This is a genomic window from Caldicellulosiruptor kronotskyensis 2002 (assembly GCF_000166775.1).
Taxonomy (GTDB): Bacteria; Bacillota; Thermoanaerobacteria; order Caldicellulosiruptorales; family Caldicellulosiruptoraceae; genus Caldicellulosiruptor; species Caldicellulosiruptor kronotskyensis.
Genome location: NC_014720.1, coordinates 2,738,358 through 2,843,785, shown reverse-complemented (window position 1 = coordinate 2,843,785; position 105,428 = coordinate 2,738,358). Strand labels below are relative to the sequence as shown.

Below are 105,428 nucleotides of genomic sequence, written 5' to 3'. Positions count from 1 at the left end.
TAATTTCCACAACCGAAAATATGTTTTATAATTTTTAGAAGCATTATTAAATATACCAAAAAAAATTATCCACATCAATAAGAAAATATATTTTGAGAATCAAATTTTCCACAGTGAAAAAATTGTCTACATCCTGTTAAAAGTCTGTGGATAAAAACTGTGGATATGTGGATTATTTTTGTGAATTAAATTTATTAAAATTGATTTTTCACATGTGGATATCTTGATTAACGATGGTTGACTTTTTTAAGAAGGATTGTCTTATGAAGGTGCAGAAAAAAGAATGAGTTTTAAAAAAGTAAGTAAACATAGTTTTTTCTGTGAAAAATTTTTTGAGTTATTTTTGAGGGTTTTTAAGTTTCGTGTTTACATAAATTGAGAAAATAGCTTGTCAAATAGCTTTTCAATCAAAATGTGCGGATTTGGCACGTTTTTCTTGATGTTTAGGATTAAACTGAGTAAAAGCCCTGTGAAAATTAAAATGCTTGTAAAAAACATTTCTTTTTGCAGATACCTTCTTTTTAAGATAAAATATTCTGTAGCAAAAAGTAGCATGTAAACAATAACTATAAATCCTATGTTCATGGCCTTTTTTCTCCTTTAATTTCATTCTTTCATCATACCAAATCGTCTTATGAAAGGCTTTACAACAATTGAGACCGAAACAGAATTTTTGTCAAAATTTAAAGGCTTTTTGTATGAAGAGTAATAAATATCGCCAAGGTGCAGAATATCGCAATTGAGTTCAAACGATTTTTTCAATACCTTCTGAACATCGTTTCTGATAGATTTACTAAACTCTTTTTTTATTTTTTCAACCAATGAACTTGAGATATAAGAGTTTGAATATTTTTCACCAAGGTTTGTCTCTGTGGTTATTTGCAGGGTGAAAAAAGCTTTACCAAGTTTTCTTTTAACATTGATGTTGCTCCCGCTTTGAATAAGTTCTAAAGAAAATATGTCTTTTCCAAGCTTTACGGGATATATCCCTCTTTTTATTTTACCAGCTGCCCACAAAAGTCCTCTTAACTCCTCGTGTGTAAGATACCCTACAAGTTTATAGTTGCTAAACACAGCCATTTTTTCTACGTAAAACATCTGTGATTGTGAAGATTGTTTTAATGGTGATTTTATTGTCACAAATGGGACAGGTGCAGTTTTTGACTTAGTATTTGACATCTTTTGAAACTCATATATGCTAATAGGAAGCGTTTTTGAGTTTGCAAAATAATTTTTTATTACATTTTCAAGTTCTTTTGCAGGTATTGACTCTATTGGGACATTTGAATTTAAGAATTTTTCAATGTCATCTGAAGTAACAATTAGATACGCATCTGGACGAAATTCATGATATCTTAAGAATATGTCAAGAACATTTTCAATTCCTTGATGTGCAACTTTTTCGCTAATAACAATAATCTTGTTGTGTGAAAAGAAAAGTTTTTTGTCTGACGAAAGTGTTGCATTTCGAATAGCATCAAATATGCTTTTGCCTGTTGAAGAAAAGCACCACACTCCTTTTTGCTGAGAACTGGAAGGTATATTTGTCGGAGTTTTGAGCACCTTTGGTTTTAATACCTGATATGTGAGTTTGAACTGTCCACTTTGGTTTTTGTCAATTCCAACTGCCTGAACAATCAATATATCGTTGAGTTCTTTTCTATTCCAGCAACCTGTCAGAAAGGCTAATGTTAATAAAATCAGTGTTAAATAAAATACAAACTTTTTCATTTTTTTCTCGCCCTCAGCTTTATTTTTGCAAATATAAGGGTAAAAAGCGGTATGAAAAATATGAAGATGTACGAGTACAGTGTAAAATACTTATAGCTCATAAACCTGTCAAGGGACAAAAAATTAGGAATTATATAAAAAACAAAGGGTGCAAGCACAGATGTAAAAGGAATTGCATATGCAAAATGGTCTGCAGTGTTTCTCAGCTCCTGCACTGTAGTAAGAAGAATGTACATGAAATATGTGATTTTAAGAAATATGCCCATTATCCAAATTGCCATGTGAAGCGATTCAAACCTTTCAAGAAACTCTGCAACACTTAACACTTTGATAGCAGAATAAAATGGAAATGAGAGCCTGCTTGCCTGGGTATAGCCAAAAAGAGAAAGTACTATGATTGTAATTGCAAGATAAAATATGTCAACCAGCAAGAAAGCAAGTGCAATAGTTTTTGTCATGTCTTTGATTGTACAGTTTTTGTTCTTGACTATATACGGGTTTATCATACCAATTGTGATTATTTCAGAACTAAGTGAACACAGGTATATTCCACCAAAGATAGACTGTGATATATTTTTCTCTAAAACAGGTTTTAAAGCTGCAGGGTCGAAAAATCTTAAAGATATTATCATAATAATTGCAAGACTCAAGATTGTAGCAAATGTTGTTATCTGGCCAAATCTTGCCAAAGGTTCTATCCCTTTTTTAAGTGCATAAAAACAGACAGTCAACATTGTCACTATGAAAAAAAGAATTGGTGTTTCTGGCATGACAGCTGTTGCCATGAACTCAACAAACTGTGCAACCTGTATTGCTGTGATGTGAAAGAAAAACCAGACATATAGGATAGACAAAACTATAGATAATCTTCCAAATACAATATTAAGGATATTTGTAAATGTCTGGTTTGGAAATAAAGAACAAAGATAAATAAGTGGCATTGATATTAAGATAGAAAATGGGTACATGAACACAACCGAAAGCCATACGTCCTGGTTTTTTGGTGGCGCATTGAATATTGGCAAGAATGTAAGAACCATAACTATTCTGTTTACAAAAAATAGACACAAAAACTGAGAATATGATATTTTTGAATTTGACATTTTACTGGTCTACCACCCAATCTTAGAAATTTTTATTGAAGATGATAGGTCGCTTTTTCAAAATTCGCCAAGGAAGTCTTACAAACACATCTCTGAGGTCATGGACTACCATTGGAGCTATTGGTGCAAGATAGTTTATTCCAAATGATTTTAAGCTACAAAGATGAATTATCATAAGAATCCATATAAGCATTATTCCGTAAAGTCCGCAGATAGCAGACATTACAACACACGCAAACCTTATGATTGTGACTGCGTCAGAGATTGCAGGAATCATAAAAGCGGATATTGCAGTAAATGCAACTGTTACAACCATTGGAGCCCCGATAAGTCCAGCTGATACAGATGCCTCACCAATAACAAGAGCACCAACAATAGAAATTGCCTGACCCACCGGCCGTGGAAGCCTTACACCGGCTTCTTTTAGTATTTCGTATATAACAAGCATTGTAAGGGTTTCTGCAAACGATGGAAAAGGTATTCCCGCCTGAGCACTTGCAATGCTAATTAAAAGCGATGTTGGTAAAAGCTCCTGGTGAAATGTTGTAACTGCAATGTACAGTGCCGGCAGGGTTGTTGCTACAAAAAACGAAAAGTATCTCAAAAGCCTTACAATGCTGTAGTAATAAGGTCTTGAATAGTAGTCCTCACTTGTCTGGAAAGCTTCAACGAAAAGGTAAGGAATGGTCAGAGCAAAAGGTGTTCCGTCAACAAGTATTGCAACCCTTCCTTCCATAAGTTTTCCGACAACCACATCTGGTTTTTCTGAGTTTCCGACAGTTGGAAAGATTGAATATTTGCCGTCTTCTATGAAAGATTCTATATACCCTGATTCGAGAATGTATTCCATATCAATCTTTTCAAGGCGTCTTTTTACCTCATCTACAAGTTCTTTTTTTGCAACGGATTCTATATAACATATTGCGATATCTGTTTTAGATATCTTACCAATCTTGATTGACTCAATCTTAAGTTTTGGGTCGCGTATTTTTCTTCTGATAAGCGCTGTGTTAGTTCTCAAGTTTTCAGTAAAACCTTCCCTTGGTCCTCTGACAACAACCTCTGTGTTTGGCTCTTCAATTCCGCGGGATTCCCATCCGCGCACAGATATCAAAAGACATCTGTCTACGCCATCAATAAAAAGTGCAACATCACCGCACAATATACAGTGAACTGTCTTTGCCCAGTCTCTCTCTTCTGTTATACAGTGACTGTACAGAATGTTTTCTTTTATGAAGATATACATCTCTTCACATGTAGATTGGTCCTTTTTATAAATACTGATATCTCTCATGAGCGGTTTTAAAATGTGTTCATTTATCACCATCTTGTCAACAAGCCCGTCTATCATGACAAGAAAAGATCTTATATTGCTGCTTCCAATCTTGAACTCTCTTATTATAAGGTCGCTAAAATTTCCAAATTCGTTTTTAATATTTTGAATATTTTGGTCATAAAACGGTGTAATTGAGTTTGAAATAGATCCTTTTTTCATATTTTTCTCCTGCATGATATTTTCTGATACTAATTTTGCCCTGCAAGTAAAAATATTATACCATCGAGGTTAATAGATGTTATAATTACTTATAAAGAAAGAGCATAAAACAACCCTTTGACTTTTTTGCATGATTTGGAGTATAATAAAATTTGTTTTATTATACGTTATAAGATTAGGAATAGAATGCAGCAGAAATTTTTTAGAGAGAGGAGGGCAGAATATGAAAAGGACATACCAGCCTCATAACAAGAGAAGAAAAAGAACACATGGATTTTTGGTAAGAATGAGAACCAAAGGCGGAAGAAAAGTATTAAAAAGAAGAAGACTCAAAGGTAGAAAAAGACTTGCAGTGTAGTGGAAGACCACTTTAGAATAAAAAAGTGGTCTTTTTACTTAAAATAAAGAATCAATTTCAATGAAAAATATATTAACAAGGAAAGAAAGTGAATGAACAAGTTTTATTCGCTAAAAAAAAATGATGAGTTTGAAGCGTGCATAAAAAGAGGAAGGTTTGCGGTTCAAGAAAAGGTTGTTGTGTATTCATTGAAGAACGGGCTTTCAATTAGCAGGTTTGGGATTTCAATGTCTGCAAAGCTTGGCAAAGCCACAGCGCGAAATCGGTTTAAAAGGATTGTACGGGCATGGATTTTAGAAAACATGGATAAAATCAAACAGGGGTTTGACATTGTGGTGATTGCGAGAAAGATTAAAGATGACAAAATAAAGGCAAGAGAGATTCATTTAAAAGATTTTAAAGATGACCTTGAAAAGGCTTTTAAAAGATTGAGGCTTTTGAAAGAGGAATGAAAGATGAGAGTAAAAAATTATATTTTACTAACATTAAAATTTTTGATAAGATTTTATCAGAAGTTTATATCGCCACTTAAATTAGTGCCAAGCTGCAGGTTTTACCCAACATGTTCTGAGTATACATTGCAGGCAATTGAAAAGTATGGATTTTACGGACTGTGGCTGGGATTTAAGAGAATTATAAAGTGTCATCCGTTTCATCCCGGTGGATATGACCCTTTGAAGTAGATAATAATTTATAAAAAGTTGGAAAATTAGAGGAGGAAAGAAATTTTGAACCCGACATGGCTTGATTTTTTAGCAATTCCGCTTGGAAGACTTTTAAAGTTCATATACGACTTTTTACACGGTGCACACATCCCAGGAAGCTATGGTATAGCTATCATACTTCTTACATTGATAGTAAGAGGGCTTCTTCTTCCTTTATATATAAAACAGATTCAATCAACATCCAAGATGGCAGAGGTTGCACCAAGACTTCAAGAGATACAACAGAAGTACAAAAACGACCAGAAAAAGATGCAAGAAGAGATGTTAAAACTGTATCAGGAAACAGGATACAATCCTGCAGGTGGGTGCTGGCCACTACTTATACAGATTCCTATTTTATTTTCACTGTACTATGTGTTTCAAAACCCGCTTGTGTACGTGCTTGGAAAATCTCATCAGTATGTCAAAGACCTCATAACAGGTGCAACAGGTTACAATATCACACAAAGGATTGTAAATGAGGCTCAAAAACTGGGACTTGACATGCACTTTTTCGGAATAAACCTTGCCCAGAAAGAACTTATAGTGCTCCCAATTTTGAGTGCTGTGTTCTCTTTCTTGTCAATCCTATATTCGATGAATAGCCAAAAAAAATTCAACCCGCAGTATTCTTCATCCCAGACAAATGCCATGGCTGAAGGGATGAACAGGAGCCTAATGATTTTCAGCCCTCTTATGTCTTACTTTATAGCCCTGCAGGTGCCATCTGGTCTTGTGCTTTACTGGACGGTATCAAACTTGTTCCAGATCTTGCAGCAGTTTATAGCAAATGAGGTTGTGTACAAAAAACTAAAACACAAAAAAGAGGAAGAAGAAAGAAAAAGGCAGCTTGAAAAACAGGCACAGAAGATGCAGGAGGTTGAAGGGAAACAAGAAAAAATTGAAAATGAAGATGAGTCTGAAACGGCTAAAGGCAAACACGAGAATTCTCAGGAAGAAGAACAGGAAAGAATAAGGAAAAAAGAGCTTGAAAAATTGAAACAACAAATTTCTGGTCAGCACAGAACAAGTAAGAAAAAGAAAAAGTAAAAAATTTCTTGTGCGGAGGAGAAATTTTTATGAAATGGGTAGAGAAAACTGCAAAGAGTGTTGATGAAGCAGTTGACCTTGCTTTAAAGGAGCTGGGGATATCACGCGATAAGGCTGAAATTGTGGTGATTGACGAGGGGGCAAAAGGAATTTTAGGGATAATTGGTGCGCGTCCTGCAAAGGTAAAGGTGATTGCAAAGCAGACACCTGAAGAGAAGATTGAGGAGTTTTTGAAAAGTGTGCTTGCTAACATGGATGTTAAAATTGACAGGATGGATATGGTAAGGGATGGCGAGTTTATAAAAGTAAATATTTTTGGAAAAAATACATTTAAGCTTATTGGCAAAGATGGTGAGGTGCTTGATGCTCTTCAGTTTTTAACAGGTGTAGTTGTAAACAGAGGAGTAAAAGAAGATGAGACTGTCAGGATTCTTCTTGATTGCCAAAACTTCAGAAAGAGAAAAGAAGAGCGACTAAGAAGACTTGCACTGTCGCTTGCAGACAAAGTGGCAAAAAGTAAAAAAAGTATTAAACTAAGACCTATGACTCCATACGAAAGAAGAATAATCCATACCACTTTGCAAAATCACAGGTTTGTCACAACATACTCAGAAGGAGAAGAACCGTACAGAAAAGTTGTAATTACATTAAAATAGATTGATATAGATTTTAAAAGCAGGGTAAAATACTTTTGCCCTGCTTTGTTTGTATTCTAAAAAGTTTTGTAAAAGAGGGGAAAGTAAGAGATGGAGTTTGACACCATTGTTGCAATTTCAACTCCAATTGGAACCGGCGGAATAGGAATTGTAAGAATATCTGGTAAAAATGCTTTTGATATTGCACAAAAGCTCATAAGAAGTAGAAAATACAAAACTGTAAAAGACATTCCTATAAGGTATGCAGCGCTTGTTGATGTATATGACGGTGATGAGTTTGTGGATGAGGCAATTTTGATAAAGTTTAAATCTCCCCATTCGTACACAGGTGAGGATGTTGTTGAGATTCAGAGCCATGGTGGCATGGTTGTGCTAAAAAGGATTTTAGAAGCTGCAATTAAGAACGGTGCGCGTCATGCCATGCCGGGTGAGTTTACAAAACGAGCGTTTTTAAACGGCAGGATTGACCTGTCTCAAGCTGAAGCTGTGATTGATATAATAAATTCAAAGACAAGGCTTTTGCAACAAAACGCTGCAAAACAGTTAAAAGGAATGCTAAGCCGGAGAATTGAAGAGATTTCTCAGCTTCTTTTGAACATGGTTGCATCAATTGAAGCGTCAATTGACTTTTCTGAACATGAGGTTGATGAGGTGTCGAAAGATGAAATTTTGTTCACAATTGATGCTGCGCTTGAGAAGATAGAAAAACTTATTAAATCGTATGAGACAGGAAAGGTAATAAAGAGCGGGATTTATACAGTTATAGTGGGAAGACCAAATGTCGGAAAATCTTCTCTTTTAAACAGGTTATTGAAAGAGGAAAAAGCAATTGTGACAGACATACCAGGAACAACACGAGATGTGATTGAAGAAGTTTTAGACATAGAAGGTGTTCCGATAATCCTTGCCGACACTGCAGGGGTAAGAAAAACAGAGGACATTGTTGAAAAAATTGGTGTTAAAAAGACATTGGAAAGTATCGAAAGAGCCGACCTTGTACTATTCATGGTAGAATCAAGCGGTATTTTGCAGGAGGATTTGGAGATTTTTGAGACTATCAAAAACAAGAGATTTATTGTCATTGTAAACAAGATAGACAAAGAAGTAAAAGTATCGCAAGATGACATTAAAAGAATTTTTGGAAAAGAGGGTATTTTCATATCTGTTGAGCATGACAAGAACTTGGAACTTGTTGAAAAGGCAATAGCAAACGAGGTTTTAAATCAAAACATTGAAACGCACGATAGTGTACTTATAACAAACCTTCGCCACAAAGAGCTTCTTTTAAAAGCAAAGGAATTTTTAGTCTCAGCAAAAGAAAACATATATGCTGTGCCTCTTGATATTCTTTCAATTGACATTAAAAACGCACTTGATAGTCTTTATCAAATAACTGGGAAAAATGTAACAGAAGATATGGTTGACAGGATTTTTTCGATGTTTTGTATTGGAAAATAAGGCTCTAAAAAGGAGGTAGGATTTAATATTATGGAATTTGTTGCAGGGGAATATGATGTTGCGGTGGTTGGAGCTGGACATGCAGGTATAGAAGCTGCGCTTGCGTCTGCTCGGCTTGGGCTAAAAACTATAATATTTGCTATAAACTTAGACTCTGTCGGCAACATGCCGTGCAATCCAAGTATAGGAGGAACTGGCAAAGGACACTTGGTTCGCGAGATAGATGCGCTTGGTGGTGAGATGGGGAAAGCTGCAGATGCAACAGCTATTCAGGTAAGGATTCTGAACAGGGCAAAAGGTCCTGCAGTGTATTCACTGCGAGCACAGTGTGATAGAAGCCGCTACAGACTATATATGAAAAGAGTGCTTGAAAATCAAGAAAACCTTGACGTAAGGCAAGCAGAGGTGTGTGAGGTTTTAGTTGAAGATGGTCGTGTAAAGGGTGTGAAAATAACAACAGGTGCAGTTTTTTTAGCAAAAGCTGTTGTGCTTGCTACAGGTACTTTTCTTGGTGGAAGAGTAATTATAGGAGAAACTGTTTTTGATAGTGGTCCTGACGGTATGCATCCAGCAAGGTACTTGACAGAAAACCTCAAAAAACTTGGGATTGAGATGATGAGGTTTAAAACTGGCACACCTGCACGTGTTCACAGAAGGTCTTTGGACTTTTCAAAGATGCAGATTCAGCCAGGAGACGAAAAGCCTTTGCCCTTTTCTTTTGAAAATGAAGATAATTTCATTATTGAACAAGTGCCTTGCTATTTGACATACACAACAGAGGAAACTCATAGAATAATAAGAGAAAACCTTCACAGGGCACCACTTTTTACAGGTCTTATTTCTGGGGTTGGACCAAGATACTGTCCTTCGATTGAAGATAAAATTGTAAGGTTTGCAGACAAACCAAGACATCAGGTGTTTATTGAACCTACAGGTATTGACACAGACGAGATGTATGTACAAGGTATGTCAACATCTTTGCCAGAAGATGTGCAAGTAAAAATGTACAGAAGTGTAATAGGGCTTGAAAATGTCAAGATAATGCGACCAGCATATGCAATAGAGTACGATTGTATAAATCCACTTCAGCTTGAGCCTACACTGCAATTTAAAAAAATTAAAGGACTTTTTTCTGCAGGGCAGATAAATGGGACATCAGGGTACGAAGAGGCTGCTGCTCAGGGAATAATTGCAGGTATTAACGCTGCAATGTATGTCAAAGGCAAAGAAATGCTCATTTTGGACAGGTCACAAGCTTACATTGGAGTGCTGATAGACGACCTTGTGACAAAAGGAACAAATGAACCTTATAGAATAATGACATCAAGAGCAGAGTACAGACTAATTTTGAGGCAGGACAATGCAGACCTTCGTCTTACTGAAATTGGCTACAAGATTGGGCTTATATCACAGCAAAGGTATGAAAAGTTTCTGCAAAAGAAAAAGATGATAGAAGATGAGATTAACAGGGTAAAAAATACTATAATAGCACCAAGCGAAAAGGTAAATAAGCTTTTGCTGCAAAAAGGTTCATCACCGATTTCGACAGGTGTTAGGCTATCTGACCTGTTAAAGAGACCTGAGCTTTCGTATGAGGATTTGAAGGAGATAGACATAAATCGACCTGACCTTCCGTGGTATGTCCAAGATGAGGTTGAAATTGAGATAAAATACGAGGGATATATCAAAAAACAACTTGAGAGAATTGAACAGTTCAAAAAGCTTGAAAACAAAAAGATACCTGAATGGGTTGACTATAACAAAATAGCTGGGCTTTCGACTGAGGCAAAACAAAAACTTTCACAAATAAGGCCTGCTTCAATTGGCCAAGCTTCAAGAATTTCTGGTGTTTCACCGGCAGATATCTCTGTTCTTCTTATCTGGCTTGAGACTGCAAAAAATGTTAAGAAAGATTAATTATAACCTTTACTTTTTAAAGGGGAATAGAAAAGATGGAGCTTTTGGATAAAGTGCTTGAATATTATAAAGTAAAAAACCCGTTAGTTGTAAAACATCTTTTGATTAAGTACATGAACTTGGTACTTGAAAAGAATAAACATTTTAACCTCACAGCTATAGAAAATGAAGAAGAGTTTGTAATAAAACATATTGCTGACTCTCTTTCTCTATTGAAATTTATTGAACAAGAAAATTCAAACCAAAACCCTGTTGCCATCGACATTGGTTCAGGATTTGGTGCACCCGGACTTTTTGTAAAGATTGCTATGCCAAACATGAATGTATTTCTTAATGACTCAAACAAAAAAAAATGTAAATTTATGAATGAAGCAAAAGAAAGTCTGGGGATTTCTGGTGTAAATGTTGTGTGTGAAAGAGCAGAAGTTTTAGGCAGAAAAGAAGAGTTTAGAGAAAAATTTGACTTTGTGTTTGCCCGTGCGGTTGATAGATTAAATGTCCTATGCGAATACGCCCTTCCGCTACTAAAAATTGGCGGTGCTTTTTTAGCTCAAAAAGGCTTTGAATGTGAAGATGAAATTGACTTGGCGAAAAATGCAATTGAAATTCTGGGCGGAGAAATTTATGGTATAGAAAAATTTGTACTTCCATATTCTGATGAGAAAAGAAGTATTATTATAATAAAAAAATTGCGACAGACACCGTCAAATTTCCCCAGAAATACAAAGCAAATTGTAAAAAAACCCCTATAGTCAAAGAGAAAATTGTTTTATTGTGTTTGAAAATGTCTGAAAAATCTTGAAATAAAAAGAAGGAGTTTTTGAAGGAGGGAAGAATTTAAATAAATAGATTACAAAAGAAAGTTGTAAAAGGAAGGAGAAAAAAGTTGTTTTCACTTTTGATACGACAGACAAACAAAGGGGATATTGAAAAAGAGATATATTACATTGAGGATGTACCAATTGAAAAGATTTTGCCAAATCCGTATCAACCAAGGGTTAATTTTGATGAAAGACTTATTGAAGAGTTAGCTGTATCTATAAAAACTTATGGGCTTTTACAGCCAATTATTGTTAGGAAAAAGGGTGAATTTTATTATCTCATTGCAGGCGAGCGAAGACTTAGAGCTTGCAAACATCTTGGGTATAGTAAAATTAAGGCAGTTGTAATTAATGTAACTGACATTGAAAGTGCAATTTTAGCACTCATAGAAAATATACAGCGTCAAGACCTTGACTTTTTCGAAGAAGCTCAAGGATATAAACAGTTATCAGACGAGTTTGGACTCACACAAGTCGAGATAGCAAAAAGGGTTGGTAAAACACAGTCTGCCATTGCTAATAAAATAAGGCTTTTGCAGCTGCCAGCCGATATAAGATGGATGATACGTGAACATGGTCTTTCAGAACGTCATGCACGAGCGCTATTAAAACTTGAATCGCAAGAGGATATGAAATATATCTTATCGCGAATAGTTGAAGGTGGTCTTACCGTATCACAGACAGAAAGGCTTATATCAGATTTTCTGAGTGGTAAAAAGATTGCTAAAACTTCAAGAGTAATAAAAATTTCTATGAACGATTGCAGGGTGGTATATAATACCATAAAAAAGGCCTTGAAAATATTCCAAAAAACTGATATAAATTATGATATAAAAGAAAACAAAACAGACGCATACTACGAAATAATCGTTAGAATAAATAAAAAATCCCCGCAGACCTCCTCATAAAAGAGGAGGTATTTTTTTGTTTTAAATAAAACAAAAAGGCCGCTCAACTTATTGAGCGACCATGATTTAAATGTTATTGTCATTTAATCAAACTTTCTATCTCACTTGACACAAAGAACCTTTTCGCACTTGGAATGTACACACTTACATATTTTAACTTATACTGATTAGAACCTTCTAAAACCAAATTTTTGTTTTGCGGGATGATGTACTTTTTGCTTCCTTTGTTTATTACAAGCTGAATATTTGACGGGTTACTTGTGTCAATGGAAACATTATATCCTTTTTCTTCTAAGTCAATGTTTGAGATATATGCATTTTCATTAAAGCTTCCAAGGTCAATACCAAGAATTTCTGCCATGTAGTCACAGACCTCTGTGTTTTCAATAACACCTCTTGGAATGTAATCTTTTGGGTGATATGCATATAAAACAACCTCTTCACCTGTGTGTTCATTTGAAGTCCAACCAATGTATGATCGCTTGCTTATAATTGGTCCTAATACATAGTTTAACCTTCCCTGAGGAGCGTTTTTGATTGCATTTATCTCATCCTGTGTAAGATTGTCAATGCCATAATACTGTGATACTACCTTTTTGATATTTTCATCTGTTTTATTGTTTCCAAGTATTTCTTCTACTCCTGCTGCTGTTCTTGTTGCTCTTCTGATGTACTTCAGAAAATGATTCAATAGTACACTGTCAATTGAAGTTGTTCCTATTCCAAGTGTCATACCACCATTGGTATGGTCTGGTACAATAATTATAGCTGTATCATCTCTTGACTTAGCAAAGTCTAAAGCTACTTTGACAGCCTTGTCAAATGCCAAAACCTCTGATACAACTCCAACAGGGTCGTTTGCATGAGATGCCCAGTCAATCTGGCTTCCCTCTATCATCAAGAAAAAACCATTTCTATTTTTGGACAGAATCTGAATGGCTTTTTGGGTCATCTCTGCTAAGGATGGCTCACCTGCATCTTTCCTGTCAAAATCATAGTGCATTGCATCTTGGGCAAAGAGTCCCCAGATTTTCTGACCGAAAAAGTTCTTTGCATCCTGCCAGTTTGTTGTAACAAAAATGCCATTTTGCTTCAAGTAGCCTGCCAAATCTTCTTTGTCTTTTCTCTGATTTTTGTCAATGTATTTGTACCCTCCACCGAGCACAACATCAACATGGTTATAAACCATCTGCTCGGCTATAGATTCATAATCATTTCTGTTATCTGTATGTGAGGCAAAAGCAGCAGGTGTTGCGTGCGGAAACTGGCATGTGAAAACAAGACCTGTTGATTTTCCTAACCTTTTAGCTGATTCCAATATAGTTATTATTGGCTTATAAAAATCTTTTTCCTCTACTTGCCCAACTCCTGGCATTGAAACCATCTCAGGATATATGGAAAGGTACCTGTTTTGGGTTTTAAACCCTGTTGCATAAGCTGTTGCAGCTGGTGCTGAGTCTGTAATTGGATTGTTTGCTGAATATGTTCTTACAAGCCCACAGGCAAGTTCGTCCATTGCCAAAGGTTCTCCACCTTGATACCAGCGAGCAAGTGTTGTGTGAGCTATTGTCATACCATCAGGAATCATTAAAATAACATTTTTGACTTTATTTTCATTATCATTTATATCTTGTTGAGCAAATGCAAGAGTTGATAAAATTATACATAGGATTAAAATTGCTGAAATAAGTATATTTTTTCTTCTCAAAAAAACATTTTTCATTTACTAAATTCACCTCTTTATTTTGGTTTTATAAATTTTATTTAACTGAGATATAGTTTTTAGCTACAATTGCCTGACCTTCATCAGAGAGGACAAAATCAACAAATGCTTTTGTTACCTTGCTTGGATTTTTGGAAACTAAGAAGAGAAATGGTCTTTTAATTTTGTATTTTCCGAGCTTTACGTTCTTTTCTGATGGTTCAACACCTTCAACCTTGACACCTTTTACTGTGCTATCTAATACGCCAATTGATATATATCCAATTGCATTTTCATCCTGTAAAACTGTTGTTTTTACAGCACCAGTTGATGGCTGCACAATTGCTGAGTCTGTTATCTTTGATGATTTTCCCATAACTATTTCTTCAAACGCGCCTCTTGTACCAGAACCTTCTTCTCTTGTGACCACAACTATTTTAGCGTCTTTACCGCCGACCTCTTTCCAGTTTTTAATCTTGCCAGAGAATATGTCTCTAATTTGTTCAATTGTAAGGTTTGACACAGGATTGGATTTGTGAACAATAACTGCAATGCCATCTTCTGCAATTTTTATCTCTTGCCAGCCTTTTGCTGATAGCTGTTTTGATTCATCCTCTGTCAATTCTCTTGATGATGTTCCAATGTCTACAATTCCTTGAATAGCAGATTTTATTCCAACTGATGAGCCTCCACCTTGAACCTCGATTGATACTTTTGGATATTGCTGCATAAAATATTTTGCAAGCTCATCAGCAAGTGGCTGAACAGATGTTGATCCTGCAATCATAATTCTTCCAGAAAGGTTTGATGAAAAATTTTGTGGAATAAATGTGTACTTGAGATCTGGGTTATACTCTCCTTTTGCTGACTTTACAGCATTTCTTGGTATTGTCAATAGATACTGAGCTTTTGGAGTAAGATTTTCTTTTATAGTTATGACAAGCTTGTTATATGAAATATGTGCTGAGAATTGTACCTTTGATTTTTTGTTTTTTAAAAGAGTTATTTTATCAAAGTTTTGCCCTTTTGAGATATCCTGTGAAAATGTAATAACAATCTGTTTTTGTGTTGTTAATGACGGAAGTGATTTTGACTTTACTGTTAGACTTTGTGAGTAGGAAATTAATGGAATTAAACCTATTGTTGACATAAGGCAAAAAAGCGCTATTAGAGTAACAACCTTTTTAAAGAATACTTTTTTCATGAATTACCCCTCCTCAAGATTTTTTGCAAATCATAGTATACTCTTTAAATGTTTAAGTTTTATTAAATCAAAGTTAAATGTTTGTTTATTGTAGGTTAAAGTTAATTTAAAATAATGTTAAAAATGTGTTAAAGAATGTTGATTGTAAAATAAATTTTGATAAATCCAATTTAATCCGAGTTCTATTCACTTGTTAAATTTTTTGTTTGATTAAAATGTTAATCAAATGTTCCACGTGGAACATTCTTATGATATAATTTAATTAAAACACTTGAAGTGAGAAGATGGAAATGGCAAGAATTGTTGCAATTGTTAACCAAAAAGGTGGTGTTGGGAAAACAACAACTTGTGTTAATTTATCTGCCGCAGTAAGTAAAATGGAAAAAAGGGTTTTGGCAATTGACTGTGACCCACAGGGTAATCTCACAAGCGGGTTTGGAATTGACAAAAAATCGCTTGAGAAGACTACATATGATGTTTTGATAGGTAATTGCTCGGCAGATGAAGCTATTGTAAAAGAAAAATTTGAGAATTTGAGTATTCTACCCGCCAATGTAAACTTGGCTGGTGCTGAGATTGAGCTTGTATCAATGATTGCCAGAGAATTTAGACTAAAAGATGCAATTGAAAAGGTAAAAGATGAATATGACTATATTTTTATTGACTGTCCACCATCTTTGGGATTATTGACATTAAACGCTCTGGCAGCTGCTGACTCTGTTATAATTCCAATCCAGTGTGAGTACTATGCCTTAGAAGGCTTGAGTCAGCTTTCTAATACCATATCTCTTGTCAGAAAGCATTTAAACAAAAGCTTAGAGATTGATGGGGTTGTTCTTACAATGTTTGACTCAAGAACAAATCTTTCATTAGAGGTTGTTGAAGAGGTAAAAAGGTTTTTTGGGCAGAAGGTTTTTTTGAGTATAATTCCTCGAAACGTAAGACTTTCTGAAGCACCTTCATTTGGTATTCCGGGTATATTATATGACCCTGAATCAAAGGGTGCAAAGGCGTACATAGAGCTTGCCGAGGAGTACATAAACAGGATAGAAAATACATTTTCAAGAGGTGCAATATAAATGAAAAAGAGGCTTGGAAGAGGTCTTGATGCCCTGTTTGGAGAAGATTTTGTAAGTTCTGAGATAGAGTCAGAAGTTGTAGAAGATAAAAACGAAAATAGTGAGAAAATTGAAGAGATTGATATTGATTTGATTGACCTGTCTGAAAATCAACCAAGGAAAGTTTTTAATGATGAAGAAATAGAAGAGCTTGCAAACTCAATTAAAAGTGTTGGGCTTATACAGCCTCTTGTTGTACAAAAAAAGGCTGACAGATATGTTTTGATTGCAGGTGAGAGAAGATTAAGAGCTTGCAAGTTTGCTGGTTTTAAAAAAGTAAAGTGCATAGTAAAGGAATATGAAAATCCCTTGGAGATTGCTCTGATAGAAAATATCCAGAGAAAGGATTTAAATCCGTATGAGAAGGCTTTAGCATTTAAGAAACTTATGGATGAGTTTGGATATACGCAAGAAGAACTTGGAAAAAGACTTGGAATATCTCGTTCAAAAATTGCAAATACCCTTCGTATTTTAAATCTTGGCAATGACATTATCAACCTTATATTAGAAGGCAAGATTTCAGAAGGACATGCAAAGGTATTGCTTTCGATTGAAGATGAAAGGCAAAGAAATGAACTTGCACAACTTGTTGCTGAAAAGAATTTAAGCGTACGAGATCTTGAAAACCTCATAAAATCCAGCAATGAAAAAAATAAAATTGAAGTTGAAAGCGAGATAATACGTGAGATTGAAGAAAATCTCATGAAACTATTTGGTTTGAAGGTAAAGATTCAAAAAAAGAAGAATAGGGGCAAGATAGAGATTGAATTTTCATCTGATGAAGAGCTTGAAAAGATAATTTCTATTCTAATGCCATAGAGCAAACTATCATCAAAAATCTATCAATGAAATGTTCCACGTGGAACATTAAAAACATTTAGTATAAAAACATCGGGGAGGAAATTTTATGGAGAGTTTTATTACTACATATGCTCTTGAGATAATAATTTTTTTTCTTGCACTGAACTTGATACTTTTTCTTGCGCTTTTGATACAAGTTGCAAAAAACAAAAGTCTTAAAAGAAGATTTCTTGACCTTACCTCAAATCAAGATTTCAAAAATTTAGAGCAGATAATAAAACAGACAAATGAAAAGGTTGAATATTTTGAAGAGGTACTAAAAGCTCTGTCAAAAAGTCACAGGATACTGAGTGAAAATACAAAGCTGTGCATTAAAAAGGTTGGAATTGTTCGATATGATGCATTTGAGAATGTGGGGAGCAAACTCAGCTTTGCTTTGGCGCTTCTTGATGAGTTTGATACAGGAGTTGTGATAAATAGCATATATTCAAGAGAAGGTTGTAGCGTATATGCAAAACCAGTAGAAAATGGACTTTCAAAGTATCCGCTTTCAGCAGAAGAGATGCAGGCAATCGACATTGCAAGAAAAAACTACATTTCAAAAGAGATAAAAGAGTAAAATACTATTACAAAAGAAAGGAGGATACCTGCCAATGATAAAAAGTGTGTCATTGGCGGGGGAAGAAGAATGGAGTTTTCGAAAAACTTCTATGAGAGTATTTTAAATGGAATGCTTGACCTTGTCAGGGTCATTGACATAGATGGAGTTGTTGTTTTTTGTAATGCCAAGATGAAGGAAGAATTTGGTGACCAGACAGGCAAAAAATGCTATGAACTTTTTTGCAAGGATTCAAGGTGTGAAGACTGCATTGCAATAAGGTCTATAAGAGAAAAAACGCGGTTTATGAAGTATGCACATTATAAAGACAAGACATACTATGTCATAAGCTCACCGGTTTGTGGACAGGATGGAAAAGTTGTTGGAACTGTTGAGGTGTTCAGAGATATTACAGAACAGAGAAAGATTGAAGAGAGGCTCAGACGCCAGAATGAGATTTTGAGACGTGATTTGGAGTTTGCAAAGAGGCTACAGCAATCGCTTCTTCCAGTAATACCAAGGATTGAAGGGTACAGAATTACATACACCTACAAACCATGCGAAAGGCTTGGCGGAGATTTTTTGGATGTCATCAATATTGATGATAAAATAGTTTTCTATGTTGCAGATGTTGCAGGGCATGGACTTTTAGCATCAATGGTAACAATATTTGTAAAACAAAGTATTATTAAAAATGCTCACACTTATATAAACTCAAGTGCACAGGAGATAATGAAAGGAGTTCTTTTGGATTTTATAGAGATGAACTTTCCAAGCGAGATATATATCACAGTAGTGCTTGGCATTTTAGAAAGACAGAATGGAAAAGTTACAATGATTTCTGCAGGGCATGTGACAGAGCCAATTTTGGTCAAAGCAAATAAGAAGGTAAAGATGTTTTCGATGAGAGGGCAGCCTATTGCATCAATTGACCTTGAACAAGGGTTTGAGATGAAAGAGACAATTCTTGAGAAAAATGACAAGCTGATATTTTATTCAGATGGACTTATTGAAAGCAAGAACAAACAAGGTGAGATGTACGGCAAAAAGAGGCTTATAAAAAGAATACTTAGTATTAAGAATATAAACACAGAGCTTTTGATAAGAGATGTGAGAAATTTTGTCTCAGATATAGACGATGACATAGCTGTTTTGATGGTTGAGAAGATTTAAAAAGAGTGTGAAAGAAAATGAGGTTTTTAAAATTTGTGTATAAATTGATTGTTGTTGCAGCACTCATTATTGCATTTGTGCTGAGTTTAAACCTTTTTGGGATAGAGTTTTTAAATCCATACATGTTCATGAAATATGAATACACAAAGACATATCCAAACATAAGATACTTTGAGGATGTTTTGCCACTCAAAGGCGGAGCTGCGGTTATTTTCAGAGGCAAGATTGGTATTTTAAAAGGTGATACAATAAAATGGACAAAAATTGCGTATCAGAACCATAAAGGATACTCAGATGGGCAGGTTGCAGTGGCGTTTGTTGAAGGAGGAAAATATCTCCACATAATAACAGTATCAGAACAAAAAGACATTGTGTACCCTGAAACAATAAAAGATGTCAAAGTAAAAGATGGCAAGGTTTGTGTGCTTTTGAGCAACAAAGAAAACTATCTTATTACATATGACAGTAATCAAAACATTATTTATTCTGCAAAGATAAATGAGAATGTTATAGACTTTGATATAGGAAATAATTTTGTTGTAGCCATTGTTAAAAGTATCTCAAATGGAGATTTAGCAATATCGTTTATAGACAAAAGAGGAGTATTTATGTCAAAAATACTTCCTTCAACATTTTTAAACGTGAAAAAACTTTTTGTTATACAAAACTACATTGCTGTTTGGGATGGGAAAAAACTCATTGTATATGACATGCAGTTGACAAGAAAGATAAAATCTTTTAACTTTAGCAGCACTCCAAAACATGTTGTAGGAAATCCAGAAGTTTTAGTTTCGTCAAAAGATATTCTTTCATACAACAGATATACAGACAGTTTTTTGTTCAAAAGGTTGTCACCGTTTGACTGGGCTGTTGCTACAAGTGACAAAATAGCATTGACAAAGGGCAACCAGGTTGAGATTTACTCATTGAATTTAAACAGATTAAAACATCTAAAAGTAAATTCTTTTGGCTTTGAAAAAGCTGTTCTAAGTCAGGACAAGTTGTATTATATATTTAATGATAGAATTGAATGTTATAAAGAAAGGTGGTAACTGCCGAATGCCAAACACAGCCGATATTGTTGTGCTTACAATAATTCTGGTGGGCTGCTGGATTGGATATAAAAAAGGTATGTTTAGGATGGCATTTGATATAGGTTCTTACATAATCTCATGGTTTGTTGCAGTGTTTGGATACAAGTTTGTCAGCAGCTTTATTCTTCAATCACCAGCTCTTAAAGAGGCAATTTACAGTTTTGTAAGACAAAATGTTGTAGTTAAAGAGGATATTTTACCCACAGTGCCTCAGTTTTTTAGAGGCGCAATAATACAAGCACAGCAGACGTTAAACAGAACTTTGCAGGACGCTGCAGCAGTTGTGCTTGCAAACTTTATTGCGATGATTCTTATATTTGTGGGAACAAAAATTGTTATATCAGTGATAAAAACATCCATTGGGTTTATGAGAAAGGTGCCAGTTGTGGGTCAGATAGACCGATTTTTAGGATTTGTGGCAGGTGCAACAGTAGCGCTGATAATAATATATATTGCTTTTTCGATTTTCTACTTTTTCCCGAACGCAGAGATTTTCAAGTCAGCTCAAAAGGTCATAAAGACCTCAATGTTTGCAGAGTTTTTGTATGAAAACAATATAATCGTAATGCTCATGAGGCAATACTTGAAGATATGAATTTGAATTTTTTAATATCAGACAAAGGAGTAATATGAAAAATGAGAATTGTAAAGGCTGAAATTATCGAACAAAAGGTATATGAGGCTATAAATGAAGCGGTATGTGTATTGCCGGACGATATCAAAGATAGTCTTAACAAGGCTTATGTTTTAGAAGATGGAATTGCAAAATATACGTTGGAAAATCTCATAAAAAACATACAACTTGCAAAACAAAAGATGCGACCTGTGTGCCAAGACACTGGTGCTGCGGTGTTTTTTGTGGATATTGGTGAAGATGTGTTTATTGAAGGTTCTTTGAAAGATGCAATAAACAGTGCAGTATCCAAAGCATACACAGACTTTTTCCTTCGAAAGTCCATGGTAAAAAGCCCGATTGAGAGAGAAAATACTAAAGACAACACACCTGCTATAATTCATATTGATATGGTAAAAGGAGATAAAATCACAATTCATTTTATGCCCAAAGGATTTGGAAGTGAGAATAAAAGTGCGCTTTGTATGCTCACGCCGGCAGATGGTGTTGAAGGAATTGAAAATTTTGTTGTTGAGACAGTAAAAAAAGCTGGATCTGATCCTTGCCCACCAATTTTAGTCGGAGTTGGAATTGGCGGGACATTTGAGCTTGCGGCAATTTTATCTAAAAAGGCGCTTCTGAGAAAAGTGGGGCAAAGGCATCCCAGAAAATATATTGCAGAACTTGAAGAAAGACTGCTTGAAAAAATAAACTCTCTCGGGATAGGACCAGAAGGGTTTGGTGGGAAAACCACAGCACTTGATGTTTTTATTGAGGAGTTTCCGACACACATTGCAGGGTTGCCAGTCGCAGTGAATATATGTTGTCACGTTGCACGGCATGTAAAGATAGAAATATAGTGACAAAAAAGCAAAATCATAGCTTTATTAAAAAGGGGATATCTAATTGCTGTGTTTAGACATCCCCTTTTAATTTTGCAATATAAACCAGAGTAGCACTTCTTACCTTATCAGGACTGCAAAATCCTGTGTGTAGTACACATTTTCATAGTTAGGGTCAACAGCGCATCCTGTTCCAACCACCTCAAAACTTCCTTCAATATTTTGTCTGTGCCCCTTTGAATTCAAGAGTAGATGGTTAGCAAAAAAAGGTAAAAGCTTTGTCCCCATTGCAATGTTCTCACCAAGTTTTGTGTATAAAATTCCAGCATCCTTGAATCTATCTGAAGGAGTTTTTTCAAAATTATCTGTGTGTGCGAAAAAATTATATTTTGCCATATTATGTGAATGCATTCTTGCAAGCTTAGAAATAATATCAGAAAAAACAAAATACTGTTTTTTTAAATAAAATCTGATTGAATTTAAGTGAATAAGATTTATTTTTTCAAAAGATACAAGAAGACTTTGTATAGCGTCCTTATTTGCAGTAATAGGATGTTCATTTATTAAGAACTCGTCCCAGAGACTTTTTTCTACCATAAAAATGCCACAAACACTATTTGGTTTAGCAAGCCTGTCATAAAACAAAAAAACATAAAAATTTTTTACAAGCGCAACATCATATTCGACTTTTAAATTGCTGTCATTATAAACATAAGTTGAGTTTCCTCTGATTATAATGAATCTATCTATAAAATATAGCTTTGATTTTTTAACAATATCTGAGCTCAAGCCAATCTTTATATTGTTAAATCCAAAAAAGAATTTTGAGTTTGTATAATATAAAACAAGCCTATCATTTTTAAATCCAGCAATGAAAAAATCTGAAGGCTCTTTTGATACAACAAACGGAAAGTCAAAAGGACTTTTAAATGTCTGTAAATCAACATCAGAATAAACCTTATCAAAATATGACTTTGAACAAAACATATATATTTTTCGATTTTGCTTGTTTGCGGCAATAGCAGCGCCATTGTCTGCCAGATACATACCTATATTGACAACAAATATTATTATTAACAATAAAGTACAGCTCCTAAATGAATAACATCTACTTGCAAACATTTTTATAAAATCACCCAAAAGAAAAATTTAATATAGTTTAATAATATCACATGTAATGAAAAATATCATCTTGATACAAGACCATTGTTTTAACAATAATTTAACTTCTTCAAAACATAACTTTAATAAAAAAGAAGTAAAATTCATACTGGAAAAAATGAAAAAGGAGCTGAGACAAAAGATGAATGCAATAAAAGAGGTAGTTAAAAAAATATCAGGTTCGCTAAAGACAAAAATAATGTTTTGTTTTGTCATAATTTCATTCATACCCATTTCAATATTTCTAATATTCACACTTGCCCTTATCCAGAACGATGCAGAAAAAGAGATAAAAACAAGATTAGAGAGTGCCAAAAATGTGGTTTTGCAGGAGATAGAAAGACTTTGCAAGCATTCGCTTGACTATAGCATCCTGATATCAAACAATCCACAGCTTAGAGAAGCAGTTGCCAAAAAAGATCATCTCAAGGTTGTTCAGATAATTTCACCTCTTGCCAGTGAACTTTCTATACACCAGATTGTTATAACAGATGATAAAGGAACATTGATTGGCCGAAGTGATATTCTTTCTAAATATGGGGATAACATGAAAAATGATTACTTAGTCAAATGTGGGCTTGCACGACTAAAATACACATCTGTTCAGTGTGAAAATGGCACAGTATATATAAAATCAGTGTCAGATATAGTTAGCCAAATGTCAGCAAACAACATGCGAGTAATAGGTACTATAATTGTTGGATATAAACTTGACAAAAAATTTGTTGAAAATCTTACACAACTTACTAAAATGGACATTACAGTATTTCCAAAAGATTTAAGCAAAACAATTTCGTCATCCTCCAACAGAAATGTAATAGATAATAACAATTTAAAAATGGCATTTTCTGGTCAATATGAATACATTGCAGCAAGTGCTCAAAGAGGTAATTATCGTTATATCCTTATTCCAATCAGAAAAGATGAAAAGACGGATGTAGCAGGAGTATTAGCTTTAATTAGCACAAACGCAATTGCATCCTCTTTTATTAAGTCTTCTTTAAGATTCTCTATTATTCTGCTCATTGTAACCCTCATAGTTATCATAACAGTAAGTTTATTTGTATCAAACAGAATAACAAGACCAATTATTAAACTTGCAGAGAGTGCAAAGAAAATCGCATCAGGAAGTTTTGACATTCAGATAAAAGTAGATAATGTTGCAAATGATGAGATTGCACTTTTAACACAAGAATTTTCACGTATGGTAAAAAACATTTATATCTATGCCACAAATATTGAACAAACACTTAGCACAACCCAGCAATACATCGATAGACTCAACAAAATAGCATCAGAATCTTCAAAGACAAGTAAAATAACAAGTGAACAGATAAAAGAGATTATAGCATTGGCTGAGAGTCAAAAAATGGTTTTTGAACAAACAACACAGATGGTGTGTGATTTGGAAAACCAGATTCAAAAGATGTTTGAGATATTCAAAATGATACAAAATGAGGTTTCAATGGTCTACGCAACCACATCAAAAGAACAAGAGTCTATTAAAAAACTGATTAATCACATGTACACGGTAAATTCTGCAATAATTGAGGTAGCTATGGATTTGAAAAAGGCAATAGAAGATTTCAGGTCTATTGCGAGAATGTCACAGAATATTTCAAGCCTTGCGGAGAGAATAAAAATAATAGCACTCAACGCGTCAATCGAAGCTGCAAAGAGAAATATTCCAACGTTTGAAGTGATAGCATCTGAAATTTCAAGGCTATCTCAGTCAGCAAACCATCTTGCAAAGAGTTCTGTTGAGAGTATCGAAACAGGACTTTCAGCATTTGAAATAACAAATCGTAAACTTGAAAATGTACTATCGGTTGTTGAGACGGGTGTTGAGGTTGCAAAACGTTCGTCTGAATCACTGTCAAAAATAGAAATGTCAAATCAGCATATAAGGACGAAGATAGAAGATGTTATAAATAAAGTAGCAAGCCAACAGGAAAAGATTTTTAATATAAACAATGTGCTCAAAAACCAGACACAGTCCATTTCACAGTATTTTAAAATGCTTATATCAATAAGAGACATCTTTCAAAATCAAAAGAAGGCTGTTGACAAACTTATTGACCAGTTTTCAGATGTCCATGAAGGTATTGTAAAACTTGCTTCAATTTCTATGGGGTCTGATGATAAAGTGTAAAATTAGTTAAGTCAATAACAAATTAGGAGGTATTTAAAGTGAATATTGTCAATAATATCAAAAAACTTTCAATACTAATATTAGCATTCATTGCAATTAATAGTATATTCTATTTTAGCTTGTGTATAAGCAATGATATACTCTTTTGTCTATTTAAATCTGGACTTTGGTATACTATCTTTCAGCTTTGCAAAGAAGTAATACTGCTGTTTCAAATTTTAGTTGGGTATATATTAGCAATTTTTACAGTATTTATTCAGTAAAAAGCAAAATTTAAATTGAAAATATAGTGCAGGCAGTCTATGCTGCCTGTTCTTTTTTGTTATAATATAATTATGTTGCAAATTTTTTTAAGATTACAACAATAGCGTTATAAGAAGGTGTAAACAAATGTCAGGATTCAATCCATTTGTGAATGATTTTAATAAATTAAGAAATTTTACAAGGACTGTATATCTGTATGGATGTTATTCAAGAGAAGATGCAGAGAATTTTAACATTGCAAAAAGGACATTTGATGATGAGCTTCGAAGAATTAGAATTTTCTTAGGGGAAGACCAGTATTTTTCGGCAGAAAAAGAAGGGAAAAAATCCCTGCCATGCATTGTAGAAAACTTTTTCAGAGATGTTGAGAATCCGCTTATAAACATATATTTTTCGAAAACTTCTACTGCACTGCAAACAACCTTGTTTTTTATGATATTGCAGATATTAAACTTGTCAGAAAACAAAAAAGCAACTTTTACTCAGATTTCAAACGAAATATCGCAGGTACTTGATGAAGATGTTGCTGATGCTGGATTTGAGTCCAGCCTGAAAAGAGTCTTAAAACAACTTCAAAATTTGGGTATTGTGAAATATTTAAAAAATGAAAAGGTGTATATGTTATGCTCTCAAATAAAGGATGTATTAAAAGATTTTTCAATAGATGAGATAAAAGACATTTATATATCTATTTTATTTTTTATAAACACAAATGTTCCCAATGTTCCGGGATGGTACTTAAAAGAAAGTCTGGAAAAATACCTTTTAGAACTTGGCGAAGAAGAGTTTTTAAAGGATGCAAACAGATTATTTTGGTTTACATACGTTCCACACCATTATATCCTTGAAGAGGAACTTGTATGGAAATTTTTAGAGGCAGCATCAAACAATAAAAAGATAAAGGTTTGGTACTATCCACGCCAAAAAAGACATTTATCAGATTTTTCATGTATACCAGTGAGAATAATTTATGATGTAAAGCTTGGAAGATGGTATTTTATGGTATTAAGGGGAGAAGATTTATCGGCATTGCCAGTGTGGCGCACAGAAAAGATAGAGATTTTGCAGGAAGATTTTGACCCACAAAAGATTACACCTTTTGTAAAAAAGATTGAAAAATGTTTTTTTGTATCTGTTCCAAACAATAAAAAAGGATTTAAAAAGATTAGGATTATGTTTAAATGCCCGCCGGATTCGCCGTACAACTTTGTGCTTGCAAGGGTGAAAAGAGAGCTAAAAAACGCAAGAATAACCAAAATTGATGAAAGAACATTTGAAGTGGAGTATGAGATCAGCAATATAAAAGAGTTTAAGGGATGGCTGAGAAGTTTTGGTGAAAGAGCTGTTGTGCTTGACGATACTGAAGCTGGAAGAGAACTCAAAACAGAAATGATAAACGAATGGAAGGAGATCCTGAGAAACTATGGAGATTTTTACTGAGGCGAAAAGCACATTTTACAAGGCTTTAGAAGAGATTATAAACAGAGCTCACGAAAACGGCACAATTTCTCAGAAGGAGATTTACGATATTCTAACAAAATACAATTGTAATTTTCCAGTAATTGAAGACAGGATATTTGCCAGAAACCATTCATACCAGAAAAATATTTATGTTCTAAAACCTCATGAAAACAAGACTTACAGACTCAGAATAAATACCAAGATTGAACCATATGTTACAAACTTAGAAATAATGTGGCTAAAGCTTATTATGTCGAGCAGGTACGCAAATCTTTTTTTAGATAGCAGCACCATTGAGAAGATAAAAAAACTAAAAACTCCTAATGTTTTGCCAATTGATATGAACATAATTGTTCCAAAGAACTATTCAAAGATATTATTAAGAGAAGATATAAAAATCTTAACGCCAAAACTAAGAATAATTTCAAAAAGTATACTTGAAAAAAGGATTTTACGATATACATACACATCACGAAATAGACAGGTTTTCAAAGATACTATTGGCATTCCTGTGAAGATTCAATATTCTCTAAAGGATGATATGTTCTATGCCATATTTTACTCCCCTTTACATAAAACATTTGCAAAGTGTATTATTCAGAATATTGATGAAATAAAGCCTGAAGAGGGGAATTTTGATAGAGAACAGATTTTAAAAGAATATGAAATTTATTTAAAAAATGCAAAATCAAAACAGCCGATAATAATTGAAGTGATGAATACAAGAAACGCCTTAGAGAAAGCTTTTTGCATGTTTTCTTCATTTGAAAAAAGTGCGCGTTATTTGAAAGAAAAGAATAGACATGAGATAAGGATTTACTATTATAATTTTGAAGAAGCAGAAATAATATCAAGAATATTATATTTAGGTAAAAATGTTGTTGTAACTGAGCCTCAGCATATAAGAGAAAATATAATTTCAAGAGTAAAAGAAGCGCTAAAAGCATACTACAACAATTATATAGTTTAAATTTACTTTAAAATGGGTATATATTTTGTTAGAATTAAAAGTATATTTTTGCATACCAAAAAGGAAGAACTTTAATGAGAAATAATAAAGCTATTCTATTTGTGTTTACAGTCTTGCTGATGTTATTTCATATATCACTTGCAAATGCCAGTCATACACCTGTGAAATTTGAAGTTGATAAAAACTATCCGCCATTTTCTTATACATCAGACGGCAGGATTTATGGATTTGCCATTGACCTTGCAAACCTTGTATTTGAACCTGACAAGTTCAAACTTGAACTTTCAAGCGATGAATGGAGTCAGGTTTACAAAAAGCTTGTCGAAGGGAAAATTGATGCAACAGCTCCTGTGGCTATAATTGAAGAAAGAAAAGAAGAAGTGTACTTTTCAAAACCAATATTTACACGACATGTAGGACTATATACTCAAAAAGGATTTTCAGGGAATATATCACTTAAAAACCTAAAAGATTTCAAGGTAGGAGTAATGAAAGCAGATTATACTGAAACCTATTTGAAAGAAAAGCTGGGAGTAAAAAGGTATTATACATATCCTACAGTTGAGGACTTAATTTTTGCTTTGATTGATGGAAATATTGAAGCTGCTTTGATGTCTCAGGAGGTTGCTAATTATTTTCTTATTAAAAATAACCTGAGCGACAGAACTCAGCTCAAAATTAAAAATATCTTTACTGTTAAAAGCGCGTTTGCAGTAAACAAAAAAAGACCAGAACTTGTTTCATATATCAATCAGAGATTAGATTATCTTATAAACAAAGGCATATTTGATGAACTTTATTGTAACTATTTTTCTACATATTCACCTGAATACTATGAGAAGAAAAACAGGCAAATATTACTGTCTGCCTTGTATCTTTTAATCATAATACTTTTTGCTACGTCTGTGATAATATTTGTAATGACAAGAATAAATAGAGGACTTGAACGTGGCAAACAAGCTTATGAAAAGTACGCCCAGCTTTTAGCAGAGAATGCAAATGCAATTGTTTTGACTCTCAACTTAAAAGGCGAAATAATATATTTTAACAAGTTTGCAGAACAGATTACCGGGTACAAAAGCGAAGAGGTTGTGGGCAAAAAATGGGTTGATATTTTTATTCCTTCCCACAGGCGTGAGTATATAGAAAATCTTTTTAAAAGAATTGCAGAAGTAAAGATTTTAAATGACCATGAAAATGAGATTGTGACAAAAAATGGCGACATAAGATGGATTTTGTGGAACAATACTCTTATCGAAAGCTCGTACCTAAATGAACCGTTGATAATATCAACAGGGCTTGACATAACGCAGATAAAAAGAACACAGCAGCTTTTAGAAGAAAGCTATGAAGAGATTGAACAGACCAACCAGGAACTTATAAATACATTAGAGATTTTAAACAAGCAGTCGGAAATGTTGCAGGAAGAGAAAGAAAAATACAAGTTTCTGGTAGAAAATGTCTCTGATTGTATCTGGGAGATAGATTTTAATGAAAAGAAGATTGAATTTTATGGAAGGCTCAAAGATCAATTTGACATTGATGTGATAAAATCAAAAAACGATTTTTCAGCATGGCTTGAATTTTTCCATGAGGATGACAGAAGTACTGTATTCAAAAAATTGCAGGATGCAATACTTCTTCATGAAGAGAAAGTGGAATTTGAATCACGTATAAGAGACAAACACGGAAACTGGCGCTGGATTTCCTCTCATGTTCAGATTTTATACAACGAAGAAGGTAAACCTGAGAAGATTATTGCAGTAAACATTGACTGGACAGCCAAAAAAGAGTATGAACATAGGATAGAATACATTGCCTACTATGATACATTGACAGGTCTGCCAAACAGGAAACTGTTTGAAGAGAGGTTGGAGAGTCTGATTGAAAAAGCCGAGGCTGAGAAAACTCAAGGTGCTGTTGTGCTCATAGACATTGACAATTTTAAGGACATTAACGACCTGTATGGGCATGAAGCCGGAGATGAATACTTAATTGCTGTAACCAAGAAGGTTTTAGAATATCTCAATAGCATAAAGCTTGATACATTTTTTGCGAGAGTTGGTGGTGACGAATTTGCCGTAATTCTGGACGGTCTTGCTAAAAAGGAGGAGGTAATAGAGGTTTGCACTAAGCTTCTTGGCATCTTTGAAAGTGAGATTTATATACAAAAGATAGAAGGTTGCATCTTTACCTCCGCCTCAATAGGTGTATCATTTTATCCTGACGATGGCAAAAGCGTCAAAGAAATTTTCAGAAATGTTGACATGGCACTATCTTCAGCAAAAGAAAATGGCAAGAACGATTTTCAGATTTTTATGCCTTTCATGCTGATGAAGAATTTTAAAAAGATTGAAATTGAAAAAAGTCTCAAAAAAGCTATTGAAGCTGACCAGTTTGAGCTTTATTACCAGCCTGTTATAAACTTAAGAAATATGGAGATTCATTCTGTGGAAGCGCTTTTAAGATGGCACTTGCCAGGAAAAGGTATTATATCACCACTTGAATTTATTCCTGTTGCAGAAGAAAGTGGGCTTATAGTAAGGATTGGTGAAATGGTCATAGAAAAAGCTTTTTCAGACCTAAAAGAGTGGGAGAACAAGGGAATTGACTATTTGCACATAGCGATAAATCTTTCAACGCGACAATTTAAAACAAAGTTTTTTGAGAAGATGGTACAAAAACAAATTGAGCGATATGGTGTTAATCCACAAAAAATTTCATTTGAGATAACCGAAACAGGAGCTGTCGAAAATTTTGATGTTTCACTCAAGATTTTAAGTTTCCTCTGCCAGCTGGGAATAAAATTTTTGATAGACGACTTTGGGACAGGGTATTCATCTTTGATTTATTTGAGAAGGCTTCCAATTGGAGGAGTTAAAATAGACAGAAGCTTTATTTCAGAGATTGAATTATCAAAAGAGAGCAGAGCAATTGTTGAGGGCATAATATTGATGGCTCATAAGCTTGATTTAAAAGTTATAGCAGAGGGTGTTGAGACTAAAAGAGAGCTTGAGATTTTAAAAGAAATAGGATGCGATTTTGCACAGGGGTATTTATTTTCAAAGCCCGTGCCAAAAACTGAAATTGAAAAGCTTTTGATAGAAAGAAAAATATTTGTTTAAAAAGATTTGCAAAGGCTGCCAGAAGGCAGCTTATTTTTTTTAATCAGCTTGATTTTCGCAAAAAATTTGACTTTAATGATTACTCCATTTTGGGTATATAAAATTTATGTGAAAAAACTTTCTAAAATAGATTACGAAAGCTTTTATAAAAAGAGGGGATCGTCAAGTGGGGTTTGTTTCATTTGAGATAAAAGAGTTTGTTGATATTCTTCTTAAAAATGTTGACATACCTGAGATTATCACAAATGTTGAGGTAGACAAAAATGAGGTGAAAGTTAATGTAAAACCTGCTGCTTTTTTGCCTCAGATGTCTTTGAGATTTACCATAGAATCTGACCAAAACAAATTCTTAATATTGTTTGACCCTTCCAAAAGCCTGATTATATATGGTTTTTTACTTGGGAAGTTGAAAGATGAAAAGATTGAGGGTATAAAACTTCTCAAAGACAGGCTTGAAATAGACCTTCAAAAGGTTTTAATTAGTAATTTAAAGGGAGTGAAGATAGACAGAATAGATGTTGGTAGTGATGGTAAAATTGAGATAAATTTTTGCTGTCATCAAAAATAAGATTGCAAAACAAATGGGCTGCCGTTTTTAAAAAGATAATGTAGCAGCCCATTTGCCATTTTTTGTTTTTATCTTGACTTTACAATAAACTTTATAGCTGTTTTCTTTTCACCGTCAATTACAATGTCTGCAAATGCAGGAATTACATAGAGGTCAATTCCATTTGGAGCAACCTTTCCACGAGCAATAGCAATAGCTTTTACAGCTTGGTTTACAGCAGATGCACCAACAGCCTGAAGTTCTGCTTCACCCTGTTCTTTTACAATTGCAGCAAGCGCGTTTGCAACTTTCTGAGGCATTGATGTAGCAGCAACTTTTAAAACTTCCATACAACCACCCCTCCAAATTGTTTTTTGATTTGTTACAAAGAAAATATTCAGGAATATATACTGATACAATATAAATTTTAGTAGAAAAAAGTATAATTTTGCAAGAGTTAAAATTGAATAAAATTTAAAATGTGGATTTGTAATTTCATATAAGTTGGGTTAAAATAAAATTCAAATAAGAATTTTTTGAAAAGCGTTCAAGGAGGGTTTTAGGCATTTTAACATTTTCAGAATTTTTAAACAAAATAATACAAGAAAACAAATGGATATACACACATGAGTTTTTAGAAAAGATAAAGGTGCCTTTGCCATCGCAAACTCAGCTCAAGAGCTTTGATGTTGCAAATTCGTTTTACAAAGAGTTTTTACACATTGTATATGCAAAAGACATTCTTTGTATGCTAAATTCATTTAAAATCTGGACAGCAAACAACAATTTGGAAATATTTTCTTTGCTTACAACTGATATGATTCCGATAATCTGGCTTGGAGAAGGATATTATGGTATTATTGCTAAGTTCAAGGAGAAAATGATAATGCCATGTGCCCTTTATCAGTATTTCGAAGAGCTTTATATAAACTTTCCAATGTCTGATTTTGTGCCGTTTGACATATGCGATGCATATAAAAAGCTATTGGAAAACGAAGAAAATGTTGCAATGAACATTATTTATGCAAGAACAATTGATGAGATAAAGAGAGAATTTAAAAAGAATTTTAAGGAATTTGAGATAATATTCAAAGGACCTGATTATTATGACCTTTATGTAAGTCCAATTAGCAAAAAGTTTATTGTTGCACCTTTGAAAGAAATTTTGAAAGATTTTTTTCAAAATCAGATTATGTATTTTACACAGCTTTTGTCTTTCCAAGATGATATAAACAAAAAATAAAATTTTAGCCACAAAGGAGAGGATAAAGATTAAAAAAGTAACAGTTACTTTTTATTCTCAGCAAGTACTGGATATGTTCAAAAATATATTTGAAGACATTGATATTGGTATTTTTTCGCAAATGTCGCCTTCATTTGAAATATTTGTGGATAAGGTAGTTCAAGAATTAAAGTCTATGAATTTGAATGTTCAAAAGGATATAATAGATGATATAATTATAGAAATTAAAGATTTTAAAGCAAGATACGCGAACTCTTCGATAGATGTAACAGAAGTTTTGAGTGAACTGATTTTGCTTAAACAGAAAGAGTTTTTAGAGTGCAGAATAAAATGTAATGTGTTTTTGAAAAGCAAAATTGGGACAACCTTGACAGCTCGAAATATAGAAGTTTTGTATTCACAACTTGAAGACGAAAAAGATGAGAATTCAAAACTTATAAGGGATTATCTTATTGACATTCAACCGCTCAAAAGCTTGGCAGAAAAAGATTTTGAGTTTTTAAAGAAGGCTATCAATGCCATTTTCAAGTAAAAAATTGTGTTCAAAGCTTCTGAAAAGTGGTATAAATATTATGAAAGCTTATTTTTTGAAAAAGAGGCTGGTATTGTTATGAATAATAAAGATTATAAAAACAAAAATTTAATAAAATCTGGTAATAGTCAGACAATTCTTGACTTTGTTGAAAAAAAGCTCTTAGAAAACGCGGCAATAAGAGAGCTCATGAAAGATGAATATATAAGCTTTGGTAGTATAAGAGACTTTTTATATTTTAAGTTCTGTCCGCTGTTTTTTGGCCTGTGCCCATACAAAAAAAATGAAAAAAATAGTTTTTGTGATGCCAATTTGTGCTGGCTTGAAAAACTATCAGATATAGACTCGATAGGCGAAAATTATGACCATCAGTTTTTCCACAACCTTGTAAAATTGACTGTGCAACCGAGCATCTGCCCTGAATGTGGGGAAGATAATCTTGAACTTAAGTGGCAGGACGAAGGGTATCTTGCAAAGCTTGGACTTATAAACTTTGCAGATGTTGCGTACTTAGAGTGTAAAAAGTGTAAGAAGAGACTTATCACAGAACAGGACAAAATGGCTGTTGAGTTTTTGTTAAAGGTGTTTCTTGCAAAGCCGAGCAAGAAATCACCTGTCAAAGCCGGGCAGACAGTTGTTCTTGCTCTTGACAAAGCTGGGCTGGAAATTTTCATTAAACATCTTGAAAAGGAAAAAGATGTTAAGACCATATGGAAAAGACTTGACCCGTTTTCAATATCAGACCAGATAGGCGAACTTGACTTGAACATTGCTGTTGCAGACTTTATGTGTGAGTATTATAACATAGACTATGAAGAAAAAAATGAGACAGACACAATTTTTGAAGAATTTGAAGATGATGATGTTGATTCAGAAAAGTTTGACATCTCAGACCTGTTCGATGATTTTGATGAAAAGTAAAAGACTTTAAAAGCTGCAGCCCTTTTGGTTGCAGCTTTTTTGATTTTAAAAGTAACAATCTGCCTTATTTTGGTGCTTTGTTGGTATAATTTTCGGAAGTAAACAATATATATTCTCTTCTTAGCCGCAAAAAAATAGTTATGTCGCAAGTATTTTGATCTTTAATATTTTACGTGAAATGCAGTATTATAAATTAGGATGCCTCAATTCAATAAAAAATTAAAAAAAGGATGTGACAGACTTGAACAAACTATTTTTAATTTTCAACCACCAACTTTCTCAAGAACAAGAAAAAGAAGCAAGAGAAGCTTTAAAGGTTGAGGAAATTGTAAATCTTCCCCCTGAACTTCAGGATTTTTGGAGCAACATTCCGCCAGATGTAGAACTTTCAGAAGAAATGTTTAAAGATATCACAGCGTTTTTGATTCAAAACAGAGGTAAAAAAGAAAACTTTTGCCTTATCCAAGGTGACTTTGGAGCAACAGTTTACCTTGTAAGCTGGTGTTTTAAAAATGGCTTTGTGCCCATTTATGCAACAACAAAAAGGTTCGCAAAGGAAGTTGTGAGGTCCGATGGAACTGTTGAGCTTCTTAAGGTTTTCAAACATGAAAGGTTCAGAAGATACATTCTGTGCAGGTAGTAAATAAGGATAACAGTCAACATTTATTTAAATCATCCTGAATTTTGCTACTTACTTTTTGGATTGAAAATCAGCGATATTATATAACCGAAAAATACTGCAGCAGAGATGCCACCAGCTGTTCTTGAAACGCCACCTGTAAACGCTCCAACAATACCAACTCTCGATACCTCATCAATTGCACCTTTTGCCAAAGAATATCCAAAGCCGGGCAAGGGCACTGTTGCCCCTGCCCCGGCAAACTCAACAAGTTTTTGATATATCCCAAGTCCTTGCATTACTACCCCGAGCGTTACAAACAAAACAAGAACCCGTGCAGATGTGAGTTTTGTCTTGTCAATGAGAATTTGTCCCACAACACAAATGAGTCCTCCAACTAAGAATGCTCTCAAGTAATCCATTTTTTTATCATCACTCCTTTTTGCAAAAATCTTAAAGCAAGCAATTCCTACAACATCTCAATGGCAAGTGCATGGGCAATCACAGGGATGCTTTCACCAAGCTGAACTGTTGATTGCGACATCAAAGCACCTGTTGGCACAATCAAAATTTTTTCAAAAGTTTTCTCACGTAAGAGCTTATAAAGATACCCGCCAAATACACAGGCAGAGGCTGCGCAACCACTTGCTCCAGCGCCTGTATTTTGAGTTTTTGGGTCAAACATCAAAATTCCACAGTCAAAAAGCTCATAAGAAAATTTTATCCCTTCCTTCTTGAAAAGCTCATCTAAAAGCTTTCTTCCAACATACCCTAAATCACCTGTGATTATCAAGTCATAATAATCAAAACTTCTCTTTGTATCGGAAAAGTGCCTCATGATAGTGTCAAACGCAGCAGGTGCCATTGCAGCTCCCATGTTGTTTGGGTCTTTTATTCCAAAATCAAGTATTCTGCCAACTGTGAAGTGTGTAATTTTGGGGGAATGCAAATCATCTTCTTGCTTTATCAAAAATGCAGCAGCACCTGTTACAGTCCACTGTGATGTTGGAGGTCTTTGTGTTCCAAGCTCCAAAGGGTATCTGAACTGCTTTTCGGCAGAGCAAAAGTGAGACGATGTTGCAGCTATCACATTTTTTGCAAAATTGCTATCCACAAATATCGAAGCAAGCCCAACGCTCAAGGCAAAGGTAGAACATGCGCCGTATATGCCAACAAACGGAATATCAAGGTCTCTTACAGCAAAGTGTGAGCTTGAAAGCTGGTTTAAAAGGTCACCGCTTAAAATCAGGTCTATGTTATTTGGGTTTTCCCCTACCCTTTGCAAAAGCTTTGTAATTGCGATGTTTAAAAGCTTTCCCTCAGCAAGCTCCCAAGACTTTTGTCCTGCATACTCATCTTCAATGACCATGTCAAAATATATTGAAAGAGGACCCTGCCCCTCTTTTTTCCCAACAACTGTAAAGCAGTCGGATATAGCCACATTTGATTCAAATCTGTATGTTGACCTTCCCAGCTTCATAGTGATGTTTACCTCACTTTCATATCCCAGGAAATACTTTGATAAGGTAGTACAAAAGCCCAACCAGTATGGATGTGGAAATTCCGTATACAAGAACAGGTCCGGCAATCAAAAACATCTTGCTACCAACGCCAAACACAAACCCCTCTTTTTTGTACTCAATTGCAGGCGAGACAATAGAATTTGCAAACCCTGTGATGGGAACTATTGAGCCAGCTCCAGCAAAAGCACCAATTTTATCATACACTCCAAGACCTGTCAGAAAAGCCCCAAGAAATATCATTGTGATAGATGTAAGAATCTGTGCTTCGTCTTTTGGAAAGAATTTACTATAGAGATTCAAAAACACCTGACCAACATCACAGATAACCCCGCCAACTAAGAATGCCAAGATGCAGTTTTTAAAAGAGTTTGTCTTTGGCTCGTTTGCTTTTACAAGTGTCTGGTATTCAGAAACTTTCTTATCTTTTATATTCACTTTACAATTCACCCCCGCAAACAAAACCTCAAGAGGATATTATTTTAAATTTTTTTGAGATTTATTCACAACCAAGCGAGATTTAGAACAATCTGATTGATATTTAGCTTAAAATATCACTTGGATTTTACAAACAAACGTTCGAATAATTTTTGAAAATGTCCTTATTAAGAGGTTAAAATATAGGCAGAAAGGAGGTGAGGTGAAGATGGCAGCAAAACCACTTGTAGGCTCATTGCAGCTCAAACTTGAAAACGGCACAACATCCACTGGCAAGATAAGGCTCAAGACACTCTCTTTTGATATCAAGCCAGAAGCGCAGGATATGGATGTGTATCAGGTTGGCCAAGCAATTGCAAGCCTTCAGTCAAAGCCGCTGTACACAATTATAAGAAGCAACAACTTTGAGCTTTTATACTAATTGACACTTCAAGCTTTTGAAAGCACAAAAAACAGCAGAAAGGAGGTGAAATGAGGATGCTTACTCTGGTGTTGACATTCAAGCTTCAAAACGGAAAAAACTTCAGACTTTCAATCCCCGACCCTAAACCAAGCTTAACAGCTGCTGAGGTTGACAGTGTGATGAACTTGATTGTTCAAAAGAACATATTTGTAACATCAAGTCCAATTGTTGAAAAGGTATCAGCAAGAATTGTTGACAGAGAGGTAAACACTTTAATCGGACAATAAAAAGCATAACATAGAACGTGCCGACCTGACATTTTGAGTTTTGGCAGGTCGGCATGTTTTTAAAAACTTTTAGTGTACATAACGAACTTAGGGGATAGGAGGTGAAAAAAATATGCAAGATATAATTGCCAACATTGCCAACATAGGTTTTCCGATTGTGCTTTGCATATATCTTCTTACAAGGTTTGAAAGCAAGATAGACAAGCTCTCTGACAGCATTGACAAGCTTTCTGAAAAGATTTTGGAAATGAAAAATAATTGACATACAAAAGAATGTTCGATATAATATAAATATACTTTCAAAAATATGGCAATTAAAGTCTTTTTCAGGATGGTGATATCACTTATGAACAGCATTCCAAAGGATATCATATATTTTGTGCCACACTACACAGAAAATGGTGACAGTGTGCTGATTCTTTTTTTAAGTGGCGAAAAGAAAATTGTTCCAATGTCAATTCGAAGTTTTTCCAAAAAACTGTATTCACTTTATGCAATAGACTCCCAGGCAATCAAAAAACTTATCTCCCAGCGGATTGGTCAGAAAAATCTTCTTCCCATAGTTCTTCCTGATGCTACCTTCATTCCTGTAAAGACGAGAAAAGCAGTTGTGAAAACAGACCCCATATTTGGTTATGTGAACATGAGCCAGATATTTAGAATTGATGATAAAGACGACCACTTTGAGATGCTTTTGCGCTGCGGAGCTGTATTGAACTGTCTTGGTTCTGCAAAGTACTTTAAAAAGAGGATAACTCTTGCTTCTGTCATAACAGACTATCTGCAGGGTATCTGGTTGCAGGGTGCACTTAAAATAAAAGAAGAGTGTGAGCTTGAGAATGTGTTCGGATTGGAGTAAAATAATGTAGCAGGCAAATTGCAATTTTTAAAGGGGAAGAAATGAAAATATGCAGCAAAACATTCAGGGCATGGTAAGTGATATAATCTACAAGAATATGGAAAATAATTATACAGTGTTTGAGATAATATGTGACGATGAGGTGTTCACAGCAGTAGGGATAGTTCCAGACATTGCAATTGGTGAAAAGGTAAGCGTATACGGTGAGTTTTATGTTCATCCGGTATATGGTCAGCAACTTAAAGTAAGTTACCTTGAGAAGCTATTGCCACAGACAAAGGATGAGATTTATCTTTATCTTTCCTCTGGGGTGATAAAAGGTATCGGTCAAAAGACTGCAAAAAAAATTGTTGATACCTTTGGGGATGACACAGCAAGGATTTTGCAACAAGAGCCTGAAAAGCTTTTGAGTATTCGCGGCATGACACCTGAAAAGGTTGAGCGGATAAAGAATATGTTCGCATTCCAGAAATTTTTGAAAGATATCATGTCAATCTTTTCACAGTACGGGCTTTCACAAAACCACGCAATGAGACTTTTTAAGCTTTATGGATTTTCTGCTCTATCACTTTTACAGGAAAATCCATATTTTCTTTTAGATGTATTCCCTGAGCTTGACTTTAAAAAAGTTGACAGGCTTGCGCTTGAAATGGGAGTTATGCCAGACGACAAGAGAAGGATATCTGCAAAAATACTCAATCTTTTAACGCTGGCAGCAAACAACGAAGGGCACACATGCCTGCCAGAAAATAGGCTCAAACAGCTCTGTATCAGAACACTTGACCTTCCAGTTGAAAAAATAGAAGAGGCACTTGAAGCTCTTTCTCAAGAAAGAAGAATTGTGAAAGATGAAGTTGACTCTCAAGAGATGGTGTTTTTGTACGGCTACTATGAGTGTGAGAGGTATATAGCAGATAAAATCCTGTCAATGCTAAAAGAATATGATGACATTGATAATATAGATAGAAAAATTTCTTCTTTTGAAGAAAAAAACGGTATTGCATTTTCGCCAAATCAGAAAAAAGCTATCAAAATGGCGCTGACACAAGGTGTTAGCATCATAACAGGCGGTCCTGGAACAGGAAAAACTACAATCATAAAATGCATTATTCAGATTTTCGAGGGTGAAGGCAAAAAGGTTTTTCTTTGCGCGCCGACGGGAAGGGCTGCAAAGAGGATGCAGGCAGCATGTGAAAGAGAATCAAAGACAATCCATAGACTATTAGAAATGACAGTATTAGACACACATGTTATTTTTCAGAAAGGACCAAATAATCCCTTAAAATGCGATGTTATTGTGGTTGATGAAATGAGCATGGTAGACAGTTTTCTTATGAACTATCTTCTTGCTGCAACAAAGCCGTCAACCAGAATTGTCCTTGTTGGAGACAAAGACCAGCTTCCATCTGTTGGTGCAGGAAATGTCTTAAAAGACCTTATAAAAAGCCAGATTGTGCCCTGCACTACTTTGACAGAGGTGTATCGCCAGAGCGAAAATAGTTTTATAGTTCTCAACGCTCACAGAATAAACAGAGGTGAGTTTCCACATCTTCAAAAAGAGAGCGATTTTTATTTTATTCAGAAAAATTCTCAGCAAGAGATTTTAAAAACTATAATTGATCTTGTGACCAAAAAACTTCCAAACTATCTTTCGTGCGACCCGATGACAGACATACAAGTTTTGTGCCCTTCCAAAAAGGGAATTGTGGGAATGTACAATCTAAACCGCGTGCTACAGCAGTATCTCAACCCGCCTCATCCATCTAAGAAGGAGTATGCTTACAAAGAAAACTTGTTCAGGGTTGGGGACAAAGTCATGCAGGTGAAAAACAACTATTCGCTGGAATATGAGATTGTACAAGGAGAGGAGAAGGGCAGGGTCTCAACAGGGATATTCAACGGCGACATTGGAGTTGTAAGGGATATCGACAGGGCTCAAGGTACTTTGGAGATTTTGTTTGACGATGAAAAGCTTGTATATTATGACTTTTCGCTGCTTGACGACTTAGAGCTTGCGTATGCCATGACTGTTCACAAATCTCAAGGGTCTGAGTTTAGGTGCATAGTGATGCCCATTGTTGAGACCTACCCCATTTTGATGACAAGAAACCTCCTTTACACAGCTGTTACACGAGCAAAAGAACTTGTTGTGCTGGTGGGTAAAAAAAGCGCTTTAGAGTACATGATAGCAAACCAGAAAGAGGCTATGCGATATTCAGCGCTTTGCGACTTTTTATTGCGCGGGCAATCAAATATGCAATTGCAAGTTTTATGATGTCGGGGATTATAAATGGCAGAACACCTGCTGCAAAAGCTTGTTTGAGTGTCATATGCGCAGCCCACGACAGATACAAAAATCCAATGATATAGATAATTGCAAGTCCTAAGATGAGTGCCAAGATAGAGTTTGCTATTTCATTTTTTAATGGCTTTTTGGTATTTATGTAGCTTATAACAAAAGCTGCGATTGGGAATGCTATCAAATACCCGCCAGTGGGTCCTATAAATTTAGAAAGTCCACCGGAAAAGCCAGCAAACACAGGCACGCCGACAGCCCCTAAAAGGTCATACACAAGAAGACTCAAAAAAGCGTATTTTGGTGGAAGAATCAAGCTTGCCAAAAAGATTGCAAAAACCTGCAGTGTAAATGGCACAGGTCCAATTTGAAATGAAATTTGTGCACACACAGCAACAATTGCCGCAAAAAGCGCAGACAAAATAAGCATTTTTGTAGTATTTGTGCTCTTTGCATTTTCCATGTTTTTTACCTCCTTAATGTAAACCAATAATTTAAAATGGTTTACTAAAAATATAACAGCAAAAAATAAGCTTGTCAAGAATAATTGTTCAAATAAGAAAGGGGCTTAAGCAAAAGAATTTTACTTAAGCCCCTAATATCAAGAATAATTTTCGATTATAGAATTATCTGAGCAACTTCATATTTCCTGTCAAGAGTAAATTTTGATTTTTTATCTTTGAAAGATACTTCATATTCGCCCATAAAACCTGATACTCTCACAAAACCATCGTGGTCTGTGACAAGGGTTTGTGTGCCTGTCCACCAATCATTTTTAATGAGATTATAAAGAGCATCATAGATTGGTTTTATCCTTCCGTCTTTTGTAATAAAGCCTGCTGGTGCGCCAAGCCAAGCAAAAGTATCAATGAAATTCCACCAGGTAATTGCTTCAACAAGCGGATGTGAAAAGAGTATTTTGTAAAACAGCGTTGCTTCCATTGCCTGTCTTTCTTCGCACTCTATGGTTGATGGCCAACTTTCAGGTTTATAGTCGTTGAGGTCTTTTATATATGGAGGCATAAGCTTTCCTGAAATTAATGTGACTTCTGTAAAGTGAAGTGGCAAACCAAAACGTGAAAATCTTTCAAGCACCTCTTGAGTCTTCTCAACTCCCCAGAAACCCTGGTGCATATGTGACTGTATTCCTATTGCATCAATCTTCACGCCTTTGTCAAGCAACGCCTCAATTAAAATTTCATATGCATCTGATACAATATAGTCGTTGATTAGCAAAGTAGCTTTTGGATTTGCTTCTCTTGCTGCGTCAAACACCATTTTAACAAGACCCATCCTGCCAAATTGTTTGCAAATTCTAGTAATTCCATTGTCATATTTGTTAAAGTTTGGCATTATTACAACCTCGTTTATTACATCCCACATATCGATAAGACCGGCAAAATCGCTTACCTCGCGTTTTATACGCATAAGTTGTGCTTCTAAAATCTGGTCGTTAGTAAGTTCCAAAAGCCAGTCAGCAGTGACTGTGTGCCAGCAAAGTGGATGACCTTTGAGAACAAATCCGGCATTTTTAAGCCATTGAGCAGCGTTTTTAAGTCGCTGAGTATCTGGCTTTCCTCTAACAGGTTCGAATCTGCCCCAGTAAAAAGGAAGGGTTGCGAAATTAAAAAGTTCAACAAATTTTTCAAAAGCCATTTCAGCTTTTTCTTTAAAGTCACCAGAAAACTCACCGTTTACAAAAGGGACAACTGAAAATTCTGCACATCCAAATAAAAACTTGTGTTTGATTTGACGAACTGCAATTTCAGCATTTTTCAAGGGTTTACCATCAGCTGTGGTAATTTTCAATAACATCTGGCTTTTTCGATGATTGTATCTATCCAAAACAAAAACCTCCCAAAAAATTTTTTAAATTATTTAAGAACTACAATCTGACCACCGCTTACCTCAACAACATTGCCATTAACCAAAAGCCATACTGAAATAGCTGAAGGATTATAAACAACATTTTTTTCTACAGAAAACTCAAGCATCTTCAGTGCCTTGATGTATCTTACAATTTCTATATTTGTTGCAAACCAGACAGAACTTGATTTTGCAACCATCTTGCAAAACTCTTTAATTAAATCCCAGTTGTTTTCCCGTTCAAATTCAAAACTGTGTCCCCACACATACAAAAGCTGAAGTTGATTTTTGTATTCTATTTCCAAAAATCTCTTTGTAATTTCAAGCAGATTTTGTTTGTGATGGCAGGTTGGATTCCAAACAATAAAGTTTGCTGGCATGTTAAAGTTATAAGTAGAATTTACTGTTCTTGAATACTCAATGCCGAGTGATGGCAAAATTTTTACCACATCTTCATTGTAAACGCCATATGGGTATGACATTCCTTTGACAGGATATCCAACCAGAGTCTCTAAGTATTTCCTGTCTTCAATAATCTCTTCGATTATACCTTCAAGGGGAATAGAATCTAAAAAAGGGTGGGTTTTCGCATGTATGCCAACTTCATGCCCTTTGTAAAGAGTTGCAACTTCATCAGGTTGGATAAAGATGTCTTTGCCAAGAGTTTCAGAGTTTAAAAAGAAGGTTCCTTTAATCCCATATTCGTTAAATATGCTGACAAGTTTTCTGTCATATACCTGTCCGTCATCATAGCTTACTGTAAGAGCCTTGGACCTGCCATTAGGAAACAGATAGCTTACTTTCATCTATAATCACCCCATTTAACAAGATTTTTAAATCTCATCTTCGGTTGTAAAAGGTGATGCAGGCAATCCTTCTTTGTTATAAAGATTTGCGCCTTCTGGATTGTCAGCCCAAGCGTATCGCACGTAAACAGGATTTTTAATACTATCGTTCCAAACAATAACTTTGTTACCTTCAATAACAGCATTTGCCCAAATAAATCTTTTATCTTTTTCAGCAATTGCAAAATGTTTAAGTATACTATCACCTTTTGCAATAAGTCCACTTCCGACTTCTGAAAATTCCAAAATAATTTTATTTCCTTCAATTTTCATAGACTTGTATAAAGGCCCGGATGCAACCAAATCCTTTTCACCGTATGCAACTTTTTGCGCAAGTAAAGCAAGTCTTTCACCCACATCTTTTTTGTTCGATGGATGAAGGTCGTTCCACTCACCAAGGTCAATTGCAACTGCCATTCCCACATTGTCAAGATACAAAAGTGCTCTTCTTTGTTCTTCCCTCAACCTTGCCCAGTTGCTATCACATGGCTGCGGTTTTGGTTCCATAAAGTTCGCAAGCTGGACGTATAAAAAAGGCAGACTGCTATCACCCCATTTCTTTCTCCAATCTTCAACAAGATCACACAGTTTTTTGCAGTAACCCTCAGGCCTGTCTGTATTGGATTCACCTTGATACCATATTATACCTTTTATACTGTAATTTAATAGTGGTGCAATCATTCCATTAAAAAGACCTGTAGGTTTGTACTGCCAAAAAGTTTGTTGCGGCGAAGGTTCTGGGCTTTTAACACCCACCTTGCACAGCCACTGACCTTTGAGGTCTATCTTGCAATCTTCTGTAAATATTTTATATTCTTTTCCTTTTATAAACTCTCCATTTCCATCATTGCTTATTACTCTTACAACAATTGTGTTTTTTCCTTCTTTTAAAAGTCCGGGGGGTATATTATATTTTCTTGGCGGATACCGGTATGAAGTTGAACCAACAAGTTTTCCGTTGACATATGTAAAATCGCTGTCAACTATTGTCCCAAGATATAATTTTGCTGGTTTTCCAACCATGCAAGAAGGTATTTTTATTTCTTTTTTGAACCATACAACACCTATTGTTGAATCAAGCCCCATCTCTTTCCATGTAGCTGGTATGGTTATAGCTTTCCAGTCAGATGTAGAAGAATTTTCATCAAAAAATGGAGGATTGCTATTAAGACCAGCATCGTTTGCGTTTAAATAATCAAACCAAGCTCTTATTTTAGCTTCCTCTTCTTTAGATACAGCTTCTATATAACTGTCATCTTTGAGTTTTTCAAGTTCATCGGGATTTTCAAGAAATTTGTATACTATATCACTGCTCATCCACGCCTCAATTGGTGTTCCACCAACACATGATTTAATCAATCCAATTGGTATATTGTATTTTTTATAGAGCGCTTTTGCAAAAAAGTATCCTACAGCAGAAAACTTAAGAAGTGTTTCTTTGCTGAGAACATCCCAAAAACCACCTTCTAACTCTTCCTGAGGACCTTTAAAATTGTATTTTTCAGGGACTGTAAACTGTCTGATAAACGGAATATTGCAGTCATCAAGCTCTTTGGGGTACAAATCGATGACTCTCTCCATCGGCAAAACCATGTTTGACTGTCCAGAACATACCCATACATCACCAATAAGAATATCTTTGATTTGAACAGTATCATGCTGACATTTTATTTCCATAGTATACGGACCGCCGGCATTCATTGGTGGCAAGATAACTTTCCATTTTCCTAAATGGTCTGCTACTGCCGTGTATGACTTTCCCAGGAAATTTACTGTTACCATCTTGCCCGCTTCAGCCCAGCCCCAGATGTTTATTTGTTTGTTTCTTTGAAGAACCATACTATCGCTAATCAAATAGGGAAGCTTTATTGACATACTTAATCACCCTGGCTTTAAATATTTGGAATAGGAAAACGATTTCAATTATTAAACTTATTAAACAAATCAAATATAACAAAAAAATTATATCATTTTTATAATAAAATAAAAATATTCTCACTGTTTTAATTACCTTAATCACAAATTAATTAACATCTTGATTTTCATAATTTATCATGAACTTCAATTTTTTAGTTTAATCATAAGTTTCATTCATTGTTCCAACTCCTTATATAAAACTTCTATGAGATTTGATTCTTCTTTGTGAATTAATTTTAAAAGTGTAGAGTATACGGTGTGAGATCTTTAAATGGTGACCACGTTTCATCTGTATGCTTCACACCTTTCTTTTGTGAGAACAGCCAAAAGTTTCCTGGTTCTTTCTATTTTTGTTTTTGTCTTCATCGTTGTTTTTGAGTTTTCAATGTTAATTAAGTATATTTGTAAATTTACCCATCAGTGCGTTATGTAATTAGTTCTAAATTTGAAATTCTATTTGTTTTTTAAAGTTTTCCATTATCCTTTTAATAGCTAACTCTACATAAGAAGAATCTATCTCAACACCTATTCCCTGCCTTCCTTCTTCAAGAGCAGCAATCAGAGTAGAACCACTTCCTAAAAATGGGTCAAGCACTGTATCTTCTTCAAAACTGAAAAGTTTTATGCATCTTCTTGGCAACTCAACAGGGAAAGGTGCAGGATGTCCAATCTTCTTTCTATTCTCTCCATTAAAAGTCCATACCCCATTTGTCCATTCTATGAATTGTTCCTTTTCAATTGTAGATGTACCTTTACTCTTTCTCTTCCATTGATGCTTGTATAAAAGTACAATAGTCTCTACTGGAGCAATTACATAAGGTGCAGAAGCTGATAACCACGAACCCCAAGCTGTTCGTCGGGAAATATTTTGTTCATTCCAGATAATAGTACTTTGGTATTTAAATCCTACTTCTTTTGCAATTGTAACTATGTCAGCATACACACTTCTTAACCCATTTTTGTTTTTGTCAAGAGGAATGTTCAAGCACATTCTTCCATCATCTGCAAGTAAATCATAAGCTTTAGTAAGCCATTTCCTACTAAACTCAAGATAATCTTCATAACTGCTTGAATCATCATGGCTGTTATAATCAATTCCTACATTATAAGGTGGTGAAGTTACAATTAAGTTGATTTTTCCTCTCCATGGGCTTAAATCTACAGTTAAAAAATCATTTTCAAATATCTTGATTTTATTTTCAAAGTCAAATTTTAAATTAGGTTCTTCAGCATAAAATTCATTAAGAGACGGGAAAATTTCATTATTTTTCAAATACTCTTCTAAGATTTTGTTCACAATAAGACTAAAACTCTCACCTTTTTTTAAGGCTAAATTTTCTATTGCACGTATTATTTTTTCATCCAGTCTAATTCTTTTTTCTAAAGCATTTTCTTTCTTTAAATATTTCACCGTAATCTTCCTCCTATTTTTTATAGCCATAAAAAATATGGCAATGATTTGGTGCAAATTTTATTATACCATGTTAATAGCAAAAACAGAAGGAGGAACAGGAAATGTACGAAAAGGATGAGAATATAAAAAGAAGACAGTCCTATGTGAGCAAAGAGGGTGAAAAGTATGAAGATTTTGTAAAGCAAATTCTTGAAAGTGATAATTATATCAGAAAGAATGCCTTGATTGTTAGAGGACCAAAAGGCGAAAAATATAAAAAAGAAGAAGACTTCCCAATAGATATTGAACCGTTGAAAATTGAATACAATTCAAATGGTATAACAGGCAGCTATTTCTTGGATAGTGATCTCATAGTATATAGCAAGAGAAAAAACGCCATAGTTTGTGTAATTTCAGTGAAGAAATCTTTTCGCGAAAGAGGTGGTGAGACAGCATATTGGATGGTAAAGAAAAATGAAAGCAAAAAAGCTTTTAAGTATATCCTGGTTACTCCAGATAATGACGAAGAGTTATTTAAACCCAATAATCCTGAAAAAAGAAATAAATGGAGAAGTATATTAACTGCTGAAATGGACGGTGTATTTGTTGTTAAGGAAGAGGAAGAAAAAGATATAGCCTACAACTATGAGGAAGAATTTTTTAAAGTAGGGAGAAAATATCTTGTTGATTTTATCAAAAAAGTTGTTTGATATGTTATAACTTTGTCAATTTAGGATAATTTTCAAACTATCAAAAAATAAAAAATTAAAATAAAAGTGACAATTAAAATTTGAAGTATGTTGTTAGAACTTCTCATTTATATATACTTTTAAGCGCAGTAACTCAGAATAGCTTCAATATGCTACCAATTATTGAAAGAATGACTACTGATAATACAAAAGCTGTTAATATTGAATCTTAAGATAATGTATATGATGCAGTTATAAAAAACTGAGGATACATTTTATTCAAAAAATCATTAAGAGAACTCAAAATAGATAAGTTTTAACAAAAGAGAATAATACAAGAAGTAAAATAAAATTTTTGTAGAAAAAGTGGGCAAAAAAATTATATTTTCCTTCATTGTAAACAGTGTTATACTATTTAATAAAAGTAATATCAAAATAATATCAAAATAAAATAGGAAAAAGGCGCATTATTGTATTTTAAACTTTTGTGCAAGAAAGGAATGGATTGCTTTTTGATGTGACTGTTCAAAAAAAGGATATTTTATAAATATAAGTTTTAAAAGAAGGGGAAAGAAGAAAGTGATTCCACTAAAAGATACTATTCCAAGCAGGGAAAAGCCTTTTATGACATGGTTTATAATAATTGCAAATGTGCTTGTTTTTTTATTTCAAGTATCACTTCCACCTGAGGCAGCACAGGAATTTGTTTACAGGTACGGATTTATTCCGGAAAAGTTTTCAAGGGCTTTATCTTATGGACTTATAACAGGAATTAGCTATTCTATATGGCCAATAATATGTTCAATGTTTATGCACGGAAGCTGGATGCACCTTATATCCAATATGTGGTCGCTCTGGCTTTTTGGCGACAATGTTGAAGACAGAGTAGGACATTTTAGGTTTTTAATATTCTATCTTCTGAGCGGATTTTCTGCAGCTTATACCCACTGGTTTTTCAATGCAAACTCTCTTGTTGCGGTTGTTGGAGCATCTGGTGCAATCGCTGGTGTGATGGGTGCATACTTTCTAATGTTTCCTCTTTCAAGCATTGTTACACTTATACCGATTGGGTTTATTCCACTTTTTGTAAACATCCCGGCTGTATTTTATCTTGGTTTGTGGTTTTTATCGCAGGTATCGTCTGGAATTTTAGAACTTTTTGGACCTGTATTTGGAAGCGGAATAGCTTGGTGGGCTCATATAGGCGGTTTTTTATTTGGTATGTTGGCAATTAATTTTTTTAAAAAGAAATATCGAAGATACAATAATTTCTTTGATGATGAAATTTTTTACTACAGGTATTATTAAATTTCTGGCAAAGGAAGTGTTTGGTTATGAGTTTTTGGGATTTGCTTGTATTTTTCATAATAGCAAGTTCTCTTCAGCCTGTTATGAAACAAAGGATGCTTGAGTCTGCAAGGCAAAAGCTAATTGCTAAAATAGAGAAAAAAAGAGGTTCAAGGGTGATACTACTTGTTCACAGGCAAGAAACTATGAGTTTTTTGGGTTTTCCAATTTACAAATATATCGATATAAACGATTCGGAAGAAGTAATAAGAGCAATAAACATGACAGACCCGTCAATACCACTTGACATAATTCTTCACACTCCGGGCGGTCTTGTTTTAGCTGCAACACAGATTGCAAGAGCTATAAAACGTCACAAAGGCAAAGTTACTGTTCATGTTCCGCACTATGCAATGTCAGGCGGTACACTCATTGCACTTGCAGCAGATGAAATAGTTATGTCAGAGGATGCGATTTTGGGACCTGTTGACCCACAGATTGGCGAATTTCCTGCTGTATCAATTTTAGAGGTTGTAAAACAAAAAGCTATCAATGAAATTGACGACAAAACATTGATTTTAGCAGACATTGCAAGAAAAGCTATCAGACAAACAAAAGAAATAGTTTTGGAACTTTTGTCTGACAACTATTCTGAGGATGTTGCTCAAAAAATAGCAAATGAGCTTGTTGAGGGTAAATACACACATGATTTTCCAATAACATATGAAAAGGCAAAAGAGCTTGGTTTAAAGGTAAACTGTTGTATAGACAAAGAAATAAAACAGCTGATGTGCCTTTATCCTCAGCCTGTTGTAAAAAAATCTTCGGTTGACTACCTATGGATACCAAGGAAATAATCAATATGGAAAGCTTTTTGAATGCAAAACTATGGATCTGCCGTGAAATATTCCCCTATGGTTACCAGGCTGCCTGCAAAAACTGCAGACAGCCTATTGTTAGTTTTCATTTACAACATTCACAAAAGCATCCCATATTCTACTCATTTCTTCTATGTTTTCATTCTTTATTCTGTCAATATACTTTTTAATTTCCCTCTCTCTTATCTTTGGATATCTTTTCTTCCAGTTTTCTTCAAGTTTTTCGACAATTCTTTTAACCTTGTTTACGTCAACCTCACCGATGACAATAAGAGAACCAAATTCTTCGACAAACCATTTTATGCCATTATATTCAATTATTTCTGTTGGCTGATTTATGTCAACTGGGAGTTCTGGATTTTTTGCTGTTGAGAGAATTGAGAATCTGTAGACAAGGCACAGACCTTTTTTTGAAGGAATTATTCTAAAGTATCTTTTGCATGCCATCAAAGCTTTGAACACAAGCCTTGCGCGTTTTATTGATTTGACAAGCTCAAACAGTGTAGTGTAATAATCTTCAATTGGCATTCTAAAATCCCACCAGGAGTTTAAACCTTCTTCTTGCAAAACGTATTGGCGAACTCTTATTGAGGAGAACTTTTCAAGAAGTGATTTTAGCTGCATGCTTATCATCTCCCTTTAAATTTTTTGCTGCAAGCAGCAACAAAGTTATTTTAACTGAGTTTTATCCTCTTTGAAAAGACAAATTTTTATGCGAAGTTGATTTTTGATTAAAGTTAAAACTGTGATTTTCTCAGTTGTGCAGTAATTTTCTGAGAATAAAATATTTGAGATTATGTTGTTTATGGCAAAAATTCATGGTGAAATAAATTTTTAATCTCACCTGATAAATTTGATCTTTAAACTTCGCATAAATTTTGGAGTTGATCAAAAATATGGCTGGTTATAAACTGTATGTGAGAAATAAAGTGTGATGAGGGTATAAGAAAAATAGAGTTATTAAAGCTTAGATGAAAAATGTTTTACCTTAAGAGGTGGCAAAAGATGGGATAGTGTTTGCCGTCATTATCTTGATTATCCTTGCTCCAATCCTCCTGCCGCTAATACTCATTTCGCTTGGAATTTTATATTTAATGTTTAAATTTATCTTAGGAATTATTAAAGGCTTTTTTAGAATATAAAGAATCAAGGTGGTGATAGGTTTGAGTTATTTTTATATCGATGAAGATGGTGTGATAAAACTTCATGAATCTTATTATGAACAAACTTTGATTGATTATGTTGGAGAAAGTTTGAGAACATTTGCAAGTTTGAGAGAACTATTAAAAGATGAAATTGGCAATTTCAAAAGGCCAAAAGAGTATTTGCAGGCAAAAAAGTGTCCTGGTTGGGTTGGACTTTGCCCTAATAACAAAGAAGAAAAAGACTCAAGCTGCAATCCTGACCAGTGCTGGAATACAAAAATAAAAACTATAAAAGACAAAATAGATAAGAAAGATCACTTTAAGTATGATAACATTCTAATAAAAGTTTTGTCCCCTTCAATATGTTCTGAATGCGGAAGTAGTGAGATGAAAATTGAATGGGGCAAAAGAGTCAATGTCAAAGTGGCAGGATACACCCTGAATTTTGAAAATGTTGCATATATGGTTTGCAAAAAATGTGGCATTGTCTACATGTCAACAGTAGATAAAAAAGCAATTGAAGTAATAAAGGAAAAGATAAGAGATTATGATCCTTATGAAGAAGCTATTGAGCAAGCTGGAATTGATAATGAAGCTGGTTTAGATTCTGGTGATTCAATATCACAATTTAAAATTCCCCCAGTTAAAACAATTATTCTTGATAAAGACAAGATAGGACTTGAAATGTTAATAGAAGATTTGGAAAAAGGGAACATTTCTCTTACAATGGCACTTTTTCCGATTAGCTCACCAGTATCATCAGTTGATGTTACAACATTTAACATATGCCACTATGCAGATCCTGAGGATATGTATCCAGAAGGATTAGAAGATGAAGGAGAGGATATAATAGAGGAATGATTTCAATTTAAAACTGGATATAAAAGATGCCGGGGAGTTGTTTCTTTATCCCTGGCATCTTTTTATTCTCCCAGAAGTTAAAAAATTTTAACATACAATCCATTTCAACTATTTAAGAAGAGTCTTCATTTTCTTCCTCTCAAATCCCAAAGGCAATGTTCTATTTCAATCTCCATAGGGAAGGCTACAAACTATATCAAACTCAACGGCAGACTGGTGTTATATGCGTTTCAATCTCCAAAGAGGAGGCTACAAACCCCCCTCTTCCTCAATCTCCAACGGGGAGGCTACAAACCCCCTCCTCCTCAATCCCCAAAGGGAAGGCTACGAACACGAACCTGTCATAATGCAGAGTGAGAAAGGAACAGAGTTTCAATCCCCAAAGGGAAGGCTACGAACCAAGGTCGATATGGACAGGGAAAATCATGGTAGCCCGTTTCAATCCCCAAAGGGAAGGCTACGAACAAACATTAATAAAGACGATACTTTGTTGAGACTTTTGTTTCAATCCCCAAAGGGAAGGCTACGAACCTACAACCATTTAAAGCAACTATATATTGAAAACCCGTTTCAATCCCCAAAGGGAAGGCTACGAACAAACATTAATAAAGACGATACTTTGTTGAGACTTTTGTTTCAATCCCCAAAGGGAAGGCTACGAACCTTACATGCAGTAAATGTTGATTACAGTTAATATTAGTTTCAATCCCCAAAGGGAAGGCTACGAACGGTTATAAGGTGGGTGAGAGTGTTGATCTTGTATGGTTTCAATCCCCAAAGGGAAGGCTACGAACCCGTAGAAGGCTTGAAAAATGCCACAAGGAACAAATGGTTAAGTTTTCAAGCTGCAGTATGTTATTTCTATTATACTCCACAAACTTTTGAAAGTCAACACATACCAGAAATTACCTTTTGCTGTCGATCCCCGGGGGTTTTTAGGGGGATTGCAGGTCGACGGCAATTGGTAAGTACAAAAGCTAATTATGCCTTATATTTCAAAATACATACAACAATATGGAATAAAATGTATAAACAAAAATACAATATACAGGAATAGATACAAATAATATATCATTTCGCTCCTTTTTTTAATTTGAATCGCATGCGTCCGATAGATTTGGATAAGGATAAAAAAGAGAATATATATAACTGAAGAATAATTAATGCAAGCTACAAAGAAGAATTAAATTAGCATAAAATGGCGTGAACTTCAGAAAAATCAAAAACACAATAGAAATCTAACTGAAACTGTGTTATAATATTTATAAACTTCAAAATTATTAACTTTAGAGTTAGTAACTCTGAAGTTAGTAATTTTAAAGCAGGTGATTTTATGTTTATTGGAAGAAAATATGAACTTGAAACATTAAACAGGCTTTATAACGAAGACAAATTTCACTTTGTTGTTGTGTATGGAAGAAGGCGTGTTGGAAAAACTACTCTGCTTACTGAGTTTTGCAAAAATAAACCCTCAATATTCTTTGTTGCTGAGGAATACAATGATAAAATTAACCTTGAATCTTTTTCAAATAAGGTACTGTCTTATTTTAACCTTGGAGGATTGATAAGCCAATTTGAGTCATGGGAGAAGGCATTCATATTTTTAGCACAGCAAGCAAAGGATAAAAGATTAGTTGTCGTAATTGACGAATTTCCTTATATAGTTAATTCAAACAAAAGTATACCATCACTTCTGCAAAATTTGATTGACCATCATTTAAAGAACACAAAACTTTTTTTGATTGTCTGTGGTTCTTCTGTAAGTTTCATTGAAAAGGAAGTTTTAAGCTACAAAAGCCCTTTGTATGGACGAAGAACTGCTCAGTTAATAGTGGAACCATTTGATTTTTTTGAAAGTAGAGAATTTTTCCCTAATTATAATTTTGAAGAACAGGTAATTGCATATGGGGTTTTGGGAGGAATTCCTCAATATTTAATTATCTTTGACAGCACAAAAGACATATACGAAAACATCAAGACAAAAATATTGGACAAGTCATCATATCTTTATGAAGAACCAAAACTGCTTTTAAGGCAAGAAGTAAGAGAACCAGCTTTGTATAATTCGATAATAGAAGCTATTGCAACAGGCAGCAGCAAATTAAATGAGATAGCTACAAAAGTAGGAGTTGAAGTTGATAAATGTGCAAAATATATTTCTGTACTTATAGATTTAAAAATTCTTGAGAGAGTAACTCCTATTTTCTCGGAGGCAAAGAGCAGAAAAAGCATTTACAGAATTAAGGATAATTTTTTTAGATTCTGGTATCGATTTGTTTTTACCAACAAGACTTTAATTGAACAGGGATTGATTGATGAAGTTGTTGAGAATAAAATAAAACCTTCCATGAATGAGTTTATTGGGGAGGTTTTTGAACAGATATGTATGGATTACCTTAAAATTTTAAACAAGGAAAAAAGATTGCCTTTCATTTTTGAAAATATAGGTAAATGGTGGGGGAATAATCCTTATAAAAAGCGTGAAGAAGAAATTGATATAGTAGCATTTGATAACAATAACATACTATTTGGTGAATGCAAATGGAGAAACCAAAAGGTTGACATGTCTGTTTTAAATAATCTAATCGAAAAAAGCATGATTTTTAATTACAGTAAAAAATTCTACGTGTTATTTTCAAAAAGTGGTTTTACAGATGAGGTAATAAGTTTTGCTAAACAAAATCCTCATGTGTTGTTAATTAGTGAATTTGACATTTAGAAAAGATAGTTCTGATATTTGTGAACATTCTAATAAAAGTTTTGTCCCCTTCAATATGTTCTGAATGCGGAAGTAGTGAGATGAAAATTGAATGGGGCAAAAGAGTCAATGTCAAAGTGGCAGGATACACCCTGAATTTTGAAAATGTTGCATATATGGTTTGCAAAAAATGTGACATTGTCTATATGTCAATAGTAGATAAAAAAGCAATTGAAGTAATAAAGGAAAAGATAAGAGATTATGATCCTTATGAAGAAGCTATTGAGCAAGCTGGAATTGATAATGAAGCTGGTTTAGATTCTGGTGATTCAATATCACAATTTAAAATTCCCCCAGTTAAAACAATTATTCTTGATAAAGACAAGATAGGGCTTGAAATGTTAATAGAAGATTTGGAAAAAGGGAACATTTCTCTTACAATGGCACTTTTTCCGATTAGCTCACCAGTATCATCAGTTGATGTTACAACATTTAACATATGCCACTATGCAGATCCTGAGGATATGTATCCAGAAGGATTAGAAGATGAAGGAGAGGATATAATAGAGGAATGATTTCAATTTAAAACTGGATATAAAAGATGCCGGGGAGTTGTTTCTTTATCCCTGGCATCTTTTTATTCTCCCAGAAGTTAAAAAATTTTAACATACAATCCATTTCAACTATTTAAGAAGAGTCTTCATTTTCTTCCTCTCAAATCCCAAAGGCAATGTTCTACCTCAATCTCCATAAGGAAGGCTACAAACTATATCAAACTCAACGGCAGACTGGTGTTATATGCGTTTCAACCCCCAACGGGGAGGCTACAAACCTTATCTGAAATGGAAGGATGAACAAAAAAAGACTTGTTTCAATCCCCAAAGGGAAGGCTACGAACGCTCATCACCAAACGCACCTTCATAATAACACGTGGTTTCAATCCCCAAAGGGAAGGCTGCGAACCTACACCAGCACTTATTGCTTGATATTCAGCTTCTGCGTTTCAATCCCCAAAGGGAAGGCTACGAACGGACTCTGAGCATTGGCTCAGAGTCTATAGGACAGAGTTTCAATCCCCAAAGGGAAGGCTACGAACCCATAACGGAAATACTTTTACATCGCCGACGCCTGGTTTCAATCCCCAAAGGGAAGGCTACGAACTTGCAAGACGACTTTGCTACTCTTGCTCTCATGAAAGTTTCAATCCCCAAAGGGAAGGCTACGAACCGAGTACGAGTGCATTTGCGAAAATTGTGCGCGTCGTTTCAATCCCCAAAGGGAAGGCTACGAACCGTAGAAGGCTTGAAAAATGCCACAAGGAACAAATGGTTAAGTTTTCAAGCTGCAGTATGTTATTTCTATTATACTCCACAAACTCTTGAAAGTCAACACATACCAGAAATTACCTTTTGCTGTCGATCCCCGGGGGTTTTTAGGGGGATTGCAGGTCGACAGCAATTGGTAAATACAAAAGCTAATTTAAGTCTTATTTTTCAAGATACATGGAGCCATTTATAACAAAATAAACAAACATAAAAGTAAATACCAGGGCAAAATGATAGTAAAAGTATTATTTTGCTTTGTTATAATTTTTGACACATATCTTTTTATTTTAGAACGCTAATATAATGAATAATGACTATACAGGTTACATACTGACTAAATAATTGCTATCATTATTAAAAGTTCGCATATTTTTTGAACTTTTCAACTGCCAAAAAAAGTTATAAAATAAATTTTGAAATGATTAAACTTACAACAGAAACTAAAAAATTGCCAGATCTAAAAATAGAAGAGAAGAAGGGGAGTGTAAAATGGGAACAGTTACCTGTTCTGTACTTGTTGGCGTCTCACACATGAACCATGGCGGGATTATTCCAGACTATATGTTAAATCTCTGGGAGAATGACAAGTCTGCATGGGTGCTAAGAAAAATTTTATATGATAGTCACATAGAAAATGGCAGAAAGAATGCCACAGATAATCCAATTGTTTGGATTCCCACCCTATGATGACATAGAAGAAGAAAACCTGAAACAACTTTATGAGGCTTTCAGAATGATAAAAGCAAATTACAAGATCATTGTAAGTATTCTGGAAGATTCATCAATTACAAGAGAAAAATTGAGATGTTTACAAAGTTATTCTATAGATTTTGAGGTTTTAAAGACAGTTTATAAAAGAGAATTCAGTGTGTGGACTAATAGCAAAGAAAAAATGGGAAGCCTTGATGATTTGTAATGTCAAATTTCAACAGAAAGGAGTAAAAACATGATTTTAGATCCACATTTAGCAAAATATCTATCGCAAACCTCAGTGGTTGAGGAGATTGAAATCACTGACCAAATTGAAGGAGTATTTTTGCAAGCCAAAGAATGTAACCTTCCGCTTATAAACTATCCTTTCAGACTTATAGGCAGAGATAAAGCAACGGGTGAGATATTGTTTTCTATCAACTTTGAAAAGTCCTTTACCGGTTTTAACTTTATAGGGGCTCATGTTAAAAATGGGCATATTAATTTTGGTTTAGCAGATGAAATATACAGCTACAATGATTTCAAGGAAAAAGCTCTTGATTTTGCAAAGATAATTATTGAAAACAACTTGTTTGAGCTAAAGTTGAATTTTTAATAAGTAAATCTTTCCTTTTAAGAGATTTTGTTTTATAATGGAATAAAGTGTATTTTAACTACTTAATCTGTCGAACTACACAATAAAAAAGAAGGTGGGCAATAAAGATGATTTTTTACAATGCTCATCAAACAGAAGATAAAATTTTGGATTACAACATTTTTCTTGGCGCTATTTTACATGACATTGGCAAGTTTTATATGAGAACCGAAAATTCTGAGGCTAAAACAACAATATCGAGAGAATACGATGTATTTTTTAAAGAAGCCGGAAAGCATGCTCCTCGGCATGAGGATTGGGGGGCATATTATGTGCAGCAAATATTGCCAGAAAGATTTAAAAAAGAAATTTTGAAAGATGTAACAAATCTTGTTCTTCATCATCACAAACCGTCATCATACAGTCAATATCTAATAAGCGTTGCGGACAAGATTTCAGCAAGTGTTGACAGAAAAGACATCGAAGAAGATGATACATCTGCTGACAAATCAAAGTATCTTATTTCAATTCTTTCTCAGATATGTCTTGACAAAAATGAAAAAAATAGTCGAAAAACTTACTACAAAAATTTAACAAAAAGGTATGAAATTAAGTATCCCACTGACAGTTTTAATTCAAACGCAAGAAATGACTATCAAAATCTCTGGGAAGACTTTTCTAAAAAAGCCTTAATACTAAAAAATAAGTTTGAAAAATCCTTGAATGGAATACATTTTGATTTAGAAGAATATGTATCAGCAATTTACAACTTAATCAGAATTTACACATACAATATTCCATCAGCTTTTTATTATTCCAAACCGGACATATCACTGTGGGCGCACAGCAAATCAACTGCTGCTATTGCATTTTGTCTTGACAGGCAGCTTAAAAAAGAGTTTTCACAGGAAAATGAAAGAGTTAGAGTTTTAGAGTCAATCAATACAAAAATCCTATCCGGTAGAGGTTCTTCAATTAAAAAAGGAGAATTTCCGTACTTTTGTCTTGTTAAGGGTGATATTTCTGGCATTCAAGATTTTGTTTTTGACACAAAGATGGATGGGGCGCTGAAAGCTCTTAAGGCAAAGTCGTTTTACATATCATTTTTGCTTGATACAGTTGCGAGGTTCATTCTGAAAAAAGAAAATATGCCTATTTGCAACCTAATATTTAACGGTGGTGGACATTTTTATCTTCTGATGCCTGCATATTTTGCAGAAAAAGTGGAAGATTATCAGAAAGAAATTGACAAGCTTTTATTTAAAGCACACCGAGGCTCAATCAGTATACTTCTTGAGACAGATATAGTTGACCTTTATGATTTTTCAGGCAATTTTGGAGATTGTTTTGATAGAGTTTCGTCAAAAATCTACAGGAAAAAGATTTCGAAATTTAGAAACGTTATTGAAAATCAAGAGTTGAAATTCTTTGAACCATACGAGGACTATGAACAAAAATGTCCTCACTGCCACAGAGCGCTGAGACCCAAAGAAGATGACCCTGATTTTTGTCCGTTTTGCGAGAGTTTTGTCGAATTTGGTGAAAAACTTATGAAAAGTGATTTTATCAAAGAATCATGGGGCGAACAAATCGAGTTTTCGGATTTTAAAAACATAGAAGATATTTTTGAAGCCTTTGGAAGAAAGATTGAATTTTCAAACTACTCTGAAAAGGTTATAAACCCAGTGAATAATACAATTGTTATTGACAGAAATCGATTGGAGAAATTGTTAGAAAAAAATAATAATCTTGAAAATAGAAAAAAATCAGACGATAAATTTGAGATTGATTTTTATGAAGCACTGGATATTTCAACCCATGCACCATTTAAAGATGAAAACAATCTTAAAACAATAGATGAGATATCAAACTCATCAAAAGGAATCAAAACATGGGGAATTGTTCGCGGTGATGTTGATAATCTGGGGAAAATTTTCAAAGAAGGGCTTGGCAAAGACAGTTCAATTTCAAGAGTGATGACTCTATCTGAGGAGTTTTCACTATTTTTCGGCTACTATTTCAACAGGCTTGTAAGTGAGCAGCAGAGCAATATTGTTGTTATTTATGCAGGTGGAGATGACTTTTGCATACTTGGTCAGTGGGATGTGCTACCGCATACAGCACACAAAATTTATACAGAGTTTAGAAGCTTTTCATGCCACAATCCAGACATTACGCTTTCAATGGGCTTTGAAATAGCACCAGATAAAAAATATCCAATTTACAGGGTTGCTATTGTGTGTGGAGAACATTTAGACAAAGCCAAAGAGTACCAAAGAGAAGATGGGCGAAAAAAAGACTGTTTTGCGTTTGGGGGTAATTTTGTTGGCTGGGAAGATTATGAGGATGTGGAAAAGCTAAAAGAGGCAATTACAGATTTAATTGGTAGCAAGAACGTTTCAAAAGCGCTTATAAACGGCATCTATGCCGTTTGCAATCTTAAAAAGATGACTCAGACTCAAGAAGAAATTTTCAAGTCGTGGCGATTTGTGTATTTCATGGCAAGGCTGAAAGAGAGGTATAAGAAGTATTCAAAAGATCTTGAAGATGTTTTGCAAAAAATTATTGATAAAAAATCAAATTCTTTGTACAAGCACTCTTACCTTGCAGCACGCTGGGCTGAGCTTGAGCTGAGAAGGTAAAAATAATTTATTTGAGAGGAGGAACGAAAGGTGCAAAAACAAAAAGCTAATCAATATAATGATGAACAAAACAATAGAGAAAATAAAATATGGGGTGACTTTGTAATTGAAAAAATGAACTTACTGTTAGATAAAGAAAAAGATAGAGATGGATTGTTATTTTATGAAACTGCTGAAGAAATTGGCAAAATGCTTGTTGGAAAAATTACGATGACTCAAATAAGAAAAGTTTTTTCTGAAATTCAGAAAAAAAGCAAGATAAAGAATAAAATTAATCCAAAGCAAGAAGTAAAAAGAATAGAAATGATAATGGCTTATACTGTTGGAAGATTTAGAAGTGATAAAAATAAAAATGATTGGCAATCTTTTTTCAAAGTTGTTAAGAAAGCTGGCGATATGGTTATCCAGAATAAATGGACATTTGATGATTACAAAAACTTTTTTGAGGCAATTATAGCATATTACAGGTATCATGGTGGAAGAGAACAATAATCTCAAAAGGGGGAGACTATTGCCATGGATGTAATCTTGAAAGGAAAGTACATCATAAAGTGTAAGATAGAAGCTCAAACAGGTCTTCACATTGGTGAGGGCAACAACAGCCTTGAGATAGGTGGAATTGACAATGCAGTTGTAAAAGATGCAAAAGGCAGGCCTTACATTCCAGGTTCATCTCTCAAAGGCAAGATGAGGGCTTTAATGGAGTTTGCTGAAGGAAAGGTAAGAGATAATTTGCTTGTTGTGTCGGTCAAAAGGGAAGGCAGGCCAGAGATATGCCTTCATATGTGTGATGATTTGAATTGTCCTGTATGCGGACTTTTTGGCAGAAACCATGGTTCTCATGATTTAAAAAGTGGTGAGAAAATAGATCTTACAGATGCAGTCATCCCCACAAGGCTAATTGTTCGCGATGCAAAGCTGATAGAAACTTCTATCACGGAAGAGATGAAGGAGAACCTTGACCTTGACTGGACAGAAGTAAAGTTTGAGAATAATATAGATAGAATAACATCAAAAGCACATCCAAGACAGAGTGAAAGAGTTCCTGCGGGCGCACAGTTTTCAGCAGAGTTTGTCGTAAACAGGTTTGAAGTTGACAGCAAAGATGACCAGAAATACTACCTTGAAAAGTTTATCAAAGCAATGAAGCTGTTAGAAGATGATTACCTTGGCGGGCAGGGTTCAAGAGGAAATGGAAAAGTAAAATTTGTTGATATAGAGATATTCTACAAGGATTCAAGCGATTATGAAAAGGATTCAAGCAAACTTCAGCCAATAGCGACGGCAAAAAGCCTTGATGAGCTAAAGCTTTCTTAACAAATCTGTTTTTTAAAAGGTGATAAAAATGGTCAAAAACAAAATTTGCAGAGCTGTGATGAGCTTTAAAGCACCTGTGCACATTGGCGAAAAAGAAAAAATATACAACATTACCAGAGTATTTGCACATTCAGACACGCTTATGTCTGGCATAATAAATGCATATTCGCTGCTTTACGGCAAAGATGAAACTGAAAAGTTGATTAGTGAATTCATAAACGGCACACCACCATTTGAGATTTCATCTACAATGCCGTATGTTAACTTTCAGTATTTTGTGCCTGTTCCTCTTGGCATGGACATGGAGGAGTATAAGAATAATGGAATAATAAATGCCGAAAATCAAAAAGAGCTCAAGAAAATAAAGTTTGTAAGAGAAAAGGATTTGTTTGAAGGTTTTCCATTCAAATACAAGCCGACAGGAAGTTTTCTAATACCACAAAATGAATTTGAAAAAGATAAAGAAAGGGTTTCTCTTGGCAGAATAAAAGAAAGGGCAAGAGTTTCTATCGACAGGCAAACATCATCTTCTAACATATATTACTTTTCTCATTTTGAATTTGAAAAAGAGGCTGGGCTGTGGTTCTATTTAAAGATTAACAATGAAAAATTTGAAAATAAAGTAAAAGCTGCAATAAGGCTTTTGGGCGATGAAGGGCTTGGCGGTGATAGAACCTGCGGGCTTGGAAATTTTGAAGTTGATTTTAAAGATGATGTACCGCAGTTTAAAAGCGATAAATCAAAATATTACATGAGTTTGTCCTTAGTTAATCCGAAAGATGAAGATGAGATAAAAAGCGTTGTGTTTTATGAGATTTTGACGCGAAGCGGATATGTCTACTCCAAAGCAGGGCTTGGGATAAAGAGAAAAACTGTCAGTGTGTTTGGCGAGGGTGCGGTGTTTTCCAGTAAAATATATGGCAGAGTGGTAGATGTCACACCTGATAAGTTTACAGAGCACAGGGTATACTGTTTTGGACTTGCCTTTTTGGTTCCTCTGCCGGAAGGGGTGATGCTGTTTGGTAGCAGATAGTTTTGAAAGCAAAACATACGAGATTGAAGTTCTGACTCCCACAATCATAGGCGGACAGGATAAAATTCAGAGTTTTGAGTTTGTAAGAGAAGGAGAGTACTTGTACTTTTTGAATTTTGATAAGCTCTTTGAGCAAAACCTTTTTAAAGATAGCTTCATTGAAGAGCTTTCACGAGGGCTTTCGTCAGGTGCAAGGGATTTTAATATAAAAGATATTCTGAAAAAATATAGCATAGATTTTAAAAAGGCGGTAAAGTACACTCTTAGACTTGAAGGTGTTACAAGCCCTTACAGAGAAGTAGTTGCATTTGTAAAAAGTGCAGGCAGGTTTTACATTCCGGGTTCATCCTTAAAAGGGGCAATGAGATCTTCTATGACAAAAGCTCTTTCGAAAAACCTTTTGCAGTTTTATGAGAGTGCGCTCTCAAATGCTTACCAGAAAGTTCTGAATCGAAACAGAGTTGATCCTAAGTTTGTAAGCCGTGATGCAGATGAGAAGATTTTTGGAACTCCTTATGAATCGCCGTTCAAATACCTAAGGGTAAGCGACAGCAGCTTTGTAGAGCAAGAGAGTGCAGGGATTTTTGAAATAAAAGTTTTGAACATATGTTCAAATCAGCCAAAATGGTTTTCGAGAAATGGCAATATTGATGACCCAAAGCAGGCAACTGCCATTGTTGCTGAAGGATTAAAACCTGGTGTAAAGCTTTATGGAAGTATAAAGGCTGAAAAAGATTTAATTGAAGGCAATGCCACAGTTAAAGGGTTAAAGGAGAAGCTTTTGACAAGCGGAGTATTATCTTCACCATATGAATTTGTTGCCCAAATTTTAAATTCTGTTGCAAAGGATTATATCCAGAAAGAAATGACCTTTTACTCTAAATATAATCAAAAGCAGATTGTTTCTGAGTATCAAAAACTTTTGAATATTTTAAATTCTCTTGACAAAAATCAATTTTTGCTCCAGATAGGATTTTCAACAGGATATCTTTCAAAAACTGTGGGAATATTTTTCAATAAGAGCCATTTTGAAAAACTTTCAAGGGTAGATACTCAGTCAAAAATCAATCCTGATATTTTTCCAAAGTCACGACGTCTTTTGTTTAAGGATGGACAGGTTTGGACAGTCCCCGGGTGGATAAAAGTAACCATTAGATGATGGGCTGTGATGAAAAAGTGGCAAAATATTTTACATTTCATTTTTGGGCAAGAGAGGATGGTATATTTTTGCCATCCTCTTATTACTCTAAGGCATATGAAGTTTTGAAAAGTCTTCTTGCTACAGAGCAGTTTACCATCTCACCCATTAGAACAAAAAACAAAAAAGAACTTGAGGATGGCGTATGGGTGTTTGAAGATTTTAGAATATATCTTACAACACCTTTTTTAGAGCTTGTTACACAGAACATATTAAAAGTTTATGAAAATTTAAATAGCTTGTTTGATGGTATTTACTTGAAGAGAATTTCATGCATGACGCAACAACCAAAGACAAGTGGAACTTTGCTAAGCGGTGTGTTTGTTCAAAAAGATGGTGTTTGCTTAGAATATGACAAGCAGCCAGAGATTTTTTCAGAAATGCTAAGAAGACAACTTTTGAGCATCCACTACCAAAGGTTTGGAGCATATCCAGAAGACCAGAGGTTTTTCTTTGTAATAAAAGATGGTCTGAAAAAACAGCATTTAATTGAATCGAGAATTGAATATTTTGGTAGATACGAAATATTTGCCTCAACAGAACTACTTGACATGTTTTGTCAGTTGTTTTGTGTAAGGTAGATTTTGCAAAAATCTGCTATTTCGGCTTATGCAGGCTGCAAACCAATTTTCTTTTCAGGAAAATTGACGTTTGTAAGATTTTCATAGAGGGTAAATTATAAGTAGTAGAAAAGTTAAACTTAAAGAGAAAGACCTGTTACCATGAAAAGAGGTTGTTTAAAGTTATATTTTACCAAATACAAATGCTCAAGTACAGAACAAGGAAGGGATTAGCTTTGATGGATGAAAAAACGGTAAAAGAGAGCTGGTGGGATAAAGAAAATTTACAAGATGCTACTGTGAGAGAGACAGATATTTTAAGCGAAAAAGAAAAATTAACCATTACAACATTTAGAAATTACAACATCGTAGAGGAACTACCAGCCAAAGGTGGAGAATGCGATGCTTACGTTATAGAAAATGATGGTAATAAGATGTTTTTAAAGCTATACAGAAAGGGTATTACCCCCAAAATTGAAGTATTAGAAAGATTAAAAAAGATTTCTTTTGAGCTAAAAGAACATGTTGTAACAATTTTTGAAGTAGGTAAAGATGAACAGACCGGCAGATATTTTGAGATAATGGAATATATTCAATATGGTAGTTTAAAAGATAACTTAGAGAAGGTAAAAGACAGAGTTGATATTGTAGTAAAAGAGATTGCAGAAGCTATTGAAGCACTGCATAAAAAGGGAATTGTTCACAGAGATTTAAAACCCTCTAATATTCTTATAAGAGATTTAAAATCATTAGACCTTGTGCTGATTGATTTTGGGATATCTTCTGCTATGTCTGAAGAAATGTCAAAGGTTTTCACTACATTCAAGGGGACATATTCTTATATGGCTCCAGAAGAGATTTCAAGTTATTTTGGCAAAGAAATTGATTGGTGGCATTTAGGAATAATAATATACGAAGTGTTAAAAGGTAAGAATCCCTTCGCTAATTTATCAGAAGCTGTTATTATAAATACTCTTGCTACCCAGGGAGTACAAATTCCAGAAGATATTCCTGAAAGATACAAAATTTTATTGAAAGGGCTTCTTACGAGGAACTACAAAAAAAGATGGGGATATGAACAGGTCAAGCAGTGGTTAAATAATGTGAAAAACATACCAGTGTTCTATGAAGAGTATAATGAAGGAAGCAAAAATTATGATGTTAAAGAATGGAATAAAGTTGGATTTTCTTCTGACTCAGCGTGGGTAAAGGCAGGCATTGAAATAAACCTCAGTCCGCAAGAGGCAAAAACTTTTTGGGAAGCTGGATTTTCTGCAAAAGACATGAAAGAATGGGTCTCAGCTGGTTTTAGAAAGGGCAATATTGCATTGGAATGGTATAATTATGGTTTTAGCCCAAAAGAATCTGCTATATTTGACAACCTTGGACTCAGCCCCAAAAATGCTTACGAGTGGCAAAGAAAGGGGATTACTGCTTTTGATATACTTGAATTGTTAGAAAAAGGCATAGATAAGAATAAGATATTTGATTTTATTGAAAAGGGTATTTTTCATTATATAATGAATGGTTTTTCAGAAATAGATGCTCAAAAATGGAAGAAATACGGATTTGATATTAATGAAGCAAAGAACTGGGCTGAAAAAGGATTTAGTGCTGACGAAGCCGATGAATGGAGAAAAAATAATGTTAATGTAATTGAGGCTGTCAGGTGGAAAACAATAGATGTAAAGCCAACATTAGCATTAAAATTTACAAATTTGGGATTCAGCATTGATGAAGTTGAAGAAATGGTTTTTAAAGGAGCAAAAGATAGTAAGATTTTAGAAAGAATAGCAGATGAAATAATTGAATGGTGTAAGGCAGAATTTTCAGTGCCTGAAGCAGTCGATTGGATAATAAAAGGTTATAAATTACATCAAGCAGTCCGTAGAAAAAAGCTTTTAAGAGATATTAAAAAAACATTAAAAAGTATTTATAAAGTAGCTGTATTTTACCTTGTGGGTTTGATAGCTACAAGGTTGATATTATATTTCACAACAGAACAGTATTTTTACGATGTCATAACCAAAAGATATTTTGATAACAATAGAAATTATAATATGTTTGTATTGATTGTTATATCATTATTCTCATATTATTTATATAAAAAATTTTTTCACTTTACCAAGATTAAAATTGCAGGATTATCAATTTTGTACGTTTGTGCTATTATGTTCTATTTTTCTTACATTTCATCATATGAATATTTCATTAATGGCACAGCAAACAAGATTTTAATTAACTCAGTGTATTTTTATTTTTCTTATCTGTTATTTCAGTATTATTCAAAATCTTAAGACGTTATGATGATTAAACATAAATTTAAAAATTAAGAGGATGATAGCATGAGTAGCTTTACTTATTGTTGGACCTTTGTAGGCAATAAGAATTTGACTGAAACTCTCAGAGAAAATAAAGAGTTTTTTAAAAACCAAATAGATAATTCTATTGGCCATATAAAAGACATGCTAAAAAATATTGATTCATACTTTTTAGGTGAGGATTTAATAGAAAATCTTGAGAAATGCAAGAAAGATTTTTTGGAAAAATACACAATGGAAATTTTATTAAGTGAAAACCATACTCAGTGGGTTGACGCGCAAATTGCAAAACTGCAAGATATTGTTCGAAAAACGAAGGAGTATATTATTTTTGTTAAAACAGAACTGACAGATAATTTAGATATCCAAACACTAAAAGCTTTTATAGATGTATTACCAGATGGTGCTCTGAAGACCAAAAAAAAGATACAAAAGATTATAGAATTGTTTGAAAATTTAGAGAAAGAATTTAAAAATCCCAATGCAAATGTAAAGGTTATAAAGCAGTATCTAAATAATTTCCCAAAAGATTTATTTAATATAAAATATTATAAAAAGATGCAACAATATGCTGAAATTCTAAACACTATAGAAAAGTGTACATTTGATAATCCTTCAGATATTGAAATACTAAAGAAGTATTTAAAAGAAGTACCAAGTGAGTATCATGGTATTATAAAAAAGATAAAACAAAAATTGCTTGAGCAAAAAACTTTTGAAGTAAAAAAGCAAATTGAAGTAGAACAAATTTTTAAAGAAGATAACCTCAAGGTTATAAAAAAGGAAGAGATATTAGAAAAGATTGAAGCTATATTTGGTAAGCTAAAAAATATAAATCTCCAGTTGGCAGAAGAAAAAAAGCAGTTAATACAAGAGGCAAAAGAAACAGATGATATACTGAGAGTAGAACTGATTCTTGAAGACCTCAAGTTCAGTTACGTAAAGGCGAGGACAATATATATTCAAACTGAAGTTTTAAAAAATGATTTAAAAATGTACGAAACACTTGCAGAAGAGGTAGGAATGAAAAGTGAATTTAATGATTTAATGCAAATGGAAATATTGCATAAAGAAGTAGTTGATGACTTTATAAAAATACTACTTGACAGGAAAAGGCAAATTATGGAACAGGAAATCAGAAAGGTTTCAGTGGATAAGTTTATTAGAAAAATAAGAGAGTTAGGTTATTCTGTTGTAGAAGAAGGGTTAATGGAAAGATTATCAAAGGGTGAAATAGTAGAAATTAGAACACCTTTTGGAGAGGATTATATGTTGAGGATAAAATATGAAAATGACGGAATAAAAATTATGTTTGTAAGGTATGTTGAAGATGAAGGGAGTTTAAGTGAATATGAAAAACATAAGGATATATCTATAGCAAAAAAATGGTGTTCTGATTATGACAAAATTAAACAACTTTTAAGTCAGGAAGGGATATTGATTGAAGACAAACAGAGAATCGAACCTGAAATGAGATTTTATTACCTGAAAAAAGAGAAAATGGAATATGCCAAAAGACATCAAAATATCAAAAGCAATGATATGCAACATAGACAAAGGAGTGTGTAAAGTATGGCAAACGAAATAATACCTGAAAAAATCAAAGGCATACCAAAGTTTGCAAAAGAGCTTCTAAGGTTTTGTTCTATAACATCTCAGTTTATTCTTTTTGGGAATATTTATGACCTATTTCCATTTCCACAGGGTGAAAAATATATACCCATGAATATAACTCAATTTATTGCTCATTTGCTTACTACATATGACAACTACAAAATTGTAATAGAGTATGTTCCTCTTGAAGGATTTAGACTATTAAAGGGAGATGAAGGAATATTTACAAACCTTACTGGAAGAAAAATTGGTGATAAAGTTGTGTCTTTGATTGATGTGTATGAAACTATAGAAAAATTTATTACAGGAGATGAAAAGACAGCTGTTGTTATTAACTTTTCATCGAGATTGCCAGAGATTTCCTGCAGCAAAGATTTACCAGATTTTCTTTACCATACATTCAAGCTCTCTATTAACATAAACCAAAAAGGTAATCCACCTTCTTTTAATCCAATAATTTTCCTTGTAGAGAAAGAAAATGATTTACCGCCGTGGTATACTGTAGAAAATCCAAGAATAAGAACAATTCCTATTCCAAAACCTGATTTTGAGATAAGAAGATGGATAGCACAGGCTCTTTTACCGCGAATGGATGAGTGGACAAGTTTACCTGACAGCAAAAAAGAAGAATTGATAAAAGATTTTGTAAATCTGACATCTGGCATGTTTGCAAGGGAAATGCTTTCTATAGTAGTTTTGTCAAAGAGAGAAAATCTGAGTGCAAGAGAAATTGGTGAAGCGACAAGGAGATACAAAGTTGGTGTCAGCGAAAATCCGTGGGCGAAAATAGATAAAGACAGGTTGAATAACGCAGAGGAATTTTTAAAAAGAAGAGTTATGGGGCAAGAAAAAGCTATAAAACAAGCAGCTACTATATTGAGAAGAGCTTTTTTCAATCTTTCGGGTTCACAGTTTTCAAGATATTCAAACAGACCTAAAGGCGTTTTGTTTTTTGCAGGACCAACCGGTGTAGGAAAAACTGAACTTGCAAAAGCTATAACAGAATTAATATTTGGAAGTGAACATCATTATATACGATTTGATATGTCAGAGTTTTCACATGAACATTCTGACCAAAGACTCATTGGTGCGCCGCCCGGATATGTGGGGTATGATGTTGGTGGAGAATTAACAAATGCTGTAAAACAAAATCCTTTTTCAGTAATCCTCTTTGATGAGATAGAAAAAGCTCATCCAAAAATACTTGATATTTTCTTACAAATACTTGACGATGGTAGGCTTACCTCTGGCAGAGGAGAAACTGTATACTTTTCTGAAAGTCTAATAATATTTACATCTAATCTTGGTGTTTTTGAAGTGACGTCGGATGGTAAAAAAATACAGCGTATCTCACCAGAAATGAGTTATGATGAAATTGAGAAGATTTTGAATGAAGCCATAAAAGAATATTTTACATTCAAGATTGCAAGACCTGAAATTTTGAATCGTATAGGAGAAAACATCATTGTATTTGATTTTATACGCAGTGAAAATGTAAAAAGAATATTGGATAAAATGCTGAATAATGTTAAGATAAAACTTGAAGAAGATAAGGGGGTAAAGCTTGAAATATCAGATAATGTGCAGCAAAAGATATATGAAGAAATTGTAAAAGACCTGTCTATGGGTGGAAGAGGAATAGGCAACAAACTTGAACTATTATTTATAAATCCTCTTTCAGAGCTTCTGTTTAAGTTGTTTCCTCAAGCAGAAAGTACTGTGGTGATTAATGAATTACTCAAAAAAGATGACAGGTGGGAACTTAATGGAAGAGTTATTAGTTAATATTATACATTATCCTGTTTATACACTTGGACCTGGTAAAAGAGTTGGTATTTGGCTGCAGGGATGTTCAATAAGATGTAAAGGATGCATGTCTTCGCATACATGGGAATTTGATAAAAGCAGAGCAATTAAAATAGAACAGGTTGCTAATGTCCTGAAGAGTTTTGGTTGCAAAAGACTAACAATAAGTGGTGGAGAGCCATTTGACCAGCATGTACCACTGCTGATTCTTTTAAGTTCTATAAGAGACTTTTTTGATGACATTCTTGTTTATACTGGATACACATATGAATACCTTTTGAATAAACATAAAGATATCTTGAAACTAATAGATGCAATAGTAGATTCCCCTTTTATAAAAGGGCTTGAAAGTGAATTGATTTGGAAAGGCTCAGAAAATCAGCGATTTTTCCTTTTTAATAAGTCTTTGGGTAATGATTATTTACTCTGGATAAAAAAGAAAAAAGAAAGAGTTCTTCAGATTATTAATCAAAAAGATAAAATAGTTATAATAGGCATACCATACCAAAAAGATGCTGAGGTGTTCATAAATGGAGAGATATAAGATATGTCCGAACTGTAATTGGCAAAATCCCCCTGATGAAATAATATGCGTCAAATGCATGGCAGATATCATAAATGTGCCTGTAACTGAGGACAATGCAGTCAGAGAAGCTAAGAAGACTGAAGGGATAGAAAGAAATGAATCTTTTAAAAAAGAGTCTTGCGATGATAGAACAATGGTTGAAGTTTCCAAAATTATTTTGAGAGGGAAAGATTTTGTGTTAGAGGTTTTTAGTGGCGATGTGGTAGGCAGACATGAAAAAGGGAAAGAATATTTGGGGGAATATAAAACTGTTTCAAGAAGACATGCAAGATTTTTCAAACAGGCAGGTATCTGGTATGTTGAGGATTTAAATAGCACAAATGGAGTTTATATAAATGGCATGAAGATAAAGGATAAAGATGTAATCAAAAAGGGCGACAGAATATCTCTTTCGTTATCCTTAGAACTTACAGTAGATGAATTACAATAATAAACACAGATAGGAGTTGAAAACATGTTTAAAGTTTTTTATTTTACAAATAAAGGAAATTTGAGAGATACAAACGAAGACGCCTTGTTAGTTTCTGAAAGAATTATAAGTAGTACAAATATGGAAAAATGTGAGAGTATAGATATTGATGGTAAAAATATTTTTCTTGCTGTTGCAGATGGTATAGGAGGACACACCAAAGGTGACTTAGCATCAAAGATGGTTTTAGAAATTTTGAAAAGTTATAAAGATGATATCATCGAAAAAAAGCTTTCTATTGAAGATGCAATTAAAATTGCAAGAGATGAATTAGAAAATTACGCGCGGACAAATCCAAACAGTTTTGGAATGGGATGCACAGTAGCTGGAGTCTTGATTGTTGGCAGCAAAGTTCAGGTTTTCAATGTAGGCGATTGCAGAGTGTATAGATTACTTGGAAAAAGAGCAATTAGATTAACAAAAGACCATACTGTGGTTGAAGAACTTATCTCAAGTGGCTACATAACTGTGGATGAGGCAAAGACTCATTCTAAAAAGCATGCTCTAACTTCTGCAGTAATAGCAGATAATTATCGAACAGAGGTCCAAATTTATAGAAATGAGACAGAAATTATTGATGAAGATAGATTCATCATCTGCAGCGATGGATTCTGGGATAAATTTGAGAAAGAAATGCCAGAAATTTCTTCTTCTGATGATTTTTGTATTGAATTTCAGAAAAGATTTCATCTTGGAAATTTCAATGACAATATTTCTTTTATTTTGGTAACATAACTTTTGAGAAGGATTAAGATGAGTTTGTTGAAAAAAAGAAGACTATATCCACTAATCCTGTTGAGCTTCAATATTAAGCTCAGTATGTCTTTCACTTGCAAAATGCTTTCTACTTGGTTTAAGTCAATCCAATGTGTACTCAAGATCAATTACGCAATTAATGTAAAAGATAATCTCTTTCTCTTTTAAACTTACTTTATAAAGGATGTCACTTTGCAGTTCAGAGAAGTCTGGCAAAACATAACTTTTGTCAATTCTTTCAAGCCGGTCTTCTGTAAGATTTTTAAATACCACAATTTTATCAAATCTCTTTAAAAACTTAATAAAGATACTTTTGTTATAGAATATGTATTTTTACTCCAGATCATTTATGTTGTAAGGAAGCTGGTTATTCATTATTTTCACCTGAAGGGTTTTTTAAGAAACATTATAACAAAGTTAAAAGATAATATCAAACATATTTTCTTATCCAAGATGAAAGGTAAAATACCTGCGTTTCAACCCCTAAATGGGAGGCTACAAACTATGATTTCGCTTCTTACTTTGTTCTCTAACTCTTTGTTTCAATCCCCAAAGGGGAGGCTACAAACGGTGCTTAGACTTGCAAGATACATAGAGTGAGGTGTGTTTCAATCCCCAAAGGGGAGGCTACAAACCCGTGGATAGGTTGAAAAATGCGACAAGGGACAAATGGTTAAGTTTTCAAGCTGCAGTATGTTATTTCTATTATACACCTCAAAAGCATGAAAGTCAACACATACCAGAAATTACCTTTTGCTGTCAACCCCCGTGGTTTTGGGGGTACTGCAGTTCGACAGCAATTGGAAAATACAAAATTCATAATTTATTTTAGAAAACCAGATACAAAAGCCAAAAAGGGATAATTTGCATTTGCATTAATCTTTTTGCAAGCTCAATTGTGGTTTCAATTTTGCCTTTTTGAGTTTGCCTTCAAGTTTATCTGCAATTAAATAAATACTATAATGTTATTTGCAATTATAAGCAACGCTGTAGAATTATATAACACAAAATAAAAAATTTTTTTGACTAAATCACTGTTATGAGGTATAATTAAATTGAAAAGTGAAAAAGTAAATAATAAGCAGGTTTTAACCTGCATTCAGGAAATAGCGCCACTGATATCCGAAACCCTCACCAAGCGTGAGGCGCATCCTCATAAAGAGGATAGGACTCAGGGCGCTATTTCGTTTTATATATCTTCTTTGATTTTTTGAAATCACAATACCAGATATGAAAGTGCATACTATAATCTTTTCTATGGCAAAATTTCAAAGTTTCTAATCCAGCTTTTTGGGCTATATACAAAGCTAATTCTTTTTTAGCTGGGCTTGCATCTTCTTTTTTATCCATGTCATTCCAATGAAAACCTATTGCACCTGTCAAAATATCAGTAGCTTGTATTAAGTCTACTTCATGAGATTTTCTCGCCTCAATATTTCTTACTATATCTATATCTATTTTATGCTTTTTTCTAAGTCCTCTGTTGAGTATAATTTGTAAACTTTGTAGTCTGTATTTATAAGAGTTTTTTCTGTCATCTGGATAGATTATATAACGGTAATTAGGATAAATATAATGTAACAACAGCTGATAATACATTTTATAAAAACCTAATTCTTCATCACCTTTATTATACTTTCTGTTATCCATTTGCGACGAATCTACAACTATACACCGATAAGCCATTTTCTTTTCTCCTATAAATTTGAAGATTATATCCACAAGCTTTTTGTATTCATCTAATTTTCCTTGAGAGACTTTGCCCCATTTAAGTTCACTATACATATTATGTTGTATTCTATACTGCTCAAAACTTTCTTCTATTTCTTCTAAATTCTCATACAAAACCCATAGTCCACCAATAATCATGTATCTATTTTTATTTTGTGAACTTTCATCACAATAGATGTGTATCAAAGGTTGTTTTTCTTTTTTCATTGTATAGTTCCTTTCGACGATAAAGATACACCAAAAAATTTATAGTATCCATTTTCTAAGCTATCATAGAGGTCTAAATATACTTCTGATGAAGTAATTTTTTTTTATTCAAAGAATTCAGATTCAATTCTCAAACAACGTATTTGGATTGTTAGGAGTTAATTTCCACCTTTATTTATTGGCACTAATGATTTTCTTAGAACTGTCAGAGTTGCTTTTCTTGATTAACTTCTTGGCCAATCGCTTTATTTCACCATTGGAGTATATTTTATTTTGCTATTCAATGCAGCAACACCAAATTTCAATCACTAAAGGAAATTACTAAACACCCTTTCTTGGTCAATTCCCAACGGGAAGGCTACAACCCCCCTTCCTCCTCAATCCCCAAAGGGGAGGCTACAAACCTATGCCTGAGAGTGAAGGCGGATCGAAATCAATTAGTTTCAATCCCCAAAGGGGAGGCTACAAACTGATGCCATAGATAAAAACGAGTATATCCAACAAGAGGTTTCAATCCCCAAAGGGGAGGCTACAAACCAACTGTTAAAGATACTGTGGACACATATATTCCAGTTTCAATCCCCAAAGGGGAGGCTACAAACTTAAAGTTTGTGAGATTTTAGGGCTGGATTATGAGTTTCAATCCCCAAAGGGGAGGCTACAAACACGCATACAGCGGAGCTCCATTTTACATGTTTCTATGTTTCAATCCCCAAAGGGGAGGCTACAAACGGTAAGGCGGTAAGGAATGTTTTAAATACAGATATATGTTTCAATCCCCAAAGGGGAGGCTACAAACCTTGTTGAAATTAGTATTGAGCGTGGATTGTATGGGTTTCAATCCCCAAAGGGGAGGCTACAAACTGATTACAAAAGACCTTTATGTTCCTGCAAAATTTGGTTTCAATCCCCAAAGGGGAGGCTACAAACTGTTTGTAATACAAATCTATTAGATGATTGTATGTGTTTCAATCCCCAAAGGGGAGGCTACAAACTGTTTGTAATACAAATCTATTAGATGATTGTATGTGTTTCAATCCCCAAAGGGGAGGCTACAAACGGGTAACAAAATGGTATGGTGAAAAGATGAAAATGAGTTTCAATCCCCAAAGGGGAGGCTACAAACGGCAAGAAAAAACTCAGTAAAATTCGAATCCTCAAGTTTCAATCCCCAAAGGGGAGGCTACAAACATTCAAATACGTCTTTATACTTCTCAATTATTATCTGTTTCAATCCCCAAAGGGGAGGCTACAAACTTGAAGACTTGAAAGCTGCATTGGAGGGTGAAAGAGTTTCAATCCCCAAAGGGGAGGCTACAAACTCTGAATACCTAATTAATATTTTTTCATCTACTGGTTTCAATCCCCAAAGGGGAGGCTACAAACCAGGTTAGCTACAATTCAGACGGTATGCTTGTGTGTTTCAATCCCCAAAGGGGAGGCTACAAACAGAATAGAACAGCAAAAAAAGAATTGTTTCTAACTTGTTTCAATCCCCAAAGGGGAGGCTACAAACCCATATGTAATTGTAGACAAGACCGCTTTAAATGAGTTTCAATCCCCAAAGGGGAGGCTACAAACCCGTGGATAGGTTGAAAAATGCCACAAGGAACAAATGGTTAAGTTTTCAAGCTGCAGTATGTTATTTCTATTATACACCTCAAAAGCATGAAAGTCAACACATACCAGAAATTACCTTTTGCTGTCGACCCCCGGGGGTTTTTGGGGGGATTTCAGGTCGACAGCAATTGGTAAATACAAAAGTCAAAATTTATTTCAAAAAACTAAATACAGAAGCCCAAAAGGAATAAAATGCAATAACAATAATGCAAAATAATACCAATTATTATCTAAAAATCAAAGATAAAACTAATAAAAAATCAATTTTTCTGAAAATTGCATTAAAATAGAAGATTATGTCAATATGTGTCGAATGATATTATATAAAAGTGTTTTATGTAAATAAATATCACACTCAATGAGGGTATAAACTATTAAAAAGATAAATCAAAATTGAAAGGTATGATTGCCCATGTCCAAGCTCTCTCAGATGTATGGATACTGGAAAGATTCTATAAAAACCTCAATGAAAAGATATGATGAGAACTTGGAGAAAAGTTTAACGCACCTGCAAGACTTTTACAATACAGTATTAAAAGACTACATAATTGACTGGAGTAAATATTTTGAAAACCAAGCTTTTCGGCACAGCCTCAGGAAAAAGATAGAGAGCTTTTTTGGGAAAAGTGAGATAAACTTTGTTGCAATAGATGGAACATGCATTAAAGATGAGGGCAGCAACTTTATAACCTTCTTTGCAGGAGCTTATGGAGCAAGAGGAAAAATAATAATCAAGCATGAGGGTGAAAAAATCAAATATGAGCGATGGGATTTTGCTCGGGATGTAACTATGATGGCGCAGATTCCAGTTCACCGCGACTGGGAAGATCAAGAGAAAGAGCCTTTGGACGATGCAACAAAGATAAGATGCCTTGCTATTCCGACAAATATTGAGATTATAATCGACAACAAACAAAGTATTTCGATAGGGATAGGGTCAAATCTTCCCATGGTTGGTGCAGAGGCGTTCTTGCTTGATGAGGAGTTGACAAATCGTATGAGGTATGGGGAAATTAAAGAGTTTGGATTTTCAAATGAAAATGTTATTGACCAGAAAAAACTTATTGATATCTTCAACAGACCAAACGACAAAGTACTTATAATGTTACAGTCGCATGACCCGGATGAGCTGAGAAATCTTGCATATCAGATTGGCATGGCAATTTTTGAAGACAGGCGCAGAAGCGGCAAGATTGACCCTGTTGTAAGTTTCATATTTGACGAGGCTGATGAGTTCATTCCACAGGATGCAAAGGATTCATAGGAGAGTTCAAGCGAGGTTGTAATGCACTTAGCAAGGCGAGGAAGAAAATTTGGCTTGGGGATAGGTATTGCAACCCAGAGGATTAATTACCTTAACACCAATATTATGGCACAGCCGCATACATACTTTGTCAGCAAGTTCCCGAGAAAGTCTGACAAGGAGAGAATGACAGATGCTTTTGGTATTAGTGAAGATATGTTCAAGCAGACATTCAAGTTCAAAAAAGGATGCTGGTTACTTGTAAGCTATGATGCAATTGGCTTGGAAGCAGTGCCGTTGCCTATCTATGTCCAAAATGCAAACGACGCTGTGCTTGAATTTCTGAGAACTCTTTAATATAATTAATCAAGGCAGTGGAAATACATTTTAATCAATTCTAAACAGACTCAAAAACTATCGGCATTTATGTCATACATCTCTAAAAAATATTTTTGACAAGTGAAAAGAAAAGAACAAAATTGTTTAATAAAGAAAAAACAAAGATGATATGATATTGAAAATATTCTTCGCGCCGATGCAAAAATATACTTTAAATTATAATAAAATAGAGTATAATAAACATGAGGTGATTTTATTATGAAAAGATTTATAAATCGCAGCAAAGAACTTGAGTTTTTAGAGAAACAGTATCGAGAGCAAAATTCATCGCTTGTTGTTATTTACGGAAGGAGGCGAATTGGCAAGACTGCACTTATTAAAAAATTTATTCAACACAAGTCCGCTATTTATTTTTTGGCTTCAGAAGAGCCAGAGAATCAAAACATAGAGTATTTTAAAAAAGCTATAAGCAATTTTTTAAAAAATCCTTTGATTGAAAGATTATCTGGTGTAGGTTGGGATGATATTTTTGATGTTATAGTAAATTCAAAAATTGATAAAAAAATAGTGATAGTATTTGATGAATTTCAAAACTTGTGCAAAACAAACCCAGCTTTTGCTTCAATTGTTCAAAGAATCTGGGATGAAAAGCTAAAAAACCACAATTTCATGCTTATTTTAAGTGGTTCTTTGGTGGGAATGATGCAAGAACATGCTCTTTCTTATTCAAGTCCTTTGTATGGCAGGAGGACAGGGCAAATAAAGCTAAAGCAGTTTTCTTTCAAAGAAGCAAAAGAATTTTTTCCTGAAGTGCCAGAGCACCAATTTATATGGATATATTCCATCGTTGGTGGTGTTCCAAAATATTTAGAGATGTTCAAGTTTGAAGGCGATATTTACAAGGCAATTGAAGAAAATATTCTAAGCAGACAGAGCTTCTTATATGAAGAGCCTGTATTTTTGCTTGAAAAGGAAGTTCATGAGGTAGGAAGCTATTTTTCGATAATTAAAAGCATTGCGCTTGGAAACCATAAACTCAGCCAAATTGCCCAAAGCCTTTCTGTAGCGCAAACAAAACTTACAAAGTATTTGAATACTTTGATGGACCTTGATATTGTAAGAAGGGAAGTTCCAGTAACAGAGGAGCATCCAGAAAAGAGCAAAAGAGGGTTATATTTTATAAACGATAATTTCATAGATTTCTGGTTTAAGTTTGTATATCCATACAGAGAACAGTTAGAACTTGACAATACTAAATATGTAGTTGAAAATATCAAGTCAAAAATTGTGATAAATCACATAAGTTTTGTTTATGAAGAAATTTGCAGGCAAATTTTAATGGATTTAATAAAAACAAAAGAGATTGATATTAAGTTAGACAGAGTAGGCAAGTGGTGGGATTCAAAGTCAGAGATTGATATAGTAGGAATTAATAAAAATACGGGACATGTTGTTTTTGGTGAATGCAAATATTCGCAAAGTGTGGTTGATATTGATGTATTTTTTAATTTAAAGAAAAAAGCAGAAAATGTAAAGGTATTTCCTGATCAAAAAGAGCTTTATATTCTCTTTAGCAGAATGGGATTTTCAGAAAGGCTTTTGGAGTTTGCAAAAGAGACAAAAAATTTGATATTGATAAAGTTTCCATAGATATAGCACAGATATCAAAGATAAAATATAATACCAAAACAAAGTGATAATATAGATTTTGTCAGCGATCTGGAAAACTTTCAAAAAAACAAAAAATGCAATAGAAATCTAACTGAAAATATGCTATAATATTTATCAACTTCAAAGTAATTAACTTTAAAGTAAGTAACTCAGAAGTTAGTAACTTTAAAGTAGGTAATTTTATGTTTGTTGGAAGAAAATATGAACTTGAAACATTAAACAGGCTTTATAACGAAGACAAATTTCACTTTGTTGTTGTGTATGGAAGAAGGCGTGTTGGAAAAACCACTTTGCTTACGGAGTTTTGTAAAAACAAACCCTCAATATTCTTTATTGCTGAAGAGTAAAATGATAAAATTAACCTTTAATCTTTTTCAGATAAGATACTCTCTTATTTTAACCTTGTAGGCAACAAACTTGATGAAAAGCATGATTTTATTATATCAACTTTATGCACCTCTGTTAATGTTTTTATTTTAATATATCCCCTCAAAAATCAACACAAACTAAGGTATATCAAGGGAAGAAGCCTTTCAATTCTTTCGGTCTATCCAGCGGCTGCCAGCAATCTATTAAAACCTGTGTCCCGCATGCATGAAACCAAATACAAACCAATCAATAAAAATTTTGCACCTGAATTTGACGGATATGACTTATGGTCAAAATGAATATATATTCGTAAAATTAACGTATTATGTGAATAATCGTAAAATAAGCGCACGTTGTTTTTTCAGAAAAAGGAAATTTATTTAAATTACACCTGTAGAAATATTTGGATATTATATTGTTAACAATAATAACCAATTATAACTATATTATTAAAAAACAAAATTTAATTTTTTGCAGGTATTATCAAAGCAAAAAGCAAGAGCTTTTAAAAAAGGAAAAATTGGTTTATAATTTTGTTTAAATGAATAGCTAAAACAAGGGGGCTTTTAAAGGTGGATGTACACAAAGCCTCGAATATCCTAATTTCGGTAATAGGCAAAGGTCGACTTAAAAAGGACCAAACAGTAGGTTATGAACAAACTGAATACGTTTTTAATCCTGACAAAGAAAAGAATAATAGATATACAGCCTCAAAGACAGCTTTTTTTGGTATTGCATTATATGAATATCTTACGAATGTTGAATGTATTCAAATTGACAAGTTTATCATAATTGGAACTGATAAATCTGCATGGTCAGAACTTTACCAAATTCTCCCCCATTATATACAAAACTCAGAAGACATAGCAGAAATGTGCTTGAAAGTGTATGAAGAAGAAAAGAAAGGTATTTCAGAGCAAACGCTCTCAGAGTGGGAAAGTACTTTGAAAAAATACGTACCAAGCCTTAAGTTTTATAAAATAGAGCCAGTTGAGCTTGGTAAAGGCATTGACATACTTTTAGAAGAGCTTGAGAAAGATGTTGATAACAATGTGATCTTTGATATGACACATGCCTTTAGGAACATTCCTATTGTTTTTTCCTATGGTATAATGCTTTTGAAATATTTGAGAAAAATAAACAAGATAAGAATATTCTATGGTGCACATGAGATGAGAGAATACTTTTCAGGGCTTGTGGATGGACAATCTCCTGTAATTGAAATTTCTTTTATAGACAAACTGGTCAAAATGATTGAGGCGATGGCTACCTTTGAGAATTCTGGCTACTTTGTGCCCATTTTGAGTCAACTTGGTTTTGGCAACAGAGAGAAGACATATTTCAAGCTGGAGATGAACCGCCAGCCACGAAGAGAGATTGAAGAGATGATAAAAGGGCTTGAGGATAAACTAAATACAGCTGAGCATGTTTATGAAAGAGAAATAGTTGAGATAATGTACGAAGAATTTTCTGAAATGAACAGGCAAGAAAAACTCTTTCAGAGAATGTACAAAAGATCTCAGTTTTTCTATGAAAGAAAACAGTACCTCAAGGCTTTGATTCTTCTTTATGAAGCAATAATTGTTCTTTGTGCAGATGTATACAACAAAAATAATATGAATTATGAGGGGCGAGAAAAAGCAAGAAAAATATTAAAAGAGATAGAATGCAAAAATGTTTACTTCTACCCCGAAAACAATAAGCTCATAAAAGATCCAGACGAAGTAGAGATAATAAAAGAGTTAGAATATGTAAGAAATGCCGCAGTACATGGTTCATCATCAATAGGTAATCAAAACTATTTAGAAGATATAGAGTCGTTCAAAGTTCTATTTAACTCTGCATTAAATGTATTTGAAAAGATGTTACAAAGAAGAAACCAGATTAAAAAAGGTTAGAGATTTCTGAATATTCCCTTTAGTATGCCTATAATAAAACGTCATATGAAGTATGTTAAAAGCAGTGCAGTAAACAAAAGAGGAATTAAAATTGGTGCAAGAAGAACATGAATGATAATTTTTCAAATATTACCTCATGCCAAACACCATCTTTTATGTGTCAGTATTCTGTCTTCAGTATTATTCTTACACTTTAAAAGCCCTGTAAATTAGAAGCGGTGGGAGAAAGCAGAAAGTTAGAAACTCAGGTAGCTTTCTCCCTTTTGTTCTAAAACCTGTAATCAGGTCATAAATAAAATATTACTTCCAATACTATGATGACCCAAGTCTTAAATTTGGTGCTGCACATTCAGATTTCAGAATTGACTTTTCTGATATATCTGAAGACTTGAGAAAATATTTTGAGATATGGGACGAATACAGAAGTGCTCAACTTGTTTTATTTAAAAATGATTAAGTAGGAGATGATGCAGTTGATTATAAGTGCAAGCAGAAGAACAGATATCCCAGCATTTTTTGGTGACTGGTTTATAAACAGAATAAAAGAAGGTTTTGCGATGTACCGAAACCCGATTCGACCATCTCAGGTTTTTGCAGTATCGCTATTGCCTGAGGATGTTGATGCTATAGTCTTCTGGACAAAAAATCCCAAAAACTTTTTGGACAAGCTAAAATACCTTGAAGATTATATATATTATTTTCAGTTTACAATTACACCCTATGGCAAAGATATAGAACCTAACATTCCTCAAAAGGATGAGGTTGTTCAAACTTTCATAGAACTTTCAAATTTGATAGGGAAAAAAAGAGTTATCTGGCGATATGACCCAATAATTATATCAGATAAGATGCCACTTGACTACCACAAGGAAGAGTTTGAAAAGCTCTGTGAAAAGCTGTCTTTATACACTCAAAAGTGCATAATTAGTTATGTAGATTTTTACAGCAAAGCAGAAGAAAATCTCAGTAAAATAAAAGCCAGAAAGCTTGAGGATAAAGAACTTTTAAACCTTTTTGATGAACTGGCAAGTATTGCAAGAAAATATAATCTTAGCATAGAGATGTGTGCAGAAGATATAGAAGCTTGTCATCTTGGAATTACAAAGGCACACTGTGTAGATGGAAAACTGATAAATGAACTGAGAAAAGAAAAAGGTTTTTGTGATGTAAGAGAATATAAGAAAGATAGCAATCAAAGAAAAGCGTGTGGATGTGTTCAGAGCATAGATATAGGAATATTTAACACTTGCAAACACTTTTGTACTTATTGTTATGCAAATTTTAGTAAAAACTCAATTTTGAAAAACATACAAAAATATGGTATAAATTCTCCACTTTTGTGCAGTTTTGTTGACCCCAAAAAAGATGAAATAATGATAAAAGAAAAGAATGGTTCAAGAAAACTTAGTCTAAATGGTATTTTGGGGGAAGAATTAGACAACAGTAAAAAAATAGAGCAGCCAACTTTCTGTGGGGCAAATGAATTTTATAATAACTGGCTTGAAGAAAAAGTATCAAGTTATATTAAAAATTCCAGTAAAGTGTAGTATAATAAATTTAATAATGTTTGGAAGAATGAAGGGAGAAAGTTTTGGATGAAAGTAATATATCAGGTAGGAAGGCTTGATGATCCCAAGAAATCTACTCAAGAATTTTGTATAAAGAACTTTCTGGGCGAAAAGGTAAATGAAAGCGGCAGAGCTGAACTTTCGTCGTTTGTTTTGAGAGATTTTTTTCGAAAAAGAGGAGATGAGGCAAAAACTGTAATTGTGTATCCTGCAAGCATAGTTTTTAATAAATTTCTTCAAAACTACATACAACCGGAAGAACTGAAAAATGAGCTTTTGGATATTTTTACAAACCCTTCAAGTTATTTTAAAAACCCCTATGAATTTTTAGACAGAATACAGCTTGAGACAAGTAAGGATGAAAAGATTATTGTACACTCTCTTGGGGAGTATTTGGGATGGAACTTTGATGCAAACTATGATGATATTGTGCTTGAGATTCTGCTTGATATGATAGAAAGATACTTAAATGGTGAATTAGAAGAGCTATACCTTGACATATCAAGCGGGCACAATATTTATATTTCTGCAATTTTAGAGGCAGCAAGACACTTTGCTGTATTTTCTAATCTTATGGAGTGGATGGATGTGCACAAATTGCCAAAGATTTTTTTAGTATTTTCTGACCCGATTATAGGCAGTTCTGCAAACAATTTCGAAATACATATTCAACAACAAAATTTTACAGCATTTTTTTCTTCGCCAGTTAAACGAAAAGAGGCTGCAGAGTTCAACTTTTCATTTTTGAGAAATATTTATCCCGACCCAGAAAATAAGCAAATAAAAGGGCAAGAAGCAGTAAAGGTCAAGCAGCAGGTAAGAGAAAAAAGAAAAAAGCTCAGGGAAAAGATAGAGATGTTTTGTCTTTTGTTTTCGGCTATAAAAAACAACGTGCCACTTTATCTTTACTATCAGCACTACCACAGTGTAAATGAAATTAAAGATGAAATTTTACAACTTATCGAAAATGCCAAAGAAAAGCTCAGTAGCGACTACCAAAAATCACCAAATCTTAACAAAAGGGCTTATATAGATGCCATTTTGAGTTTAGGGTTTTACATAGGAATTGTAAATGTGCTTGAAAAATATAATATCACTATGTTCTGCCAGGACACAGGAATTGATCTTGATTTGATTAAGAGAAACTTTTTTGAGATTTATACAATATTTAGGCTTCCGACAAACTATGTGATGTTGAGCAATGAAATATCAAATACACAAAAGATGTTAGAACAAATTGGTGACATAGATAACTGGACAGGTCTTTATAAAATAATTGACCCTCAAAAGTTGCCAGGCGAACCTATTGACAGGAATTACTTTGCACACAGCGGATTTGAAAGAAATGTTACAGAGATAAGAACAGATGGAAAAAATACATTTGTAAGATATGCGTTTAATACAAATTTAAACGTAATTAACTGCTGGCTGAAAGACAGGATAGAGTAGCAACGGGGGAATATTTATTAAAAATTTCTTTGGTATAATCTGGGTTCAAGTTCGCACAATTTTTGGTCTGAAAAATTAAAAAGGAAGTATTATATAATAAGAGGAGAATATATTTTGGTGGGGTGATGAGATATGTCAATTGGCAGTTTGCTTGGTGCATCTATTATGTTAAATGGTATAGTTGGCGGCTTTAAGATATTTGCTACAGTTTTATGCCTTTCGATTCTAATAAAGGGAATTTTAAATGGGTTTAAAAAAGGGTTACAAAAATCTTGGTAGAGTTAGTCTATGAATTATGTTTGAATGTATCTGAAATTATGATGCAGGGAATAACTTTCTTTATCTGCCTCAACAAATCATATCTACTTTGTAATGTTCATCCTCTAAAAGTTTAAAATTTCCGATTGTGGCTGTATCAGAGTCAGATGAGATGCAAAGAAGTATGTATCTTGCTTCAATAAATTTTTGTAATTTTTCCTTGCCGTCACTGTTTGTTTCAAAAACAGCACGTCATGCAAGTTTTCTGTAATACTCAGGAATTAGCTCCTCAAGGTTGCTTTCATCAACAAAATTGGAATTAATATCAATCTGTTTTATGTAATTGAATTTTAATTCCTTATCATCTTTCTCTGCTTTAACAATACAAGGCTTAAATAAACCAAAAACAACAGTTATCATAACAGCAACCATAGCAAATTTAACCACTATCCTTACTCTTTTCCCAAGATTAACCTTTAAAAATTGATTCATGCAACTATGCACCTCCAGACTTAATATTAGTTGCTTGTACTAAATATATAAACATGCACACACAGGGTTACTATACTAATATTAGTAACCCTGTGTGCCACATTATTTCTCAAAAGCACTACCTAAAATTGAACCAAAATATTTGGCTTTCTTTAGAATTATATCCTGTGTAATTGATTGTTTCTTTGCTACTTCTATTTCTTTTTTTGTAATCGAATAACCTGGTTTAACTATTATACCAACAGTTTCTAAATCTTTACCTTGCTCTATATCTGACTTCACCGCCAAATTAGACCACCACCATCTCGGTATTAACTCTATCCAATCTTTTGCTATCTTACCATCTGATAATGGTATTGTTGGTTTATTATTAAATGTTACTCCATCGACTATTATAGACTCTACTGCAAAATATGGGTATGTTGTTTTGTCTTTATTTACAAACTCTGGGAAAAATCTAAAGATTATTGGAAATGTACTAATTAAAGCACCAGAATCCTGTGATCTAAACTTAAATGGCTTGCCGTTATTATCAAGCTCTGGATATCTGCTAGAAATAACCATTACATTGTATAAATGTGGCATTGCTGCTGGTACTAAATTCTTATAATCTTTTGTGGAATTTGCTTCAACAAAAATCGGTATTGTAAAATATTCTATATTATAATATTTGCTTAATATTGACTTGTCAGCAATCTTTTTATTCATTGCTTCTATTAATGTATAATATTCTGGTGCATAATAATAACCTTTTCCTATATGCTTACCTACTTGATCCTCAAAATTGTATCCTGCAAATCCAACCTTCCCTATAGGCACTTTTCCTGCTACAAATACTGGATAAAGATCCTGTGATATTTTATGATCTAGTAGATTTATTGGATCAAATGTTTTCTGATCTGGTGTATTGTAAACTGCACTAGCATATTTAGCTCCTAAATTCCATGCAGACTTAAAATCATCTAAATAGTCCATCTTGTTTAAAATATCATAGAATATATCTACAATATACTTTCTCTTATAGCTTAAACAAGCTGCCCTGAATGTCGAAGTTGATGTTGTAACTACATATAATGGCTGCTTTGATTTGCCTAAATTTAAATAGGAGTCTCCCAACTTGGATGCATTTTTAAAATATTCATTAGACTGCCCACTTGTTAGTTTTGCTCTCTTTAAAAATTCAAAATACCCTTTTGCGCTTATCTTACCGCTTCCTATTGCCTTATAAATTTTGCCTAGTTCTGTTAATAATGGTCTTAAATCCTGCTTGGAATATAGTTCTGTTATACTGTATACTTTCTCAAATGAGATTGTATATGGTTCAAGTTGAACTTTATATATTAAATACCCACTATTAGATTTTACTTTTGGTATTTTTGCTTTGGTCGGTTTTATATCAAGCGTAGGTTTAATATACATAAACTTTAAACTTATTGTAAATTGCTGTCCTGAATAATATTTTCCTTGCTTGAGAGGCATGCTTGACATTTTTACAGACACAAATGCATCTTTACCCAGCGACATTTTATATTTTTTAATTATAGAAGCCAATTTATTATAAACTTTTATATCAAAATCCTTGAGAAATCTTACAGAAAGATAAGTGTATGCTCTTGTCATGTCAAAATACTTCCAAGGTAGTAATTCAGCCTTAACATTGCTTTCACTAAATGATCCTACCTTTGATAGCTGTAAATAATCAGGGAATCTATCTTGTGCTCTATTTAAATCTGGCTCTACCTCCAAAACCAAATCACATTTCATATAAAATTCTCTTCTATTTTTGCTTATATACTGATTGTCATACAGATAAGTTGTATTTAATGTGTTACAATTAAGCTTAATAGGTGTAATTGCTGAAAACCAATTATAACGATAATTATACCACGATGCTACCAATCTCTCCATAAAAGAATTTTTAACTTTATAATCTATACTTGAATAGCTGCCTATATCATAAAACGGCTGTCCTATTCTGCGATAAAGTAAACCCCATCCAATTATTGGTTTATCCATAGTCGGATAATCCTTATCAATATCATATTTGGATTCTGCATCATCTAGTTCCATCTCATACAATATCCTGCAATATTTAGCCAGAGTTTCTACAGAAATATCATTTAACCTATACAACTTACCGTTCTTCTGATATATTACTGGATTAATCTCTCCTGGCTGCCATACTGGAACCATATATGGTGCTTCATCAACTACCTCATTATCTATATTACCATCGCTGTTGCTATTTGTATTATCTGCATATGCTTTAAATATATTCATCCAGTTGAACAACTTATCTGTATCAAAAGTCGATTTTTCTGTTTGGGTATTACTATCTGTAGGTTGCTGGCTGGTAATATCCTGCTTAACGCTTGACTTTTGGCTACAATTATAAAATACAGGACTTAATAAAGTCACTATAACAAATGTCACCACTACTGCCAATGATACAATTAACTTTGTCTTTAATTTAATCTTCATAATATCAACTCCCCTATTTTTTACTTTTATTTGATTTTAATATTTATATTAAGTTATTTCAATCCCCAAAGGGGAGGTACAAACCCTTAAAATCTATAAGAGCATAAGTTTGAATTAACAAAGATAATAATCTTGCTTTTACATCTAAAGCGTCTTCTTTTTTCAAGGTAATTATATCGTTCAAGTTTAATTTTTTCGGATTCAGTAAATTATTAAGTCTACCATCTACATCAAAACTAAAATTATTATTTTTGAATACATATACACCAAGTTTTCATTAACAAACCATAATGCACTATCTGGTTCATATGCAAATTTGGTTCTATAATTTAACTTAACTATGTTATAGTGTAAATGTCAATATCAAAATGAACAAAAAATCGAAAATAAAAATGTACAAAAAATAAACTTAACTTTGCTGGTTTGTATTGCTAAAATATGCTGTTTTTGACTGTAACCTGTATGAAGGACCTTTTATAAAAATCACGTAAGAATGATGCAGTAGCCTATCTAAAATTGCATTTGCTATTGTCGCTCCACCAAATATCTCTCCCCATTCTGAGAATACAACATTAGTTGTTATTATTGTACTGCTCTTCTCATATCTGCTCGATATCAGCTGGAAAAATAAATTTGCTCCATCATTGTCTATTGGCAAATAACCTATCTCATCTATTATTAAAACTTTATATTTTGAAAAATGTTTAAGCCTGTATTCTAATCTGTTCTCTATCAGTGCTTTTTTTAGCTGAGCTATTAACTCTTGAAAATGTATAAAATACGTTGAATACCTTCGTTTTGCACACTCTATACCTATTGCTGTGGCTAGATGCGTTTTCCCTACCCCTGGTGTTCCGACAAATAGTATATTTTCATTACCTTCTAAAAATCTCAAACTCATTAAGTCCATTATCTGTTGCTTGTTTATACTTGGCTGAAATGAAAAATCAAAATCTTCTATACCTTTTATAAATGGGAAATTTGCCACCCTCACACATCCTAATATCGCCCTTTCTTCTTTGGCTTTTATCTCTAAATTACTAAGTTCATATAATGCATCTGTCATACTTTTTTCTCCGCTTGCCACTAAATCTAAGTATTTGTCAAGGTTATTCTTTATGTTGTGAAGACCTAACTCTTCTAAGTTGTTAAGTAGTTTCACATAGTTGCTCATTTTTAGATTTTCTCCTTTCTTTAGGTTTTCAACAGATTATCAAATTTCTTTAGGTTTTCCTCACATATCTTGTTAAGCTCTTCTCTTTGACCAACTCTCATTAGCATTAGCTGTTTGTAATCTTCATCGTGATAATTGATATTTTTTTCATCAATAACATGTATCCTTAACAGGTTTGTGTTATAATAAATATAAATTTTGTTTTCCACCTCCTTTACTTGGACTGTCTTTCCTATGTATTCGGGTGGAACAGAGTATTTACTTCCCTTGTAGTAAATCAGAGAGTCCTTTTGGACTTTAACTGACTTGTCGGAATTTAGGTAACTGTCTATTAACCTTTTGTCTGGCAAGGGTTGTAAATACTCTTTTTCTTTTTGAAACAGAAGAGCAGGTGGAACTTGAGTTGTTTGATTTGGCTGCATATTGACCTTTGCGTTTATCTCTTTTATTATCCTTACTAAGTCCTCTTCTGTTTCAAATTCACCCTGATATGGCAGTATCCAATCTATGAACTTGTTTGCTGCTTCAACTTTTCCTTTTGTGTACGAATGTCTTGGTTTGCACAGTTTCACTTCAAACCCAAAGTCTTTTGCAAAACTTTTAAATCTTGAATTTACTTTAATTTTCTCACCTGTTATATCAACAACTGCTGCTGTATTGTCAAATAAAATCTCTCTCGGTACTCCGCCTATATCTTTGAATATTCTTACTTAGAGTTTCTATTAATTCTTCTTGAGTTTTTGTCCTGTTTATCTCAAAGCAGCAATATCTTGAATAACCTAATTTAAAATCAAGAACATTAATGATAAACTCCTCTCCATTTCTTGAGACAAGCTTTATATTCTCTTTCCAATCAACTTGCGCTTGCTCACCTGGATCTGTCTCAAATCTTGGGTGACCTTTTATTTTCTTCTCTGGCTTTAATCCTTTTTTCTTAACATACTTATTGAAGTTTGAATATGTTCCTATTGTCTCATCTTTTGATTTTAAATACTCATAAACACCCTTGACTGTAACTCCTTTGATAGCAAGCTTTGATTTTATCTCATCATAGTATTTGTCCAATTTACTTGGTTTATTTCTATTCTTAGGTTTTCCTTCATAACCCTCATAATATTTTTTAACTGTTCTTCTATCCATCCCATATATTCTTGCAAGTTCTGAAAAGTTAGGTTTCATTTTCATCGCCCTTATCATGTTTAAATGTGCTGTTAAGTTCTGCATTTGATATCCCTCCTCACTATGAGAAAGGATATCATATCAATGTACAATTTTGTACATCATTATATTCCACTTTCAGTACATTTTTATTTTATCATTAACAGTTATAGCCATTTTTAACTTTGTACATAAGTATCTTTGTTTATACTTATTGCCACACTAAATGGTACATCTCTAAGGTTTATGGTACCGCCATTTGTATTATCTTTATAAAAACTTGGGTCTATGTAATATTTTTATATACTCTTTTGCTAATCAAATTAACAATTAACTTGAACATATAGTATAAAACCTCCTATAATACTTATAAGTCCTTATATAGTCAAGCAGAGCATTAGGATACCAATATCCCTAATGCTCTGCTAATTTTAGTTGATTGATTATAATGCTTGTTAACTCATTTTTATACTTTGTCAAATAATCATTATATCCTTTTAATATCTCCAACAAAGCCTCTTTATCTGCTGTGATAGCATTGCTATCTTTGTTGATATATACTATTTGTATAGTATTTAGTATCTTAAATAAATTGACTAAAAACGTTTTTGTTATCTTTCCTTTTATAACTGGACTTATACTCATATTTATATCTGCTATATCGTTTAATTATTATTTGAACTTTCTTTTTTTATTCTCCTAATTTGTATACTGGATTTACTACGGTAACTTCTGTTATAGTTACTGTTTTTCTTATTTATTAGTAACTACCAGTTAACGTTAATATTATTTGCAACATCATTTTGTCCAGAAGGTGCTTTAACAACAGGATACTCTTTGCGAATTGTTAGTTTATCTATAGAATCTAATCAAGTTGTTGAATAAATAATTATGCCATTAATGTTATTATATAGAACTATAAATTACTCCACGTGTATTTAAAAGAAAATTTACAGTTTTCAATTTTTTGAATATAGACCTCTATCAAATAAGTAATCATTATTCCCCTCTACATGCCTCTTATATGTTCTAAAACCTCTTAACCTTACTTGTTCTAAATTGTATTCTCCTTTTAACTTCCCAAATAATCTTTCAATTTTTGTCCTTTGCTTATATAACCTTTGTCCTTCCTCACTTATTAAAAATTCCATATTTTTTACCCTCAAAATATTTTTTACATTACTAAAATCCTTACTATTTCTCTTATTTACCGCCGCTACAAACTTTATCCCAAGTCTATCTGCCACCTCAAACCACTTCGCACAATCATAACCTGCATCTGCTAATATCACATCAAGCCAAATATCTTAGATCAATACAAAAGTTCTACTACTCCTACTGTCATGGACATTTGCACGTGTCAACCACCATACTATTGGTATAACCTCATCTCCAACTGTTGCTATTACATGTAATTTATATCCATCGTAAAAACCTAAACTAATACATACTCCTATTCCTGCCTCTTTGTCACCCCTCGAACTTCTCAAAGGGGTAGAATCTATAGCACAAACTTTTGTCTGCGGAGCTATTTCTCTTACTAAAATTCTTGCTATTCCTTCTATATATTCTTCTTCAATTACTTTTGCCCATTTCGAAAAATATGTATGATCAGGGCTCTTTTCTATCCCTATAGCCTTTTTAAATTCTTCATCTTCGTTTATCTTGTATTCTAATTCCCTGAAGCTGTTTATCTTGTTTTTGACTTTGTAAACAAAACAAGCTATTATATGGCTTAACTTAATAAACTTCTTTGGTCTTCCTCTTCTATTGCTTTTTATCTTTAATCCTAAAGCTTTTATTACTTTCTCAATTTTCATAAGTATCTTTAAAAATTTTTGATTTTGTGTTTTAATAAAATCAGTCATTGCCATCCTCCTTTGTTAGGTGTTTTTAATAGCCTTTTGCAGAAACGCTCAAGATGAGCGTTATCAAGCTTTACATAGAATCAAAAAAGTCTGGTCACCCTCCTCATAATTGTAGTAAAATATGATTATATAAAACAAATCTTCTACTATGAGGAGGGTTCCAAAATGTTCAACACCAAACCTAAACAACTTTCATTTTTAGATTTATTCTCCCACCTAAAGGCTTTGGCTTTCTACAAGCCTGAAAGCCTCTTGGGCTTGTTCAATAAATTCATCGACTTGTCAAACTACATACCTTCTTCTTTCTACAATGCTTACTATAAACACTTTGGCAAGCATAGATACTTCTCCTTAGAATCTATGCTTCTGTGCTTCCTTGTCCAAAAATTACTCAAACTAAATACCCTTACACAGCTTCGCGCTGTTCTTCTTAACTCTTATGAACTCCGTTTATTTTGTAACTTAAATGGCAATGTCCCCTCTATTTCTACTTTCTCTCGCTTCAGAAAACTATTTAACAGTGAAATCCATAAACTCTTTCAAAATATCTCTATCCATGCACACAATATTTCTCTCCAACAATGCCCCCAAGATTCTTCAATCTTAATCTTCGACACAACTGGTATTGTCCCAAAGGTCCGTGAAAACAATCCTAAATTCATTCAATCCCTTTTGAAAAATACATCAAAAGCTAATCCTGAACTGTCTTCCGATAAAATCTACTCTCTTGTTTATTCTTCTTTGCCTAAAAGTGCTAACGCTAATCCTAACATCCGCCTTATGTTCGTAAATGGCCATTTCTGCTGGGCTTTGAAATTTGCTGTCATTACAAATGCTCTTGGTATCCCTTTAGCTTTGGTACCTCTGTTTAACTATGATTCCCCTTCCTCTGACCCACAAGAAGCAAAAGCTATCTCCGAGGGAGTTAAAATAAAATTGTGTCCACTGTATAATTAGTATTGAAATAATCATCAAAGGGGGTCATTGAGAATGAATAAAAACGAAATTTATTGAGCCTGCTAAAAACATGGCGCAAGAAGCAAGTATTAAATATGTATTGCTCCAAAGATGATCCTAACCGCCCAGCTCTAAAGCAACTCTTAGAAAACTTGCTCGATTGCTTTATGTTATCGGAAAGATCAGTCTACCTTGCTAAAAATGACAATGACAAAGGCAATGGTTTTTATTGAAGTAAAACTTGCAACACCTGCCTAACGTCTTGAAATCTCTGTCCCTCGCACACGCCCTTAGAATTTCCCACCTTCTATCCTCTTCTTTCCGCTACAAAAGAGTTGATAGTTCAACTACTTCCCTTCTTATGTCGCAACTACGTCAATGGTTATTCTTGAGCTTTCCCTTGTCCAGACTTTGAAAGCTTTGAATCTTCCATATTCCGAAAATGAAATACTAAAAATCAAAGAAGACCTTAAAAATGAGATTCAATTATTCAAACAAAGAGAATTGCCCACAAGTGCTTTTGCTCTCATCATCGACGGTTATTCAAAAGTGAAGTTAAGGACAATTCTAAAGTTAAACAAGCTACTTGTTATGTTGTCCTTGGTATCGACTCAAGAAAGGTAAAAAAGATATCTTTGGTATTCTGCCCTTTCTTCGGCAAAGAAAATAAGGCTGATTGGATGAAAGTTTTTGACGATTTAATTACAAGAGGTCTTAAAGAAGTTTTAATTGTCATAAGTGATGATTTCCCTGGTATTATAGATGCTGTCAAACTTGCTTATCCTCTTGCTGACCATCAACTGTGTTTTGTTCACCTCCAACGTAATGTCAGAAAACATATGACAATAGATTTAGCTTTCAGCTTTTAACAAGAGTTTGGACAAAATCAAAATCTCTTCTTCTGATTTCGATGAAGCTGTACTGAAATTTAAAGAACTTTGCGATGGATACCTTTCAAAATATCCACGATTTATTAAAGCAATATCAGAAAAAGCAGAGTTTTATCTTGCCCATATGAAATACCCTGAGGAATTAAGGAAGCATATTTATACCACAAACGCCGTTGAAAGTGTAAACAGCATGATTGAAAAGACAAGAAGTAAATTCAGGTGGATACTTTCAGACTGCCAAAGTCTTAGAAATTAATATTTACTTAACAAGAAGAGAACTTACGCCGTACAAAATGGAAAAATGGAGCTTTTCAGTATTAGAAAATGCATCAATAACATAACCCAACTTTACAACTTACGTTATAAATTGGAAACACAAAATTCTTGACAAGTCTCTATCTCCGACTCTAAAGGTTTAATTCCTTCGCTCAAAACTCTATTCTCCTACATCCCAAAAAATTTCTCTACCATCAATCGCCGACAGTGCTTTGGATTCCCACAACATATACTCCACTTTAAAAAATACTTTTAACTTCTCCAAAATCGTTATTCTTCTTAATACAAGAGCTTCTAAAAATACTACACCTACATCAAGCCCTAATATCGTTATTTCTGAAGATGGTGCTTCTTCTTGTAAAAAGTTCAATCAACCTTTTAAACCCGAAGGCAAATATCAGGGTAAAAATCGCTCTTTGCGCCTTAAATGGACTTGCCCTATGTCACAATACAAAGATGGCAAACGTGTCTGCTCTTGCCCTCAACCTTGTACTACCTCTAAATCAGGGGCAATAGTTTACACTTACCCTGACGATTTTCGCTCTTTCCCAGGTATAAACAGAAATTCTCAAGAGTTTTTAGACCTCTACAAAAAACGTGTCGCTGTAGAGCAGACTATTTACCACTTAAAATCCTACATGGGTTCTGATACTATTCTATCCTTATGACCATATTTCTATTTTCTCTGATTTCTTGCTATCTGCCATTACTTTTTCGCTCTTATTTATCCTCGCTCACAACATTAAGCTTTATTGCTTCTTTATTGACTATCAAAAAGCTTAACAAACTCAAAAAACTTATCGCTTAAAACCACTATTTTTTTGAATCTATTTCTTACAAAAAATTTATGGTTTTGTTTTTTATTTAGCCTTCTAAAATCAAGAAGTTTAGAAGGTTTAGGGTACTATTGTCTTTTTTAAAGTTGTTAATTTTCGTCATATGTTTGTTGCTGATTAATTTTGTTGGCATTGATAATATTTGGTTATCATTTTGCTTTTCTTTTTGTATCTTGATTGTATTCAATGTTAGTATTGGCATCTCTTACCTTCAATCACCACCCATTTTGCAAACGCCTATAGGTGTTTTAATCTTCTCTTCCTATAATTTTACATCAAGGAGGATGGCTTTTTATATATCTATTTATTATCTTTTATGTTAATTTCTTTTATTCAACAACCTATATAGAATCTAATTTATTATAAGTCAAATTGCTGCCTGTAGTAGTAATTTCCTTAAATGAATTGTGAATTTTGCTGTTATCTTTATGATAATTGTTAGTCAAATTATCAGGCAATTTTAATACATTATATAAAATTACCATTTAAACCACTACAATCATAACGCAACATATAATATAAACAATTCTTTCTATTTTGCTGCTTAAAAATGATTTTATCAAAGTATGACACCTCCACATTATTTTACCTCAATAATGCACTCACTCTTACTTCCATTGCTATTTATAATAGTCAATTTAACTGTGCCTTTTGACTTTATTTTTGCACTATTATTGTTTTTAATTTCTACTATATTAGGATTTGATACTACAATCTTATATTTAGCTCCACTACCAGTGGTTGCTATTGGTAATGCTACAGTAGATCCAACCTTAGCTATTATTTTATTTGTCTTAAAATAAGCTTTTGATGAAGGTAATACTTTAACTCTTATTGACATTGTTGGAAAAACAGTATGCCATGACCTTGCTTCATCATAAAACGGATGAGTCGTATAAAACCATACACTATTAGCAATTTTTTCTTCATTAGTAAATCCCCATGTTGTACAAGGGTTATTGACCAAAGTTGAAATAAGTCCATTATCTAATTTAAATACAAAATGATTGTTAAGCCAATCAACATTAGAATAATTGCTTTTAATATCAGGTGAAAATTGTAGTAAGCTCTTACCTAAATCCAATAAAAGTTGCTCATCTTCATATACTGGTATAATTTTTATAGTCCCTGGCTTCAATGCTTTAAATGTAAAATTACCTAGATGCTTTATCTCACTTACCTGTGAATTAGCTTCAGAAATTTTACCTTGACTTAATGTGTTAACATTATCTTCAGATACAATTATATAATTAAACTTTGTATTCAACATTCCATACCTTTGAGATACATTTATTTTAAAGGTATCTCCTTCTCTAACTACTACATCAAACTTATCAACAATTGGCTCATCCTCTACTGTAAGTAGCTTAAATATTAAATCGCTTTCTGCAAGATTTGCTCTATAAATTGGTATATTCTTAACGTAATCATCCATAAACTTGTTGTCTATTGAACTCAAACTTCCTGATTTGGGTAGCTTACCTATATAAATGCCATATGCAATGCCTTCTTTTCTAAATACTGGTTTTACTAAAATGTATAAGTCTACATAAGGGAAAACATAAGAAATATATACAAAATACCTGCTACCGTCTGCTGCTGAATCATACAAATTAAATCTGGCGTACGAGTTTAATTTAAATGGAGTCCAATAATCCAAACTATTGTTTATTTCTAACGAATCATAATCCTTACCAGTTTTAACTGTTACATAATTAAGAATCTTTCTTAAAATATTAATAGGAACCTGTTTTGCTTCTTCTAAAGACTTTGGTTCTTTCTTGTATAAATCCTGTGGCAATATATAATAATTTCTAACTTCATAATCACTCATGCTTCTACTGTCCAAATCCTTAAGAACCTGATCTATAGAAGTCACCTTTATAGGTGGTTCTTTAAATTTTGGAAATAATGCAAATAACCCTACTCTTCTGCATAATTCACTGTAATAAGGACTTGGTGCCCACATACCATTTTTGTCACGAAAATCATAATTAGGATCATTATTAAGAAATACCATAGGTGAATACATTGTAAGTATCCCGCTTTCATCTACCAACTTTCTAAACAATTTTTCGGCAAAACTTCTATTTGTTTTTAATAAATTTATAAATCCTCTTGGTGTGTGCCATTCTAAAAATTCATTTATAAGAGGCTTATTGTCCATGTGGTGACCTATAGTTAATATAGTTACAGGTGTTAATATATGATCAGTAGTAGTACCTAAAGTATCTGAGGACCAGTGCAATCCATATATATCATGAACATACCAAGCATGATCCAAATCCCAACTATAAGTATACAACGTGTTTAAACCCATATAAAAACCTAAAACTTCAGCTAAACGTGCATACTCTGAACATATACCATATCTAAAGTTCCATATGCCCATAAGAGGACTTTTACGCCAAGCATATTTTTTACCTTTTTCAGTGTTCCATTCGTTATCACTTTTTATTTTTTCAGCTGTAACAGTTGATACACCTTCTTCTAACCACTTGTAGTCATATTTTACTTCAAACATAAAAAATTTTTCTAATTCAAATCCTGCATCTACTAAATCTTTGCATCCTTTTGTCAATTCCTTAGCTTTTTGTCTTATCTCTTTCAATGTCTGTATTAAATATGGTATTTGTCCATCCCAAATATTAGCTATTTCAAGAAAAGTCTCTGTATAATAAATTCCTGTGCTCTGTAATGCTTGTGATATTGCAATCTTAAACCCTTCTGCTGATTCTGTAGTATCAAATGGCAGATCACGTAAATTTTCTGATGGCTGACTTAAAAAGTCCTTAAAGAAATTATAAGCTGACTCTAAACCACAAATATACATTTTACCTTGATATATAAATGAATATCCATTTAATGGTGCTATCTTTAATCTATCGGAAAAATATTGTCCAATTGGATTTAATGAAAAGAAATCTTTTGAATAAAAAATGCGCTTTGACTCAGGACTTCTAAATGTTGAATCTTCTTTAACATTGAAATACTTATAAAAATCCTTGTCTGTTATATTAAACCAAAATGGACTGTTTGAATCTACATAAACATACCTGTATTTGCCATTACTCTTTTTGTATCTTACAAACGCATTAATACTTGTAGAACTAATCGCAGTCTTCATAGCACCATACTTTTTGTCTAAAACCTCGTGACTATATAAATTGCTAGCACCTTTGCTAGCTCCATAATGAATAGTAATATTATTATATTCCAAACAATCATTAATCAAATCAAATAAATAATCGCCAGAAAACTCTATAATTATAGTATCTTCTAAATCTAAATATCCATATTTACTGTTAAAATCATTTATTACCTTGTTTAATTCATTGGGATTTATAGAATTTATCTTGTACACTACTGTCCTGCCTACTTTATTAATATTTGCAGCTTGTGTATTTGAAGACTGTGTAGTTGTAGATTTAGTATCTGCATAAACAGCTGCTGTATTTGATATACATAAATTTGTTAATAATGCTAGAATAACAATAATATTAATTACTTTTTTAGTTTTATTTTTCATTTGATTCCCTCCTTAATAAAATATGAACATCTTATTAAATCATATATTGACTGGAAATTTCACTATTTACATATTCCTTACCTGATAATTTTTTGTATAAATAATACGATGTCACTGATATATAGGGTGTAACATATATAAATAATATACCTAAAGTTAGCATACCTAAAATGTACCATCCGATAAAACTAAGGTAAAACAATAATACTTTGAGCTTGGCTTTCTTTGTAATCCTAAAGCACTCTTTTATTATCTCAATTATAGAAACATCACTATTTTCATACAATATATAATTTGCTGGAAATAATGCTAATATAAATATAATTCCTCTCTCAATATACCTCTCATCTCAGCGTATATACCTCGGGTATATTTGGTTCTGTGTATCTTCCATCCTTCACAAGCATCGCTATCGTTTTTGGATCCTTTATATCACTCTTAGTTTGCGTATTATCATCGAGCTCCTTGCTCCTCTTCACGTGAAAAGGATTCACTAATACCACTTTTATGCCATTCTCTCTTAAGTACTGCTCAAAGCACAGCCAGTAATGCCCTGTAGGCTCTATCCCTACTATCATGTTCTCCTTGCCATTAGCTTTCATTATCTTATTTGCCCAATCCAAAAATTTCTCCATACCTTCTTTCCTGTTCTCAAACTCTATTCTCTTGCCAAGCTCCACTCCTCTAAAATCAAATGCTCTTCCAACATGCCTTTCCTTTGCTATGTCTACTCCTACAACTAAAGTTTTCTCTGTCACTTGTAATATCTTCTCATTTTGTGTATACTTCAAAGAGGGTACCTCCTTTGTTTTGTTTTTTCGTAAGTTGTACAACTTACTTTATTAATTTTATCAGGAGGTACCTTATCTTTTCAAATCTCATTTCTCGTCATTTTCACTCATTTTCGTTCATTACAGGAATGCTGGTATAATAAATGTTATCAGACCTATAGGAATTATCAGTTGAGTTAATAAATATAGCAACACCACCTTATATATCAACTTGTCACTAAATCCTACAAAAAATGTACTAAAAGGTGGTTTACCACCTTTTGCTATCTCTACATAAAATGCTACAGCTCCAAATGACAATATTGAATATAGTTTCAATCCCCAAAGGGGAGGCTACAAACATATCTTTCGTACTTACATACACTTCTTTCCCTGTGTTTCAATCCCCAAAGGGGAGGCTACAAACCCTCACTGCTGTCTCAACTGCATGTAACAAGTCCAGGTTTCAATCCCCAAAGGGGAGGCTACAAACCCTCACTGCTGTCTCAACTGCATGTAACAAGTCCAGGTTTCAATCCCCAAAGGGGAGGCTACAAACTCTTTACTCTTTTTTGCTTCTTTTCCTCTTTCTCTTGTTTCAATCCCCAAAGGGGAGGCTACAAACCGTGGAAAAAAGGGCTGCTAAGTAATTACGATGTGTTGTTTCAATCCCCAAAGGGGAGGCTACAAACTCACGAAATTGAGGAGGTTGATTTAAGATGGCTATAAGTTTCAATCCCCAAAGGGGAGGCTACAAACAGATGAAGAGAATTAATGGACGACTGGAAGGTATTAGTTTCAATCCCCAAAGGGGAGGCTACAAACGAGGCCGGGCAACATATACACGACATCCATTATCGTTTCAATCCCCAAAGGGGAGGCTACAAACCCGTGGATAGGTTGAAGAATGTCACAAGGAACAAATGGTTAAGTTTTCAAGCTGTAGTATGTTATTTCTATTATACACCTCAAAAGCATGAAAGTCAACACATACCAGAAATTACCTTTTGCTGTCGACCCCCGGGGGTTTTTGGGGGGATTTCAGGTCGACAGCAATTGGAAACTACAAAATCAGCGTAGTAAAGAAAATAGTTAATACAAAATATAAAATGGAAAATAACACCTTAACAAAAAAAGAAAATATAAACTGAAATGCAAGCAATAACATTTAGCTAATGTAATAAAAATTCTAATTTTTTATGCTCATTTGAGAAGCTCGAGAGATGACAAAGAAGCAGGAATAGGAGTATGTATTAGTTTAGGTTTTTACGATGGATATAAATTACATGTAATAGCAACAGTTGGAGATGGGGTTATACCAATAGTATAGTGGTTGACACGTGCAAATGTCCATGACAGTAGGAGTAGTAGAACTTTTGTATTGATCTAAGATATTTGGCTTGATGTGATATTAGCAGATGCAGGTTATGATTGTGCGAAGTGGTTTGAGGTGGCAGATAGACTTGGGATAAAGTTTGTAGCGGCGGTAAATAAGAGAAATAGTAAGGATTTTAGTAATGTAAAAAATATTTTGAGGGTAAAAAATATGGAATTTTTAATAAGTGAGGAAGGACAAAGGTTATATAAGCAAAGGACAAAAATTGAAAGATTATTTGGGAAGTTAAAAGGAGAATACAATTTAGAGCAAGTAAGGTTAAGAGGTTTTAGAACATATAAGAGGCATGTAGAGGGGAATAATGATTACTTATTTGATAGAGGTCTATATTCAAAAAATTGAAAACTGTAAATTTTCTTTTAAATACACGTGGAATAATTTATAGTTCTATATAATAACATAAATGGTATAATAATTTATTCAACAACTTAATTTTAATCATTACATTTATCACCGTCTTAAAAAAACAAAGCTTTTTGCAAGATATTTTGTAAAGTAAAATTTGAATAAATTTTATTTTGCATCTGAATAATTAAAAACGAAGGTTTTATTCGCATAAATTTTGACTTTGCAAGTCTTCTTCTGCGCATTATAATGAACCTTACAAGTCTTGAGAAAAGCAAATAAAGAGGGTGGTAAGCATGTCAGAACTCTTAATAGATTTCATCAAAATGTCAAAAGAGAAACATTCGCAAAAGTGTTTGAAAGACCCCTGCAAAAATACTTTGGATTACAGAATGTTATGTTATGACTGCATAAACAGGGGTAACTTTCCAAGAAAGAATAACTGGAAAGTCAAGGATTATAACTGCCAGAACATGATATATTACTAATGCGGTAAATTTACTTTAAAACTTGTGCAGAAGTTTGAATACTTGTTAGAACAGAATAAAACACAGAGTTCCAGATTAGGATTAAAGTATTTTCTCTTGGGTGCGGTTCATGCACAGATTTTCTGGCATTTGAACGTTTTATGGACAAAAAACACAATTTTGAAATAGAATTTTACGGCTTTGAAAAAATCATTTTTGGGCAGGTATTAAAAACTTTATAAAAAGCAGAGTTTCAAATCCAAGCAATATACACTTTGAAGTTATTAACATGGACATTGCAAGTAATTTTCAAAAAATAATTAATCTCAAGAAGAAGAAACCAAACATAATTAAATTTCATTATATGCTTTCTGAGATGGCAAGGTATTATGCATTAGAATATGTTTGCCTATTTGCTAAGTATTTTGTTGAAGCTGCGTTTAGCATATTGCCTTCTTTATCAATGATGCTGTTAAATAATACAAATGTTTCAGAATATTATACCCGTCTTCGTACTGAAGAAGTCAGGGGAATACATCTGTTAAAGCCTCTTGCAGATGTTATGTTGAGAAAATTAAAGTATTATTTCCCATACAGACCGCAAGATTACGGCTTGAAATTTGGCAGTCCGCAATCTTCTTTTCAAGTGGACTTTTCAAGAATACCTGAAGAACTAAAAAATTATTTTACATGTGGAGTGAACTTAGAAGTGTCCAGCTTGCACTTGTGAAAACTGAAGGATTGATAAGCAAATGAGCTTAATTTAAAGAAAATTGAAGTTACTAATAAATATGAATTGGGTATATAAATATAAAAATGTTAAAAAATAAAATCAATTGTTTGAAAGGGGACTTAAAATATGAACGAGTATGTTGGCAGAGAAAAAAATATGATCGTGCAGGGAATGGAGACTAAAAATGGAAATTATGAAAAGCCAAATTACAGGTTGTTTTTGAGAAATGAACTTAAAAATGTGCTGGAATTTGAAAAATTTCAATTTGAGCTTGAAGTGCTTACAGCTGCAGGTGCCAGTAAGTGCTTAAAAGAAAATAGCAAATTTACCAGCTTATTAAAGTTTATAAAAGAGAAGCTTGTTAAGTACCAGTTTGATTTTAAAAAAATTCAACTGATAGAGGAATATATATATTCAGAGAACTTTGCATTCAGACTTATTGTAAATGATGGCTTAGAAAATATAAAAAAGGATAGATTTATAATTGAAGCGTTTGTAAGGAGTTTTATAGTAAGATATTTTGCAAATGAAATGAATGAAAAGACAGAAGATGTTTTTAACAATATAAAAAGAAGCCTTTATGAAATCTGTGGCGAAAGAGACCCTCAGTTTTTCGGAGAATTAAACAGAAGATTGATTATGATTGACCCAAGATCAAAAACAGCGTTTAAGCAATATATGGAGATGGCATCATCATACAAAAATGAAATAGAATATATTTATAACAAACTATTTGAGGAAGCCAAAAAAAGAGGTTTATTAGTATACAAAAGAAATGCGATAGAGAATAAAAATTTAGAATCTGTAGAAGAAAAAAATATAAAACAATCTTTAGAAAATACAACCAATTTAGAGAACCGTGAATTAGAAAAGCTCAAAGAAAAGATTGAAAATTATGAGCTAATGCTTAATATATATCAAGAGCAGATAGAAGAACTAAAAGCAATCAACTCAGAACTTCAAAGAGAAAAAGAGGCTCTTTTGCAGGATAGGCAGCAACTGCCTGAAAAAATTCTTATAAAACTTTTCAACGATTTGAATTCACCACAGTTTGGAAATTTATTGGACAGAATTTACATATATGCAAATGGGTTTGAGCAGGCAGACGTCGGCACGGCGCATGAAATATTCACAAACTTTCTTGCAGTGTTAAGTCTGTACAATATCATAGGACATTTGGACAGAGAAGAATACAATTCTGAAATAAATGTCAAAAAAGAAGAGATAGGTGCAATATACAGGAGCGACAAACCTGTGCAATCTGCCAAACAGACTTTTGTTGCGAAAGTGCTCTATCCCAGATGGACTTTGAATCAAAAGATAATTGCACACAAGTTTGTAAAGATAATATCTTGAGGGGGATGATAAAAATGCACATTGGCATTGACCTTGGCACAACAAATACAGTTGTATCCTATGCTAAGCGAAAGGCAAGAGGCGGAGTTGAACCGCATGTTATGAAGATAACACAGCTTGATGAATACAACAATTCGGTTCAGGAAGAAATATTGCCTTCAGTTTTGTTTTTGGACTTTGACAAAAATATTGTTGTGGGCAAAAAGGCAAAACAGATGAAACAGTATCATCCAAAAAGGACAATATCAAATAGCAAGCGATATATGGGCACCTCTGCAATTTTTGAAATAGATGATATGAAATTTACCCCTGTTGATGTTGCTGCTCATATTTTGAAGATGTGCAAAAGGACAATTGAGTTAAATTCGGGCGAAAAACCTGTTCAGCAGGTGACAATTACAGTTCCGGCATCGTTTAACACAGATCAGATAAGAGATACACGCAATGCTGCCATAAAAGCAGGATTTGATCCTGAAAAGATAAGAATAATTCCAGAACCAACAGCAGCTTTCATTGACTTTATAAACGACCAGTTTGAACTTGTTGAAGAGGATAGAAAAATTGATATTTCTACTCCCAAAAGAGTGCTTGTTTTTGACCTTGGGGGTGGGACGTGCGATATTGTTGTGATGGACGTTGTCCAGAGTGAAAACTGTCTAAAAGTTGAAGAAAAGGCTGTTGGCAGGTATAATGAACTTGGCGGAATTGACTTTGACAAAGCAGCTACGAAATATTTGCTTAGCAAATTTTATGATGAAAACAGAATAAAAGAAGGTGATATTGAATCTGATGAGCAAACACAAATGGCAAACAAACTCGTGGTATTTTGCGAGAAGGCAAAAGAGTTTTTTTCAAACCAGGTTATGTTAAATCCTGAGATTGAAAAGACAAATCCATCGTTCAAGATTAACATTCCAGAATTCTGGCGTGGCAAATCATGGCTTTTTAGCATTACACTAAAAGAATACAATGATGCAACCAGAGATTTGTATTATTCCTCAGGAACAAAATTAAAGACAATTGAAGAGTTTGAAAAGTGTAAAAACATAGTTGATCCTATTTTTGAAACACTTGAAAGATACGAAATTGATAAAAATTCAATAGATTATGTTTTTGCAACAGGAGGAATGAGTTTTTATTACAGGATAATTCAGAGATTAAAAGAACTTTTTCCAAAAAGTCAGGTTATAAGAGCTCCAAATCCAATTGAAGCTGTGGCAAGAGGTGCGTCAATTTTTTCATTCTATGAGGTAGAAATAAAAAGACAGACAGAAAAACCTTCTGTTTTAGACATAGCTGTAAGAAAGGAAGCTTCTGCCGAAATGGAAATTGTAACCCGAACTGTTTTGGCAGAGGCTATAATGATAGACGTTGAGGAAGGGCTGCCAAGGGAGATAATTACCAAAAACCAGCCCGTTCCTTACAAAGGTGTGATTAAAAATTCTTTCAGAGTTTCAAGCCCAAGTGGCATAAAAATTGATATATATGCAGGGGAAGATCCTTATGACTGTAAAATGAGAATTCAAAAGTCGTTTATAGGCAGCTTCAGATCCCCTGTTACACCAGGCACTCCTATTGATATAGAATACGAAATAGACGAAAACAAATATTTAAAACTCAGAGTTATTGTTAATGACAGTATGAATCCTCCAATAGACCTTGATGTTGACTCTGACGTGAAGACTGCAAAACAAAAGGTATGAAGGAGTGATTTTAAGATGGACAAGGTGATAAAAGACTTCGGAGAACTTGATATTAATCTTTTTGAACCTTTTTATCGTCCAGATGAGGGAATTTTTGAAGGTGCTATTGTTGGGACAAACAAGATTAATTATGTTTCAAACAGACTTTTTATGTGGATGTTTTCAAAAGAGGATGTTGAGGAGTTTGAACTAATCTTTGGGCTTTTACGCCAGCCAAAGTATGGTTATGTTCGCTCAGAATTTAAAAGAAAACTCATATTTCAATGCAACAAATTGCTCAGGGAGGGAATTTGTCCTATTGAGCCGATGCTGTATGCATCGAAAACTGTCAATAGAATTATTTCAAATGACGTAGAGGATCATGAAGACATTTCAGATGTCATCTATGAAGTTGCCAAGTATGATAGAAATATGGCAGTAAAAACTTTGGAGCACATAATATCAAAATGGAGCTGGTATCCACAGATAAAGATTGCGCTTTTAGCAATTGGTAAAATTTCTGACAGCGAACTTATTCAAATGGCATACAGCAGATTTTCAGATATCAAACATTTGAACTATATAAAGTTTGAACTTTTAAAAATGCTTGTATATTCAAAAAATACAAATTTTATTAATCAAATGATTTTTCTGCTTACCACTCTTGAAAGAGATAATACAACAGATAGAGCAATTGCAAACTTTTTTAAAGAAAAATTTGCCAGATACATGGGAAAAGAAGGTGTAATTGAACTTAAAAATTATTTTGAAATAAACTACAATTTTCTTAAAAATTTTGCAAAAAGCATTATTCAGGCAGTTATAAAAGATTATATGGCGGAAGAGTCAGCAGAAAGCCAGAATAATCATGCTGAAAATATCAAAAACAGGTCAGAAAAAAACTTTACTTATTTTAAACAGCTTTGCATTGCTTATTCTAAGCAGAAAATGAATGAAGATTTTAAAAAAGAGATATTAAATTATCTATTTGACAGCAACTATTCGGCTTTCTCTTCTATGGTTTATTGTTTAAGATATACAAAAGATAAAGATTTGGCTCCGTATTTGGAAGATGCTGTTTTGAAAAGAAAAGATGCAAAACTGGGAGATTATAAAAACGCAATTTTGACGCTCGGCTTTTTAGGTGCAGACAGTCTTAACTTTGTAAAGGAGCTTGTTCAAAAAGAAAAAGACCTGAAATATGCTGAGTATGCGTTTTTTATAGTACAGGGTTCAGAAACATACTGCACACTTATGGCCGATGAACTGCTTTTATGTAAAGATTTATCAGCTCTTTCATCAATTCATCGCGTTTTGAAAGAGGTAATAACAGTAAGTTCAAAGCTGAGGGAAATTATTAAAGAAAAGTTAAAAAACATTTTGCTTAATGACAACAAAAATATAAGAAGAATAGCTCTGCTGAATATACAGCCATACTGGAAAAATATAGTTGACAAGGATATTCTAATATTTTTATATGAACAAATGGGCTATCCAGACAAGCCTGTAAAACTTACAAGCGAAGAGCAGGCAATTGTTCTGCAGATAACAAAAGATGTGCTGAACAACTTTAGCAAATCTGATATATACAAATATTTGGATTATATTCGAAAAAGAAGCGATTTTGATACAAATATAAAACAGGCAGCAACACGTATACTGCTGAATGAATTTGAACCTGCACCGCCTCAATAAAAGCAATAGCAAGCAGGTGATAAAATGACTTCAGAGGTACATGAAAGTTACAAAGCTCTTGCAAGAAATGATGTTACTGAACAAAAAAGACTGTGCAGAGAACTTTATAAATCCGCATATTACATTCCCAGTTTTCTTTTTTCGTCAAAACTAATTGATATGGGAGAAGAGATCGAAAAAATTATTTATATTGCTTCACTTGCTAAAATGGGCTATACAGATTTAGCATTTCATATTTTTGAGTCAGAAAGGGAAAAAATAGAGAGATATTTACTGATATGCAATGAGGAAGATTTAAATATTGCTTCAGATTTGCTGTTTTTGGTTGAGGAATT

92 protein-coding genes, 7 pseudogenes and 3 CRISPR repeat arrays (1 of these 102 only partly in view) are annotated in these 105,428 nt (G+C 33.6%); of the genes and pseudogenes, 71 read left to right on the top strand and 28 right to left on the bottom strand.

What is annotated here, in order from left to right; genetic code table 11:
• Positions 1-366 precede the first annotated feature (366 nt).
• The 4 genes from CALKRO_RS13045 to CALKRO_RS13030 are packed head-to-tail and all read right to left on the bottom strand — an operon-like array spanning position 367 to position 4,329.
• Entirely contained in the window at positions 367-585 is a 219-nt protein-coding gene (locus CALKRO_RS13045; RefSeq protein ID WP_013431448.1) for a hypothetical protein, read from the bottom strand.
• 21 nt (positions 586-606) lie between these two features.
• Complete coding sequence (locus tag CALKRO_RS13040; RefSeq protein ID WP_013431447.1) at positions 607-1,731, bottom strand: Ger(x)C family spore germination protein; 1,125 nt, start codon at positions 1,729-1,731, stop codon at positions 607-609.
• Positions 1,728-2,834, bottom strand: coding sequence for a GerAB/ArcD/ProY family transporter (locus tag CALKRO_RS13035; RefSeq protein WP_013431446.1), 1,107 nt, complete (start codon positions 2,832-2,834; stop codon positions 1,728-1,730). Before CALKRO_RS13035 ends, CALKRO_RS13040 begins: the two co-directional genes overlap by 4 nt.
• A 22-nt stretch (positions 2,835-2,856) precedes the next feature.
• Positions 2,857-4,329 carry a spore germination protein gene (locus CALKRO_RS13030; protein WP_013431445.1) on the bottom strand — a complete coding sequence of 491 codons (1,473 nt, stop codon included), beginning with the start codon at positions 4,327-4,329 and terminating at the stop codon, positions 2,857-2,859.
• 223 nt (positions 4,330-4,552) lie between these two features.
• On the opposite strand from CALKRO_RS13030, the gene rpmH reads away from it, so the two are divergent.
• From rpmH to CALKRO_RS12985, 9 genes are all read left to right on the top strand, one after another.
• Positions 4,553-4,687 (top strand): 50S ribosomal protein L34, encoded by a 135-nt coding sequence (gene rpmH, locus CALKRO_RS13025; protein WP_013291559.1) that lies wholly within the window; start codon positions 4,553-4,555, stop codon positions 4,685-4,687.
• 92 nt (positions 4,688-4,779) lie between these two features.
• Positions 4,780-5,139 (top strand): ribonuclease P protein component, encoded by a 360-nt coding sequence (gene rnpA / locus CALKRO_RS13020; protein WP_013431444.1) that lies wholly within the window; start codon positions 4,780-4,782, stop codon positions 5,137-5,139.
• 3 nt (positions 5,140-5,142) lie between these two features.
• Positions 5,143-5,370: a membrane protein insertion efficiency factor YidD gene (gene yidD, locus CALKRO_RS13015; protein ID WP_013431443.1), complete on the top strand. Its 228-nt coding sequence runs from the start codon at positions 5,143-5,145 to the stop codon at positions 5,368-5,370.
• A gap of 45 nt (positions 5,371-5,415) precedes the next feature.
• Positions 5,416-6,441, top strand: coding sequence for a YidC/Oxa1 family membrane protein insertase (gene yidC, locus CALKRO_RS13010; protein ID WP_013431442.1), 1,026 nt, complete (start codon positions 5,416-5,418; stop codon positions 6,439-6,441).
• A gap of 29 nt (positions 6,442-6,470) precedes the next feature.
• A complete protein-coding gene (gene jag / locus CALKRO_RS13005) occupies positions 6,471-7,097 on the top strand; it encodes an RNA-binding cell elongation regulator Jag/EloR (RefSeq protein WP_013431441.1) in 627 nt (208 codons plus the stop codon).
• A 90-nt stretch (positions 7,098-7,187) separates the two neighbouring features.
• Positions 7,188-8,555 carry a tRNA uridine-5-carboxymethylaminomethyl(34) synthesis GTPase MnmE gene (gene mnmE, locus CALKRO_RS13000; protein ID WP_013431440.1) on the top strand — a complete coding sequence of 456 codons (1,368 nt, stop codon included), beginning with the start codon at positions 7,188-7,190 and terminating at the stop codon, positions 8,553-8,555.
• A 30-nt stretch (positions 8,556-8,585) separates the two neighbouring features.
• A complete protein-coding gene (mnmG, locus tag CALKRO_RS12995; RefSeq protein WP_013431439.1) occupies positions 8,586-10,472 on the top strand; it encodes a tRNA uridine-5-carboxymethylaminomethyl(34) synthesis enzyme MnmG in 1,887 nt (628 codons plus the stop codon).
• A 35-nt stretch (positions 10,473-10,507) separates the two neighbouring features.
• Positions 10,508-11,224 (top strand): 16S rRNA (guanine(527)-N(7))-methyltransferase RsmG, encoded by a 717-nt coding sequence (rsmG, locus tag CALKRO_RS12990; protein WP_013431438.1) that lies wholly within the window; start codon positions 10,508-10,510, stop codon positions 11,222-11,224.
• Positions 11,225-11,358: 134 nt separating this feature from the next.
• Positions 11,359-12,201, top strand: coding sequence for a ParB/RepB/Spo0J family partition protein (locus CALKRO_RS12985; RefSeq protein WP_013431437.1), 843 nt, complete (start codon positions 11,359-11,361; stop codon positions 12,199-12,201).
• Positions 12,202-12,280: 79 nt separating this feature from the next.
• Here the strand turns inward: CALKRO_RS12985 and CALKRO_RS12980 are convergent, their stop codons facing one another.
• On the bottom strand, positions 12,281-13,924 hold the full coding sequence (locus CALKRO_RS12980) for an alkaline phosphatase (RefSeq protein ID WP_013431436.1): 1,644 nt from the start codon (positions 13,922-13,924) through the stop codon (positions 12,281-12,283).
• A gap of 37 nt (positions 13,925-13,961) precedes the next feature.
• The gene (locus CALKRO_RS12975; protein WP_013431435.1) at positions 13,962-15,107 is read right to left on the bottom strand and encodes a phosphate ABC transporter substrate-binding protein PstS family protein; all 1,146 of its coding nucleotides are present in this window, start codon (positions 15,105-15,107) and stop codon (positions 13,962-13,964) included.
• A 290-nt stretch (positions 15,108-15,397) separates the two neighbouring features.
• On the opposite strand from CALKRO_RS12975, the gene CALKRO_RS12970 reads away from it, so the two are divergent.
• The 7 genes from CALKRO_RS12970 (at position 15,398) to CALKRO_RS12940 (ending at position 21,364) form a co-directional block, all read left to right on the top strand.
• Positions 15,398-16,186: a ParA family protein gene (locus CALKRO_RS12970; RefSeq protein WP_013431434.1), complete on the top strand. Its 789-nt coding sequence runs from the start codon at positions 15,398-15,400 to the stop codon at positions 16,184-16,186.
• Positions 16,187-17,044, top strand: coding sequence for a ParB/RepB/Spo0J family partition protein (locus CALKRO_RS12965; protein WP_013431433.1), 858 nt, complete (start codon positions 16,187-16,189; stop codon positions 17,042-17,044).
• Positions 17,045-17,132: 88 nt separating this feature from the next.
• Positions 17,133-17,645 carry a DUF4446 family protein gene (locus CALKRO_RS12960; RefSeq protein WP_013431432.1) on the top strand — a complete coding sequence of 171 codons (513 nt, stop codon included), beginning with the start codon at positions 17,133-17,135 and terminating at the stop codon, positions 17,643-17,645.
• A 69-nt stretch (positions 17,646-17,714) separates the two neighbouring features.
• Entirely contained in the window at positions 17,715-18,797 is a 1,083-nt protein-coding gene (locus CALKRO_RS12955) for a SpoIIE family protein phosphatase (protein WP_013431431.1), read from the top strand.
• A 17-nt stretch (positions 18,798-18,814) separates the two neighbouring features.
• Positions 18,815-19,849, top strand: a complete 1,035-nt coding sequence (locus CALKRO_RS12950; RefSeq protein ID WP_013431430.1) for a hypothetical protein — start codon at positions 18,815-18,817, stop codon at positions 19,847-19,849.
• Positions 19,850-19,856: 7 nt separating this feature from the next.
• Positions 19,857-20,486, top strand: a complete 630-nt coding sequence (locus tag CALKRO_RS12945; protein WP_013431429.1) for a CvpA family protein — start codon at positions 19,857-19,859, stop codon at positions 20,484-20,486.
• Positions 20,487-20,527: 41 nt separating this feature from the next.
• A complete protein-coding gene (locus CALKRO_RS12940) occupies positions 20,528-21,364 on the top strand; it encodes a fumarate hydratase (RefSeq protein WP_013431428.1) in 837 nt (278 codons plus the stop codon).
• Between the two features lie 102 nt (positions 21,365-21,466).
• On the opposite strand, the gene CALKRO_RS12935 is transcribed toward CALKRO_RS12940, so the two are convergent.
• Positions 21,467-22,468 carry a CAP domain-containing protein gene (locus CALKRO_RS12935; RefSeq protein WP_148222765.1) on the bottom strand — a complete coding sequence of 334 codons (1,002 nt, stop codon included), beginning with the start codon at positions 22,466-22,468 and terminating at the stop codon, positions 21,467-21,469.
• 181 nt (positions 22,469-22,649) lie between these two features.
• On the opposite strand from CALKRO_RS12935, the gene CALKRO_RS12930 reads away from it, so the two are divergent.
• The 6 genes from CALKRO_RS12930 to CALKRO_RS12905 all read left to right on the top strand — a co-directional run bounded on the left by CALKRO_RS12930 (position 22,650) and on the right by CALKRO_RS12905 (position 31,047).
• A complete protein-coding gene (locus CALKRO_RS12930) occupies positions 22,650-24,659 on the top strand; it encodes a methyl-accepting chemotaxis protein (protein ID WP_013431426.1) in 2,010 nt (669 codons plus the stop codon).
• Between the two features lie 38 nt (positions 24,660-24,697).
• Positions 24,698-24,922 (top strand): hypothetical protein, encoded by a 225-nt coding sequence (locus CALKRO_RS12925; protein ID WP_013431425.1) that lies wholly within the window; start codon positions 24,698-24,700, stop codon positions 24,920-24,922.
• A gap of 127 nt (positions 24,923-25,049) precedes the next feature.
• The gene (locus CALKRO_RS12920) at positions 25,050-26,363 is read left to right on the top strand and encodes a helix-turn-helix transcriptional regulator (RefSeq protein WP_013431424.1); all 1,314 of its coding nucleotides are present in this window, start codon (positions 25,050-25,052) and stop codon (positions 26,361-26,363) included.
• Positions 26,347-27,354, top strand: coding sequence for a WYL domain-containing protein (locus CALKRO_RS12915; protein ID WP_013431423.1), 1,008 nt, complete (start codon positions 26,347-26,349; stop codon positions 27,352-27,354). The genes CALKRO_RS12920 and CALKRO_RS12915 overlap by 17 nt, the downstream gene beginning before the upstream one ends.
• A gap of 74 nt (positions 27,355-27,428) precedes the next feature.
• Positions 27,429-30,479, top strand: coding sequence for an EAL domain-containing protein (locus tag CALKRO_RS12910; protein WP_013431422.1), 3,051 nt, complete (start codon positions 27,429-27,431; stop codon positions 30,477-30,479).
• A 166-nt stretch (positions 30,480-30,645) separates the two neighbouring features.
• Complete coding sequence (locus CALKRO_RS12905; protein WP_013431421.1) at positions 30,646-31,047, top strand: hypothetical protein; 402 nt, start codon at positions 30,646-30,648, stop codon at positions 31,045-31,047.
• A 68-nt stretch (positions 31,048-31,115) separates the two neighbouring features.
• Here the strand turns inward: CALKRO_RS12905 and CALKRO_RS12900 are convergent, their stop codons facing one another.
• Entirely contained in the window at positions 31,116-31,376 is a 261-nt protein-coding gene (locus CALKRO_RS12900) for a stage V sporulation protein S (RefSeq protein WP_013404418.1), read from the bottom strand.
• 305 nt (positions 31,377-31,681) lie between these two features.
• Between CALKRO_RS12900 and CALKRO_RS12895 the strand changes: the two genes are divergently transcribed.
• The 4 genes from CALKRO_RS12895 to csx20 all read left to right on the top strand — a co-directional run bounded on the left by CALKRO_RS12895 (position 31,682) and on the right by csx20 (position 34,362).
• A complete protein-coding gene (locus CALKRO_RS12895) occupies positions 31,682-32,269 on the top strand; it encodes a hypothetical protein (protein ID WP_013431420.1) in 588 nt (195 codons plus the stop codon).
• A 73-nt stretch (positions 32,270-32,342) separates the two neighbouring features.
• The gene (locus CALKRO_RS12890; RefSeq protein ID WP_013431419.1) at positions 32,343-32,801 is read left to right on the top strand and encodes a hypothetical protein; all 459 of its coding nucleotides are present in this window, start codon (positions 32,343-32,345) and stop codon (positions 32,799-32,801) included.
• Positions 32,802-32,879: 78 nt separating this feature from the next.
• Entirely contained in the window at positions 32,880-33,722 is an 843-nt protein-coding gene (locus CALKRO_RS12885) for a hypothetical protein (protein ID WP_013431418.1), read from the top strand.
• A gap of 241 nt (positions 33,723-33,963) precedes the next feature.
• Positions 33,964-34,362 (top strand): CRISPR-associated protein Csx20, encoded by a 399-nt coding sequence (gene csx20, locus CALKRO_RS12880; RefSeq protein ID WP_013431417.1) that lies wholly within the window; start codon positions 33,964-33,966, stop codon positions 34,360-34,362.
• A 47-nt stretch (positions 34,363-34,409) separates the two neighbouring features.
• Here csx20 and spoVAE read toward each other — a convergent pair whose 3' ends face one another.
• Genes spoVAE through spoVAC form a run of 3 tightly spaced genes read right to left on the bottom strand, consistent with a single transcriptional unit; the run spans position 34,410 to position 36,299 of the window.
• On the bottom strand, positions 34,410-34,763 hold the full coding sequence (gene spoVAE, locus CALKRO_RS12875) for a stage V sporulation protein AE (protein ID WP_013431416.1): 354 nt from the start codon (positions 34,761-34,763) through the stop codon (positions 34,410-34,412).
• A 47-nt stretch (positions 34,764-34,810) separates the two neighbouring features.
• Positions 34,811-35,821: a stage V sporulation protein AD gene (gene spoVAD / locus CALKRO_RS12870; RefSeq protein WP_013431415.1), complete on the bottom strand. Its 1,011-nt coding sequence runs from the start codon at positions 35,819-35,821 to the stop codon at positions 34,811-34,813.
• Between the two features lie 19 nt (positions 35,822-35,840).
• Complete coding sequence (gene spoVAC / locus CALKRO_RS12865; RefSeq protein ID WP_013431414.1) at positions 35,841-36,299, bottom strand: stage V sporulation protein AC; 459 nt, start codon at positions 36,297-36,299, stop codon at positions 35,841-35,843.
• Between the two features lie 208 nt (positions 36,300-36,507).
• On the opposite strand from spoVAC, the gene CALKRO_RS12860 reads away from it, so the two are divergent.
• The 5 genes from CALKRO_RS12860 to recD2 all read left to right on the top strand — a co-directional run bounded on the left by CALKRO_RS12860 (position 36,508) and on the right by recD2 (position 40,123).
• Positions 36,508-36,720, top strand: coding sequence for a DUF1659 domain-containing protein (locus tag CALKRO_RS12860; RefSeq protein WP_013404410.1), 213 nt, complete (start codon positions 36,508-36,510; stop codon positions 36,718-36,720).
• A gap of 56 nt (positions 36,721-36,776) precedes the next feature.
• On the top strand, positions 36,777-36,989 hold the full coding sequence (locus CALKRO_RS12855; RefSeq protein ID WP_013431413.1) for a DUF2922 domain-containing protein: 213 nt from the start codon (positions 36,777-36,779) through the stop codon (positions 36,987-36,989).
• Positions 36,990-37,101: 112 nt separating this feature from the next.
• The gene (locus tag CALKRO_RS13440) at positions 37,102-37,251 is read left to right on the top strand and encodes a YvrJ family protein (protein ID WP_013431412.1); all 150 of its coding nucleotides are present in this window, start codon (positions 37,102-37,104) and stop codon (positions 37,249-37,251) included.
• 84 nt (positions 37,252-37,335) lie between these two features.
• Entirely contained in the window at positions 37,336-37,848 is a 513-nt protein-coding gene (locus CALKRO_RS12850; RefSeq protein ID WP_013431411.1) for a hypothetical protein, read from the top strand.
• A gap of 49 nt (positions 37,849-37,897) precedes the next feature.
• Positions 37,898-40,123, top strand: a complete 2,226-nt coding sequence (recD2, locus tag CALKRO_RS12845; protein WP_013431410.1) for an SF1B family DNA helicase RecD2 — start codon at positions 37,898-37,900, stop codon at positions 40,121-40,123.
• Here recD2 and CALKRO_RS12840 read toward each other — a convergent pair.
• The 5 genes from CALKRO_RS12840 to CALKRO_RS12820 all read right to left on the bottom strand — a co-directional run bounded on the left by CALKRO_RS12840 (position 40,053) and on the right by CALKRO_RS12820 (position 46,183).
• Positions 40,053-40,607 carry a biotin transporter BioY gene (locus tag CALKRO_RS12840; RefSeq protein ID WP_013431409.1) on the bottom strand — a complete coding sequence of 185 codons (555 nt, stop codon included), beginning with the start codon at positions 40,605-40,607 and terminating at the stop codon, positions 40,053-40,055. The two genes, recD2 and CALKRO_RS12840, sit on opposite strands and share 71 nt — an antisense overlap.
• A gap of 155 nt (positions 40,608-40,762) precedes the next feature.
• A complete protein-coding gene (locus tag CALKRO_RS12835; protein WP_013431408.1) occupies positions 40,763-41,989 on the bottom strand; it encodes an endo-1,4-beta-xylanase in 1,227 nt (408 codons plus the stop codon).
• A gap of 29 nt (positions 41,990-42,018) precedes the next feature.
• The gene (locus tag CALKRO_RS12830; RefSeq protein ID WP_013431407.1) at positions 42,019-42,816 is read right to left on the bottom strand and encodes a polysaccharide deacetylase family protein; all 798 of its coding nucleotides are present in this window, start codon (positions 42,814-42,816) and stop codon (positions 42,019-42,021) included.
• A 27-nt stretch (positions 42,817-42,843) separates the two neighbouring features.
• On the bottom strand, positions 42,844-44,730 hold the full coding sequence (locus CALKRO_RS12825; protein WP_013431406.1) for a sialate O-acetylesterase: 1,887 nt from the start codon (positions 44,728-44,730) through the stop codon (positions 42,844-42,846).
• A 481-nt stretch (positions 44,731-45,211) separates the two neighbouring features.
• The gene (locus CALKRO_RS12820; protein ID WP_013431405.1) at positions 45,212-46,183 is read right to left on the bottom strand and encodes a site-specific DNA-methyltransferase; all 972 of its coding nucleotides are present in this window, start codon (positions 46,181-46,183) and stop codon (positions 45,212-45,214) included.
• A 104-nt stretch (positions 46,184-46,287) separates the two neighbouring features.
• Between CALKRO_RS12820 and CALKRO_RS13150 the strand changes: the two genes are divergently transcribed.
• The 3 genes from CALKRO_RS13150 to CALKRO_RS12805 all read left to right on the top strand — a co-directional run bounded on the left by CALKRO_RS13150 (position 46,288) and on the right by CALKRO_RS12805 (position 48,998).
• A complete protein-coding gene (locus CALKRO_RS13150; RefSeq protein WP_013431404.1) occupies positions 46,288-46,875 on the top strand; it encodes a BsaWI family type II restriction enzyme in 588 nt (195 codons plus the stop codon).
• 558 nt (positions 46,876-47,433) lie between these two features.
• A complete protein-coding gene (locus CALKRO_RS12810; protein ID WP_013431403.1) occupies positions 47,434-48,162 on the top strand; it encodes a rhomboid family intramembrane serine protease in 729 nt (242 codons plus the stop codon).
• A gap of 26 nt (positions 48,163-48,188) precedes the next feature.
• Positions 48,189-48,998 (top strand): SDH family Clp fold serine proteinase, encoded by an 810-nt coding sequence (locus CALKRO_RS12805; RefSeq protein ID WP_013431402.1) that lies wholly within the window; start codon positions 48,189-48,191, stop codon positions 48,996-48,998.
• Between the two features lie 99 nt (positions 48,999-49,097).
• Here CALKRO_RS12805 and CALKRO_RS12800 read toward each other — a convergent pair whose 3' ends face one another.
• On the bottom strand, positions 49,098-49,643 hold the full coding sequence (locus CALKRO_RS12800) for a hypothetical protein (protein WP_013431401.1): 546 nt from the start codon (positions 49,641-49,643) through the stop codon (positions 49,098-49,100).
• Between the two features lie 539 nt (positions 49,644-50,182).
• Between CALKRO_RS12800 and CALKRO_RS12795 the strand changes: the two genes are divergently transcribed.
• The 18 genes from CALKRO_RS12795 to CALKRO_RS12705 all read left to right on the top strand — a co-directional run bounded on the left by CALKRO_RS12795 (position 50,183) and on the right by CALKRO_RS12705 (position 70,614).
• Positions 50,183-51,025, top strand: a complete 843-nt coding sequence (locus CALKRO_RS12795; RefSeq protein WP_013431400.1) for a hypothetical protein — start codon at positions 50,183-50,185, stop codon at positions 51,023-51,025.
• Between the two features lie 1,333 nt (positions 51,026-52,358).
• Complete coding sequence (locus CALKRO_RS12785) at positions 52,359-53,744, top strand: AAA family ATPase (protein WP_013431399.1); 1,386 nt, start codon at positions 52,359-52,361, stop codon at positions 53,742-53,744.
• An 80-nt stretch (positions 53,745-53,824) separates the two neighbouring features.
• Positions 53,825-54,298 carry a hypothetical protein gene (locus CALKRO_RS12780; protein ID WP_013431398.1) on the top strand — a complete coding sequence of 158 codons (474 nt, stop codon included), beginning with the start codon at positions 53,825-53,827 and terminating at the stop codon, positions 54,296-54,298.
• 227 nt (positions 54,299-54,525) lie between these two features.
• A CRISPR array of direct repeats spans positions 54,526-55,015; the repeat unit is 30 nt; unit sequence GTTTCAATCCCCAAAGGGAAGGCTACGAAC.
• 522 nt (positions 55,016-55,537) lie between these two features.
• The gene (locus tag CALKRO_RS13630) at positions 55,538-55,735 is read left to right on the top strand and encodes a hypothetical protein (protein WP_013431397.1); all 198 of its coding nucleotides are present in this window, start codon (positions 55,538-55,540) and stop codon (positions 55,733-55,735) included.
• Positions 55,695-55,964 (top strand): hypothetical protein, encoded by a 270-nt coding sequence (locus tag CALKRO_RS12770; protein WP_237699102.1) that lies wholly within the window; start codon positions 55,695-55,697, stop codon positions 55,962-55,964. The genes CALKRO_RS13630 and CALKRO_RS12770 overlap by 41 nt, the downstream gene beginning before the upstream one ends.
• 30 nt (positions 55,965-55,994) lie before the next feature.
• Positions 55,995-56,354, top strand: a complete 360-nt coding sequence (locus tag CALKRO_RS12765; protein WP_013431395.1) for a hypothetical protein — start codon at positions 55,995-55,997, stop codon at positions 56,352-56,354.
• 107 nt (positions 56,355-56,461) lie between these two features.
• Positions 56,462-58,975: a type III-A CRISPR-associated protein Cas10/Csm1 gene (cas10, locus tag CALKRO_RS12760; RefSeq protein WP_013431394.1), complete on the top strand. Its 2,514-nt coding sequence runs from the start codon at positions 56,462-56,464 to the stop codon at positions 58,973-58,975.
• Positions 58,976-59,005: 30 nt separating this feature from the next.
• On the top strand, positions 59,006-59,467 hold the full coding sequence (csm2, locus tag CALKRO_RS12755; protein WP_013431393.1) for a type III-A CRISPR-associated protein Csm2: 462 nt from the start codon (positions 59,006-59,008) through the stop codon (positions 59,465-59,467).
• A 24-nt stretch (positions 59,468-59,491) separates the two neighbouring features.
• On the top strand, positions 59,492-60,292 hold the full coding sequence (csm3, locus tag CALKRO_RS12750) for a type III-A CRISPR-associated RAMP protein Csm3 (protein ID WP_013431392.1): 801 nt from the start codon (positions 59,492-59,494) through the stop codon (positions 60,290-60,292).
• Between the two features lie 28 nt (positions 60,293-60,320).
• On the top strand, positions 60,321-61,325 hold the full coding sequence (gene csm4 / locus CALKRO_RS12745) for a type III-A CRISPR-associated RAMP protein Csm4 (RefSeq protein ID WP_041741814.1): 1,005 nt from the start codon (positions 60,321-60,323) through the stop codon (positions 61,323-61,325).
• A complete protein-coding gene (gene csm5 / locus CALKRO_RS12740) occupies positions 61,312-62,484 on the top strand; it encodes a type III-A CRISPR-associated RAMP protein Csm5 (protein ID WP_013431390.1) in 1,173 nt (390 codons plus the stop codon). The genes csm4 and csm5 overlap by 14 nt, the downstream gene beginning before the upstream one ends.
• A gap of 17 nt (positions 62,485-62,501) precedes the next feature.
• Positions 62,502-63,104 carry a hypothetical protein gene (locus CALKRO_RS12735; RefSeq protein ID WP_237699101.1) on the top strand — a complete coding sequence of 201 codons (603 nt, stop codon included), beginning with the start codon at positions 62,502-62,504 and terminating at the stop codon, positions 63,102-63,104.
• Positions 63,105-63,322: 218 nt separating this feature from the next.
• Positions 63,323-65,380 (top strand): protein kinase domain-containing protein, encoded by a 2,058-nt coding sequence (locus CALKRO_RS12730; protein WP_013431388.1) that lies wholly within the window; start codon positions 63,323-63,325, stop codon positions 65,378-65,380.
• A 48-nt stretch (positions 65,381-65,428) separates the two neighbouring features.
• Positions 65,429-66,973 (top strand): hypothetical protein, encoded by a 1,545-nt coding sequence (locus CALKRO_RS12725; RefSeq protein ID WP_013431387.1) that lies wholly within the window; start codon positions 65,429-65,431, stop codon positions 66,971-66,973.
• Positions 66,974-66,976: 3 nt separating this feature from the next.
• Positions 66,977-68,803 (top strand): AAA family ATPase, encoded by a 1,827-nt coding sequence (locus CALKRO_RS12720; protein WP_013431386.1) that lies wholly within the window; start codon positions 66,977-66,979, stop codon positions 68,801-68,803.
• Positions 68,784-69,368 carry a 4Fe-4S single cluster domain-containing protein gene (locus tag CALKRO_RS12715; protein ID WP_013431385.1) on the top strand — a complete coding sequence of 195 codons (585 nt, stop codon included), beginning with the start codon at positions 68,784-68,786 and terminating at the stop codon, positions 69,366-69,368. The genes CALKRO_RS12720 and CALKRO_RS12715 overlap by 20 nt, the downstream gene beginning before the upstream one ends.
• Entirely contained in the window at positions 69,355-69,840 is a 486-nt protein-coding gene (locus tag CALKRO_RS12710; protein WP_013431384.1) for an FHA domain-containing protein, read from the top strand. The genes CALKRO_RS12715 and CALKRO_RS12710 overlap by 14 nt, the downstream gene beginning before the upstream one ends.
• 24 nt (positions 69,841-69,864) lie before the next feature.
• Positions 69,865-70,614 (top strand): PP2C family protein-serine/threonine phosphatase, encoded by a 750-nt coding sequence (locus CALKRO_RS12705; protein ID WP_013431383.1) that lies wholly within the window; start codon positions 69,865-69,867, stop codon positions 70,612-70,614.
• A 123-nt stretch (positions 70,615-70,737) separates the two neighbouring features.
• On the opposite strand, the gene CALKRO_RS13955 is transcribed toward CALKRO_RS12705, so the two are convergent.
• Positions 70,738-70,908 carry a hypothetical protein gene (locus CALKRO_RS13955; RefSeq protein ID WP_237699100.1) on the bottom strand — a complete coding sequence of 57 codons (171 nt, stop codon included), beginning with the start codon at positions 70,906-70,908 and terminating at the stop codon, positions 70,738-70,740.
• A gap of 906 nt (positions 70,909-71,814) precedes the next feature.
• A complete protein-coding gene (locus tag CALKRO_RS12695; RefSeq protein ID WP_013431382.1) occupies positions 71,815-72,573 on the bottom strand; it encodes a DUF3800 domain-containing protein in 759 nt (252 codons plus the stop codon).
• A 374-nt stretch (positions 72,574-72,947) separates the two neighbouring features.
• Positions 72,948-74,154: direct repeats of the CRISPR family, unit length 30 nt; unit sequence GTTTCAATCCCCAAAGGGGAGGCTACAAAC.
• A gap of 451 nt (positions 74,155-74,605) precedes the next feature.
• Between CALKRO_RS12695 and CALKRO_RS13950 the strand changes: the two genes are divergently transcribed.
• The 8 genes and pseudogenes from CALKRO_RS13950 (at position 74,606) to CALKRO_RS13715 (ending at position 83,009) form a co-directional block, all read left to right on the top strand.
• Positions 74,606-75,457, top strand: coding sequence for a hypothetical protein (locus CALKRO_RS13950; protein ID WP_049775626.1), 852 nt, complete (start codon positions 74,606-74,608; stop codon positions 75,455-75,457).
• A 54-nt stretch (positions 75,458-75,511) separates the two neighbouring features.
• The gene (locus tag CALKRO_RS13945) at positions 75,512-75,793 is read left to right on the top strand and encodes an ATP-binding protein (protein WP_162467052.1); all 282 of its coding nucleotides are present in this window, start codon (positions 75,512-75,514) and stop codon (positions 75,791-75,793) included.
• A gap of 240 nt (positions 75,794-76,033) precedes the next feature.
• Entirely contained in the window at positions 76,034-77,425 is a 1,392-nt protein-coding gene (locus CALKRO_RS12680; RefSeq protein ID WP_013431381.1) for an ATP-binding protein, read from the top strand.
• A 203-nt stretch (positions 77,426-77,628) separates the two neighbouring features.
• Positions 77,629-77,811, top strand: a pseudogene (locus tag CALKRO_RS13425) (ATP-binding protein); the annotation flags it as partial.
• A gap of 576 nt (positions 77,812-78,387) precedes the next feature.
• Positions 78,388-79,713: a TIGR02221 family CRISPR-associated protein gene (csx2, locus tag CALKRO_RS12675; protein ID WP_013431380.1), complete on the top strand. Its 1,326-nt coding sequence runs from the start codon at positions 78,388-78,390 to the stop codon at positions 79,711-79,713.
• A 473-nt stretch (positions 79,714-80,186) separates the two neighbouring features.
• The gene (locus tag CALKRO_RS12670) at positions 80,187-81,260 is read left to right on the top strand and encodes a DUF1848 domain-containing protein (protein ID WP_041741807.1); all 1,074 of its coding nucleotides are present in this window, start codon (positions 80,187-80,189) and stop codon (positions 81,258-81,260) included.
• A gap of 48 nt (positions 81,261-81,308) precedes the next feature.
• On the top strand, positions 81,309-82,730 hold the full coding sequence (csx1, locus tag CALKRO_RS12665) for a CRISPR-associated CARF protein Csx1 (protein WP_013431378.1): 1,422 nt from the start codon (positions 81,309-81,311) through the stop codon (positions 82,728-82,730).
• A 132-nt stretch (positions 82,731-82,862) separates the two neighbouring features.
• Positions 82,863-83,009 (top strand): hypothetical protein, encoded by a 147-nt coding sequence (locus CALKRO_RS13715; RefSeq protein ID WP_013431377.1) that lies wholly within the window; start codon positions 82,863-82,865, stop codon positions 83,007-83,009.
• A 231-nt stretch (positions 83,010-83,240) separates the two neighbouring features.
• Here the strand turns inward: CALKRO_RS13715 and CALKRO_RS12660 are convergent, their stop codons facing one another.
• The 6 genes and pseudogenes from CALKRO_RS12660 to CALKRO_RS12635 all read right to left on the bottom strand — a co-directional run bounded on the left by CALKRO_RS12660 (position 83,241) and on the right by CALKRO_RS12635 (position 90,161).
• Complete coding sequence (locus tag CALKRO_RS12660) at positions 83,241-83,480, bottom strand: hypothetical protein (RefSeq protein WP_013431376.1); 240 nt, start codon at positions 83,478-83,480, stop codon at positions 83,241-83,243.
• 102 nt (positions 83,481-83,582) lie between these two features.
• Complete coding sequence (locus CALKRO_RS12655; RefSeq protein ID WP_013431375.1) at positions 83,583-85,961, bottom strand: hypothetical protein; 2,379 nt, start codon at positions 85,959-85,961, stop codon at positions 83,583-83,585.
• Positions 85,962-86,370: 409 nt separating this feature from the next.
• Positions 86,371-87,135, bottom strand: a complete 765-nt coding sequence (gene istB / locus CALKRO_RS12650) for an IS21-like element ISCbe3 family helper ATPase IstB (RefSeq protein WP_013429592.1) — start codon at positions 87,133-87,135, stop codon at positions 86,371-86,373.
• A gap of 20 nt (positions 87,136-87,155) precedes the next feature.
• Positions 87,156-88,359: pseudogene (gene istA, locus CALKRO_RS12645) on the bottom strand (IS21-like element ISCbe3 family transposase).
• Positions 88,360-88,707: 348 nt separating this feature from the next.
• A complete protein-coding gene (locus CALKRO_RS12640; RefSeq protein ID WP_013431374.1) occupies positions 88,708-88,938 on the bottom strand; it encodes a hypothetical protein in 231 nt (76 codons plus the stop codon).
• 271 nt (positions 88,939-89,209) lie between these two features.
• Positions 89,210-90,161, bottom strand: a pseudogene (locus CALKRO_RS12635) (transposase).
• Between the two features lie 165 nt (positions 90,162-90,326).
• Between CALKRO_RS12635 and CALKRO_RS12630 the strand changes: the two are divergent.
• The 4 genes and pseudogenes from CALKRO_RS12630 to CALKRO_RS13420 all read left to right on the top strand — a co-directional run.
• A pseudogene (locus CALKRO_RS12630) lies at positions 90,327-91,082 on the top strand (transposase); the annotation flags it as partial.
• A 521-nt stretch (positions 91,083-91,603) separates the two neighbouring features.
• Positions 91,604-91,987 carry a transposase gene (locus CALKRO_RS14195; RefSeq protein ID WP_408605137.1) on the top strand — a complete coding sequence of 128 codons (384 nt, stop codon included), beginning with the start codon at positions 91,604-91,606 and terminating at the stop codon, positions 91,985-91,987.
• A gap of 7 nt (positions 91,988-91,994) precedes the next feature.
• Complete coding sequence (locus CALKRO_RS14190) at positions 91,995-92,264, top strand: transposase (RefSeq protein ID WP_408605131.1); 270 nt, start codon at positions 91,995-91,997, stop codon at positions 92,262-92,264.
• A gap of 138 nt (positions 92,265-92,402) precedes the next feature.
• Positions 92,403-93,092, top strand: a pseudogene (locus tag CALKRO_RS13420) (transposase); the annotation flags it as partial.
• Positions 93,093-93,700: 608 nt separating this feature from the next.
• On the opposite strand, the gene CALKRO_RS12615 reads toward CALKRO_RS13420, so the two are convergent.
• The 3 genes and pseudogenes from CALKRO_RS12615 to CALKRO_RS12610 all read right to left on the bottom strand — a co-directional run.
• On the bottom strand, positions 93,701-96,649 hold the full coding sequence (locus CALKRO_RS12615) for a hypothetical protein (RefSeq protein WP_013431373.1): 2,949 nt from the start codon (positions 96,647-96,649) through the stop codon (positions 93,701-93,703).
• Positions 96,650-96,683: 34 nt separating this feature from the next.
• On the bottom strand, positions 96,684-96,965 hold the full coding sequence (locus CALKRO_RS14185) for a DUF975 family protein (protein ID WP_408605136.1): 282 nt from the start codon (positions 96,963-96,965) through the stop codon (positions 96,684-96,686).
• 26 nt (positions 96,966-96,991) lie between these two features.
• Positions 96,992-97,440 (bottom strand): annotated as a pseudogene (locus tag CALKRO_RS12610) (IS110 family transposase); the annotation flags it as partial.
• A 311-nt stretch (positions 97,441-97,751) separates the two neighbouring features.
• Positions 97,752-98,308: direct repeats of the CRISPR family, unit length 30 nt; unit sequence GTTTCAATCCCCAAAGGGGAGGCTACAAAC.
• A 318-nt stretch (positions 98,309-98,626) separates the two neighbouring features.
• Between CALKRO_RS12610 and CALKRO_RS12595 the strand changes: the two are divergent.
• The 7 genes and pseudogenes from CALKRO_RS12595 to CALKRO_RS12565 form a co-directional block, all read left to right on the top strand.
• Positions 98,627-99,200, top strand: a pseudogene (locus tag CALKRO_RS12595) (transposase); the annotation flags it as partial.
• 256 nt (positions 99,201-99,456) lie between these two features.
• Entirely contained in the window at positions 99,457-99,648 is a 192-nt protein-coding gene (locus CALKRO_RS12590) for a hypothetical protein (protein ID WP_041741798.1), read from the top strand.
• A 268-nt stretch (positions 99,649-99,916) separates the two neighbouring features.
• On the top strand, positions 99,917-100,357 hold the full coding sequence (locus CALKRO_RS12585) for a hypothetical protein (RefSeq protein ID WP_013431372.1): 441 nt from the start codon (positions 99,917-99,919) through the stop codon (positions 100,355-100,357).
• Positions 100,358-100,486: 129 nt separating this feature from the next.
• The gene (locus CALKRO_RS12580; protein ID WP_013431371.1) at positions 100,487-101,716 is read left to right on the top strand and encodes a hypothetical protein; all 1,230 of its coding nucleotides are present in this window, start codon (positions 100,487-100,489) and stop codon (positions 101,714-101,716) included.
• A 14-nt stretch (positions 101,717-101,730) separates the two neighbouring features.
• Entirely contained in the window at positions 101,731-103,419 is a 1,689-nt protein-coding gene (locus CALKRO_RS12575; RefSeq protein WP_013431370.1) for an Hsp70 family protein, read from the top strand.
• 15 nt (positions 103,420-103,434) lie between these two features.
• On the top strand, positions 103,435-105,093 hold the full coding sequence (locus tag CALKRO_RS12570) for a hypothetical protein (protein ID WP_013431369.1): 1,659 nt from the start codon (positions 103,435-103,437) through the stop codon (positions 105,091-105,093).
• A 24-nt stretch (positions 105,094-105,117) separates the two neighbouring features.
• Positions 105,118-105,428 carry the 5' portion of an MBL fold metallo-hydrolase gene (locus CALKRO_RS12565; protein ID WP_013431368.1) on the top strand. 1,465 nt of this gene lie beyond the right edge of the window, so the window shows 311 of its 1,776 coding nt (coding positions 1-311); it begins with the start codon at positions 105,118-105,120; the stop codon falls past the right edge of the window.

Bases quoted from the DNA above. Each gene is read 5' to 3' on its own strand.
- CALKRO_RS12930 (WP_013431426.1), top strand. From the start codon at position 22,650: ATGAATGCAATAAAAGAGGTAGTTAAAAAAATATCAGGTTCGCTAAAG.
- CALKRO_RS13030 (WP_013431445.1), bottom strand. From the start codon at position 4,329: ATGAAAAAAGGATCTATTTCAAACTCAATTACACCGTTTTATGACCAA.
- CALKRO_RS12860 (WP_013404410.1), top strand. From the start codon at position 36,508: ATGGCAGCAAAACCACTTGTAGGCTCATTGCAGCTCAAACTTGAAAAC.
- CALKRO_RS12800 (WP_013431401.1), bottom strand. From the start codon at position 49,643: ATGCAGCTAAAATCACTTCTTGAAAAGTTCTCCTCAATAAGAGTTCGC.
- CALKRO_RS12575 (WP_013431370.1), top strand. From the start codon at position 101,731: ATGCACATTGGCATTGACCTTGGCACAACAAATACAGTTGTATCCTAT.
- CALKRO_RS12780 (WP_013431398.1), top strand. From the start codon at position 53,825: ATGAAAATTGAATGGGGCAAAAGAGTCAATGTCAAAGTGGCAGGATAC.
- CALKRO_RS12805 (WP_013431402.1), top strand. From the start codon at position 48,189: ATGAGTTTTTGGGATTTGCTTGTATTTTTCATAATAGCAAGTTCTCTT.
- CALKRO_RS12615 (WP_013431373.1), bottom strand. From the start codon at position 96,649: ATGAAAAATAAAACTAAAAAAGTAATTAATATTATTGTTATTCTAGCA.
- CALKRO_RS12975 (WP_013431435.1), bottom strand. From the start codon at position 15,107: ATGAAAAAAGTATTCTTTAAAAAGGTTGTTACTCTAATAGCGCTTTTT.
- CALKRO_RS12885 (WP_013431418.1), top strand. From the start codon at position 32,880: ATGAATAATAAAGATTATAAAAACAAAAATTTAATAAAATCTGGTAAT.
- CALKRO_RS12915 (WP_013431423.1), top strand. From the start codon at position 26,347: ATGGAGATTTTTACTGAGGCGAAAAGCACATTTTACAAGGCTTTAGAA.
- CALKRO_RS13045 (WP_013431448.1), bottom strand. From the start codon at position 585: ATGAACATAGGATTTATAGTTATTGTTTACATGCTACTTTTTGCTACA.
- istB (WP_013429592.1), bottom strand. From the start codon at position 87,135: ATGAGCAACTATGTGAAACTACTTAACAACTTAGAAGAGTTAGGTCTT.
- csm4 (WP_041741814.1), top strand. From the start codon at position 60,321: ATGGTCAAAAACAAAATTTGCAGAGCTGTGATGAGCTTTAAAGCACCT.
- CALKRO_RS12655 (WP_013431375.1), bottom strand. From the start codon at position 85,961: ATGAAGATTAAATTAAAGACAAAGTTAATTGTATCATTGGCAGTAGTG.
- CALKRO_RS12680 (WP_013431381.1), top strand. From the start codon at position 76,034: ATGAAAAGATTTATAAATCGCAGCAAAGAACTTGAGTTTTTAGAGAAA.
- CALKRO_RS12705 (WP_013431383.1), top strand. From the start codon at position 69,865: ATGTTTAAAGTTTTTTATTTTACAAATAAAGGAAATTTGAGAGATACA.
- CALKRO_RS12935 (WP_148222765.1), bottom strand. From the start codon at position 22,468: ATGTTTGCAAGTAGATGTTATTCATTTAGGAGCTGTACTTTATTGTTA.
- CALKRO_RS12695 (WP_013431382.1), bottom strand. From the start codon at position 72,573: ATGAAAAAAGAAAAACAACCTTTGATACACATCTATTGTGATGAAAGT.
- CALKRO_RS13630 (WP_013431397.1), top strand. From the start codon at position 55,538: ATGGGAACAGTTACCTGTTCTGTACTTGTTGGCGTCTCACACATGAAC.
- CALKRO_RS13150 (WP_013431404.1), top strand. From the start codon at position 46,288: ATGTACGAAAAGGATGAGAATATAAAAAGAAGACAGTCCTATGTGAGC.
- CALKRO_RS12660 (WP_013431376.1), bottom strand. From the start codon at position 83,480: ATGAATCAATTTTTAAAGGTTAATCTTGGGAAAAGAGTAAGGATAGTG.
- recD2 (WP_013431410.1), top strand. From the start codon at position 37,898: ATGCAGCAAAACATTCAGGGCATGGTAAGTGATATAATCTACAAGAAT.
- CALKRO_RS12725 (WP_013431387.1), top strand. From the start codon at position 65,429: ATGAGTAGCTTTACTTATTGTTGGACCTTTGTAGGCAATAAGAATTTG.
- CALKRO_RS12850 (WP_013431411.1), top strand. From the start codon at position 37,336: ATGAACAGCATTCCAAAGGATATCATATATTTTGTGCCACACTACACA.
- CALKRO_RS12945 (WP_013431429.1), top strand. From the start codon at position 19,857: ATGCCAAACACAGCCGATATTGTTGTGCTTACAATAATTCTGGTGGGC.
- CALKRO_RS12830 (WP_013431407.1), bottom strand. From the start codon at position 42,816: ATGAAAGTAAGCTATCTGTTTCCTAATGGCAGGTCCAAGGCTCTTACA.
- CALKRO_RS12770 (WP_237699102.1), top strand. From the start codon at position 55,695: ATGCCACAGATAATCCAATTGTTTGGATTCCCACCCTATGATGACATA.
- spoVAD (WP_013431415.1), bottom strand. From the start codon at position 35,821: ATGAAGCTGGGAAGGTCAACATACAGATTTGAATCAAATGTGGCTATA.
- CALKRO_RS13040 (WP_013431447.1), bottom strand. From the start codon at position 1,731: ATGAAAAAGTTTGTATTTTATTTAACACTGATTTTATTAACATTAGCC.
- CALKRO_RS12720 (WP_013431386.1), top strand. From the start codon at position 66,977: ATGGCAAACGAAATAATACCTGAAAAAATCAAAGGCATACCAAAGTTT.
- rpmH (WP_013291559.1), top strand. From the start codon at position 4,553: ATGAAAAGGACATACCAGCCTCATAACAAGAGAAGAAAAAGAACACAT.
- CALKRO_RS12900 (WP_013404418.1), bottom strand. From the start codon at position 31,376: ATGGAAGTTTTAAAAGTTGCTGCTACATCAATGCCTCAGAAAGTTGCA.
- CALKRO_RS12960 (WP_013431432.1), top strand. From the start codon at position 17,133: ATGGAGAGTTTTATTACTACATATGCTCTTGAGATAATAATTTTTTTT.
- CALKRO_RS12890 (WP_013431419.1), top strand. From the start codon at position 32,343: ATGTTCAAAAATATATTTGAAGACATTGATATTGGTATTTTTTCGCAA.
- CALKRO_RS13950 (WP_049775626.1), top strand. From the start codon at position 74,606: ATGTCCAAGCTCTCTCAGATGTATGGATACTGGAAAGATTCTATAAAA.
- CALKRO_RS12950 (WP_013431430.1), top strand. From the start codon at position 18,815: ATGAGGTTTTTAAAATTTGTGTATAAATTGATTGTTGTTGCAGCACTC.
- CALKRO_RS12580 (WP_013431371.1), top strand. From the start codon at position 100,487: ATGAACGAGTATGTTGGCAGAGAAAAAAATATGATCGTGCAGGGAATG.
- CALKRO_RS13715 (WP_013431377.1), top strand. From the start codon at position 82,863: ATGTCAATTGGCAGTTTGCTTGGTGCATCTATTATGTTAAATGGTATA.
- CALKRO_RS12940 (WP_013431428.1), top strand. From the start codon at position 20,528: ATGAGAATTGTAAAGGCTGAAATTATCGAACAAAAGGTATATGAGGCT.
- cas10 (WP_013431394.1), top strand. From the start codon at position 56,462: ATGATTTTTTACAATGCTCATCAAACAGAAGATAAAATTTTGGATTAC.
- csx1 (WP_013431378.1), top strand. From the start codon at position 81,309: ATGAAAGTAATATATCAGGTAGGAAGGCTTGATGATCCCAAGAAATCT.
- rnpA (WP_013431444.1), top strand. From the start codon at position 4,780: ATGAACAAGTTTTATTCGCTAAAAAAAAATGATGAGTTTGAAGCGTGC.
- CALKRO_RS12585 (WP_013431372.1), top strand. From the start codon at position 99,917: ATGGACATTGCAAGTAATTTTCAAAAAATAATTAATCTCAAGAAGAAG.
- rsmG (WP_013431438.1), top strand. From the start codon at position 10,508: ATGGAGCTTTTGGATAAAGTGCTTGAATATTATAAAGTAAAAAACCCG.
- CALKRO_RS12920 (WP_013431424.1), top strand. From the start codon at position 25,050: ATGTCAGGATTCAATCCATTTGTGAATGATTTTAATAAATTAAGAAAT.
- CALKRO_RS12955 (WP_013431431.1), top strand. From the start codon at position 17,715: ATGGAGTTTTCGAAAAACTTCTATGAGAGTATTTTAAATGGAATGCTT.
- CALKRO_RS12590 (WP_041741798.1), top strand. From the start codon at position 99,457: ATGTCAGAACTCTTAATAGATTTCATCAAAATGTCAAAAGAGAAACAT.
- CALKRO_RS12840 (WP_013431409.1), bottom strand. From the start codon at position 40,607: ATGGAAAATGCAAAGAGCACAAATACTACAAAAATGCTTATTTTGTCT.
- mnmG (WP_013431439.1), top strand. From the start codon at position 8,586: ATGGAATTTGTTGCAGGGGAATATGATGTTGCGGTGGTTGGAGCTGGA.
- CALKRO_RS12710 (WP_013431384.1), top strand. From the start codon at position 69,355: ATGGAGAGATATAAGATATGTCCGAACTGTAATTGGCAAAATCCCCCT.
- CALKRO_RS12970 (WP_013431434.1), top strand. From the start codon at position 15,398: ATGGCAAGAATTGTTGCAATTGTTAACCAAAAAGGTGGTGTTGGGAAA.
- csm3 (WP_013431392.1), top strand. From the start codon at position 59,492: ATGGATGTAATCTTGAAAGGAAAGTACATCATAAAGTGTAAGATAGAA.
- CALKRO_RS12570 (WP_013431369.1), top strand. From the start codon at position 103,435: ATGGACAAGGTGATAAAAGACTTCGGAGAACTTGATATTAATCTTTTT.
- CALKRO_RS13035 (WP_013431446.1), bottom strand. From the start codon at position 2,834: ATGTCAAATTCAAAAATATCATATTCTCAGTTTTTGTGTCTATTTTTT.
- CALKRO_RS12910 (WP_013431422.1), top strand. From the start codon at position 27,429: ATGAGAAATAATAAAGCTATTCTATTTGTGTTTACAGTCTTGCTGATG.
- CALKRO_RS12730 (WP_013431388.1), top strand. From the start codon at position 63,323: ATGGATGAAAAAACGGTAAAAGAGAGCTGGTGGGATAAAGAAAATTTA.
- CALKRO_RS12855 (WP_013431413.1), top strand. From the start codon at position 36,777: ATGCTTACTCTGGTGTTGACATTCAAGCTTCAAAACGGAAAAAACTTC.
- yidD (WP_013431443.1), top strand. From the start codon at position 5,143: ATGAGAGTAAAAAATTATATTTTACTAACATTAAAATTTTTGATAAGA.
- CALKRO_RS13440 (WP_013431412.1), top strand. From the start codon at position 37,102: ATGCAAGATATAATTGCCAACATTGCCAACATAGGTTTTCCGATTGTG.
- spoVAE (WP_013431416.1), bottom strand. From the start codon at position 34,763: ATGGATTACTTGAGAGCATTCTTAGTTGGAGGACTCATTTGTGTTGTG.
- CALKRO_RS12765 (WP_013431395.1), top strand. From the start codon at position 55,995: ATGATTTTAGATCCACATTTAGCAAAATATCTATCGCAAACCTCAGTG.
- mnmE (WP_013431440.1), top strand. From the start codon at position 7,188: ATGGAGTTTGACACCATTGTTGCAATTTCAACTCCAATTGGAACCGGC.
- CALKRO_RS12825 (WP_013431406.1), bottom strand. From the start codon at position 44,730: ATGTCAATAAAGCTTCCCTATTTGATTAGCGATAGTATGGTTCTTCAA.
- CALKRO_RS12715 (WP_013431385.1), top strand. From the start codon at position 68,784: ATGGAAGAGTTATTAGTTAATATTATACATTATCCTGTTTATACACTT.
- CALKRO_RS12965 (WP_013431433.1), top strand. From the start codon at position 16,187: ATGAAAAAGAGGCTTGGAAGAGGTCTTGATGCCCTGTTTGGAGAAGAT.
- CALKRO_RS12980 (WP_013431436.1), bottom strand. From the start codon at position 13,924: ATGAAAAATGTTTTTTTGAGAAGAAAAAATATACTTATTTCAGCAATT.
- CALKRO_RS12640 (WP_013431374.1), bottom strand. From the start codon at position 88,938: ATGAGTATAAGTCCAGTTATAAAAGGAAAGATAACAAAAACGTTTTTA.
- CALKRO_RS12785 (WP_013431399.1), top strand. From the start codon at position 52,359: ATGTTTATTGGAAGAAAATATGAACTTGAAACATTAAACAGGCTTTAT.
- jag (WP_013431441.1), top strand. From the start codon at position 6,471: ATGAAATGGGTAGAGAAAACTGCAAAGAGTGTTGATGAAGCAGTTGAC.